Below are 115,343 nucleotides of genomic sequence, written 5' to 3'. Positions count from 1 at the left end.
TCCCCAGTTTTGGGATCGTATAAGTGCATTCCTGCAATATGAACTTCACCTTTGCACAGACTATGCAATGCAGCCTTGCTGTGGGCGAAACGATAATGAATTCGCAGTTGCGGATGCCAACGTTCAGTTGCTCTTGCCAAGAGGGAAAGCACAGGTGTACAACCAGCAATCACAACTGTATTGTGTAGTTTGTCTATATCATCCAGAATCCGAACCAGGACTTTATTTGTAACGTTTTGGTTTTGTGCTTCACCCTCCGATTGACGCTCATTACTAGCTACTTCTGACGCTAAGGGCAATTTGCTGATGCTGGGTAACTCTTCCACCCTTGGGGATTCCTTAGCATCAGGGTAGATCGCTGCAAGCGTCTCACCATCAGCTGGAATCATTTCGATCCGAAAAGCATCATTCCCAACGAGGGGATAAGCTATCCATTGATCCCCAACCCGCGCTAGACTAACTCGCGATCGCTGTTGCTTAGGGACTGATCCCGCAAGAATTGCCTCAACTTCTGGTAAATCTTCCTCAAACCAGAATAAGTCCTCGACTTGGCAGCCAAGAGCTTTGGCTAAACGCAGTGACATAGCAACAGAAGGAGCATATTGCCCTAGTTCCACACCACCAATACTCTGACGAGTTACGCCAGCTATATTAGCTAATTCTTGCTGACTCATACCCAAGCGAGTTCTAATTGACTTCAGGTTATTGCAAAGATTCACATCCAGTTTCATGAGGCTGTATATCTCCGTTAGAAAAAGCCACAGCAGACAAACTTAAATCTGTTGGGTCAATCGCAAGGTTTTCTCGTATTTGCCGCTTTTGTTGTCAGACATATTGATGTTTTGACAATTTTGCTTATTTGCTGCAAGCATAGCATACATATCGCTAAAATACTTGCATTTTTGGATACTATTTTAGTGATTTAGCGTAGCTTGCTAACCTACTAGTCATCGCCAACGGTAGCAAGCTACGTCACCAAAAAAAACTTAGTCCGAGTGCGGTAAATCCTGATCTAGATGCCAATTGCCTTTTTTAGTTGGTACTGCCACCCACTGGAGTTCCAACCATAAGATCGGGTTCTTTTCCTTCAACCTTGAGGCGGGATCGCGAATAATGCGTGTGGCATTTATGCAAACAGCCTGACATATCCCCAAATCTTGAGCAACGCCTCTGAAAACATCTTTGTTGTCATTAATTGAGGCAAACAGCATATTAGGATAATAAACAACAAAATGTTGTATAAGTTTTGGAGGGCAGCCCCAGTAAGAGTTTACGAGTTCGACGTGGCAGTACTGGAGCAACTCACCTACTTTGGCACAGCGTTCCTTGACTACGGTGATAAATTTTTGGACTAAAACCTCTTCGGTCAACATAATGAGTTCTCCTCCTTCAATGAGGTAGACGAATTTTGGCGTGGTTCAGAACGCCGATTTCTCAAATGGTGGTAAGAAGTTTACGCAGTTTTTTATGCTTTTTCGAGTCAGAGATCGCCAATTGCTCCAGACACTCTGTATGAGGGATAACCCCTACTGCATCGTCCTATTCAAGAGGTATCTCCGAAAATGAATCTGCAACCTTTGTGGAGCTTGAGGTGATACCTAATGTTTGGAGGTGTCTAAACAACCCAAACTGTACCAGCAGTTCCTCTAGCTGATCGTTAGACATAGATTTCGGAGTGACAAAATCTGTATTCTGGTCAATTGCCATTGCTAGGTTGCGATAGTGCTGCGCCTGTTCAGACTCAGGAGCATACTCAATCACCGTCTTGCGGTGGAACTCTGCTTGCTGTACCATATTGTCTCTGGGTATGGAGTAGATCATTTGAGTCCCCAGTTTCTCTGCCAAAGCCTCGATCAAATCATCTTCCTCATCGACTTTGCGAGAGTTGCAAATCAATCCTCCCAGACGTATACCGCCTATGGGTGCATACTTTTGAATACTTCGGCAGATGTTGTTGACGGTATACATTGCCATAATTTCCCCAGAAGTGACAATGTAAACTTCTTGAGCTTTGCGTTCACGAATGGGCATGACAAATCCACCGCATACCACGTCACCTAGACCGTCATAAAATGTATAATCAAGTCTAACTGCATCATCATAAGCACCAAGTTGTTCCAGCAACCCAATTGATGTCAGAATGCCTCTACCTGCACATCCTACACCAGGTTCCGGCCCACCCGATTCCACACACAGCGTCTTCCCCCATCCCACCTGGCGGAAGTCTTCTAGATTCAAATCATCATCTTCTTCTTTACGCAACGTGTCGAGTACAATCTTCTGGTGGAATCCTCCCAAAAGGAGCCGGGTGGAGTCTGCTTTTGAGTCACACCCTACAACCATCACCTTACGATCCAGATCAGTGAGTCCAGCCACTACATTTTGAGTTGTTGTGGACTTGCCAACTCCCCCTCTTCCATAAATAGCGATTTTCCGCATAAAAACCTCAATAATGGCGCAGACTTATTAATTCGGCTCCCAGATTATGGTGTAATCAAGCAGAGTATTGAATCAAATTGGAGTTGTAATTCTTGAAAGTATTTACTACCCAGTTTGTGACTGAATTGATGCTGTTAGATAGTGGACATCAACCGTCTATCCAGCACTATAAATATTGCAGTTATTTGCTAGAAGTTAAACAGTTTCTTACAGATATGGCAGTAAATATTAGCGGGATGCGAGATACAACAAGGGTGCTAAAAATTAGTTCCAATTCTGTCACCAAAAATCCAAAAAATTTCCACAGATACGGCAGGTGAATGAGAAATTTCTGTTTACTCACAGCAAGACAAGTATTATTTTCGCTGCAAAGAAGATACATAAAAAAATCAGTCCAGCCTACGCTATGGCAACAGCTTCGCCAAACGAAAAACCGATTTTTAGGCGGTTTTGCTCCACTTCGATTAACGTTATGCCATCACCAATAACTGATGAGGCTGGTCTGATACTCACTTCAAAGGAATCTAAGGAGTTTTTATTCTGGTATTAGATTCCCTATAAATAAAGAATATCATACATCTGGCCAATTTACTTGCGCTGAGGAATTAATTTACAAAGAGTATTCGTGGTTACAATTAGTCATCATCTAGAGAGCCTCAAAGCCGATAATTGCGTTATTCTGTTGTTTAAAGTTGAGAAAATATCGTCGATTTTTACTTGGTGAGATATCTATATTGAGGACAGAAATTAAATCATTTATCTCTTCACTTCCAGTTAGAATAGTCTGTCTATTCTCTTAACTAAAAGTCTTCTATATAGAATGATTGGGATTACTTTAAATCTATACAGAACTGTCTATTATAAACTGGATTAATGACTTTTTTGCAATATTAATTCGCGTTATTGTTATCAGCTTTACTATTATTAATTAGAAAGGTTGATAGGATTTAGGAATCAAGGAACTCAAAGAAGTTTCTGACAAAATTAATAGCTAAGAAGAAGGATTCTTCTTCTCAATTGCAACTGGAGCAATCAGCCATGCCAATGAAGTTGTTTAAGTGCGACGAAACTATCCCCGAACGGGAGAAGCACATATATATTAAAGAGAAAGGAGAAGATACAACCCAGTTTCTCCCTAGCGCCCACGTCGAAACCATTCCCGGCTCATTATCTGAACGCGGATGCAGCTATTGTGGTGCAAAGCTGGTAATTGGTGGTGTCCTCAAGGATACTATCCAGTTGATACATGGGCCTGTGGGCTGTGCCTATGATACATGGCACACCAAACGCTATCCCAGCGACAATGGCAACTTCCAACTCAAATATGTCTGGTCATCGGACATGAAGGAACAGCACGTTGTCTTCGGTGGTGAAAAGCTGCTGAAAAAAGCGATGCTGGAAGCCTTTGCCGAATTTCCTGACATCAAGCGGATGATGGTCTACACCACCTGCTCTACTGCTTTGATTGGCGATGATATTAAGCCTGTAGTCAAAGAAGTAGAAAAAGAACTTGGTGATGTCGATATCTTCACTGTGGAGTGTCCCGGTTTTGCTGGGGTGAGTCAATCCAAAGGACACCACGTGTTTAACATGGGGTGGATGACGGACAAGGTAGGAACCTATGAGCCGGAAATTACCAGCCCATACACGATTAATGTGATTGGTGACTACAACATCCAAGGCGATACCTTTGTGATGGAAAAGTACATGGAAAAAATGGGCATCCAAATCATCGCCCATTTTACCGGGAATGGTACTTATGACTCCTTACGCGGGATGCACAGAGCGCAGTTGAATGTAACTAACTGTGCCCGTTCTGCTGGCTATATTGCCAATGAGTTGAAGAAAAAATATGGCATTCCCCGGATCGATGTGGATACCTGGGGCTTTGACTATGCTAAGGAAGGGTTACGCAAAATCGGTGCTTTCTTTGGGATTGAAGATAGAGCCGAAGCTGTGATTGCTGAAGAAGTGGCTAAATATGAGTCGAAGTTAGCTTGGTATAAAGAGCGCTTGACTGACAAAAAAGTCTGTATTTGGACAGGCGGCCCTCGTTTGTGGCACTGGACGAAAGCTCTAGAAGATGATTTGGGGATGCACGTCGTGGCGATGTCGTCCAAGTTTGGACACCAAGAAGATTTTGAAAAGGTAATTGCCAGAGGTGAAGAAGGGACTATCTATATTGATGATGGCAATGAACTTGAGTTCTTCGAGGTGCTGGAGATGGTCAAGCCTGATTTGGTGTTGACTGGCCCGAGGGTGGGTGCATTGGTGAAGAAGTTGCATTTGCCTTATGTGAATGGTCACGGCTACCACAATGGCCCTTATATGGGTTTTGAAGGTGCGGTGAATATGGCACGAGATATGTACAATGCCATTTACTCCCCTTTGATGAAATTGGCTAAAGATGATATCCGTGGTGAGCAAAATAAAACTGTTATCCCTGAAGAAAATAGGAAACTTAAAGAGAGTAAAGTACAACAATCGAAATCTATTGATATTACATCTACCGAAGCGATGCCTACGGCGGTAAACTACGCAGCAGTTGAAAGTTCAGACCTTGATACTCAACCATTGCTAATACCTGATAATCAACCATTACCTCAACGGCAGCAAATTGGCGGAAAAATCTCTGCATTTTTGGAGCAATTGCCTAAATACTTAGGTAGCTTTTCCACTGAGTACCAAATGCCAATTATTTGTTTTGCTACAATTATTACAGCGACTATTGCAGTTAAGATAATTCTAGCCGTATTAGATGTAATCAATGAAATTCCCCAGTTAAATCTAGTTTTTGAGTTGACTGGAATTGGTTACTTAATCTGGTTTGTTTTCCGATATCTATTTAAAGCTTCTACTCGACAAGAATTAGCTGCACAAATTAGTTTTATCCAAAAAGAAATTGTCGAGGGACAAGATTCATAAGCTATTATGCCTCCACATTTGCTTTCTTTCACGATGAAAGAAAGCACAAAGCAAAGGAACACATTCCCCACGCCATGCAAGAAGTTGCTCGGATTTTGAGAGTAAATAGCTATGTTGCGTAGGCGTAGCCCGTCATAGACATTGCGATCGCTTCTCTACGAACGCGAATAGCGTGTCGGAGACAGAGGCTGCACCCTAAGCATAGCTATGCCACAAGGTTTACGGCTTCTGCATAGCTAGGTTTTTGAGCTCGCCGTGGGCATCGTAAAAGCACCACAGTCGTAGTTACTCATAAAGTCTTGTCATCCGTGTAAGCCGTGCGAAATAAAAAACTTTTTACTTAAAGTTTTGATAAAGTCAGCGTTTAATTACGTAGTTGAATTGATTTTTTCCAACCAAGTTGGTATGATAGCTTCAATCAAAAACACAAATTCGTGTAAAAAAATATGCCATAAATACTGTTGAATAATGCATAAAGTTTAAATGCTCATATCAAGGACTATTTAAGCATTATTAGTGAGGAAGTCGAGATATTTGCTAGCAATCCTATCTATGCGATCGCCATACATCGAGTGTCACTCACAATAGAGAATCTGCTTGATAAGTTTCTCGATCTCAACATTTCTGAAACAAGCTATTAGTAAATCCAAGGAGATAATTTATGTTAAAAACAAAGTTTTTTCAAAAACCATTAATGGTTATTCTGGGGCTAGCATTAGCTACTGTTTCTACCGCTCAACCCTCCAAAGCTGCTACCTTTAATTATCAGGGAAATACAACAAATGAACCAATTTGGCGGCGTGTAGCACCAGGGAATCCTCCCACTCTTATCAGTGGTGAAAAAGATGGGAATTTGGGAATGAGTGTACCTTACAGTGTATTTGATTTTACGGTCGATCAATCAGGTTTATATAATATAAGTGGTGAATCTGAACCTACGCCACCTGCAAATAGAAAATGGGATATTTTCTTAGCTTTATATCAGGACAGTTTCAATCCTACTGAACAATTAACCAATGTTCTTATAGCAAATACCACTACTAATGGTAGTACTGTTACTTTCAACCAAGAACTCCTTACAGGACAGAAATACTTTTTAGTTACGACCGGTCGTCGAGTGAATGATTTTGGCCAGTTTAGCAACACAATCAGTGGTTCGGGTCAAATTACACCAATTCCTGAATCAGATTCAATACCTGCCATGTTAGTCACGGGTGGTATAACTTTACTACTGTATAAGCGAAAAGTAGGTTTAAAAATATCGCATTTCTAAATCGTTTGTAAGCATATCTGCAACTTGTGAATAAGTCGGGGATGTGCTTACAAATTAGGTATGACTGCTATAGTTGCACTCATATAATCAGAATAATCTGTAAGAAAGCTAACTGCCTTTTATATTGTTAGTTAACTACTTGTTTCCAGAAAATAGAGGCGATCGCCTTTTGTGTAGAAATTGGATTTTTACTATCGACTAAGACTAAGCACCTGCATCGAGATTGTGAAAAAAAGCAATTCTGAGAGCCAATCGGCACTGTAGTGCAGTCGATGCTACTGGAGTTACCATGTGCCAAGAATTATCTGAGCGCACAATCACAGCCGAAAACTGGCTAAGTGGTGCAATATCTTGGAAGATAGATTCTGGTTTTTCGTCAAGGAGAATTCGCAAACAACCACCCCAGTCCATAGGCCATTGTTCATTGAAAAATAGCAAATGAGTCAAAGCTTTCGATGGTTCATCAGTATGAGGGCGATGACAGTGACCTAGATTATATCGACGAAACCCAATCACCATTGCACAGTCTTTCAATTCCACCCCAGACATCTGTGTTAAGGCTTGGCGGTAAGCAGGTGTCCACAGTTCTTCTATCACTTGTCGCCAAGGACTGCTGAGATTAACAAGATTAGAAGATAATCTACCTTGTGCAATGCGATCGCGCCAACGATCTGACAACTCAGGGCTGGCGCGTTCGCAAAACTTGTATATCAAAGCAATATCCTCATTACTAGCAAGCATATCACTCCAAAGATATCCATATCCTGACCCTATTGATAAGCGAAACTGTTCCTGGGGAAAGCTGGCAGCAAGTTCCAAGCTAGCTGCTTTGGGCAACAAATTCTCTATCACAGCATAACTGTATGGAACTGATTGCATTGTTGTACGATCAATGGCATCTAAATTTAGCATTCTCAATCTTCTTTGGATTATGTTTGTAATTTACACTATCTGTATGATTGCTAAATTCAAGCTTGATATTATAAATCAGTAATTGACAATTTCAGCATTTAACTAATTTTAGCGACTGAGGTAGATATTCTTTATTAATAAAGTTATTTTTTTACCAACTATTTGGGAGAATAGTAGTAATTATTACAATTCCTACAACTGAATGAGATTAGGTTTAGTGGGAATCTTGATTGAGCTATTTATTTGTCAGCCGATCATAAAACTAAAATGAGTGTTTTCTTCTCAGATGAGGCGATCGCTAGGTTAATTCAGGAAGATGTTCCCTACCTAGATTTGACAACCTACGGACTTGGCATTGGCAAGCAACCTGGTGAAATCGAGTTTTCTACCCGTCATCCGATGACCATTTGCGCTACTGAAGAAGCAGCCAGAGTATTAAAATATTGTGGTGCCGAAGTTCATTATCAAGTCGAAAGTGGTACAGTCTGCCAAGAAAAGCAATTAATTCTTCAAGCTAGTGGCACTGCTCAAGCTTTGCACAGTGGCTGGAGAGTTGCTTTAAATTTGATGGAATACGCCTCCGGTATTGCTTCGCGTACAAGAGTATTAGTAGATACTGCTAAAACAGTAAATCAGTCTGTTTCTATTGTGACTACTCGTAAATGTTTTCCAGGTACTAGAGCGCTTTCCATCAAAGCAGTTCTAGCTGGCGGAGGATTTTTTCATCGCTTAGGATTATCTGAAACAGTTCTGATCTTTAACCAACACCTGATATTCCTGGGAGGTATAGTTGGGCTAATTGAGCGCATGAATGAACTGCGACGACAGTTTCCAGAACAACATATTTGCGTTGAAGTAGATACACCAAAAGATGCTTGGATGGTTGCTCAAGCAGGTGTAGATTTAATTCAGTTTGATAAAATTCCCCTACCAGACCTTGAGCCTCTAGTTTTGAAGTTGAAGCAGCAGTATCCAAACTTAAAACTAGCAGCTGCTGGTGGTATTACCTCTGAAAATATAAAGGATTATGCTAGTACTGGTGTAAATATTTTAGTGACAAGTTCACCGTACTTTGGTAAACCATGCGATATTGCAGTCAAAATGACAATGGCACAGTAGGCATTTTTAACTTAGTTTGATACTTAAGATTGCAGTTGTTAAAACGCAGGAGTTGAGCCAGAAAGAACAGCGCTTAGGCAAGACTTAGAATGGAAGTAAATAGGCGTTTTGCGAAGCTCTTAAACAGTTGATGAAATAGAGCGATATAGCCATCTATCGCTCTATTCACTGCATCAGGAATTGTAGCATTTATTTGGTCTATTGGTTGTATACACGGAATAGTCTAGTCGCTGTATGGTTTTGCTTCAACTATAGTGTCGTGACAACTACAACCCTTCCCCATAACTCGGACAGTTTTCCAATTTACAGGTGAGTCTCACTTATAAAGAGTTTATTAGCTTGATAGTTACCTATTTATAAGGTAAATAACGACAGCTTAGTTTCTATACAATATTAAGCTGAACTATTTTGAAAAGAAATAAAAATTAATTTTGTTCGTGTTTGATTACTATATTAGTTGGTATTTTACTCAATAAGTTGGTATTATCTTCATTAGATTACACAGATACACTTATCCATTTGGAAAAACGCAAATCTAACAAGAGGTTTGCGACTAACTTTGGCATCAGGATTTATTAGTTTTTAATATAAGTTATTAAAAACTAGCTATTTAGTAGCGTTTGGTAAGGAGTTGAAAGTTTAACGATAGAACCGTTTTTATTTTTATCTAACAGAATCTATTGTCAAATTGCTCAATTTTGGCGATAACGATACTAATTTTTGGTAAGCAAACAGCTTTCAGCAAAACAATCTAGTTTTTTCAATATTCAATAGTAAACGGAGAAATGTTTTATGCGTTTTACCCGCACAATACCCATTGCGTCTTTAATGCTATCAATACTGGTTTTATGGCAGCCTACTTTAGCTGACTCAAGAAGTAGTCTTCCCTCAGAAAAAGAAGAAAAAACACCTTCTGTCTGGGATAAAAATAAGTGTCTTGGAGGTTATTCGCAAAGTTTTCGCTTGGGTGGAGAACTCAATAATCCAACCACTTATAACTTGCAAAACCTGAAGAATTTGCGAGATGCTTTAAAAAAACAAAATCCAGCATTAGTTACTGAAATCACTGTCAGCTTTCAAACCGGCTCAGGGCCACGAACAGAAACATACTATGGAGTCCCCCTATGGGAATTGATTAATAATCCGAAAGCCGGAGGTGGTCTAAAACCTGGGAATTCTGGGGTAAATAGTAAAAACTCTTTTCTGAGGCAATATGTTCTAGTTGATGCCACAGATTGCTATGGTGCAGTCGTAGCGATTGGTGAAATTCAACCTAACTTTGAAGGAAAAACAGTGCTAGTTGCATTTGAAAAAAAAGGTAGTGATGGTAATGTTGTGCCTTTAATAGATGAAGGATTTGCTCGTTTAGTAGTCCCAGGTGACAAAGCTGGAGGTCGTTACGTTAGTAATGTGAGAAATATTGTCATATTATCTGCTCCTCCTTCTCCTTTGAAACCAAAATATTTCTGATATAGAGACTAAGGTTGTCAGTCTCAATAATATCAGCAATAACTTCTGGAGACATTTGTAAATCTATTGAGTATGACTGGCGTCAAACTTGTTTTATGCCCACCATATCTTCAATAATTAACAAAGCCCAATACGGTTTGGATAAGCTATTGTGGCAGGGAAGGAAAAAGAGTTATTGAGCAATAATTCTTTCTCAAGAACTGCTCAATAACTGCTTGCCTCAACTGATAACTTTTTTAACCGAGGATTATAAGTAACAAAGTCAACATTTGTCTATATAAAGTAATTTACATTTATCCAACTAAGTTGGTAATATTAGCTTTGAGGATAAAATACCCAAAAACTTGAAGATTCTAGGAACAGATGAAAAAATATTTTTTGACAGGTTCTTTGGCAGCTTGTGCCTTTAGTGTTCTGATACCAAATCAAGCTTTTGCAGCTAATCTCAACTTATATGGAGCAGGTAGTTTAAGAAATGCACTAACGGAAGTAAGCCAAGACTTCACCGAAGAAACAGGAATAGGAACGAATACAGTATTTGGGCCATCAGGGATTAGAGAGCAAGCAATAGAAACAGAACTCCAACTGGGACAGCCTACTGCTGATGTCTTTGCTAGTGCAGATATTGGAAATCCCCAAAAACTCTACATTAAGGGGTTGAGCAGTCAGCCAGTGGAATTTACTCGAAACCAGGTTGTAGCGGTGTTTTCCTCAAAGTATTCCCAGGCAAAAATTACACCAAATCAGGTATTAGATTACTTACTAAATCCCAACATCAAGTTGGGAATTGCAACACCTATATTAGATCCTCTTGGAGACTACACTCAACAGATATTTACTCAAGCTAATTCAAAAAACCCTGGTAATTTTGATACCCTCAATAGTAAAGCCTTGCAATTAACAGGTGGAACGAATTCCCCAATAGTCCCATCAGGACAGGACAGCTTAGTATATTTTCTTAACAAAACTCAGCAAGCAGATGTTTTCTTAAGTTACTATACTGGCGCGATCGCATCGCAAAAAATTGATCCGAGCCTGCAAGTAGTTGGGCTACCAGATTATTTGTCTGTTGCAGCACCATTCGGTTTAACAGTTATCAAAAATGCTGACCCGAATGCACAGAAACTAGCAGATTATATTTTGTCAGAGAAAGGACAGCAAATTTTGCATAAGTATGGCTTTACCAGCCCCACCAAATCAGTACCCGAACCCAACTATGTTTGGGGACTATTACTAGCTGCGACTATGGGGTTAGCACTCAAGAAAAAATTGGCAGAGCCAAAGCAAAAGATACAAGTTTAAAATCTTGGATAAACTGAATCAAAATTGCAGCGATCGGAAAACTATTGTTGTCAGCGACAATTATTTGTAATCTCATCCTACTAGAATTTATTTTGGTGCTGACTTTTGCAGTTAAGTCATGAAACAACGAAATAGCAAGGGTTTAAGATTATAATTTATTCTTAATAACTTAATATTAATGACAAAAATCACGAGAGAATAGGTCTTTCGGCTAAGGGTATAATAAGTGATCGTTCAATGCTAAAAAAGTTTTGAATGAATATTTTACCAAGCTTTAACTGTCCATTTTACTATTCCACTATCGACTTTTTCAGCATCTTCTAATACCAGTCTGATATCCAAATTATTCTGTAAGGTAGAAGATAACATCTCACTAAATGAGGATAATCCAAGAATCTGATAATTGTTACTATTACTCAGTTCAGAATTATCTTATAACTAAGGAGTATTAAGTATGGAAGTTAGCGCTCGTAATTCCTTAAAAGGAACTATTAAAGAAATTCACCCAGGAGCAGTCAACTCTGAGGTCACATTAGAAATTGTGCCTGGGGTGGAAGTAACTGCAATTATTACCAAGGAGTCGGTAGAGCATCTCCAACTTCAAGAGGGAAAACAAGCGATCGCTGTGATTAAAGCGTCAGATGTCATAATTGCTACAGAATAGCTCGAAATGAGTAGATAAGTTGTGGCGATCCGCTTATGGAGCGATCGCTACGATTATCCAACTATTTACGAATTTTCCGAGCAAGAACTGCTACCACACACCAGACAAGAAGGATCGCGATAAGAATGTCGTTTGGCAAATTCCGTTCGCATCAAGTCAATTGTCAGCAGTTGTGATAACAGGGGTTCACTAAACTTAGTAATCAGCTTTATAACCTCCAATGCACTAAGACAAGCTAGTGTCCCAGAAACAGCACCGAGAACCGCGAACCCACGCTGATCCCAATCTGGCTTTTCTGGGAACAAGCATGATAGACAAGGAGTGACACCAGGAATAATGGTTGTTAGGTAAGCTTCCATTCCGTCCATTGCAGCTTCTACCATTGGTTTTTGCCAGCGCACGCAAGCCTCATTGAGCAAGTTTCGCTCTGTGAAATTGTGGGCGCAATCAACAGCTATATCAGCAGATTGCACTAAAGAGTCTACATTCTCTTTTGTAACGTAATCATGAACTGCTTCCACCCGAATATCAGGATTAATAGCTTGCAGAGTTTCTCTGGCTTTGAATACTCTTGGCTTACCTACCCAATCATTTGTCATCAGAACCTGACGATTCATATCATCCAGCCGTAAGTCACCACCCCGAACTAGGATTAGCCGCCCAACACCCGCTACTGCCAAATAAAGTGCTGATGTACCGCCTAATCCTCCTACACCTGTAACCAAAACCGTTGCAGACTTCAAGCGCTTTTGTCCTGCTTCTCCAAAATTGGGAAGCATCATTTGGCGGTGATAGCGTTCTAACTCACTGGGTGTTAAGTTCATCGCTTTTTAATTCTTTATCAGTCGTAAAATTTACCACCTAGTTGGTAGCAAGTATTGTAGTTGTCTATACACTTTTCTGATTTAGTACCTGTAAAGTTGGTATTTGTTCCAGGCACTATTAAAAGAGCTATGTGCAAATATAGCGATGTCTACGACGGGCTATGACGCTCTCTACGTTCGCGCAGCGTGTCGCAGACAGACACTAAAAGCGAACGCAAAGACGCTGCGCGTAGCTTGCTTCCACGGAGTGGTACGCTATTGGCGTTGCAAATGTGGTGCTGCTCCCTCTGCGGAGATGTTGTGATAGTCCTTTATTCGATCATCCCTGCTCTTTGACCAGCACCGATCTATTACTGCCAGTTTGCTCTTTGTCCTGGGTTGAATGCCCAATGAAATAAACCCCGCAGCAAAGCTGTGGGGTCTTTTAGGTATTATTGCTTTCTAGTGGGATATACAGGAATGACTGATACAAGAATCAGTACGGCATCTGTAACTGCTACCTTTGGGTTGAGATTTATCCCCCTTCATAGTGCGCGATATGACTTGATAATTCTCAAAGAATACTTGGAACAATTACTAGTACAGCAGTTTATTACTATCTTGGGACATCGGAAGCCTGCGATCGCAATCCTATGCAGATATTTGGTGATGTGGCTAATAGACTAAATAGCTTTGGTTTAGCTTATCTACATATTATTGATAGGAAAGTTGTAGTAACCAGTTACCTACGCGACGCCGAATAGTCCGTCATAGACATCGCTTTATAGGGGGCAATCAAACTGCCCCCTTAGAATCTCAACAATTACTTTAGCCTACAGCAATCATTACGTCTGATGATTTAATTATGGCGTGGACTTCTTTACCTTCAGTAAGTTTGAGATTTTCTGCTGATGATTTGGTAATAATTGCAGTCACCTCTACCCCTGGTGCTACTTCTAATGTTACTTCAGTATTTACAGAGCCAACGACGATGTTTTTTACAGTTCCTTTGAGAGCATTACGAGCGCTAACTTGCATTTGATGACCCCTACTGGTTTTTTCTTTACACGTAAATATTAACAAGTAATTAAATAAATCTGTATGACTACAAATAGAAAATATATGAATTTTTACTATTAATATAGAAAATATACGTGAATAATTTACTAAATAATTTGTTTGGTATTTGCATCTTTTTAAACCAACTTATTTGGTAATGAAAGGAATACAAAGTAGTTAGTTCAACTAACCACTTTTCAGACTGTTATTTGACAGATGCAAGATAAGTTTTCGGTGCAAGTTCATCTTTTTTGAGGTCTTCATACTTCAATTAGATCATTCCATCGGGTATCCTTCTCCTGTCGGAGACGCTACGCATAGCTTGCTTTCACGTTTGCGTAGCGTCCCGTAGGGAAGTGGTACAGGATCTTGCTACATTTCAGAACAATATTTGGGTAAAAATCCATATTTCCTTCTGCAACGGCAGTCTCCACAATTCGGGAAGGCGTTCTATTAACAAGCCGGTAAAGCCACCTAGCAGACTGTCTCCCTGTTGTAACGACTGCCGTCTTTTTAATGCAAAATTATCTAAAATCGGAATGTAGTACGAACAACTCCTGTATAGATAGTGTCATTATTGCTGTTCTGTTCTGGGTTAAATATCACAATCAAGCCTGGTGTAATTGAGATATTGTTATTCACTTGGTAGCGATATAATCCTTCTAAATGAAAAGATGTATCGCTATCTTCACGAAGATTACTAGTAGCAGTAAGAACAGCAGGGCCAAAGTCATTACTCGTCACCTTGGGTGGTTGACCAAAGATTAAACCTCCCAAGTTACCCTTTTTGCCTAAATCAGGGAGAGCTAAAGTGACCGCCCAGTTCCAGATGTCTGCCTTATCACCTCTATTAACATTTGCACCAGAAGTAACCTCTGCGATCGCTTGACTATACCCAACCCAACCAGAAAGTACTAATTGGGGGTTGAAACGATAGCTGGTTTCTATCCCATAATGATTGGCTGAAGTGGCAACACCAGCACCAAATGGGGTATTAGCGAAAGCGCTACCATAAGCCCCTGAAACGGAAACATCATTATTACTACCAGTAAAGTAAGAATGTGCATAGCTCAAAGCAAAAGTTAAGTTTTGGTTTGGCTGGAATGCTAATTGAGCTAAAGCACCATAACTACCGTCAAATAGCCCCGCACCAGCACTAGGATCGTTAGCTCTTCTAGCAAGATAACCCCCAGATAAAGTAATCGCGTCGCTCAATTTAAAGATGGCGCTGACCCCTGAACCTGTATTACTAGCAGAACCCGTATTACTGGCGCGGTAAATAGGGGAGAATCGACCAAACCGCGAAAGAGATCCAATCGGGGTTGAGGACAGCAAAGGGTTTACAGTATTGAAGTTGTCGTAGAATTCCCCACCAATAGCATCAACAATGACATTGATTTTGTCACCTACCGGGAAGCGATAATATAATTTGCCCAGTACAATGGTGTTGTCATTGTTCCCGTCCCACGATACACGGGTCATGTTTGTACCTGTGACTGCCCCACTAAAGGCTGTGGTGTTGTTCGCTTCTAAACGGGTAAACAACTGGTCTTTACCAGTGAAACTACTAATTAGATTCAAGCGGATGCGATCGCTAAAAATCGCGTTGTCCTGAAGCCTTCGTCCACCCGATGCTGTATACTCGTTAGCTCTTGCAGCCTCTCTAGCTGTACCCGCAGGGGCTGCTTCAATTCTTCTCCAGCGATCGGAATCTAGCGCTCTATCCCCACCAAACACACTCCCAACAGAGAAAATTATTTCTGCATTTAACTTGGTAGTAGTCGAAAATTGTTGATTTTCCAGGTTTGCATTGCGAGCTTCTAACCCATCTATCCGTCCGCGTATTTCAACTAGTCCATCAGCGAATTCTTCTTGCAATTTTCGCAAGGTTTCTAAGTCTTCTTTTGTGACTAAATCTGCTGTGCTAGTAGCAATCAATTCATTAACCCGATTCAGACAAGCGTTAAGACCTGCGGCAAACTCATAACGAGTCATTGCCCGATTTCCTTGGAAGCTGCCATTAGGATATCCAGCTATACAACCGTAGCGCTCAACTAAAGATTGTAAAGCCTGGAATGCCCAATCTGTAGGTTGCACATCAGATAGTTGAGAGACTGAAGTAACCTGACTCATGACTGAGTTAGGATTTTTGCTGCTGTCATCATTGAACTGCTGGCTCTGGTCAGATGAAGTAACGCCGATAGGTGCAGTCAAAACAGCTTGATTATCTGTTTGAGCAACCACTCCTCCTTTTGCCTGAAACTGAGTAGTCTGCATATCTGCTGGAATAGCTGATGCACCTTGAGCATTGATCAAACTAACTGCTAATAAGATTGGAGCAATCAACAATGAATTATGTAAAAAACCAGACATTAACCTCACACCTCAAATACTATTAGACCAACTTAATTACTAAATTTGTTGGTAATAAAAAACACCCGATGCACTATTATTACCAGATTTTCAGATTTTTACCATATAAGTTGGTAAAAATCTGACTAAATTTTGTCACTAACGGTGCAGTTGTTGGTAACAGTCAGTTATAAGTGGTAATCTGTAATTTTTTACCAATTTTTTTGGCTTCTAGCTTACTACGTTGGTAAATTATGAATTAATTAAGAAAAAACGCTTGAGAGACTGCAAATGATTAATAAACGCATCTTGACTTTTGTGAGTTGGGTATTTATCTCGTTTTTACTAATCGTCGGCTGTAGTCAAACGACTACACCTAACTCATCCTCAACTGCTAGTCCAGCAGCCCAAACAGCAAATTTGACGATATCAGCAGCTGCTAGCCTCAGAGATGCAATGGACGAAATCAAACCTCTCTACAGTAAGGAAAAACCAAATGTTACTCTGAGCTACAACTTTGGTTCATCGGGCGCTTTGCAACAACAGATTGAACAGGGTGCAGGAGTTGACGTTTTTATCTCAGCTGCAACTAAACAGATAGATGCTTTACAGAAAAAAGGTTTGTTAGTTGATGGGACTCGCAAAGACTTACTGAAAAATCAATTGGTGTTGATAGTACCGCAAAATTCCACAACTGTGGCTGATTTCAAAGACTTAACTTCACCACGCATTAAGAAAATTGCTCTAGGCGAACCTAAAAGTGTCCCCGCTGGACAATATTCTCAACAAGTTTTAACTTCATTAAAAATTCTTGACCAAATTAAAAGCAAAGCCGTCTATGCCAAAGACGTTCGTCAAGCTCTCAATTACGTAGAATCAGGCAATGCTGACGCTGGGATCGTCTACCTCTCAGATGCCAAAAGTACGCCAAAAGTCAAAATTGTAGCAACTGCATCTGAAAAAACCCATTCTCCCATCGTTTATCCCATCGCAGTTCTCAAAAGCAGTAAAAATGTCGATGCCGCTAAGGATTTTGTGCAATTTTTATCGGGCAATCAAGCCAAAGCTGTGTTTGAAAAACAGGGATTTACGGTAGCTGGTAGTTAACACCAGAGAAATTTTGACAAGGCTGGTTGAGGATTCAACGCACTACTCAAACCAGCCCTAATAAGCACCGTTCTTATCCACAAAACTATGCCACTGGATTTATCGCCCCTCTGGATATCACTTAAAACTTCATTACTTGCAACATTCATTACCTTCTTCCTTGGCATTTGGGCTGCCTACTGGATGTTGGGATATCGCGGCAAAGGTAAATCCTTGATTGAGGGTGTCTTTGTTGCTCCTCTGATTTTACCCCCCACAGTTGTCGGCTTTCTACTGCTGCTATTTTTTGGTAAAAATGGCCCCGTAGGTAAACTCATGGAGCCTTTAGACTTCAGTATCGTTTTTACCTGGTATGGTGCAGCGATCGCAGCTACAATTGTTTCCTTCCCATTAATGTATAAAACTGCATTGGGAGCGTTTGAACAGATTGACACTAATCTCTTGCGGGTAGCCAGAACTCTTGGTGCAACGGAAGTGGCAATCTTCTGGCGCATCAGTTTACCTTTAGCATTGCCCGGAATTGTAGCAGCTACAACTCTCGCCTTTGCCCGTGCTTTGGGTGAATTCGGTGCCACGTTGATGCTGGCGGGCAATATCCCAGGACAAACGCAAACGATTCCAATGGCAATATATTTTGCTGTGGAAGCAGGAGCAATGGACGAAGCCTGGTTTTGGGCGATCGCCATTATGGTAATTTCTCTATCTGGAATTATTGCAGTCAGCTATTGGCAGGAAGTTAGAGAAAAGAGGAGACAAGGGGGACAAGGCGGACAAGGCGGACGAGGGGGACAAAGCGGACACGGGAGAGAATCGTTTTCATTGTCTGTACCTGACTCCGCAGTAGGACTATTTGTGGATATTGAAAAACGACTGCCGAGTTTTCATCTCAAGGTTTCTTTTAATACCAATGAGCAACCCTTGGGATTGTTGGGGGGTTCTGGGGCAGGTAAGAGCATGATTTTGCGCTGCATTGCCGGCATAGAAACGCCGACAAGAGGGCGTATAGTCTTAAATGGCAGAGTCCTCTTTGACTCAGAACAACGAATAAATCTGCCAAGCCGCGATCGCCGCATCGGTTTTTTAGTGCAGAACTATGCTCTCTTCCCACACATGAGTGTGGCGCAAAATATTGCTTTCGGCTTACCCAAAGGATTATCTGCTCTTAATATCAGGGCGCTCTTAGAAGAACAGCTAATAGCCATGCAGTTAGAGGGATTAGGCTCACGCTATCCGCACCAATTATCTGGAGGTCAACAACAAAGGGTAGCTTTAGCCAGAGCATTGGCAAGTCAGCCAGAAGCATTGCTACTGGATGAGCCGTTTTCCGCACTCGATACCCACTTGCGTAGTCAACTAGAACAGCAAATGACAGAAACTCTAGCTGATTACCAAGGCGTAACTCTATTTGTTACCCATAATATGGAAGAAGCTTACCAGATTTGCCCTAGCTTATTGGCATTGGAACATGGTTTAGCAGTGCATTATGGCTCCAAATACGATATTTTTGAGCATCCCACCACTGTGGGTGTCGCCCAATTAACCGGGTGCAAGAACTTCTCTCGTGTTATTTTTGAATCATCAAATCAGGTGCAAGCACTTGATTGGGGTTGTAGCCTCCAAGTCATTGAACCCATCAACAGTGAATTATCCCACGTTGGCATTCGCGCTCATCAGCTCATCTTTACCAACGACTCATCACAGGTGAATACCTTTCCCTGTTGGCTAGCACAGACAGTTGAAACACCTCACCGGATGACGTTATTTTTAAAACTACATTCTGCTAGTAATAGTCATCAGGATTACCATCTGCAAGCAGAAGTCTTCAAGGAAAAATGGGCAACCATAAAAGACGAACCTTTTCCTTGGTATGTGCGTTTAGATCCTCTGCGCTTAATTTTGATGGAATAGTGAGCTAAACCATATCTAGGAGAGCATATCTAAAATTTTTATAATTTTTGTGGTCTGGGTCGAAAAGCACACCCTAATTATGCAATTTAAATGTGGAACAGCTGATAAGGGGTAAGCACTAAAAAAAGGGAAATACTACTACCTTCGTTAATACCAAATTTTCGCCTATTCACCTGCTTGACTAGACTTCATCATCTGATGTTTCTTCAATCTCGATTTCCCAAGGTTCTCCTTTATAATCTGGTGAAAAAAGGTGAATTTTGGCTTTATTGGAAAACTGCTTCAGCTTTTTGATGAACTGGGGAATAGCATCGACGATATGCAGATAACTTTCTATGTCATAACAGATAATGAGTAACATCAGAGGACTAGTATTTATCTTGAAATACCAGTGACAATTTGATAGTAAAACTCGCATAATTGGGCCGCAGGCTTGATAAAATCGCCTGCAAGTAGCTTCTTCTAATTGCCTGTAGAATAATTCGTTAAGTATGGGTGCTCCAGTTGGAGGCAAATCATCTGCGGGAAGGGGGGATTTATTCATAGTAAATAACTAGGGATTGGGAATTATTAGTCAAAAAAAAACAATGCTCATGCGTGTTTTAATCACGCCATCTATTCAAAGATGGCGCAACAGGAACTTTTGTAGTTGCACTCAAAGTCGGGAAATCATAGTAAATGTTCTTGTTTTTGTGTTGCAAGCCATTGCAGTTCTAACCACAAACGAGGATCTGTCTGCTTTACCTTCGACATCGGATCTCGTAGTAGATGTGTAGCATTTAGGCAGACAACTTCAACTAATCCTGCATATTCTGCTACTTCTCTGAGTATAGATATTTTGGCTTTGACATCAGCAATCAGATTGTCAGGGCAATAAATAGTGAAGTATGGCAGAAAGTGAACACGAGGTCTTCCCCAATAAGACTCGATGAGTTTAACATGACAGTGTTTTAGCAATTCCTCAACTTGTGGGAAAGAATGAGCAATAACCGTTTGGAATTCTTTGACTAGCTCTTGTTCATACCAACTTGTGTTCATAGTTATAACTTTCATGCTGAAAGTAACAATTGGGAATTTTGAATTGTGATTTAGCTTTTCTACTGATCACTGATAACTAAATATTTACTAGCCTTGGGGCAAAGATTTTTTGGGGTACTGTGTAGTACAAAAAGGTCGGCGAAGCAATTTTTTACTAATGCTGCTTCCGTTCTCCTCAAACACTATCAAGTGCAATACTTGCTCTAGAAAACGCCGTTTGTCAAAAATACCTTGAATCAGCACTTCTAGTTCAGTTGCGCCCTTGGCAGGAAAATCTTCTCCATCAATGGTGCGCCAGGGTAAAAACTCCTGCCAGTCTGAGGTTAATGTACCGATTCGTGCCCGATTTCCATAAGTAACAACTAGGAATGTATTGTAGTCAAACAGCTTTGGTATTTGTTGACAATAGGTCTGAATTCGCTGATAACCTTCTTTGAAAGTCGCCTGTTCATCACTTAGCTGAATCGAGGCAATAACTGCCAAGGGTAAACCGTTGATAAACACAACTACATCAGGACAGTGAGTATAACTCCCCTCAACTATAGTCAAGGGATGAATAGCTAGCCAATCATTGTTTTGTAGATTAGACGTATCAATGAGGCACACAAAGTCATGAACTATTTCTTCGTTATACAGGTATTCAACTTCCACACCATTGGTCAAGAATTTGTGAAAGCGACGATTATTTTCCAGCAAGTCGGAACTCTCTGTAGAAGTAACCTGATAGATAGCTGCGGCGATCACTTCATCAGGTTTTTTCGGGTTAATTTTCTGCAAAGCATTATGGAGGCGCTGATACAAAACCACCTCACTATAACTACTTCGCCCAATCTGATGCTTACCCAAAGCAATATCTGACTCTAATAAAACTGTGTAGCCTATAACCTCAAACCAAGTAAGCAAAGATGGTGCGATGGCTTTGCCCGCCGTAGGTATTGCTTCTCTACGTTTGTGTAGCTGGCTTTTGAGTAGGGATATCGCAGATTGTGTAAGGTCAAAACGGCGACGAATTTTGTTTCTAACACCACTCGCTTTGACAGTTGTTTTTTTTAGCTGTGCTGGATTCATGAAAAAGCTTGTGCCTAATTTATTGGCATTGGTTGGTATATTTTCGATGGAGTATAGGACTTGATACTAACTATCAAAGCTGAACTTGATCGGCAAGATTGTATCTTGTGCTACTAATTACCAATATTATTGGTAATATTGTAATGAACAGTTAGAGTTAGTTCTGTTTAATGCTTAACCTTTATTTCCTGCTCTAAAAACAGGTTGCCAATATCAAATAAAAGTTGCATAGTACCTCGGTAGCCAACTTTGGTAAACTGACCATGATCTAAGCGGTCAAAAATGGGAATCCCTTGACGGTAGAGAGGAATTTTTAAGCGTTGAGCGATCGCTACTCCATGAGAGTTGGTAATTAGCAAATCAGATCCAACCGCTAGTTGCTCAAAGTCTTCCAAATCGCCGATAGTGACGCTAGGAATGGGAAGTTTTTCTAGTAGAGGAAAGCGTGTCGTTGTCACTGCTGAGTGAATCTCAACTCCTAGCGATCGCAAAAAAGAAACTGTTGACCAAAGCAAATCTGGTTCCAGCGCCAAAGACACTCGCTTGCAACCAAAGTAAAAGTGATTTTCCAACATCACATATTGTAACTGACGGCGTTGACGGCGGTATTTCTCCGGTACGCTGACACCACTGATATCCGCCAAAGCTTGCAGGAATTTATCTACTGCTGCTAATCCGGTTAGTTCACCAAATACCTCGTAGGGTATATTGAATCTCTGCTCCAAAATTTGTGCTGCACCGCGCATACTATCACCTAGCGCCAAAGTGAATACAGAACTACCAATTGAGCGCAACTGTGCTGCATTTGTACCATTAGCTGTAATCGCACTAGAAGAATCTTCTATAGAGCCATCTAGTACGCCAGAAAGGTCTGGTACGACAATAGGTACAAGTCCAAAAGAGGTGACAATCTCTTTGATTTCCTGGACATCCCCTGGTGTGAAGGCAGAACTCGCCAAAATAGTGATTTGTGTGGGGTAAGCGTCTTGCTTGGAGCTTTTTTGAGGAATTTCCCTGACTATACTCTCAACTGCACCAGCAAAGCCATCCTGTAATGTACCTTTGAAATCTGGTGTAGAGACAAGCACAATTGGTAAATAATCTAGTTCTGGGTGACGGTGGCGAATCTCCTTAACAAAGCGCCCCATATCATCACCTCTGGTTTCCACCAGTCCAGTGCTACAAAGACCGATAATTTCTGGTTTGGATCTCTGCACCAAAGTCAAGATTGCTTGTTCAACTCTTTCCTCACCACCCAAAATGGTTGCAACTTCGGTCATCGCCGTACTGGAAAGGGGAATCGCCTGACGGAAATGTTGTACTAATACCGCCTTAGTCAAAGCAGTACAGCCTTGAGAACCGTGTAATAAAGGCATCATTCCCTTCAACCCCAAAAAGGCTAAAACTGCACCCACAGTTTGGCTTTGCTTCAGGGGATTAACTGCAACTGATGTACTCGTAACGCTAATAATCGCCATCAAATATCCTCCTCAGAAGAATTTCCTACTGACCACGGGGCTGGCTGGTATACTTGTTCCCACACAGGATTGTAAAAAGCAGCATACAATTCTCGTACAACCTCTAAAATTCCTACATACCCTGCATAGGGATGGTTGCGTTCTTGATTAATATCTAGGAATGGAATTCTAGCTGTAAGAGAAGTGTCTTGATAGCGTTTATCAGCAATTAACATATCAGCAAGATTAGAGTTAATTATCTGTAGGATTTCTTCAGGACTATTTTGCTCTAGAATTATGCCATCTTGACCTAGCAAAGTTTTGACTCTAATTTTATCCTCCTCAGTATTATTCTTAGTAAGAATAGCAATAACTTCCATGCCCAATTTTTTAGCAGCAAAGATAATCAACCAACTCTTGAAACTTCCAATAGAAAGGATAATACGCTTACCTTGCAATCGGGTAATATACAGAGCGAGTTTTTCATCTATTGCAGCAGTTTCTTCTACAATTAACTTTTCTGTCTGTTCCTGCAAATCAGAACCACCTAACTTTGCAGCAATATTCCTTAGACATTGATTGATTGACTCAATACCATAGATAGACTCTTCAATATAGGGAATGCCATATTTTTTCTCCATGCTTTTTGCCATGTTAATTAGTGCTTTAGAGGAGAGCAGCACGTTAAGTTTGGCACGATGGGCATAGCAAACTTCTTTGTAGACAGCATCGCCTGTAATTTTTGCCAAAACTCTGATACCTAATTTCTCCAATAACGGTAGAACATTCCATATTGCACCTGCGATATTATGTTCACCAATTAGGTTGATGTCATAAGGTGTACTAGTGTCTGGTTCAGATGTTCCAACAACGTGTTCTAGCAACGCTTCACCAGCAACACGGTTGCCCAAATTTTGGTTTCCAATAAAGCCAGGACAATGTACAGGGATAGTGGGTATTCCTGTTTTCTCCGTGGCATTTTTGCAAACTCCCTCGATGTCATCTCCAATCAGGGCGGTGATGCAAGTGGAGTAAACAAATACCGCCGTCGGTTTGTAGCGTCTTGCTAATTCTAAAATGCCTTTGTACAGCTTTTTGGCTCCACCGAAGATGATATCGTTCTCATCGATGTCGCTGGTAAAACGTATCTTGTACAGCATCGAACCAGAATAAAGACTGCTGTAACTTCCCCAAATACTGGCAGCACAGCCACTTGGCCCGTGAACTACATGAGCAGCATCAGTTATTGGTACTAGGGTAATCATTGCACTATCAAAAGCGCAACTCCCTTGAGTAGTTCCAGGTTGGGGTAATTGTGTAGAGGACTTTTTTTTATGCAGTTTCTGTTGCTGAGGAGCATCTTCGGAATTTGACTCACTGAATGAATCGTTGATTTTTCCTGGTGTGGGATTCATTTGTTTGGTGACAATAGGTAGAAGTTATTAGGTATTAACTGAATTACCAAAAGATAAAGATAATTTTCATTTATTAACTGTGTATCTAAAGTATGGAATAAAAGGGGATGGAAAAGATGGTTTCTCATCCCCTAAAACATAAACATCAACTAGGTTAGAGAAGGAGAAAACAAAAACACGAACTAGACTATTAAAGTATTAATTTTGCTGTGTACACCTTGGTAGATTGGTGTTAACACGGTGAAGATCAAACACACAGAGTTAAGATCAGCTATTCGATTACCTCCATTTTCAAGGATTGGTCAGAGGGTGGGCCAAAATAGCCCACCTGATATTTACTCTGTATTTAGCACCGGAGTCTGAACAAGAATCTTACTTCTTCTAGCTACCAGAAACTATTTCTACGTTTCCTTTTTTAACTGCTTCTAGCGCTTCGCCTTGAACGTCTTCTAGCTTCTTAGCAGCGTCTGCTTGGCTAATCATTTTTGCAGCATTTTCTTCACTTTCAAGGATACCGAACTCAATCAACAAATCTTCTAGCTCATCCATCTCGATGGGTGTAGGAACTGTAAGATTTGTATTGCCGATAATCTTGTCCGCTAATGTGCGGTATTCATTAGCTTGTTTACTGTCAGGCGCATACTCATTCACCGTCATCCGGCGCAATTCGGCGTGTTGCACAATATTGTCACGCGGGACGAAGTGAATCATGTGGGTATTCAATCTGGCAGCCAGGGTGCTAATCAGTTCGTCTTCCCGGTCAGTTTGACGGCTGTTACAAATCAGCCCACCCAAACGTACACCACCAGTATGAGCATATTTGAGAACGCCACGAGCAATGTTGTTGGCCGCAAACATCGCCATCATTTCACCGGAGGTAACAATGTAGATTTCTTGGGCTTTACCTTCACGAATTGGCATCGCAAAACCACCACACACAACGTCGCCCAATACGTCGTAGGATACGAAATCTACGTCTGAGTAAGCACCGTTTTCTTCAAGGAAGTTGATGGCGGTGATGATACCGCGACCGGCGCAACCTACACCAGGTTCTGGCCCACCAGATTCTACACATCTGATATCCCGGAAGCCAGTGATTACGACTTCTTCGAGTTCAATATCTTCCACAGCGCCCCGTTCAGCAGCTAAGTGCAATACGGTGGTTTGGGCTTTACAGTGCAGAATCAATCGGGTAGAGTCAGCTTTGGGGTCGCAACCCACAATCAAGATGCGTTGACCCTTTTCTGCCATAGAAGCAAGGGTATTTTGGGAGGTAGTAGATTTACCGATACCACCTTTACCGTAGAAAGCAATTTGTCTAATTTTTCCGTCGGACATGATAATTTATCCTGCAATTGTTTGTTTGGTGAGTCTGTCGGTTGATGAGGCGTTGGCATTTTGTGCCTACCGAAGGCGTTGGCACTTTGTGCCTACCGGAGGTACTCGCGCTGTAAAATTACAGCAGTGACCTTATGTAGAACGTCGTTGGAGGTGCTCGTTCTACAGCAAAAAGAGTCCGAAGAAAGAACATATTCAAGTTGTGGTCAGTTTTCGTTGGTCATTAGTCATTGTTTTTTCTGACTAATGGCTAGAGCAATAAGACATCACTCAAGGAATATTGCAAGTATTACCATCCGCTCACTCAAATGATTTCTCTAGCGGTAGTAATACCAATTGGAAAAAAGAAAGCTACAGATTCCAAGCCGGAAACTCAAATTGAAATCCGAATTACGAATTGAGCATTATCAGTTGTTGTAATCACAAAGAAGGTTGCTCATACCTCAAGAGTGGTTGCAGCAGGATTTAAATTTACGCCAAGTTTCCCTAAATCACACAACCAACCATTGCAATCCACTCTAAACAGTCGCTACAACTTCTCCGATTTTGCTGATATCATAACCGCCAAGAATTTCAAATTGGGAGTGAACCATCCGATGTCCCAAAGTACTGAGCAACTGCTGTACTGGTGCTTCTTCTAAATATTCCTTAAGAATCACCAAATCATATCGTGACCGATGTAAAGGGATAAATCCCAGCCCAAAGGCGGTAGCGACAGATGCCGTACTTATACCTGCATCGGCAACTCCTCTGACTACAGCTTGGGCAACATCTTGGTGAGTTTTGAGTATATTGTCAAAGCCCTGAACAGCATCGAACGGTATCTGCTCCTTTTGGAGTGTTTGTTCCAAAAGCATCCGACTACCAGAACCGATTTCGCGGTTAACAATAGTCGCTCCCCCAGCAACTAAGTCGCTAACTGTTCTAATTCCCATTGGGTTCCCTGACTTCNAACAAAAGTCCCTCCTCCCAGACACCAAGGGTAATCAGAACTGCTTCCCTTCCAGCCAGAACATCTCGAACAAAGGGAGTATTATACTCACCAGTCTCAGGATCGTACAGATGCATCCCAGCGATGTGCGCCTCACCTCGGCATAGACTGTGCAATGCAGCCATGCTATTGGCGAAGTTATATTGGACTCGCAGTTGCGGATGCCAGCGTTCGGTGGCTCTTGCCCATAGTGAAATCACAGGGGCACAACCAGCAATCACAACCGTGTTGTGAAGTGTGTCGAGATTATCGTCTAAAAGACGGACTCGAACTTTATTTGTACCTGTTTGACTAGTGCCTTCACCATCAGCCGGAATCATATCTTGGCGAAAAGCATCCTTACCAATCAAGGGATAAGCTATCCATTGTCCTCCCACACGAGCCACACTAACTCGTAGTTGCTGACCATTCGGAACAGGTTTGGCAAGAACGGCTTCAATTTCAGGTAAATCCCGCTCTAACCAGAATAGATCCTCAACTTGACAGCCAAGCGCTTTGGCCAAGCGAAGTGTTATGGCTACTGAGGGAGCATATAGTCCCGACTCTACACCACTAATAGTCTGACGAGTTACACTAGCGATGTTAGCCAAATCTTGTTGGCTCATGCCTAAGCGAGTTCTAATCGACTTCAAGTTATTACGGAGGTCACTATCCTGCTTCATTGGCTTTGTCTCTTGGTTTCAAAAAGCCGTAGCGGATTTAAATATTGCATCTGCCAAGGCGAAAGTCTGGTCTTTGAGTTTATATCATTTCTCTTTGACGAGTTTTTGTGCTTTCGCTGTCTTGATTCCCCATATAAAAAGACTATCACAGAAATTGCCAGTTTGCTTGCGAAGCGCAAATTATTTTTGCGGATGGTTACTTTTTACCTGCTCTTTTGGCTCAAAAGCCCCAAATTCCGATAAACAGAGACATTTATCTAGCAGCAGCTTTCTACCAACTAAATTGGTAGAAAGTAGTATTCAATACAGTTTTAGAGATTAGTTTCAGCTTTGATGCTTGATAGGCGAGTAATGCAAGCCGTAGAAAACATACTACTAACCAATGAGAGTTCTTTGGGGTAAATCTTACCCTGACAAATTAGTGCTGTAGTAGAACAAAAAAACCTACTCAAAGAAGTAGCAGAATACTTGGGGCTAGTCGAGGTTGTTTGGTTAAATGCCAATAATTTGATGCGTGTTCCACTCTCAAATCTCAAATCTCAAGAAAACTTATCCCAGTTGTGGTTAGACTTATTGTCGATTGTCACTCAAGAACAATAATCTAGTAAACCTGATTTTTCTGCAATATTCAATCTGCAAAAAATCAGAAGTACCAATCTTCATCGCAGCTTCGTTATTTTTGAAGCTTGCCAAAACCTTATGAATCAACCATACTTACATCCAGATGATTTGCCTTCACCCCAAACAATCAAGCTGAGTGAAATACTATTCAGACAGCTTGAAGAAGCAACTAAAAAAAGCTTTTTTCTAGCGTGCGATCGCATGACACGTATTTTGTTATCAAGTTGTCATTGGTATTTCCAAATCAATAGTGGCGTTTTGACATTGATCTTGATTTGTAATAATATGGAGAGCTATCGCAATATCATGAAAGCTGTTCCCCAATTTGCCGACCACTTAAAACAGTTTGCCAATAGAGCTAAAATTACTGTCAGTTCTCCAGTTGACAAAGGTATACCGTGGGTACTCAGCATAGATAATGTCTTACCTTAAGGAGACTTACCTAGTATCTGATAGATAAACCAGAATTTATTCTAGGAAAATCATCATTTCATTTGCATCAATCATCAAATAGACTGCTGGTGTGTTGCGTGACTCTACGCTCCAAATTAATAGCAGCCTCTGATGTCATTCACCAATACTATGAGCGCTCTTTTATGTCTCTGGTGAAAAAAAAATGCTCTTATTTCCTTAGATTCTTTAAATTCCTTAAAGGCTATCAACAATGCAGGCACTCTTGTGTCGAAAATATTGGGAAACAATAAAATAATTCACGGTGGCGAAATTTTTAAAGCCATCATGTTTCACCTTCTTGAAACGCTAACTCCAACGAAAATGGTAGGCATCCAGGATTGACAGCCGCCCACTCATTGGCTTCTGTAATTAGAGTTTTGTTACCTGAATCGAGATAAAATTGCATTTTGGCACTCTGCTCCAGTCTTTCCCGTTCCTTACCCCCAATTAAGCATCGTGCAATCAGGCAGTACTCTCTAGCTACACGTTTGGCGTAAGATGCTGCTTGGAGTCGCAACTTAGTCAGATTCTTCAGTTCTGACAAAGCGAGAGTTGTTGCTGAATCGCCTGAAGATGTACTTTGCTCGCTAACTTCGGCTTTTTGTAACGCTTCAGGCAGCACAATTGCAGGTGTAGATGCAGTAGGTGGAATACTGACAGAATTGATTAATAAGTTTTTATTATTGTAATTTTCAACCGTGCTGGGGTTAGAAAGGTATTTAAAATTCTTATCTGAAGTACTTTCATTAAGATTTTCAGCTAATTCTATAATATTTGAAGAAACTAATGAATTATCAGAATTATTGACACCTGAAGTTAAAGACAGATCCTCCGGTTGCAATAAATTCAATTCTTCGGAATTCTTAATTTCCTCAGATTCATCTTGTACCTGTAGTACAAATAATTCTCGTTCAGACTTAGCAACTTCTTCAAAACTTGCGACTGCCAACTGCCCTGTAGGGGCATCGGCAGCCGGAGGTAAACAGTTACAAAAAACCTTCATATAGTAAAAATGACCGTCACTTTGCTTTTGGTAAGGGTTTTCAACACTCTGTTTTGCAAATGAGTTTTCAAAACTATCAAATTGCCCGTCATTACTTGATTGATAAGGGTTTGAGCTATTTTCTGCCCACGGATCTAAGATGTAGCGCGTAGGATGCCACAAATGCAAGTGCTTTTGTAGTGTCTCTTGTGAGATAGTTTTGTGAAAGCGGCGCTTGTACTCAGCACGTATTGCTTTTCCTCGTTCAGTAGCCCCTGCTGGTAAGCCTCTATCCCACTCTATTGCCCTTACTACTATCTGGATGCGTTTTTGGGCTTGTTGGCTGCGTTCCCAGTTCTGTTGCTTACGACGGTCAAATGGGATTACATTGTCTTTGGGTTTATCAATGCTGCTAATGCCTGCTATGGCTTCTGCAAATGTGTTGGCGAATGTACCCAATAGCCGTTCGGGATAACTCTGGTAAGGGCTATACCATTTGTTACAACTTGTGGATTCTACCCAATGCCGCACTCTAGCTTCGATTTCGTGTTGGTGTCGGCAATATTGGCTGTAGCCAGGGGCGTTAATTGCGGTAGTAAGGCAAAATTCGACTAATTTATCACTCTCTAAATCTAAAAAGACGATTCCGTAGCCTACGAAGATTTGTAAGAGGGTGTTTGTTTGTCCTTTTCCTGTCCAGCCTGTGCTGATGATTTCTTCCCAGTTGGCACGCCACTGTACAACGTCAGCAGATTCTTGCTTGCGATATCTCTCCCGTGAAATTTGTTTTTTGGCTTTGTTTGCTACTCGTTTGAGTTTGGCTAAATCTTGCCGACTGGCCGCGCGATCGCAATAGTCGAGGAAGATAGAAACTGAGTCGCTAATTGGTTGTAGGTCATCATTAAGTAAAAATGACCCGCTACCCGGTTGCATGGGGCAACGGATGGCTTTGTAGTTAGTTATTTGTTTGGCACTATATGGTTTGGTGTTGGGGAAAATTTCTAGGTGTCCTTGGCGGAGGATAAAGCCTGCGTTTCTTAAGGTAATCTCTAGGGCGCAGGCTAGGGGAAAGGTGGGTAGGGGGGATGCGAAGCTTAAAATCAGGTGATAGCCGCCACTAAAGCTGGACTGGAGGATGATGATATCGACTATGCCGATGTCCTCTAGCGCTGCTTTGATGCGATTTATAGATTCAATGTTATGGTAGTCGCCTTCTAAGTCTAAATCGATTGTGGCGTAACGAGTTGTGTCGTTAAAGCGCAGACCTACTAGTTTCGACTTGTCCTGGTGCAGGTTCCACAGTTGGGAGGGTTGGAGGTAATAATCGATAGTGCGCCATGCTGGTTTTGTACCTTCTACTAAAGAAGGGGCAACTATCGCCCCAAATGGATGCCAAAAGCGCTCTACGTAGCGTTTACCCACGGATTCGGCGGGCAGGTGGGGTTTGATTTTCTTTTTTGAAGGCTGTGAAAGACTTAATTGGGGCTTGTTATCAAAATCTGCCCCAAAATCTTCTTGGTACATGAGTGACTGTCCTGATGATTTTTGTGCATCAGGTAGCCTCGCTGTTGGTCAAAATGTGTTAGCCTAAATTTGAAATTTTTATGTTTAAGCGGTTGGTTATCCGCTTGTTGGAGACGACTGGTAATCGTCTCATGGTTGAAAGCAAACAAAGGTTTATACTTGTTTAGGCTTAGATATACGTAGGCTTAGGCTAAGATTTAGTCCAACACGCTTCACCAACAACAATGCGACTACCCAACTTTTTTTTGGTTATTATTTAAATGAGGCAGTTCTAGCGAAGTTATCACTAAATCGACAAAAGAGTTTTGGGATAACAATGCAAAGCTAGCAACACCTAAAAGTGTCACCGTATATTGGCTTTTGCTAGTAGAAGTAGTGAAGATGAAATTACTCATACTCCACCACCGAGTTTAAAAACAAAAAACAGTCAAATATCTTGATACGAGTTCAGCACCAAAAAAAGTGAACTCGTACTGTAATCAGTATTGAGATGCTAATCTAGTAAGTAATGTTAAATTGTGGGATAAATTTTCTACTAAATTAGCAGCCCACAGCTACCTATGCAGCACAAATCTTATCCTTTTTTCTATTTGTAGAAACTTCCATTGCTTTCATTTGGGTCTTATAATCTTCCCAAGTTTTTTCAAATACGTCAGACTCATACATCCGCAATAAAACCTCCTCTTTATCAGTTAAATTTGGGAGTTTTAACAACTCCGCCAAAGACACCTGAACTGGGAAAACATCACTAAACTTTTGCATTAAGTGAAATATTCTCTTCCTCTGTGACGCAGATGGTTCATCTTGCAATTCTGCATCAATCTGTCGCGGACGTAGATTCACAATTTCTAGGCTCATATTCACTAAATTCCTCAATCCAAACACAACAAACTCATTAGTTATACCAATAACCCGTCCCACAATTTCCAACTCGGGCCGCAGTCTCTTTTTGAATTGATATACTTGGTCAAGCTGGAAACGCCGAAACGGATTGCGCTCGCCATTCAGCATCCAAGCAATACCATCGCCTATACTACCTATCTCATCTGCCTCCAGAAGGTCTATTACCTGGTAACAGATATCTTGATTGCAAACAAACTTGTATGCTGCATCAATACTCCGGTTAAATTCCATCTCCAGTGCAACAACTGCCTTAAATTTTTCCATTTCTCGTAATTGAGAAATTAATTCAAAAACTTTCTTACCCTTGTGATAACTACCAACACTTATATTTAGATTCTCCGAGACCTCCTGAATCACGGGTTTACCCTTCTTTAATTGAGACTTATTCTCATTTATCGAATGATTCAAATTTGAACACTTCGATTCATTCAAACGACGAGCGCTCTCCCTTTGTCTTTCTTTCGCTTGGGGACGAAGTACGCTCTCCCAGTACTGCCCCTCGTGAAATTTCTGGTAATGAGTCTTCCCGCCTTCGCGATGAAGATTAAAGTCAAGCACTAGTTTCAAATCTTCTTCAGGCGAATCAGACTCGACAAATTCCACTTTCACAGAGGAAATTAAGAGCTTGTGAGCTATCTGCAAGCGACACTTACCTGCCAAGACTACATTGACACCAGTACGTGCAGATACCTTTAAAGATTCAAGAATCCCTTTTTCCGAGATACTTTTTTTTAAAGCCGGACGTTCCTCATTCTCACCATATATTTCTATCAGCTTCGGATGAACAACCAACTCCGCAGGCGAAATATATACGATTGCCGGATTCTGCACCTCAAACATTATTGATACTCCGGATCACAAATTGTCATTCAAAAGATAAGTTCAATTTTGAAAAGTCTAAGTAGAAAGCAGACAAAGCTTAATCAGCACAACTTGTAGCACTTTCATCCGTTGGAAAAAGTGACAAGTTGAAAAAATAATTAATTCTTGTAAATACCAAAGATTAGCTACCAGAAAATCTCTCAAAGAGAATTTTCTCGCGCAGTAACTATTATTCTCAACCCATTGACAACTAATACAACTGAAGAGATATTTAAGGCTCTGATATTGGCACAAAAAGCATCTATCCGAAGAAAGATTTGTAAAACTGTGTAAACTCATGATATGATGGGTCTAGATAACTAAATTGACAAAACAAAATTCCGTCCTGTTCTAGTAACAGGTGGGCTTGTTTTTTTTCTCAAAGCCCTGGTGCAAACAGGGCTTTGAGTGAATCTTTAGGAAAAATGGACTCTACAAAAAAAGTATATCAGGCTTCATTCCATTTGGCAAAATTGTACCGTAAAGAGGGGTAAATTTTAGATGCCTCGTCTTCAGATACTAAATTCTATTGAAAAGCAAGCACTAGAGCACATAGCAGCGACCAGCAGCGATGAAGTTAGCAAAAGAGCGAAAATTCTGCTGGGACTAAACGAAGGCAAAAAATATGTAGCCTTAGCCCAAGAGATTAGCGTAACTGAAAAATCAATAGCAAAGTGGAAAAAAAGATGGACATCAAGTACCATCTTGTCAGAAACCCAGGAGTCGGCGATCGCAAAAGCTAACGAGGTATTAGGTGTCAACGTCGGTAGACCTAAGAAGTGCAAAAGTACAGAGGCGAGCAAAATCGTCGAAATCAGCGAATGGAGCAAGAACCGGAAACCCAGTCGTTCAAAGCACCATTACCATACGCAGGTAGCTGAGGAAGCTACTCGGAGGGGATTACCGACATTATCGCCAAGAAGTATAGGACGCATCTTGGAAGCCCTAACTTAATAGAAGGAATTATCAAGCAAGCACCATCCTATATCAAGGAAGTAGTTTTGAAATCCCAATTTTTACCGAAGCTTTTCATCAAACTCTAAGCAAGCATTTCCACAAACTCGACTACTTGAGCAGAAGTCACTTGTTGTGCGATCAGAAAGTCAACGAGTCCATCGAGTTTTTTACGGTTGTAGACGGTAGAATAGCCTTGAATCTGGCGTTCCTTACAGAACTGTCGCAGCTTCCGCGCGCCTAAACCCAAAAGCTTCTTCCTCTCTTCGGTAACGTCTACTAGCACAAGTTGTCTGGCTTCATCCGCAAACCTAGTTTCAACAAGTGGCGGCGCAGTTTCAATAATCGAAGATTCTGGTTCAGAAAATTCTTTTTCATTAGAAACAGCACCAATCACAGTCAAATCCCCCTGAGTTTCCAAAACTGGCGACTCTTCAGAAATCACCGCAGCGCTATTACTAACTTGAAGTGATACTGATTGAGCAGGGACAAAAATCACGTACAAGATTGGGAAGATAATCAAAAACAACTCGATTGGAAACAAAACATCGTTAACAGATTGCACAAAAGGTGATATTGCAAAAGCAGACATAATGTGATTCCTCCATGAATTACTGATGGGCGGCGTTATAGCGGCTTGCCACCCAGTAGCGGGGGGAAACCCCCGTACTGAGTGAAAGCTTTTATACGTATCCCATCCACCAGTAGGAGGAAGGAGGGTAAATTGCCTTTAAGCAATTAGACAAACCAAGTTTTCCAAAATTTGCAGTTGTTGAATTTTAGAAATTACCAATCCAAGATACAGAAATTGCAAAAATGCGATTTTTCCGACTTGCACCCGCAGCTTTTAGAAACTTCCTTATTCATCCCAGCACTCCAAATTTTTTACTCTTAAGGTAGTTGACGTAACTAACCAAGTTGTAGTTATAGTTGAGTTTTTGGGGAACAAAAGTTGAGTAAGGATGCAGCGCTACACCATCACGGCGAAAGCGGTGACAAGGCGCATATATATCAAAAAAGATAGATATCTCATCACCATCAACCTCGATTTTGGCTATGCCCTTAAGTTCCTTCGTAAACTCCGAAACTCGCCCTGATGCTACGTAGTCAAAGACCACTACATTTCGAGTGCGGAAATACTGAATGTAGGAAAGAAGTCTCGCTTCCGTACCAAGCTCAAGCAGTCTATCAGAATGTTTCAGTAAGATACCGGAATAAGAAAAAGAAAACCTACGATTAGCATATTCATCCCACAAAATAAGGTCGCCGTAAAACTTGCAAATATTCGCCTGATTGGACGATATTTCTCTATTTAAGCTTTCGACAACAGCATCATCCTCAAATGGAAACAACGCCTTACGTTCATCCCATTGCTTATCTGGACAGCAACCATCTTCAAACCATCCGTATGAATGAATGCCACAAACAATATTATTGGCACCATGCAGTAACTTACACCCAGCACACACTTGCAAATAGCAAGAAGTAAATTCTTCGCTATTAACTGCATTAACATAGCGTCGGTGTATATCTAAATGTTCCTCTAAAGCTTCACAAGGTAAAGGCTTATATGAGGAAAAGGTTTGTCCAATTAATCTGTCTGGATCAATTTCATCACAGATTACTGCCAAGTCGTCAATGTGGTGAGAACGTAATTCCTCGTAAAGTACAAATTTTCGATACGGTTCTTCCTCAAATCTGCAAACAACCAAGCCCTTAAAATCAGAATGTCCCTCAAAATTCATCACCGTATAAGTGTAAATAAAAGGCACATCATTAGATTTTTCAAAGCTCTCAGGTTTTGTAAATACAAGCGGTTTTATGTCAGCTATTTTTGCAGGTTCTATGCTATAATTAGTTTCCTCCGATTCTTCAACAATACTTAAGAAAGCACCGCCCAAGGAAGCAAAAATAATTCCGGTAAAGCCCAATACAATAGCACCAATGCCGGTAGAGGCAATTTGTTCGGAGCGTTCTTTCTCAACAATTGGGAATCCGCCCCTAGCTAAGTACAATAAACCCAAACCAGAAAAAGTTGCTATAGCGCCCAAACCAATAGCAGTCAAAGACACCATTCCAAAAGCAACATTAAAGTTCCTCAAGCAATTAAATGCAAACTTCTTCAACATAATTCATCCCTCCAAAATGCAGGTTACAAGGTTTTTAATTACTCTTGCCCCGGCACGAATTGGGATTTGCTGAGAACTACACCACTAACCTACTCCTTACTCTATTAACAATTCCAAAACTATTTAATAGATTTGTCCTGGTTAATTTTCAGTATCGGCAATAGTTTCATCCTCAATAGTGATAGCAAGAGTCGAACTTGCTTTATTGCTTAAACCAACATTCCACCCGGAGCGGATATCACCAAAAAACGATATCTAAAAGCCATATATCTACTGTCCAAAAGTCCAAGTATTAGTTTCGTTCAATTCCAATTTTTCAAAATAGTTAGCAAAACCTGGAAAGTGAAAATATTCTAAGGGCATCCGAGATATTAATAGTAAAGAAAAATTTTCTAGTTGAGCTAACTGTTGTAATCGAAATAAGTCGTTGCTAAAAGTATCGCTAACAAAGTGTAATCTATCAAAATTATCTATCACCAGCAGCCTATTATAACCATCAGATAATTTGCTTATGATATTTTGCCAATCTTGCTGGTAGTAAAAACTGAAGCTCATAGGAATAACGTTGAATAGATGATCCCCACTAAAAGGATATTCAAGATTGAGGTAAACAGACTCTAAGTTAATATCCTTGAGTAAACAGTTTTTAACAGTAAGAGTCTTACCAATATTTGGCTTGCCCCATAGGTTAATATTCTTGCCTGCATTTACCTGATCGATTAACTGACGGTAGTCTTTATAACGTAACATCACTATTATCCTTTAGATAAACTACAATTGCTTTGAAATTAAATGTGTGATTTTTTGATTGTATTTTTCTAAACTGTGTCTGGAGAATTGGTTAGATACAATAAAGTTCTCTAATAAAAAATCAGGTGATTGTGAAAGTCTTAACAGCACACCATCATCACCACTACTGCGATGATAGTAATGAACAACGGGTGATTGGATAACTGTCAGGTTATCGTTACGAATTGCTCGCCCTGTAACTAGCCCATCCATAATAAATTTAGCGGCAGCAGCTACATTATCACTATCTCGTGCAAAATTTTTGAGATACCAATGGAACTCAATCCACACTGTACTATCCAAACAAAATTCACATTCTCTAACAAATTCACCAATTAAGTTTGTCCAGTACTTCTTAAGTTCAGCACTAGCTTGCCAACTTGACCGTGCCTGGTTAATAATTTCGTTCATACAAGGAGGTAAAGGCATGGTTAGTTCAAATATCATCTTCACCGCCACCTTTAAAGTTATTTAAAAATTCTTCGACAACGTTTCTAAATTTCTTGTACGACCTACCATCTTGACGGGATAAATTGAATACTGCTTTGACAATTTCATCAAGTTGATAACCCTTTTGATACAAATTCATAATTGAGTTTCTTGCTTCTTCGTCAAGCTGCACCTTAAAACTAAAACTACCCTCAAAATCAGTCTTAGACTGCTTAGTTTTAGTAGCAGTAGTGGCTTTATATTTACCATTATTATTATTACTACTCTTGCCATACAGACTAGCGACAAATTCATCAAAATCTAACCCAGATTTCCATGCTGTATAAGGATCGTTCTGGTTTTTTGCTTCCAAGAGTAATTGCTGGAAGTATTCAGGGTCTTCATCGTCAGCAACATATAAAGCTTGGAGTCGTAAAACTTCAGTCGTCTTGTACAAAAAATCTCCGTATCCCAGTAAATAAACCGCACGCTTGTCTTTATCGTCCCCAAGGATAATACAACTGTCTTCAGGGCGAGTCGTAACAAAGGCTGTCTTTGCCGGAAAGTTTGACCGAATCAACGGATCAATCACGTTTTTATCAGGCCGTTGCGTGTACAGTAGTACGTGAATTCCTGCACCACCCGCTTTTGCAAGCAACTTCATCAACGCAGTCTCAATGCGATCGCAGTAATTATCATCGGAAAGTAGATCAAAACACTCGTCAATTAGACAAATCACTCGCGGCATGACAAAATTAGGTGCAAACCGCAAGTTGTACTGTGCGATCGTTTCAATACTGCTGTGGCGCTCAAATTCCTGGTAACGCAATTCCATTTCTTCTACCAAGTAATCAAGCAAGTTAGCGGTAGACTCTGCATTACGCGCAACTGGGGCAACAAGATGGGGTAGCCCATCAAATTTACCAAAGGTCACGCGCTTAACATCCGAAAGCGCTAATCGAACAACAGAAGGTGGATACTGCCGCACTAAATATAAGATTGCTGCTTTCTCAAATTGCGACTTCCCACCCCGCGTCCGCCCACCACCCAAGATATGGGTTACGTTGTCGCTATAAAGTGGAATTTCGACATAGGTGCCATCTACATCAACACCACCGGGAATAGATACAGAATGAATGTCAAGTTCACTGTCAAAAGTAAAATAATCGCGGAAATAAGCAAATTGTCTATCTAATCGGGGTATGTCAAATACAACTCCTCCAGGCACTACACTCACCATTGGTGCAAATTTCAAGCCTAACTCTTCACCAAGCTGCTGTACTAAGTCATTACCAATGTCTTCTACTTTCTTGTAACTAACACCCCGTCCCAGTTTTACCCTAATACGGTTAAAAGTAGGGCCATTTTTGGCATCAACATACTTAGCATTAATATTAAAATCCTCTAACGTATCAACTAATAACTTCCCTGCCTGTAACATAGTTAAATTTTGTGAAGTACCAATCTCATTTGCACCAGTATTTCTATCTAAATATTTAGGCTCTTTTAAAATAATTGAGCCATCACCTGTAAGTTTTAAATCTAATGGCTTACCTGTGGCACGCGCAACAAGCACTGCCGTTCGGTAACAATAGTTTTTAATGCATTTATCTCTAGATTTACTAGCTAAATCAGTAAAATAACTAGTTTCTTTATTGCTCAAAAATAAATTATAAAGATTTTCCTGAACTACTTCATATCCAATCTGCTTAAGATGAATATTTTTGATTGATTCAATGTATTCAAATAAAGATTCAATTAGTGATATGTTAACTATCTCAATCATCTTATGATCTACGTTATTTTGCTCCCACTGTGATGGCATCCGATTGAGATGAATATATTCAAGTGTATAACGTGCAAACTCGTACTGGTTTAAAGTACAGTGTTCTGCACATATTGATAATATTTCTTCATCATTTGTACCTGCAATTACTGATTCGTATATTAACTGAAATAAAAATTCTAAATTAAATTCTATAACAGGACGTGATAATTTTGCTCTAAAATCAATCTGTTGTAGAATAGTTTCAGCATAAGAGACCATTGGGGAAGGTAAAGTCTCCCGTACATTATCTATAATCTCTTCATTGCCCAAACCATCTTGTTTTGCCTGCACAATTGCAGTCAAAAGCTGTTGTTTTTGAAATTCAGTATTGTTGTTATCAGTATACAGTTCTAACATTGTTTTTTTCAATTATTAGAATGATAAAATTGAGTTAATGACTAAAAAAATTGACTATGAAAAATTGGAATATATGGAATGCAGAAGAAGAACAACTTCTTGCCAAATTAGTTACAAAATGCTCAAATATTGATAAAATACATCAGGAATATTTCCCATATAGAAGTAGACAATCAGTAAAAGGAAAACTGAGGTTACTAGGATTAACACTTGAACCACAATGGACTGTCGAGGAAGAAGAAATATTACACCAACTTTACTCTGAGCTATCACCAAAGTTGATACAATCTCAGTTCATGCCTCATAGAACTCTTCCCGCAATTCACGCTAAAGCACAAAGACTTAACCTAAAACAACGCCATAGATGGACAAAAGATGAAATACAATACCTCAAAGATAACTATTTAACTGAAACTTATGAGGTCATAGGAAAAAAATTAGGTAGAGACGAAGCAGGGGTAAGAGCCAAAGCTCAAGCAATGAAATTAAGAAAACTTGAGTCATATACAGTTAATCATAATTATTTTAGCACTCCAAGTTTAGAAAATTGCTATTGGGCAGGATTTTTAGCAGCTGATGGATGCATAAATTATTCAAGTCATGGTTATATTTTAGAGGTAGGACTACACGAACAAGATTTAGAGCATTTAAAAACATTAAAGGATTTACTTGAATGTAATCGTCAAATAGCCGAAATGCATAACTCTAATCAAAAACATCAATATCCATTTGGAAAAACCTACACTAATGGTAAAGCCTTTAGATTGAGAATAAATAGTAAACAAATATGTGATGATTTAATTGGCAGATTTAATATTACACCAAATAAATCTTTGACTCTTAAACCTCCTGATTTAGATAATGAGCAATTGATAAAAGCATTCATTATCGGATTAATAGATGGGGATGGGGGAGTAAATTTATTCAAAGTCAAAGGAAAAGTTAATAGCATAGAAATAGACCTCACAGGAACAATAGAAGTACTGAATTGGGTAAAATACTGGTTTGATATTTGGGTTCCTAATAATCACTACAAATGTGCTAAACCCAAACAAAGCATGAATTCAAAAGCTTATCGATATCATGTAGCAGGGAAACGAGGAATAGAATTATGGAAAATACTATCCCAAGTTAATGTACCTAAGTTAAAACGTAAATGGCACAAACCTTTACCCTATTTTTGACCTCCATAAACTACCAACATTTTTTGATAATAATTACGTAACTCTTTTAAAGTTCGTGGGTTTTGATTGTACGAGTTGCAAATAAGACTGGCCCATACCCTACCTACTTTACATACAGCAGTATCAAACCTTCCTGCTTCAATGTCGCTTAAAGCATTATTACGACGAATATATTCAATTGCCATCTTGTCCTGAGAAGCTGGGCTAAAATTCTTTAAGTTTAACTTTGGCTGAAGGTCATACCAACTTTTATCCAACATTTGATAAGCACCAGCCGCAGTTGAACAAACATTTTTGCCATTAATAGGAGCGCACTGTTTCTTTAACGGGTGTGTAGAAAAATTATTAAAAGTTCCGTTAAATACTAACTTGCGATAACTTTCTGGCTCACTGGTTCCTGTTTCTGCCCAACGAATTGTTGCTAAAAAAGCACTCAACCGTGGTGAATAAGGATGTGGTGAGTAAAAACCTGTACTAACTCTTCCTCTTAAAGTATTTAATGATGCTGAAGAAACACCAGTACTTTGAGAAATTGAAAAATAAATGCCCAAAGTAATTAAGGAAGCAGTTGACAGATGAATGGGTTGAAAACGTAATATAAATTGACGGCGAGTATTCTGCATTAACTCAACTAAACTACCAACAATAAACCCAAATTGCCAACTATCAATTGCCTTACCAGAACTATGCATATAACATGATGGCAACTGACATGGCAGTGAAGCTACTCCTTGACACTCCCTGCTCTAAAGAGAAAGGGATTCTTGGTTCAGTGACTCGCCGTTAGACAATTGGTTTACACCAATTCCCCAAGAGGGCAAATCTCCCCAAGCGTAATTTCCCGTGTGCCCCACGGTACTTAATCCTAGGTTCAGGATATTTATACTGGCATTGACATCTCTGTCTTCTACATATCCGCAATGTGTGCAAATATGGGTTCTAGTAGATAGAGATTTATTCACTTTCTTGCCGCAGTTAGAGCAATTTTGGCTTGTGTTGTGAGGAGAGACAGCAACCGTTACCTTCCCATATTTATGACCAAAATACTCTACCCAACTGCGGAAAGTTGACCAACCAGCATCACTGATTGATTTAGCTAGATGTTGGTTCTTGACCATGCCTTTCACATTTAAATCTTCATAGGCTACCAAATCATTAGATTGGATGACGGAGTACGCCAATCTCTTGCAATACTCTTTTCGCTGCCTACTTACTCTTAAATGCTTACGCGCATACCTATTTCTAGCTTTGTAGTAATTATTAGACTGACGAAGCTTGGCTTTATTTTTAGCTTGATTGAATTTCTTAGATTTTTTGCGATTAGCTCGATTCAACTGCTTTTCCGACTTGCGGTAAAACTGGGGCGAGGGTTCTACATTACCTCTACTATCAGCAATGAAATACTTTAATCCTAAGTCGATACCAACTACTTGATTTGTTGGCTGCGTTTTAACCTTAACATCAACATCAAGTACGAACTGAGCGTAGTAACCGTCAGCGCGACGTACTAAACGGACACGCTTAATTTGTTTAATGTCGTAGTAATTAAGATCATAAGTTCCCTTCAAATTGAGTGTTCCTATGCCTTTCTTATCTGAAAAACTAATGGCTTTACGAGTTTTAGAAAGCTTCCACCCAGAGGTTTTGTACTCCACTGATCGGCAATTTTTCTTAAACTTTGGGAAACCCTTTTTACCATTAATCTTTTTCTTGCAGTTATCGTAAAATCGGCTAATTGCGCTCCAAGAACGTTCTGCCGCCGACTGCCGAGCCATTGAATTTAGTTGAGCAGCAAAGGGAAATTCAGCAGCTAGTATCGCACAGTATTTGCTGAGGTCATACTTGCCTACATTTTTATTATCCATCCAGTAACGTAAACATTTGTTTTGGATGAATTGACTGGTGCGAATGGCTTCGTCAATAGCACGATACTGCTTTTCTTTTCCTTTGACTTTAAACTCATAGATTATCATGGCTCAACCTGATTTATCTCGACTGATTTAAGAAAGCCAAATTTATTTTGCTATACGCTTATATGCACCGGATTTATTTGGGGTTTTAGGTATCACGACTCATAACTTCAACGATTAGCTAAATATTCGTGTAAATAAGGACGGGGGTTCTGTGTTACACCATTAACGTGAACTTCAAAATGCAAATGCGGCCCCGTGGAAAAGCCCGTACTACCTACTGCTGCAATCATCTGCCCACGCACAACTTGTTGTCCTTGCTGTACATACAGCTGACTGGCATGACCGTACAGAGTAGATAAACTTCCCTGATGCTGAATAATAACTGCTTTGCCATAACCACCCTTGTCGCCTGCAAAAACTACTCGACCAGCATCAATCGCATAAATTGGCGTACCCTTCGCTGCACCAAAATCAATCCCCGCGTGAAACTTGCGATCGCCTGTAATGGGGTGTGTCCGCCAACCAAACTCACTAGTTACAGGAGTACCAGCCGCAGTAGGAAAGGCAATTTGACCGTTATTTAAAACCTTATTGCTAACAACAGTTCTAGGTAATATTAGACCTTGGAGAGATTTAACTAACAGTTGAGATTCAATCCAGCCAGAAACCTGGGGGATGACCATAGCTGCAATTACAATTGAGGTTGCGATCGCATATCTCCAATTTGCACTCGAACTAGTATCGACTGTCTTATCCAAACAAGTTACAGCCGAATTACTAACCTCTTTGCCACCATCAGTTTCAAAGATTATTCGCATTGCCTCAACGCCTTCTCTCATTAGCAGGAGAAACCTGCCAACAACCAATCTTTGCAGTACTCAATACTTCCTCAAAGTCATTCCTAGCTACACGGCAATCAGGAGAATTTAGCCCATCCCCAGATGTTGCAGGTTCCCTTACTTGCGGGGAGTAACGTGTAGGAACAGGAGTAGAAGATATATTCACGCCAGGTGCAGCAGTGGGTACAACAGGCGACGATGAAAACTGAAGCTTTTGTACCAATGCCACAGCATTACGCCAGTTATAAAACTGCAAATATCCCGGTTGTAAAATATCTGCAATCCATACCAGCAGTACGAACCAAAAAATTGCCTTTACCGTCATTATTCCAATTGCTTAACCACAGGCAGGGCAAAAGAGGGAACTTCCTTGGGTACAACTTCAATCTTCTTCCCAGACGCATACCCCGGCCCGGTATAACTGCCATTTAGGAAAAAATTCAACAGCATTATTAACAACCAGACTCCCACACCAGCTACACCCACAGGAGATTTAATTACATCAGATAAAAAATATACTGGATACCAGCCAAATCTCCAGGGGTTTTGCGGATGCAGGCGGTGTGCTTTCCAAGTCTCAATGTAGGGAATTTCTATCTGAGGAACCCTCGGCTTATAGGAAGTAGGTGCATTGATATACCTAACTTCTACTGGCTGAGTCTCATAAGTAGTCATGGGAGAAACGTTAGGTTGCTGATTTACTATTCCTCCCTGCTGTACCTGCTGCAACATATTTTGCAAGCGGTTTGCAGGCACAATTGATCCACCTTCAGAATAATCAACATCAAAGTTGCGGCGCTGATTTCTACTCATAATATGACCTCAAATTAAGTAACTAGCTGGCAGGTTTATCATTTACCTGGGAGTTAGTATCTTCCCAGAAATCTTCATCCTGAAGTTGGGTGTAAAACTCTTCTGGAGATAACATTCCAAGTTGGTTTTGCACTCCATCTTCAACAAATTGGCTACTATGTACTCGCCCTAAGCCAGAAACACTAGAACGAGGAGAAAATTGAACTACATTCTTGGCAGAGAATTCGCTATTTAACCTCATCCCAGGAGTAGGTGATACTGGGGGCATTAAAGAAGGCTGAATATCAGTATCAGAAACACCAACATGAAGTTGTCGATTGCCAGGATTAGCCAAGTTATCAGACACTTCATCTCTTTCTTCAATTGCATTGTTATAGTCAGAAATTCCCCAGCCCAAAAAACAAGTAAACCCAGCCAGAAATATAACTGCACTCATCCAATGCACTCCTGAATTGGGAGATGGCATCATCTCAACTGTTGTGCGAGTTGAACCTTCAAGGGTAGTACGAATAGGGGTACGTTTGACTGCCGCTACAACATTGAGCGAACACAAAGCTATGCAAATTATCGCGGCAGCAAACTTGACATACATGACATCATCCCCTCGATTTATTAACAGGCTGTTTATTAGGAACTGGCTGAGGTAATTGCTTCTTCATTTGTTGGATATACATCCGCCTTTGCTCCTCCCGTTGGTGTATTCTCTCGCGGATGTCTGCCACCTGTGCCATCTGCTCTACTGGATCTAAATACCCCCGCGCTCGTAACAGCTGCGCCTGTGCAAGAGAATATGGTTCTTGAGCATTCTTAATCTGAATTAGCATTTGATTCAGATCAACTGATGGTTGAGATTCCAAGTTTTGAGCGTAATCAATCGCCTCTAATTTACCCAAAATTAAAACAGCAGCCGCACCAGTTGGTATCTTCTCCTCAACTTTCGTACCATCGGTTTTGCGGTACCCCCAGTAAAAAGTATTATTACCAGAAGCCGCTTCTAGTAAAACATCCAGCGAGTTGAATTTAACTATCTCCAGTGCCGGCATATAGTGAAGGCGGTAAAACCCAGATTTATCATTAGCCTGCATTCTGGATATTTCACCCCGCAATTGCTGTCCCCACAATGCCGCCGCCAACTGTCGCCAGCCTGTAAGAGTAGGCGCACCCTCGACTGAGGAGTAACTGGAAAGATGGTCTATATTGTAGTCAGTACGGGAAAGCTTTTCTAAGTACACTTCCCGAATTTGGGAAACTTGCGCCTTTACCTGTTGTACCTCCGATATTTGATTACCTGGAACCTGTTGCTTCCATCCAACCATCAATGCAACCGCCCCTATAACAGACAGCGCACTAACAGTTGAACAAACCGTCCACAGGGTAACATTTACCTTTTTCTTTCTGCGACTTGGCTGTTTATTTCGCACAGGTGTAGGAGTAAACATAATTTACCCCTCATGTATTATCAACAACCAACTGCAACTGAGGGCGCTTATTTAACTCGCGCGCGATCGCAATTCCCGCACCACCTACAACTATCCCGGTTAGTAGCAACAGAGGATGCAAGGCAAGGGTTGCCCCCACTCCCAATAATTGTCCTACCATCCCGGAAACACCCAGGTTCATCAACAAACCGCCTGCTGTGTTAACCAAAAAGTCAAATGCTGCACTCATACCTGCTCCCTGGCAATAATGCGACTAAATTGAGTAATGTCCTTAATTTTGAAAAGTTGATTAGGTTTTTTGTTCGTCCCTGGTAAACCAAATTATTACTAGTGCCAGAATCAAACCAACTAATTCACCTATACCCACACCAATCAAAATTGGCTGAATACTCGGAATTTCTTGTCTCTCTTGAGTTGGGGGGACTGCTACCCACGTCCCAATCACAGTCCCAGCTACTACCGAAAGTAAATTTATACCAACTGCCTGAGTAGATGTCTTTCTCAAGTTGAGTAAACTCTCATCCCGTATTTGATAGCAGATGGGTAGCATTTGAGCTACTATTTCTTCGGAGATTGCCCGGTTTTCGGCTGCGAGGACTTCAACTGTCTCGGCTGCGGTGTCGATGTACCGACTAACAGTGGATGAGTCTGTTCCCCCCAGTTCACTTTGCCGAAAAAATCGTTATCGATGCGCGAGTTAATTCGCTCTTGCGCTTCATCGTAACCAGGTGGAACGGAAGTATTACCTTCACCAAGTAAACTGCTGCCATGAAAAACAAATTCTTCTAGAGCAAGTGTCGAAGATTCAAGCACCACTTTATGGCGTAATTCCCCTAACTGAATACCCCTATCTGCATCTCGGTAAAGTATTCCTACAAAGCTGTCGGGTGAAGCTTGTTCTGGGTCTACGCCAAATCGCTGTTTGATGTACTCGCGCTTGTCGAACTTATGTTCGCCTACTTCTGATTTGCGATCGCGCATTGCAATCAAATGCTGGGCTGCTTCTTCAAGGGACATACCTTCACGGGAGGCTGTCTCTTTAAGTTGAACTAGCTGCTGCTCAACAGTTTCATCAAGTGTATCATTTGACTGCAAAGCTAAATCCAACAACCGACAGCAGGTACGTACTACATCAGGCGACACCTGCAAAGTCTCTGCCACTTTGTTGATATGCTTCATTTCGCTCAATTCTCCTAATTACTGCTTGCACAATTGGGTTATTTTTTTCTTCATCAGATATATGCTTAGTCAAAAAGTCATAAAGGCTTACGTCATTAACTTTTTGCAAATAAGCATCTAAGCCACCAGCAGGAATTACCTGCTGTAAATATTCTTCACAAGTCAGCCGCCGAATCTTGATAGCAACGTAAAAAACATCCGCAATCTCGACTGTTGTTGCATCAAAATATCCTCCCCGCTTTCGGGGTTTGACTATACCAGCATAGGGATACCACCGCTGTAAAGCGGCAATGGAAATCCCGTATCTTTCGGCAAGTGTTTTCTGGGTGTAAATAACGTTCTCACATATCATCAAACTCAATTCCAACTGAAAGACTTCATCAATTGAAAGCAAATTAAACTAGCACCTTACCAAACTGCTTGTAAATTAAAAAGTAATTTACAATTGATGTCACTTTAGTACAGGTATAGCTCAACTCAAATACAACTAAATTTCAGTTCATCTCCTACTAAACTGCACACTTGCCAAGTTACATACTGCCTGTTGAGAATGCAAGCACGTTTGTATATATGAGTTAAAAAAATAGAACAATACCTCTTTTGGTAAGAAACTGCTCTAACAGAAATATATAACGCGATGTGCTACTTAATAGTCTGTGACAAGTTTATTGAACTTTTACCCATTTATCTTGCCGTATCGTGTTATGAAAATACTTGCCTTCACAATCTGATAACTACAAAGCTTATTCTTCTTGAGAAATAGCCTGCTGCTGTTTCTTTATCGCACGCGCTATCAAAGGAGCTTTTTTTTCTAATCCTTGTAGAGTCAAATCCCCATCCAAATAAAGTTGATACCATTGTTGACGCTGGCGCAAGACTCTTTCATCATCCCTTAACCGCAACCGTTCCAAAGTAAATTCTGCCTTTTGACGTTGTTGCGGAGGAACTTTATCTGTTAGTACTAATTGTAGAGAAGGAAGCAAAATTTCAAACCAATCTTCTCCCAAATCAAAAGGGTCAAGTACCTGGTCATCAAGTGTACCTTTACTACTATTAATCCAAGCAGAAGCAAAGCGTAAATTGCTCCATTCATAAGCTAAATTGCGATAATTTTCACGGCTGCGATAATGATCTACTGTACCAACGGGTTCATACATAACGCTATAGCCACACAGATTATTAAATCCATCAGCTAAATCACTTTTGAAAGGCGACCAATAATCTCTGGTTCCTTTTTTGGGATCTGAGTTTTTTGCCAACCAAGCATTTCCTGGTTGTCGCACTTTTTTATCAAAATCAGGCGGTTCTGGAGGAGGGTTAAATGGCATCATCTGTGTTATACCTCTGATAACCCAAAATTTCTTTTCTCCGTTGTAACTATCCAACGGGGCCAAAATGGGTCATGTCCTGGTAAAACTCTTTGAAGTTCCTGATGAATTTGTATTGGTATTCTCAGATTTTCTGGAAACGCATTCATATCATCATCACGCATCCAAGCCTCTGCTGCTTCAATTGCGATTTCTGCTTCTTTGGAACGGGCTTGTTTGAGTCCAAAAATGTCTGAGGTTAACCATCCAACTATGTCCCCTTGTTTTGACCAAGGTACTTCGTCAAGGCTAACCTCTCTATCTTGTAATTTAAATAAAAATAGTTGATCTTTTTGCTCATTAAAATTTGGCTCTAAGGAAGCAAGAACAAGTGGAGAATGAGTAGTTACTAAAGCCTGTATCTTCATCCTGGGTTGTAATTCTGTCACCACAGATAAAATAGCTGGTAAAATCACCCTCTGCCAACGAGGATGTAAATGAGATTCAATTTCATCAACTAGTAAAACTATCTGATTTACTGGCTTTTGTTGTCGCAGTTCGGAAGCTTTTTTATGTTCGTACCAAGTCCACACTAGTAAATAAGCTAGTCCCAGAATACGCTTCATTCCGGCTGATGTTTGAGTAACAGGAACATTCCCGTAAGGTAGGTTAACTGTAGGAATATCGCGCACGTCTTCAATAGAAACTCGCGTTGTTTCTCCCACTTCTATCCATTCGGAAGGGTGAGGTGCAAGTTTTTTAATAACATTAGAAAAGAGTTCAAATGGATATTTATTGGGTTGATTCTGCCATGTAACCCAATCTTGAATTAGACCATTACAAATAACTTTATCTTTTGACTTTAATCCATTCCAAAGTGTATTTGGATTAAAGTCAAAAGGAATATCACGTTGGCGAGCTGGGTCAAAAATCGAAAAACTACCATCAACCCGTACATAAATAACTACCTCTTTTAATAAAGGAGGCATTTGTAAATTACGCCATTGCTGTTCAGAAAAATCAAACTGGCTCTGATATTCTCTTATATTTTTTTTATTGCTAACTACGGCTGTAATTTGCGGATTTTCACCTCTGACTCGCTGTGGGTACGCTGGTTGCTCCGCCCAATTTGTAGTCATCACCCACCAGGCAATATCAAGTAAAAAACTTTTACCTAAACCATTATCACCTGTAAATATATTGAGCCTATCGGCAAATGCGACATCAAAATGGGCAGCAGGACCAACTTGTTGGAGGTGAAGTTCTTTTAACATTTGGCTCTCATACACAAATTTATATTGATCAACTTACTTCTTGTAAATTAAAATTGGATAGCTCAATAGCAGTTAATCATTTTTAATGAATCCCTACAATATCCTTAATCAGACTGAACTTCAGTGTGTTAGTGATGGCATGACCCGACCCCTACTAGAAAATTGCGAGACTGCCTCACATATCCTGATTTTAGTCTGGCCACAACTTGGGGATTTTGATAGCCTTGAATATGCATGGTGGTTACAGCGCAAAGCTAAAAAATTGCCTCCTGAAAAACTCGCTATTCGTGCAGTGGGAATTGGCTCACGCACCTCTGGAACAAGATTCTGTCAATATACAGGATTTCCACCCGAAAATTTATTTGTTGAACCCAATGCAGAACTACATCACCAACTTAAACTTTATTCAGGTCTGAATCTGACTCTACCTGGACTTTCTGTGTCTCATCAAGCTTGGCTAAATCTAATGTTAATGTGTGCAGGGTTTGGAAGTCCGGGAACGCTAAGAGAAGTTTTTCGGGGATACAGGGGAGATCGTCAAGCCCCTCAACTCATTGAAGATGATGAAATTATTCAAGGTACTCCTCTACCTGCTTTTAAAGGCTCGTTTTTCCGATTAGCTGGCCCAAATGGTTTTCAACGTCCTTTTGAATTAGCAACTCTCCGGCTACGTAACATGGTGGAAGTTCTAAGCAATTGGCACACTTATGTACCAAATTCTGCCTACTTAACTCAGCGTGGTGGAACTTTTTTGTTTGATAGTAAAGGCCAGTTACTTTACTCTCATCAAGATCCAGGAATTCTGGGCTTTGCTGCTAATATGAGTCAGCCTTTATCATTTTTATCCTTTATCGAAGCAAATAGCTTTACGATGGGTGATGCGTAAAGGCCCCGAATGCGCTTTGCTAAATTCGGGGGATATAAGCGAACTTTCCTGAATTTATTCATCAGTGTTCAATTGTTTGGCGTGATTAACTAATCTATGGAATGATCTTGTTGATTGCTACTTGGGACTAAATTCAATTGATTTTAATAATCCGTGAGCCTGCTAGTCGTGAAGAAATAGACGAAATGGTGAAAACTTGGGATGTATTCATTAAAATAGCAGTAGACATCGAACGCAAAATTCTTGCAGGTGGTGGCGTTCGCCATTACGAATGTGAACAAGAGTTACTCAAAGACGGTAGCAGACAACGAGATATTTGGGGTGTGGATTGGTCTGTTTTCACTCAAGAAATCGTGTTTGAGTCAATCATCAACATTCGCCCAAGCCAGAATAACCGTAGCATGATAATACAGTCTAACCAAATTCGAGAACAAGTTAGCCAAATTACCAAGCAATTGCTAGGAGGATTGTAATGCCTAACTGGAGTGCAATTGAAGCGAGTTTTTTACGTCAACCCCACGCGCAACAATTAGGAGAATTGGCAGCTAGTTTGGCACGCCTTAACTCTTGGTCACAAAAGAGTGCAATTCGTGAATTAGTTCCAATATTGTTGTCAGAAAGTTTGTTGTACGTGTCTTTAATACAACAAAAAAATGAAATTAATAATGTTGAATTAAATCAACTCCAAGACTTATTACAAAACTGGATTAATGTTTGGGACAAATCAATGGAAATTACAGATATTGCATCTGTTGCGTCTACTTGGTCACAGCGAGTATTGGAGATGTCGGGTTTGCTAGCTTCTTAAATCGTTGAGTCCATAGTCTTAAGTAATGCACTTGACCACTGCGATCAGCTACGCTGGGCGGTTACGCCATCGCTCCTCGGTAAATACTGCTGTATCAAGAGTCGGCAGTCGCCTTATCATCAGTGGTAGAGTATTTAGAGATATAGCAATAAAATAATTATTTTTATTTGGTAATTAATTAGATTTTGCTACGGGATTATGAGAATACTACACAGCAATTTGCTCCCACCTAGAATTCTCCTCAAGAATATCTATTTCATCAAGAGATAGTATTTTAGGTTGCATTTGTTGCAGGTCACACAGTACCATTTCGGTATCCTCAGCATTAAACTTATAATACTCAGTTAAACTTCCGATGGGATAATTTAAGCCCTGATAGCGGTGTTTGAAATATAATTCAATATTCCCCCGATGCTCCCAACTTCCTAATACTCTAATAGCAACACTGGAATAATGAGCAAGTAAATCAATTTTTACTTCTGCTACTCGCTTGAGAACGGATCTAGTGGTTACTCCTATTTTGTAGATAATTCCAATATTAGTTTCAATCTCTAAAAAATATAGGCTAGAGGATAGAATACGTTGAAGTTGAGCGCGATACAGCTTCAAATCAGTAAATCGATATGCTAAATCTGGAGCATTTTTGTACTCAGCGTGTTTAAAAGCTAGCTCAAGTTTCAGCAGTTTTTTAAGTAATAGTGGCTCCTGTACATCATTGAACCGCGCAAACTCTAGCGCTCCAACGGGAATTTTACCCAAATCACTAAATTCATACTCAGGTGGGGTGAAGTATAGGTTTTTTCTTAACACTGCTGCTTTGAGTAAACCAGAAGTAATTAAGTAGGAACTAATAGGGTAATTTTTGGCTCCGTACTCCTGCCAAAGCAGCTTTAACTGTGCCAAATCCTTGCCAGATAATTGAACATTAAAATTGTCATAGAGTGGCAGAGTAGGGAATTCTCGGTTAGCTATGGGGCGGCAGGTTTCTTCATTATGAGCAAAATGATGCTCTTTCACCTTGCCTTTTTTAGCAGTTAGACTGCTATTACAGTAAGGACACTTAAGTGAAGTCTTGCCCCTGTTGATATCTTCAATACATATCAAGATCTGACTTTTCCCGTTAAGTCTCTTTTGCAAGCAGCCAACCTTCACAAAGGTCATGCAATTTTAACCAACCTCGCCACAGTACCTGGATACCAATTGGTGTTTTGCTTCGATGTTCTAGGTAGCCGCCAAGACGAGCGATCGCTTCGACAGCCCAATTAACTGTGAGGAGTTTGGGTGGTTTGGGAGACTTAGCTTTTAAAATCTTGAGTTCAAGGGGATTGAGAATTTCAATTGCGGGAGCTAAAGGCTGAGTACGGTGGAGATAAGTCAACTGTAAAAGCTCAACAGCAATCACACTCAAGAATCCAATGAGAGTTTTCATCCCCTCAGCAGCAAGCCGATATTTTTCTACCTGACATCCCGACTTGAAAATTTTATGATACTCTTCAACTCGCCAACGGTAAGAATACCAGCGTAAAATCATAGAAGCTGTCTGGATATCTGCAACAACTTCTGTGGTTAGCAACATCCATTCTACAGAGGTTTCACCCTCTGGGCAATCAACTTCCGTAGCATAAACAGCATATACCAGTAGAGGGTCACGGTTGTCAAAACGATAGGGAGTACGGAGGTTTACAGGACAAAATCGTACAGCCAGCTTGGTTTTGCGGGCAGAACGTTTACTAGTCTGGGGTAATTCGATTTCCTGTTCCAGACTGATAGGCTGCCCTTCCAGTTTTGACCAAAGACGCTCACTGTTCAGTTTCTAAGCTACGGTTATGAGCTGCACGAACGATAACTCCTATGTGCTGAAGTTGACGAACTTTATCAAAAACTTCTGTGATATCACCTTCTCGGTCGAAAACATGAATCACTTGGGTGTGCTTACTCACAAGGTTTTCTACAGTGGTGAGCGCTTCTACCCACCTGTAAGATTCTTTTTGCTCAAAAGGGCGGTTTCGGGCTTCTTTGCGTGCTGCTGCAAGTCGTTTTTTCTTTTGTGTCGGAGTTTCCTCTTTTGGTGGCTTTTGTTTTGGATCTCGATTCCAAAGTTTTTGCCACAACAGACCTATCGATTGACCTTTCTGGGGTTCTATGGCTAAAGCGCTGTGTAATATTAAACCGTTACCTCCCTTACCAATTGGGCCGTAACCTTCCTTTTTAGCCTCAATACTGCCATAATCAAGAAAAGTCGTGTCTCCAACGCACAGCACTACATCATATTCTGCAACAGTTTCCGCCGTCATTTGACAGTGCGGCTCAATCAATCTTGAAAATTCCACTTTGGGGTTGGCAAAAACTCATAAGCTCTCTTGAGTACTTTTCCACTACTGAAGATTTCTGACAGTGCTTTGCCAAATCCAAGACTTAGAGCATAGCCTATCGACATTGCACGCTCATTTAATCTGCGATCGCCTAGCTCACAAGTCGCAAAATTTTTCTCCCACCAGTCCAGCATCGCTTGTTACCTTTAGCACTCGATTTCAATTACTGTACCGTATATGCTGTGCTGTTTCCTAAATCCTTTGTGAGCAAGCTTTTCAAGACTTAACGGGAAAAGTCAGATATCAAGATCCCTTCTTCATTTACACCATATTTCAGCCACATTGCCCCACCATTACTGAATAGTTAAAGTTGCTCTTACTAGTGTGCTTTAACTTTTCTAATATGTCTCTATCTTCTGGAGTAATATAATGTTGATTTTAAGAATTAATGCACCAATTAAAAACCCCTCCAAGATTGGAGAGGTAAAGTAGCTTTTCAAAGGCTGTACTGAAACTATGCTTTATTCAAAGTTGCCAATACCCATCATGTGATAAGCAATAACAGCAGTATCAAAGGGTTGCAGGTAATTGATATTTATGGGATTACTGGGTAAAGTAATTAATGTTTCACTCTTGTTAGAAGTAGCTGTTTGATTGTTAGCGATTCTAGGTAGTAAAATAGAACCAACAAGATTTGCCAAATTGAGTGGGTTAGCGAGTTTCATAGATGATTCTATGTTGGTTATTGAATATATATATTTAACTGAAATAATTTAACAACTTATGCATCACACTTAATCATTTGTAGGTGCGATGGCGTACCCGCCCGCCGGAGGCATCGCTCTTTTTTCGTCTCTACGAGACGCTACTCGCGTTCGCTTCAATGAAGAGCGATATGGCTGGCGCTCTTACCACAATTCCTGTTATTCAATTTTTTATTCCTGAACCACCAACTCTTGCAGTAAGCCTTTCTCTTACAAGCCCTGTCTCTTAAGAGCAGGGTTTGTGACTCTCTGGTCAACCATTGTTCTGGTTGAGTTGCTGCTCAAGCTGCTCATCCCAGAAGGCGGCTTCTATTTTGTGTCCATCTGGATCGCGCACAAAGCAGCCGTAATACGGCTCACTATAGTCGGGTCTGCCACCGGGGGCACCATCGTCTTTACCTCCTGCCGCTAATGCTGCCTCATAGAAGGCGTGGACTGCTTCTTTTGTAGGAGCAATAAAACCAATGTGAGTTCCATTGCCAACCGTTGCAGGTTGCCCGTTGAAGGGAGTTCCCACCCAAAATTCGGGATACTGTTTACCATAGGCGATCGCCCCCGGATGCTCCATAAATCGCTTACAGCCCAATGTTGGCAACACAGCATCATAGAAGGCGATCGCTCGTTCAAAATCATTAGTACCAATCGAAATATGCGAGAGAATGCTGGGATTGTTATCCATGTCGGAATCCTCTATCAGTTGAGGTGGATGTGGATGTGCCAGAGAGCCGATCGGTGATTTGCTGCACCCGAACACAACTTGATCAAACGATTGGATTATAACAGTACTTTAGTACTAAGCCGACTTGTCTTCTTTTGCCTTTTGTTAAGTTACAAGTTCACCCTGTTAGAAGATTTTTCATTTCTTTTTCAACAGCATCATGGATGCCTGGCGCTTTAAACTGTTGTAAACCCTTAGCCGGACTGAATGTTAGGTTGAACTTCGCGCAACCGACGTTCCAGAAAACGGCGCTCACTGTCATTTGTCACTAATTCTAGTGCCCGTGTATAGCTCTGAGTCGCTTCCTCTAATGCTCCAACACGCCGGAATAAATCTGCACGGGTGGCATGAAAGAGATGATAGCTGTCCAGTTCTGAAGCAAGCCTATCAATCAGTCCAAATGCGGCTTGAGGACTGTCTGCCATTGCGATCGCCACTGCTCGGTTCAAGGTAACAATGGGTGAGGGCTGCAAGCGTTCCAACACCTCATAGAGCCGCACGATCTGCGCCCAGTCTGTTTCTTCGGCGCGGGTTGCCTGACAATGGAGGGCGGCGATCGCCGCTTGCAGGGCATACACTCCGGTTCCAAAGAGCAACGCTTCCTCTACCAGAGGTAACGCCTCAGCAATCTGTAGATGATTCCAACGACTGCGATCCTGATCTTCTAGCAAAATCAAATCGCCTGCCTCATCTAGACGCGCATTGCGCCGCGAATCGTGCAATAACATCAGCGCCACCAGTGCTGTGACTTCAGATGGGGGTTGGGGTGCCAGCAATTGCCGCACCAGTTGCCCCAAGCGAATCGCTTTGATGCAGAGGTCAGCCCGCACGATCGCATCTCCTTTGGTTGCGGCATAGCCTTCGTTGAAGATGAGATAGATGACTGTCAGGACTGCCTCTATCCGGGGAGCGAGATCAGTCGTCTCAGGTACTTTGTAAGGAATGCCTGCGTCTCGAATTTTGCGTTTAGCACGAACTAACCGCTGTGCCATTGTTGCAGTCGGTATAAGAAAGGCGCGGGCAATTTCGTCGGTTTCCAGTCCACCCAACATTCGGAGGGTCAACGCTACTTGAGTTTCCGTTGCCAGTGCCGGGTGACAGCAGGTAAAGATTAATCGCAGGCGATCGTCTCCAATTTCATCACTGTCATAGGTTGGTTCTTCAGTGGATGGAATTAAGCCAGATGCCGCATACCACTCCAGTTTTTCGGTCAGTTTCGTGCGTCGTCGGAGGCGATCGATCGCCTTGTACCGGGCAGTTCGGATAATCCAGGCACGGGGACGATCAGGAATACCGTCGCTTTCCCACTGATTCACTGCCGCTGTAAATGCTGCCTGTGCAGCTTCTTCAGCTACATCAAAATCTCCGACCAGCCGAATCAGAATAGCGACAATGCGCCCCCATTCAGTTCGATAAAGGGCAGCAATTGCTTGAGCCACATCTGTTTTTGGGATTGAAGCCATACCTTTGACAAAAAGACTTGAAGAAGAATTCAGAAGTCAGAATTCAGGAGTCAGAATCAATTGGATGGGAATTCAGACCCCAACCAATTGTAGACACCGTGCAGACGATAGCGCAGCGTTAGCGACGCAGGAGCGTCTGGGGTTTTAAACCCGTTTATTCATCCACCAGTCGCACAGAATTCAATTCTGAATTCTGGCTCCTGACTCCTGAATTCTGTTTGATAAAGAATTTTGGGCAAGGTGTCGATTTGAGCAATTGCCGTTCGACTAACTGATAAAGGGAGATAAGTTCAATTGTACTAAACAAAATTTTTGCACTCAGGTGTCGATTTGGACAATTCCCATTCGACTTAATCACAAAGGAGGCAACCCAATGAAATATTTGCTGCTGATTTATATGGACGAAAACGCCATGAGCGACACCGAGCGGGAGCATTGCTATGGGGAATCTGCCCAACTCGCCCAGGACTTGCATACTCAAGGAAAATTTCTGGCGACGGCTCCACTCCATCCTGTTGCAACCGCAACCAGTGTCCAAGTCCGTGATGGCAAATCACTCGTGACCGATGGACCATTTGCCGAAACCCGCGAACAATTGGGTGGATTCTTCCTCGTTAATGCTCAGGATTTGGATGAAGCCATTGCGATCGCCACCCGCATCCCAGGTGCAAAAGTCGGCACCGTCGAAATCCGTCCTGTCATCGAAGTTGCGGGACTACCAGGACAGCCCTGACCGTCTTAACCGCTTGAATTCAAGGAGAACCCTCATGCAAAACAATTCCAAAATCACTCCCTGTTTATGGTTTGACGATCAAGCCGAAGCCGCCGCTCAGTTTTATACGTCGATTTTTCGCAATTCCAAAATTGTCCACGTCAGTCGATATGGAGACGCTGGACAGGAAATTCACGGAAAACCAGCCGGAGCCGTCATGACTGTCAGCTTTGAACTTGATGGTCAGCCGTTCACAGCACTCAACGGTGGTCCGACCTTCAAATTTAACGAGGCGATTTCCTTCCAAATCTTTTGCGATACCCAGGCGGACGTGGACGATTACTGGCAAAAATTGTCTGCCGGTGGGGATGAAACCGCACAGCAATGCGGTTGGCTCAAAGACAAATACGGCGTCTCCTGGCAAATTATTCCTCGCATTCTGATTGAGTTACTCAACCACCCCGACGCGGCAACCTCTCAAAAAGTGACCACTACCATGCTGCAAATGAAGAAGATCGAGATTGATGAACTCAAGCGTGTCGCTGCTGATTAGCGGTTCCTTCAGAGTTGCGCTTTGCGCTAATCAGCACACCCAACCCCTCGCAATCTAACTCAAAACCATTCAACAGGAGATTTCACAATGAAAGTCATGGTCTTTGTCAAAGCAACTCAATACTCCGAAACTGGGGTCATGCCGAGCGAACAGCTTTTAACTGAAATGGGGCAGTACAACGAAGAATTAGCCAGGGCAGGTATCTTGCTCGCCGCTGAGGGGTTTCATCCTAGCTCAAAAGGGGTGCGAGTTCACTTTTCAGGAACCGATCGCACCGTCACCCAAGGACCTTTCACTCCAGCGCCGGAGCTAGTGGCAGGGTACTGGCTGTGGCAGGTGAACTCAATGGAAGAGGCAGTTGCTTGGGTAAAGCGCTGCCCTAACCCTATGCCAGGAGACTCCGAGATTGAGATTCGTCCCGTATTCGAGGCAGAGGATTTTGGTGAAGTCCTGACACCCGCCTTAAGGGAGCAGGAAGACCGCATTCGCGCTCAACTTGAAACTCAGCAGCAAGAGTAACGTCATCAGCAACCGCGCAAATGATGTTCATTTGCGAACGGCACTAAGTTAATCGCAAAGCCCTGATATAACTTGCTTTTTGAGTGTGGGGAGTGTGGGGGGTAAGACTTCTTCCCCGTCCTCCCACACCCTGCCCTGACGAGGTTTCAGCTTTTCTTAGTGCCATTCGTTCATGTACAAACGATCCGCTCATCAAAACGCAGAATCGATTACAAAAGGAGAAATCAATGAAACTCAATTCTTACCTGATGTTCAACGGCAACTGTGAGGCAGCGTTCAAGTTCTATGAACAATGTCTGGGTGGCAAGATGACTATGATGATGACACACAAAGAAGCACCTTCCGCCGAAAATGTCTCACCGGAATGGCAAGACAAAATCATGCACGCTTGCCTTGAACTAGATGATCGCCTCCTGATGGGATCTGACTGCCCACCAGGATACTTTGAAACCCCGCAAGGTTTCTACGTACAAATTAGCGTTCCTGAAATCGCTGAGGCAGAACGGCTTTTTCACGCTCTAGCAGAAAACGGCAAGGTGAAGATGGCGATCGCGCAAACGTTCTGGTCATCGCGCTTTGGCATGTTGACCGATCAGTTTGGGACACCGTGGATGATCAACTGCGAACAAACCATCTGAGCCTATACCAACATCTGTCATTCGTCCTTTGTCCTTTGTCCTTTGTAAATAACCTGAGTTCGGGATAAGAAATCCTCATAAGCCTTGAATTATCGTTGTTCGGTCTAAAGCTCTGTTTTCATCTATTGTCAATAAGACATATTGCTGAGATTAGTTTCATTTGTGAACCTTATTGACAAAATAATTCCATCCACTTTTATCCCTGCTTTGATCAATTCCAGTTTTATTCAATCCTGACAGAATAAGCTTTTTAGCTTCTGGCTTAACCCGAACTCAGGTTAAATAGCCACTGACCACTGACCAACAACAAGATGAAAGATATTTGCACATCACTGAGGTTGATTCATGAAACTCTATGAATTTGCTCCCACGCGATCAATTCGAGTTCGCTGGGTTCTCCAGGAACTTGGGGTGGAATTTGAAGCAATCTCCATCAACATGCGGGCAGGTGAACACCGTACACCCGATTTTCTCAGCATTAATCCCACTGGCAAGCTCCCTGTGCTCATCGATGGCGAACATATCATCACTGAATCCGTAGCCATTGCTTTGTACCTCGGTGAGAAGTACCCAGAATCTAACCTGGTACCTACAGACTTGCTTCTGCGAGCACAGCTTTATCGTTGGCTCCTCTTTACTGCCACCGAATTAGAACAGCCGCTATGGCGTATCGCTCGCCACACGTTTATATACCCAGAAGAGTTGAGATTGTCTGCTGAAATACCTCTCGCTCGGCAAGACTTCACCAGTATGGCTGTCGTTTTAGAGAACCATCTGTTGGATCGGCAGTTTGTAGTGGGTGAACACGTCACAGTGGCTGATTTTGTGCTTGCTTACACACTGGATTGGGCGAACGAAGTTCAGCTACTCGCCACTTTCCCCACGCTGGTAAACTACATGGAACGAATGTACAAACGACCAAAGGCATCTGGACGAATCGCAGCTGCACTTGCAAGTCTCAATCAGACCTCACAATGATTCGTGATCTGATCAGCCGTTTGGGTATCAGCCAGAGTGAAGTCTGGTAGATATTGTTTTACAGAGACATCCAGGACATCCAGGTTAATTTTTCCAGCTTCTACCAATTGCAGCGCTGCGATCGCTTCTAGACGCAATCATTGTCTAGCAAAAGCCAAGTCACTTCAACGATATCATCAAAGCTGTCAATCTCCTGAACAGTCTTCTGTTTGAGTCGATGGGGGATATTATTCCCCGCACCTCTCAGTTAAATCTGGGCGTGCGACTTTCACCGCACCCAGCTCCCGATGTTCTTAGCTTGCGCTTTTGCTCATGTGCTTGTAATCGTGGCAACTCTCATGGATTGCTTCCAGATTATTTTTCTTCCAGTTGGCGTGATTTCCATCGATGTGGTGCAGGTGAATCTGTTCCTCGTCGGTGAATTTTAAGCCGCAGGATGCACATTTATGGTTTTGCTTCTTAAGAGCTTTAGAGGTTTCGCCGTCGTAGAGGTTACTGTTACGTTCGCTCCAATAGGCTATATTTCCGTCATAGGGGGATTGTGTTCCTTTAACCATGACGTGATTATTTTCGGAGTGAGGAACTGCTGGGAATGCCTTGTCTAGTAATTTCTTGCTAGAATGGCGGTTTTGCTTGACTTCCTTGTTGAATACCCTATAAGCTCTTGTTTCGATGTGGTATAACGAGTTTCTAGACCCGTCCATCTTGCAGAACTTATGGAAATTTCTCCAACCTCTAACTACCGGGGCTAATTTCTCAGCCTTTGTGGTAGCACCATAATTCGAGTTGTTGACGATGTGTTTTACTTTCTTACGGAATGCTTTGAAGTTGTCTACTGAGGGAGTGCTTCTAAACTTTCCGTTTTTCTGGACTTTAAAGTGCCATCCGAGGAAATCAAACCCATCTGTCGTGGCGGTAACTTTGGTTTTCTTTTGGCTTACATTCATTCCGCGTTTGCGGAGGAACTCGCTGATTCTTTCAAGTATCTCTGTTGCGTCATCTTCGGGTCGGAGTATAATAACCATGTCGTCCGCGTATCGGATTGATGGTTTGGCAATGTATTTTTCTAGAGTATTGCCTGTTATTCTAGTTCCCCGTTTGTAGTTTCGATGATATTTGTGGATATCTTCGATTCCGTTGAGCGCGATGTTTGCTAATAGTGGGCTAACTACTCCCCCTTGAGGTGTACCCTGTTCGGGGAATTCTGGATTAACCCCCGCCTTGAGGCATCGGAAAATTCCGAGTTTCAAGCCTTTAGGGGCGATGAGTTCGTCCATTATTGCTGAGTGGTTAATCCTGTCGAAGCACTTGTCGGGTAGGAAGGAGGTGTCACCACCTCCGAAACCCCCCTAAGAACGTAGCGTGACAGTTTCCCATCACTACGCTCAAGCCTTATTTCTAGCCCGATTTCTTGGATTTTGAATGTTCCAGTTTGTGGCATGGCTTGTGCAAGTGGATAAGGTTCCAGGTGTCATCTGTTCCCTCATCCTCCACCGGAACTATGTGATGGACTTCCAGTTCCTCGCCGTTGAGTAAAGTTTCACCGCAGCTTGGGCATTTCCATTCCTGGTTTTCGGCAACTATGAAATATTTACTTCCTTTTGCCCATTTGTTTTTGCCCATCTTCTTGTTACGGTTTTCCCAGTATTCTCGGAGTTCAGGATTATCTGGAGAGGCGCTTCCTTTCACCTTGATGTGACGTACAATCTTGGTTGAAGCAACGTTAAATAGTTGCATGAGTTTAGAATTGTTTCGACGGTCTTTGCTGTTAACAGCAAAGACCCAACTTCGTGTCCCGACTTGGTGAAAGTACTTAGCTTTAATCCAGTTTTTTGATTTGTATGGGTGTCGTCGTTTAGCCCAACGCCAGAGATATTGCCACACACGATAATCGATGTAGCTAAAGGTTTCTTTACTGACTCCACCTCTGTAGTAGTTAGCAAAGCCTCGGAGAATAGGATTGAGTGTGGATATGACTGCTTCCTGTTTTGCACCGTTTAGGGATTTGACTATTTCGCCGATCTTCTGGCAGAAGTTAAGAACTTTTGATTTAGAAGGCATGAATAGTGCCTTCCCCTTGAATGTGCGTAGTTTGAAGCTGAGGAAGTCAAATCCATCCTCTGTGTGAACTATACGTGTCTTCTCCTCGCTTAATTCCAGGTTGCGGTCTAATAACCATTTCTCAATTACCTTTTTCGCTTCTAAGATGTATTCCTTAGAGTTTGCCGTAATGATAAAGTCATCAGCATAGCGAATTATCCCCATTCCACTTCGGGATTTTTCTCCTAATGGATGATTCTTGGTAGGCGGGTGCCGATATGGTATTGCCTTAACTACTGTTTCCAAACCGTGAAGTCCGATATTGGCAAGTAGGGGGCTAATTGCACCACCTTGGGGAGTTCCTTGGATTGTTTCGTTAAACGTTCCTTTATCCATGAAACCGCATTTTAGCCACATTTTAATGAGTTCTCGTCCTGGTACTTTACCTATAGAGTTCTCAATGTTGCTGTGAGAAATGTTGTCAAAAAATCCTGAAATGTCTGCGTCTAGAACCCATGAGTCTCCCTTTTCGCTTTTGCCTGTTGGTGCAATTCTCGTGAATGCTTGTTCGATAGCATCGGCGCAACTCCTTCCAGGTCGGAAGCCGTAGGAATTTTCTTCAAAGACTGCCTCCCATTCTGGTTCTAGTAAGTTTTTGACTACTGTTTGCATGACTCTATCTCTCACGGTGGGAACAGTACAGTAAGACTGCACATAACTTCAAGTCACTTTTGGGAAGTTGTGTCACCATCACCAATCCCATCCACCCGTTATGTGGTCAGTCAGTTGTAATACAGCAAATTCGTAAAGTAGGGATTGAGACTAAAGTAACTGTAGAAAGTCCTTTAGGAGGATTTTTGTCTCTACCAGCAACGGAAACCGACCTATGGACACAGCAAGCTTTCACAGCCCAAACAGTCGGGAAGTTTTTACCTGAGAAATTACTGCGATTAAGCGAATGGGTAGCTCGGCGATCGCAAATTATAACGTCCGAATCTTCTTGTGTTCTTGATGATATTGAAGTCGAACACAAGAAAAAAAATGAGGAAAAAGCATCTACTAGCAACCGCTCAACCCAAAAACGAAGAAAGGCTAAGTCGCCTCATAAAGCTAACAGCACGGTTAGTGGACAAAATACTCTCCACTCAACAGACAGAGAAAGCGATAACTAGGAGTAAACCAGATGAATAATAAAATTAGTTCAACCCATCTGGAACGCCGTGCTGTTGTGTACTTAAGACAGTCAACACCCAATCAGGTAGAATTTAACCGTGAAAGTACGGAAAGACAATATGCCCTAGCTGACCGTGCATTAACCTTGGGTTGGGACAAGAGTCAAATATCCGTATTGGATAGTGACCTTGGTAAAAGTGGTCAAACGACAACAGGACGCGAAGATTTTCATCGACTAATGGCTGCTGTTGGTTTAGGGGAGGTGGGGGCTGTTTTGGCTCTGGAAGCTTCAAGATTTTCTCGTTCCCAAGCAGATTGGCATAAACTTTTAGATATCTGTGCCCTAACTGATACCTTGGTAATTGACCACGATGGGATTTACGACCCAAATGATTTTAATGACCGAGTGATACTGGGGTTTAAGGGAACTTGGAGCCACACGGAACTACATGGTATGCGCTTACGGTTACAAGGAGCCAAACTCAATAAAGCTAAAAAAGGAGAACTGCGCTGTTCTCCACCTACTGGCTATGTCTACGACCCAGAAGGAAAATTGGTGCTAGATCCAGATGAAAGTGTTGTTGGTGCAATACAGTTAGCCTTTCAACAGTTCCGCGAACTTAGAACGGCGTTTAAGGTGATGCGCTACTTTTGTGTGAACCAAATTCCTTTCCCAAGAAGACGTTGGCGACCTGGGGATATTGGTACACTTCATTGGGGAAAAGCCAACCTTAGTCGTATAACTGCCCTACTGCACAATCCAACTTACACAGGAACATACGTATATGGTAGACGACGCAGTTTTAATGTAATTGAGGCTGGGCAAATAAAGAAGGTTAAAATCCAGCAACTACCCCAAGAAGAATGGAAAGTGATAATCCACAACGCTCACGAGGCTTATATTAGTTGGTCTGAATATTTGTCTAATTGTGAGCGACTCAGACGCAATTGCCCAATTTCTTTATCAGATGGATGTCCAGGTACACCTAGAGAGGGCTTTGCTCTCCTCCAAGGTTTAGTAATTTGTGGTAAATGCGGTCGTCGTATGAGTCCTCGCTACCACGGTACTGGTGGTTGTAGAGCAGCTTACGAATGTACCCAAGCTCGTAAACAAGATGGTAGCGTTGGTGCTTGCTGGAGCGTTGCAGGAGCAGCAATTGATACAGCCGTTTCCGCTCATGTGCTGTCAGCTTTTACGGACGAGCAACTAGATATTTCCCTTGCTGTCCTATCTGAACTTGAAAATATTGCAGATGAGGCAGATAAAACATGGCAACTGCGACTGGAAAGGGCACGTTACGAAGCTGACAGAGCTTTTCGACAATATGATGCAACCGAGCCAGAAAATCGTTTAGTAGTCCGTACACTAGAAAGGCGATGGAATGAAAAATTACAACAGTTAGCAGAGTTAGAAGAGGCATACCAAAAAGCACGTCTTGTACAACGGCTGGAATTAACAGCAGTGCAACGGCAACAAATTTTACAGTTAGCCAACGATATTCCCACACTTTGGCACGCCAGTACTACTACGAATCTTGAGCGTAAAGAAATACTAGGGTTGTTAGTAAAACAAGTTGCTATCACCCCAATTGATGCTCCAGAACGCTCTACTCGTATCCAAATACTCTGGCATACAGGAGCTACAAGTGAGTTGATTGCAACACGCCCAACAAATGCAGACAAATACCGAACACCCAACGAAGTCATTCAACTTATTGAAGAATTAGCCCCGGGTCGAACTGATACGAAAATTGCTGATGAACTGAATCGCCGAGGTTTGGTGGGTGGTACTGGGCGTGCTTTTACGAAAAAAGGTGTCGCCTGGATTCGTTGGAAGTTTGGTATTGATAAGCCTTTAAGTGACCCAAGTGTTGCGAAATCTGGGGTCAGCCCGGAAGGTTACTATTCCACCAGTGCCCTTGCTAAAAAACTGGGTGTTGGAATTCATACTGTCTATTACTGGCGAGACAAAGGAATTATTCAGGCATTCCAAGAAACTCCTAGAAGTCCTTGGTGGTATATAGTCACACCCGAAGTTTTAGAGACTTTACGTGAAAAAATCCGCCGCGTACCAGTTAAATCTGAATAATACCAGTTTGATAGTGAGCCGAAAACAATAGTTTGAATATCGTTAACCCCTTTGAGTAATTTTGTACTCAAGGGGTTTTACTGTCTTCGGGTGAGGGTTTTTCAATAAATTTTTCACCATTAAAATGCCAAGCAATTCCATCTGGATCATGAAGAGAAGTCCATTGCCCAAAATTGGGAGCATTTTTCTTATGACGAAGGGTGCTAGGAGAAACATTTAGTCTTCTTGCTAAAGCTGCACCAGTCAGGTGAGATGGGACTTCCAGAGAATTTTTACTTTCGGATTTCTCTAGTGAGCTATCAGGTAAGTCAGCAAGTGGCTCACTATTATCAGATGATACTTTGGGATGATTATTTTCTTTGAGTAGTGGTAGACCATCAAGTGAGTCATGAAATGGCTCACCCATGACGGTCTCTAGTAAGTCATTTGATGCTGGCTCATTTAGTAGCTCATTATAGGGAGGCGTGTTCTCCTCAATTAGTATGGAATTTAAGATAAATTCGGCAGTTGGTGTTACCAATAGTGACTCATTTGATAGCTCACTGTTGGCGGATACGGTTTCAATAATAGATGACTTCGATAATTCAGTGTCAACATCTGCCCCAGTTATTGGTAGCTCACTTCTAGATGTACTCCCGGACGTAACTACAGATTCGTTTGTCAAGTCAAGGATTCTGTTAGGTGATTCATTTGGTGGCTCACTTAATCCCTCGTAGTTATCAGGTTGATGCAGATATCCGTTGGATAGGTCTTCACCAGATGCTTGACAAGTATACTGACTCATTGCCTGCTTGAGTACTGCTACATCAGAAAGCAGACTACTCACCTTCACCTCTAAATCCTCAATTCGCTTTGGCGTACTTGATAGCTCACTTGGTAGCACATTGGGTAGGCTACCGCATAGGTAAGTCTCCAGAATTGCCACAATAGCGGCAGAATCTGACTTTAATCCTTGAGAGCGCTTAAATTCAACCAACAGTTCATAGACTTTGGGTGGTGGGTAGGCTGCTATACGGGGATTTTTTGTTGCCATAGTTGGTAGACTTTAACACTTGATACAACTCTAGCCTACCTTATTAGTAGCTCACTCATAGCTCACTAACCACTACTTTTTTCACCTTAGCAAAGCTCTTCCCTTGGCGAGGCTCACTCACTTGTGAGAAAATCTGTACCCAATTGCAGCGCATTGAGTGGAGAATAATTATAGAAAGGAAAATATCCCTAAACTTCATTGAATCAAGGTGCAATATGAATACACCGTCGGTATCTTGAGCATTCTGGTAGTCCCGTCCTTTTTAGGGATGGGGATTTCCCGTAGTCCTTGATGCTTCCAATTTCCACTGTTCGTTTTCAGTAGTTCTTCAAGGTTGAAGCGTTCTTCAAATGACAGGGATTTCTTACCATCAATACCCGCCGTTTTTTTACCAGCATTTAGCTGAGATACCTGTCTTATTGCAAGAAATCGAGCCGAGGTTGATTTAAGAATAAGCTTTTGGAGTGACCTAGCTTTCCGCTTGTCTCCAACAAGAACCGCTTTATACACGCGCTTTTGAAGGCGGAAAAGGTTACGGCGGAATTTCTTCCACGGTAGAGCTTTCCAAGATTCACTAGTTTTGTAACTGTGTCTAATCATTTTCTCTTCTCTGGTTTGTGTATTCTGAACACCTCGCAACAATTACGTTGCGTCCTACCCGAATCAAAGGAATTCCGTATCCCGTCTTACCTACCTGGGGTTCGACTTCCCCAAGACCTTTGACTCGTTTTTATTCGTTCCCTCGGAGAGATTGATTGTTCCGTTAGGTGTGGTCAATTCAACCACTGGATTCCCAAGACTCTTGCCGCTATAAAACCGATATGCGGCGGGAATTAATTCTCCAGTGGAGTCAGGGTTTTCTGTTACGCCCTGCTCTTGGATAGGTTGCTTTTCTAGACCCGGTTTCGCCGTAGGAACTCCCTGTTAGTGCCAGTGTCAACCCGTAACGGCTGTCTGATTACACCCTGTTCCCAGCTTCACTCTACAAGAACCGAGCTTGTTCGGTGTGGGCAGGTAAGGAGTCAATTCTGAGTTTGAATGGTAGGGCTTTCACCTACATCTGACCGAGAGTTCAGCCCTTTAGTGACAGTAATCTGCTGTCGGGCTGGATTAGTTATTTACGGGCTGATTGCCGTGATTCACTGATCAACGAATCGCACTCATCTACCCAATCTTCATCCCAGAGAAGTTCATTGTAAACCTTAGTTGCTTGAGATATTTTTAGGTTGTGAGCTGCTGTCACACAATTTCTTGGTTGCCAGCCAATGAGGGCATATCTTCCATGTAAATGTCTGACAGCATTCTTGCAGTCATTAATTACTGGAATATCTTCTTTGATGTATTTCCGCAATTGGACTCCTAAACGAATTGCCTCCATTTCATAATTTTGAAAGTAGGGTTCTTCAACATCAGGTGTAGAAATCAGCAATGCTCTCACCCAGGCATGATTTTTATAGATAGCCTTCGCTACAACTAAATTGACTTGTTTTGGTGTCCAGTTGCTCCTTTGTAAAAAGTTATCTATTGCTGATTCATCATCTAAATCTATATCTACGTTAGATTCTGAAAGTATTTCCGAGATATCTGTATTTTCTAGGAACAGTTCGTACCATTCTTGAAATGTTTCGGGACTAAATAGTTTTCGCGCTTCTTCAAATGAAATTTTCTCCCATCCAGCATCTGTAACTATTTCGTTACCAGTCTTTGCAATGAACAGATTTTCTTCTTCTACCATCCAAGGGAAGGATGTCTTCTGATGTTTTCTCTTTCGTTTACCCATTGAGCCATTGCAATGTCTATCGCCTTGCCGCCTAAACGTCTACGCACTCAACTTTAATGCTACCGTTGATTATTTGGTAGGCTTCTTTACCAAAGAGCAACTCCTGTTTGTGACACTACGTACCCCATAAGAGAAATGTATTTTTTTTTACCTATATTTATCAGGAGTATCACCCACAAAAATCATCCACCCGGATATCCCGCCAAATGTCAGAAATCTGCCAGCCAGAGTTGCCAACAGACTGTACTGGAGGATTGTCAAGGAATGGAATATAGTCAGGTTCTCTTGGAAGAAGAATTGCTGCTGGTTGCTCATCAACTACAGGGGCTGAAGAATTGACGGTACAGAAGAGAAGATTTTGGTCTTCAGCGTGTTGGATTTCCATCATTTTCTTCAGAGTCAGCTTGTCGGATTTTTTGATGATCTTCATATCTATCTATTAAAAGTTTTCATTCACTGCTCCCCAAAGGCATCGGCTGAAAATCTGGATGACAGCAAAGTTGTGAGAAATTGGGTGTTAATAATTGCACGGAATAAACAAGATACAGCAAATCTATAGAAAATACGAGTCCCTTGCTGAGGAATTTATCAATTGGATACAAATTTCTTTTTCGCGCAGATGCCACAATATTTTACACAGATGTTTTGGGCACTCTTTAGCCTCATAGGAACCATTGATTCCCAAAATCAAACTGGAAAGGATTTTTTGCAGACAGGGAATTTTGATAACAAGCGTAGGTGATGATGATCGCAACCCAGGCATCACCGTGCCAAAAAAGGTTTTTTGTACGCTAAGGAAAATTCTGAGCCAATGCCACGCAGAGTTGTTGCGCGGTACTGGCTCTGCAAATGCGCTCTAAAACTGGCTTTGAGATGCAAAGTAAGAAACGTAATTATCAACGTTTCTTAAACCAAACTTCTAGTTGCTTCTCTATCTAATGAAATATTACCTCAGAAAGGTAGGGCGGAAACTATTGCTGTACAAGGATTACAGCAATAGCATACAATTTTACCCTTTTGGCGCGGTGATGCCAGAATCTTCAGGACAGGAATAGCCATAGCTATGCTTAACGAGATAGCTGCTTCTCTACGCCCGTTATACGTATTCGATACTTGTACAACTCCTTACTAACACCAAAATAATCGGCCGCAGCTTCAATATCCATCTTCTGACGATGACTGGCAGCGATAGCAGGTCTAGGGAGTAAGAGACAAGCACCCAACCAATCGGCTTCGGCCTCCTGGCGCTTATCAAATGTACGAAAGCCTATGCCAGTGCTATCAGATACGATGATCTGGGATGATTCATGGTTAAGAATGATGTGAGCCTGCTCGTGCATCAGATCATTGGATTGGCGGGCAACTGAATGGGACGGATTGAGTACGATAATATCTTTTGTTCCTGAGCGGACGGTAACAGCAGACCATTCATCGCCCTCCGTTGATTGAAGGTAACGAAGCGTTTCACGGGGTAAGCCTGGCACATTGGGGAGTTCCCAGATAAATACATTTAAATACTTTGCAAGTTCGCGTGCAGGCAACGGGTCTGTATCTTTCAGACCTAAATGTGACCTGACCTGAATCGCAGTGTTCTCGCATCGTGATTTGAAACCCCGGACGAACAGTGCTTCATCATTTTTTGATATTGGGCCGATCATTCGTCATCCTCTGCCACGGCAGCTTGATGAATAGCAAGAATTAATGCACCCAAATGTTGCGCGGTCTTTGGACTCATTGTCTTGCCTGCCTTAAAGTGAGCAAGCATGACCGTTTGGTTGGGCTTGGATGCAGTTTCTGTTTCTCCCTGCTCCTTGTAACCCAGAACCTCGCCAGGATCGACTCCAAGCCAGGCACAAATTTTTGTAAAGGAGTCTAGATCAGGCTGTTTTCCTGCCTCTACTCGTGATAGGGTTGCCGCACTGATATTCATTTCTGCCGCAACTTGTCTCAGTCCTCTGCTACCCCTTCGTTTCTTGATGAGGGGGCCAAGTTGCTCAAGTGTAAGCCTAGCCATAAAAAATCCTTTCGTTTTTGTTTCACTATTGCAACACTGTTGCAGAGGTGATATAACAGATTTGAATCACTGAAGCAACGTTGTTGCAGAGATGGAATAGTTTCACTCTATCACGATTAGCATCAGGGGTTTGTATTGTATTAGCTATTTTGGTGTGAGGATTTAATGATGAACGAAAAAGAACACAAGCATGATGTAGGGCATAGTAAAGTCCGTGTCCATATAGATCGTAAGCAGTACGAGTCGCCGAATCCAACAACAGGTTCAGCGCTTTATGTACTTGGGCACGTTCCTCATGGATTCGAGCTGTTTCAGGAGGTAGAGGGAAAGCAGGAAGATAAAGTCATCCCGAATGATGGAAATGAGATTCATCTCAAAGAAGACGAGCATTTTTATAGCACTAAAGAATTCAAGATCATCGTGAACGGTCGTCCCAAAGAGGTTACTTCAAAGGAATTATCGTTTACCGAGATTGTCTCTTTGGCATTTAGTAATCCTCCGACAGGCGAAAACATCCTTTTTACAGTTACATACGAGAAGGGCAAAGGCAGCAGGCCTGAAGGAACTCTAGTCGAAGGACAATCGGTACATATTAAAAATGGGATGATCTTCAATGTCACAGCAACTGATAAGTCGTAGCATTGACTTAAAGCGTCTACAAGATGAAGGCTTTGATCTGGAGATCAACTCAGGCTATCTACTGGTCAAAAATATTCCGTATTTAAACTCCAACCGAGAAATCAAATACGGGATGCTTGTTTCAGAATTGACTCTTGCTGGCGATGTAACCACTAAACCTAGTACACACGTTATTGAGTTTGGCGGTGATCATCCTTGCCATAAAGACGGGACAGAAATAACTCAGATCAAACATGCGAGTACAAGAAAGCAACTCACTCAGGGAGTTGAAGTTCAACATACGTTTTCAAGCAAACCTCCTCAAGGCTATTCAAACTATTATGAAAAGCTGACTACGTATATCGCTATTATTTCTAGTCCTGCACAAGCAATTGATCCGGCTGTCACAGCAAAGAATTTCTCAGTTATCCAATCGGAGGAAGGAGAATCGCCATTCTGTTATCGTGATACCGCATCAAGTAGGGCGGGTATCAATCTAATTTCTCAGAAATTAGCACTGGAAGATGTTGCTATTATTGGCTTAGGTGGAACGGGAACATACGTGTTGGATCTAGTAGCCAAAACTCCTGTCAAAAGAGTTCATCTATTTGATGGAGATAAATTATTTCAACATAACGCATTTAGGTCTCCAGGTGCGCCATCAATTGATGAACTGAGGGAAATTCCTTATAAGGTAATTTACTTCAAGGAACTGTACTCCAAAATGCATCAAGGTATTGTTCCTCATGCTTTCTATATTGAGGATGAAACAAGCGTTAATTATTTAAAGAAGATGAAGTTTGTATTTCTTTGCCTTGATAGAGGTACAGCAAAAAAACTAATTATTGGAAAATTAGAAGAATTTGGCATTCCTTTCATTGATGTCGGAATTGGTGTGAATTTAGTTGATGAATCGTTAGGGGGGATACTAAGAGTCACGACTAGCACTATAGAACAGCGTGAGCATATAAATAAAAGAGTTTCTTTTTCAGACAATAACGGTAACAACGACTATGCTCAAAATATTCAGATTGCTGATCTGAATGCTCTTAATGCAGCCTTAGCTGTAATAAAGTGGAAAAAAATATTTGGATTCTATCGAGACTTCAACGGGGAACATAATACTACATATACCATAGATGGCAATACACTAATTAACGAAGACCAGTTAGAAGGCTGAAACAGTGCTTAGACACGAATTTGTTGAATATATTCCTGATAACCTCAATGACAACACTATCTATGTGTCTATAAAGTTTGGAACCGTAGCTCATAAATGTTGCTGCGGATGTGGAAATGAGGTTTTTACTCCACTAAGCCCAACCGATTGGAAGTTAATCTTTAACGGTAAATCAATTTCGCTTGAGCCTTCAATTGGTAACTGGAGTTTTGAGTGTAAGTCTCATTATTGGATCAGACATAATGATGTTATATGGGCTGTCCAATGGTCACAAGAAGAGATTGACGCTGCCAGAATATATGATCGTTCTGCAAAAGAGAAATACTTTGAAGATGCTTCTAGTAACGTGATGACAGAGAAACCAAAGAGCGATAAACAAAAGCAAAGTTCTTGGATGAAATTGAAACAGTGGTGGTTGCAGTATTGGAAGTGACTGTAATAATATACCGCCCAAGAATGAGGTAGGGAGACTTTTAGTACATGAATATATCCGAAGATACCTTTGTTTCTTGGTCGAGGGGGCCTAGCCAAACAGAGTCTGATAAATGTGAGAACGCAGAGAGAATTGTTCGCAAAGCGATCAAAGCTGATGTTAAACTATCAAGCCTAGACATTTCCGTTTTTGCTCAAGGCTCTTACCGTGCCCGCACAAATGTTAGACAGAACAGTGATGTAGATATATGTGTCCGCTATAACTCAGCATTCTTTCCAGACTATCCCAGTGGTACTACACGAAACACGTTTGGTAATGTGGGTAGTGCTATATCCTTTGCTGAATTCAAGAATATGGTTGAGCAGGCGTTAGTCAATTACTTTGGTAGAAATGGAGTTACACGAGGTAATAAAGCTTTTGATGTTCATGCAAACACTTACAGAATTGATGCAGATGTAGTGCCTTCTTTCGAGCATCGACACTACACAGGAAGATGGAACACAGATGGCACTCCTCACTACATTTCAGGTGTTGCCTTCAAGCCGGATAACGGTAGTTTGATACAGAATTGGCCTCAGCAGACTTACGATAATGGGGTAAATAGAAATAATAGTACAGGCCGGAAATATAAACGGGTTATTCGCATTTTGAAACGTCTCCGAGACAAAATGCAGAGCGAGAACGTATCAGGAGCCAAAAACATTTCGTCGTTTCTTATCGAATGCCTGGTTTGGAATGCTGCATTGGAAGCATTCTCAAAAGAGTCATACACAGAAATTCTTCGATATATCATTGTAGACATCTGGAGTCGCACACGTAAAGATGAAGATTGTTCTGAATGGGGTGAAGTAAATGAATTGAAGTATCTCTTCCGCAATTCTCAACCGTGGACTCGCCAGGAGGCGAATAATTTTCTCCAAGCAGTCTGGAATTATATTGGATATACATGAAGAATCTGAAAGCCAAATCATTTGCATATTTTCTTTTTGCACTGTTTGCGATTTGTTTTATCGGTGTCGCACTTGTCACAGGTGCAGAGATTACAGACATCTGGAGTGCATTGAAGATTGCCTATAAAACAATTCCAATTCTGGTGATTTTATGGGTAGGGTTTGTCACCTATGCTTGGAAATGGCGAATTTTTCAGAAGTGGCTTGTTCCCTTCCCTTATATTGAAGGGACTTGGCAAGGAAGCATACAAACGACCTGGAAGAATCCGCAGACTGGGGAGACTCCCGGCCCCATACCCACAATTCTCACTATTAAACAGTCCTTCACTCATATTAGTTGTGTTATGCGTACAGCAGAGATGACAAGTCGAAGTTACTTCGCCGACTTCTGGCTGGATAGTGATGAGCAATTACGAAAGCTTGGATATTGCTACACGAGTTCTCCCTCTATATCAGTTGCAGAACGTAGCCAGCCCCACGATGGCACAATTGCTTTAGAGATAATCGGTAATCCTGTAGAAAAACTTCATGGTATTTACTGGACTACGAGAAAAACAACAGGTGAAGTTACCTTAAGATTTCGTTGCCGTGAAAAACTTGACGAATATCCATCTGATCTAGGCGATCATCCGATGAAAGGTAGGGCGGAAACTATTGCTGTACAAGGATTACAGCCTTAGCGTACAATTTTACCCTTTTGGCGCGGTGATGCCACCCACAGCCTTTTAAACTTTGACTTGATTTTAGTTCCATCTAAGGTATCTGGCTCAAAGTGGCTTTGTTACTGAGATAAAATTATTCAAGTTTATTTAAATTCAAAATTTTAATTACTCCTGGCATATCTAGCAAATAATTGCTAACCATCTCTAGAGAATACACTTCTGGCAACGCCCTCTGAAACTTACTTAGACGATATTCTGGTAATTGCGAAAGGATGAAGCGCTGGGTAGCTGGAGTTTTCCAAAAGGCAGAAGTACTCATCTGAGCGATCGCTAAACTTAAAGTTGCATAACCAACACTATCGCCTTCAATTTTTAACTTGAAGTTGTCAGAGGTAATCTTCCAATCATGGTGAAATTGCAGACCGTATTTGAGGGTGTGATTAATTTGTCCACCTGCAAAAGTCCACCACAGCGCCCGATCTGTTTCTAATTGGATGCTTGATTGAACTTCTGTGATTAATGGCCTGAGATCAGAACGGTACTCATCTAACACAACTTGCGTTTTGGCATCGATGTAAGGAATAGTACTTTTTGATTGCAATATTTCCGCAATTTGCTGACAAAGTTCAAAGCCTAGTAGCTGTGGGGCAAAGCCACCCCAGCTTGGTTTTTTACCACGGGGGGCTGGAACAACTCCAACTGTGCGTTCCTCATGGCTAACGTGCATAACTGTCCAAGCCCGACCGCCGAGAAGAAATGAACTCATCTGTGCAACTAATTTATCGACAAAAGCTTGCTCTAGAGAGCCTACAGTGTAACCTGCTGGTGTTTGAACTTTATAGAGAACTGGGCTACTAAAAACAGCGTAGAGTTCCATGAAGTTTTTACGCCCAAACACTCGTTCTGCTTTTTCTCCCATTGACAGTAGCCCACCAGCTAGAAACAGGAAATCCTCCTGAATCATGTGTTTGATCAGTATTTCAAATTCTGAGTGGGTTATGCCTGAAAAGTCAGGAACTACTGAAAGTTGCCCCCAGCAGAGTTCTGGGCTAATGCCACCAAATTGGAGAGTAAGTGCTAATAGCTGATGTACAAGTACGGCCCATGCGCGTGTCTGAGTAGGTATAGATTCGACCCAGCCTTTCCTAGCTAGTTCAATGATGGCGATCGCTTGCAATACTGTCTCTATATTTTCACAGAAAAATGTAGTATTAGCTTGTTGCCCTGTTCTCCTTCCAGTGCGGCCCAAGCGCTGGAGGAAGGATGAGACTGTAGAAGGGGCATTAGCTTGCAATACTAAATCAAGATCGCCAACATCGATGCCCAACTCTAGAGTGGAGGTGCAAATAATGCTGGCATTTGTCCCTCTATGAAAACGTTCTTCTGCGGCTGTTCGTTCTTCTAGGGAGACAGAACTATGGTGGACAAAGACATCTGTACCTCGGTTACGCATCCGTTCGGCAATTTCTTCAGCCAAAGACCGACTTTGGCAAAAAAACAGACTTTTCTTGCTCTGCGTTATCTGGCTGGCATCTTGAGCGATCGCGCCTAGTGTATCACGCAGGTAAACGCGCAAATCCTTTTTTGAGGGAACTTTGGGCGGATCGACAACGCAACCTGGACGTTTTGATGTACCTTGGAGCCAATGCAAAATATCTACCGGATTACCAACGGTGGCACTAAGTCCAACGCGCTGCACATCATTACTGGTGTAACGAACTAGCCGTTCCACAACGGACATGAGATGGGCACCTCGGTCTGTACCTGCTAGGGCATGAACTTCATCAATTACTAAAGCACGCATATCGCCAAAGATTTTTGTGTGGGGGACTTTGGCGGATAGCAGCATCACCTCTAATGACTCAGGAGTGGTCATCAATAGTGCTGTCGGCTCTTCAATAAAGGCACGCTTTTCCTGATCTTTAATATCCCCATGCCAAAGAAAGCGCCTTAGACCTACCATTTCGGTGTAATGCCCCAAACGGTCAGCTTGATTATTCAATAAAGCTTTAATCGGTGCAATGTATATTAGTCCGACTCCTTCAGGCTCGCGTTCCATTAGCGTTGCTAGTAATGGAAATATAGAAGCTTCCGTTTTGCCACCAGCTGTAGGGGCTAGAACAATTGCATTATTACCGTCGAGCAGTGTATGTCCTGCCAGTTCTTGGACAGGACGCAGAGAAGACCACCCTAAATTGGAGACAATAGCGGCTTGCAAACGGGGAGGAAAGCGAGCAAAGGCTGAAGTCATGGTTAGAACTCCACAGCTGCGTAACCTTGAATATCCGCAGGTTCTTCGTCAAAATAAGTACGACCTTCACGGATGAGCAATTCTACTTCGTTTAAATCTGTGGGTTCAAAACCTTCTGCGCTCATCGGGTCAAATTCATCGTTTTCTGCTGCTAAATCAAGGATGTTGACAAACTGGCGCAGAAATTGTCGAGGAACCACTCCCACGTCTCCCTTAAAGCCAGCAGTAACTTTGGTAACTAGCCGTTCAATAAATTCTGAAGTGACTTTATTGACGATTCCAGTCCGATTGGGTGTGGGGTAAATTTCTCGCAATTTGAGTGCCACCTCTTTTAGACGGCGTGCATCAAAGGGTTTGAGTTCTAATTGGGGTTGGCGGGGGTTAGCAAAGCCACCAAGAGTCAGAAATTGGATACGGTCATGCAGAGGTTCTAGTCCAGCAACTCCGCGTTTAGTATCAAAAAATTCAGGTGTCCCTGTATAAATCCATAACAATCCTCTGTAACGGTCGGCGGCATCACAGATTTGGCGAATTCCATTTAAAGATTTACCTCGACTATCATGCCGCATTCGCAGTACTGTTTCTACTTCATCAATGACAATAACCAGTCCCTTGTAGCCTGCGGCTTTGACAATTTCGAGAATACCGTGTAGATAGTCTAGGGCATCTCGGCTAGCAATATCTCCCTTAATACCTGCGGCTTTTTTAGCGGTAGCAGCCACATTTTCACTACCAGAAAGCCAAGAAAGCAAGGCGCTGGCTTCAGCGATTTCACCTTTCTGCTTAAAAGTAAAAATAGCACGCAGAACTCGTGCCATATCTTCTGGAGCTTTACCGCCTGTAAGAGAAGCAAGTTCTTCTTCTATGCGTTGCTGTACTAAAGTATCGAACTCGTCGCTGTTTTCATCTGCCCCACCAGCAATCAGTGCATCTTCCACACGCGCAATCCAGCGATCGATAATATCGCTTAAAGCACCTCTAGGACAAGAACTAGTTCCTAATTCCTGAACGACTTTGCGATAAACATCATCGAATTTATAAAAGTGCAAATCGTTATCAGAGACGACAACAAAACTAGTGGCAAAGCCTTGAGCTTGGGCATCAAGGATGGCTAGACGGGACATAAAAGTTTTACCACAACCGTAGCCACCACGTAAGAACTTGAAGACACCTTCGCTATTAGCTGCTAGTTGGAATTGGCGATGAATTTCTGTTCGCTGTTTGTCAATACCGACAGCAAAGGCTTCTAACCCTCGTTCTGGTACAACGCCGGAGCGAAGACGCTCAAAAATATGCTCAATATCTCGTTCGCTGATTGCCATAGTTGATTTTAATTAATACGTTTACTTTTATACATTAATCTGTTAATTTTGCTTGACATAGCGTTTACCGTTACTGGTTGTTTCAATCCTGACTGAGAAAGGAACCTTTTTCAGGTGTTCCTCAAAATCTAAGGAGAAACGCCGCACCAGTCTGGCTGAACCAAGGATTTGGTTTAGTTCCGATTCTGTGATTGAGCCGTGTTGCTGGAGGTGGAAGAACACACGCCGAACGGTTTCATCCTCGAAACTATCTTGCCAGTCAGTATTTTTGGGTAATTCGGTAGCCGTAGAAACCTCACCCTGGATCAATGAGCCAGAGACATTAAAATAAGTTTGAGGAACTATTGACTCTACATCTTCAACATTATCTGGGTGATAAATTTCCAGACGGACACGCTCATCTCGCTGTCCCTTGAGGTCAAAAAGCACCTCAATCCAATCTCCTTCGACGGCAATTTGGAGTTGCTGATTTTTGACTTCTGCACCAGGAGCATCCTTAATCGTAACTTGGATATCAGGTCGTTCTGGTACGCGCAAAGCGACATTAATTTCCCTGGCTCCCACAAAACTGAGAACGCCTTGGGCAACAGGCGCGGGCTTAACCCTCACCCGAATCCGGCTACAGTCTAAAATGCTTGGCTCTGGTTTGGCTTCGATGAGATATTTCACCATTGCCAAATGTGACTGATGACGATGGGATACTGTTAGTACAGGAATAACTCGCTCTTGAAGACTATTCCCACCATGTACAAAGGTAGCACCAGGATTGCCAGTGGCAAAAACAGCAGTATCTTTACGGAATAGTAAGTAACCTTCTTGTCCTTCGTATTTGAGAGCATTTAAAGAAACTGTTACCATTCCTTCTTCAGAGCGAGGTTCTTTGGCAAGAATATAACGGCGATTGGAGTCACGATAGGGTTTTTCTTGGGTAGTTTGGTCTTGGAGGAGAAATCCGTGGTCAGCAGTGAATACAAACTCATTTATACCAATACTTTTGAGGTGGTTCCAGGCTGACTTGATTTGTTGAAGCCAAGTTTCAAAGGTTGCTAAACCTACATTAGCTTCGCCTGCATCGTCAATTTCTCTACTGTGAACAACAACAAGATTGGTATTAGCGCAGCTTTGTTTGAGGCTGGTGGTTGACCAATTGCAGACTTCTGCCAGAGTCAGACCCCGAACTTTTCTACGGCCTGCACTGATATTATCAACACTCTTCTCACTCATTGCCCGGACTCGTTCATCAGGCTTTCGCACAGTATACTCACCTGTTTTAAAACCTTTGAAACCATCACTACCCGCTAATACTACCCGACCATTTTGGTTAACGGGGGCTAGGATGTTCATCCCGATAGCAGTGATGCTGGGTAATTCGGCATATCTCCCTTTCAACGTTACGGTAGTACCAGCCCCTTCAAATTCTTGGATAAGTTCTGTTGCCATTTCGTAGCGGAAGGCATCAATCAGAAAGTAAGCAACTTTTTTATTACCTTGGGTGAGGGGGTGTACTACTTGCTCGTAGAGAGTGCGTTGCTGAAGTCCATCATCGGGTAAAAAGCTTTCTGTAGTGCAGATGACGGCAAAATCTTGTGCCAGCGTATCAGCCCAACTGCGGTACTGAAAACGAAGTTTATCGGCAGCTTCTAGGAGTTGAGCGAAGTGGGGTAAGGTGGGTTCTAGGAGTTTTAACCTCTGTTGCTCAAAGCGGCGATGTGCTTTGTCTACTTCAGAGCCAGTTTGTGTATAGTATTCTAAAGCTTCTCTGAGGGTTTGTTTGCCCTTAAGCTGCCCTGAACCTTGAATCATGTAACCCAAAGTGGCTGCATCTTTGATTAATGACCATTCTAATCTGCGAGTGCGATCGCGTTCTAGCCAAAATGAAGCAGACTCGGTGTGAGATTGTGACCATTGTAAGGCTTTCTGAAATTCCCCAGTCAGCAGTGCTTGTACAGCACCCTGTAAAATGGCGGTTTCTTCCCACTGGAAGGTTTCAAATTGTCCCAGGTCTTCGGGGCTAATTTGATTAAGTTCTTGTTCTAGATGGGATTCTACAATTGCTGCTTTGGCTGCATAAATATCTGGATGGCGTTTTCGCAGATATTCGACGAGTTGCTTGCAGGTCTTTCGCAAGGGTAGAGAAAGTTGGGTCAGGGGTTGCAGTGCTTCAAGATGAGGAGGGCGAGTGAGGTCATGGACATACTCAACGCACATCAGCCAAGCAGCAAATGTTTCGCCCAGACCGAGGAAAGATAGGGGTGTGTCGCCGTGAAAGAAGCACACAAAAGCTGTGTTCATCCCTGTGTGACGGTAGAGATGTTCTGTTAAGGTGTTGAGAGCAGTTTGGTCGCTGATTCTCGATTGCAGTACTTTGTCTTCGCCCAGGATACCGTCTACAATCCACTCCAAACTGAGACTTGTTAAATAAGCTGCTAGTCCGTCCTGGGGTTGGGAAAGGTTATTTTGCAGCCACATCTCGGCAGATGGTAAGTCTGTGATGCCGTTGTTAAGGTAGTTTTCGATACTAGCAGGGTTAATGCGCCCTGTGACTGCTTCCCGAATTAATGTGTCAAAGGCTTTGCGGAAACGGTAGCCGGCGCGGTAAAGTTCCAGAATAGGAGTTTTGCGGATAGTTTCTTCCGTATGACCGGGCATGTGAATTAACAACGGTTCGGGGTCAAGTCCATTGCCATAAGTTTCCAGGGCAAGTACCATCTCTAAGTAACTGCCGCGAAAGCCAACGACTGGGGCAAAAAAGTCACCACGGTTATAGCGGGCGATTAACTCATCAACATAACTGTTGTAGTACCCGTCTTTATCTAGCCAAATAACGATACCGCGTTGACGCAGTTCTCGCTTCAGTTCTGCTTCTAAAACTGCGGTAATGGGATTTAAGTGACTCATGCGGCCTCCTCTTCTTGCTCAAACAGAGGGCCGTAATCTTCCTCTTGGGTTTCTTCTTTTTTGCGTTTGCGTTCCCGTCGCTTCTCTTCTTTCTCGATAATTTCCCGCACTAGCTGGGGATTTTCTCTAGCAAAGGCTAGGCGCAAAGTATTAGAGTCTGTTTCCTCAATAGTAAAATCTTCAGAAATTTCATCTTGCAACCGCAGTTCCCACTCGTAAGCTTTAGCTGGGTGATATTTCCAAAAGCAGCTGTGGGCTACGGCGAGGGAAGGATCTTGTTTGCATTTACCATCAACTCGTTTGGGAAAATAACGGGCGGCTAAATGTGACCAGTCATAATCTTTTTTACCTTCGGCGTTGCAGAGTTCTGACCACCATTTCTTGGGTTGGTTCCACTGGGGTTCGAGTAAGGGCCAGAGGGCTGCACTATTCACCATCACACCGTCGTCCAAATCCATTTTGAAACGGGCATCGACTTCGCGGGGGATATCTCTGGCGTTGGCTGGGATTGGCCCTTGTTCCGCGCACTGTCTCACGAGGTCGATAAATGCTTTGAATTCTTCGTGGAGTTTTTGGACTTCGCTGTAGCGTTCTTCGGCTTTTGTTTGTGTTTTTTTATCGCCTTGATGTCTGGCTGTGGTTAGGTCGTTGAGTTCGCCTTCTAGTTGACTGAGTTCGGGGATGAGGTAATCTGCTAATAAAGTTTGCAAAGTGTTGTCAGCCCAGCGATGAATGCTGACAAAGGCAACGAAGTTTTTACGTTGGGATGAAAGAGGAAAGTAAATTGGGCGACTTTCATACATCCCCAAGTGAACTTCTTTAAAGAAGGATAACCGCAACCATTTGCGAAGTTGGGTTCCTTTGGCAATAATTGAGCCGTACTCGTGCCAAGTTTCTTGGATGGGTTTACAGGCTGGGTGTTCTAAGCTGTCTTTTTCAGAGTAGGCGGAGAGATAAAGGATACTGTGGGGGAGTGCAGTTGCGGGCGCTTGATTAAGGATACCTTCGCCATCTGCGCCAAATCGCCCTAATGCTACGCCGATAGTATAGGATGCAAAATTGGTTGCAGGTGGATCTTCGTAGACTGGTTCGTAGTTTGGTAGCGGTATACCAGGTTCACGGTCTACTGCTGTTTGCGCCCATTCTTGAGCATAGTTCCAGACGGATGCACCTGGTTTTTTGAATTCTACAGATGTTTCGCGGGCAGCTTCATGTTCGCTGAAGGCTGCGTCGAGTTGGGTGAATATTTCGTCAGCAGATTCAATGGGGAAAAGAGGAAGGCGGTTAACATCGCCGACTTGAAAGCTAATTGAAGGGTTAAGAGAAGCCATAACATTACGGCCGATTTTGCTATTTAATAAGCAAGTTACATTAGCCAAATCTTGGGTAAAAACAGAAGAACCTTTATCACCTATAACACTCCGGTAGCGGTGAATTCGAGCAGAAAATTCTGCCCCAATGCAAGAAAAAGCAACAGCAGGGTTGAAATATTTTGTATTATCTTTTAGATGTAATGCTGGGTGTTTCTCTCTGTAAAATTCTAGATGAGCATTAAGCGTCCATCCTTTCATTTGCCATTCAACAAGATTTGAGAGAGACTCTATCCAAATTTGTCCAGATGCTCCTTTAATATATGGAGACCATGTTTCATTTTGCTGCTCCTTCATCAAATCAGTTGTTTTAGCAATTAATATTTTATTAATATTTACTTCCCAAACTTTTCGCAAAAATCGAGTGTTATTTGTTGTTGCGACTCCTTGCCATGAGGGACTTATATCCCCTAATTTCGGTGTCTCGGCATAGCGTTTGAGAAAAGCTTTATTCCACCAATAAACGAGAGGCTTTTCTTTGATAACATCAAAGCGATGGCTCCAAAATTCAAACCGCCCTATTTGCAATAAAATTGCTGCCCGTTTCCGCTTTGTTCGTCCGCTATCTCGTGAATTATCATCTAATGGAGTTGGCTGGATTGCTATACTAAATGCTTTATTTGATGTTGCTTTTTGAAACACACTCATAACTGTTGCAACTACTTCATCAACCACTTCTTCAAATGCACCCCGATCTACATCTCCTAGTAATCTCAAATCAAAATTGCTGAGTAAATATTCCCGAATCTGCGTAAACTGCTGAATAAACATCCAATTCCGCATCGTTAACAATGCAGACAAACCCCCAACTTTTGCCAATTGCAAACCCCGTTCCAGAAATGCTGTATATAAATCTGCCTTTCCTTTTGAGTAATTCTTCGTAATATACCCAGCATCCGCCATCTTACTCGTCCCCTGATACGGCGGATTACCAATCACCAAATCATAACTATTCTCACGGGCTATGCGGATAAATCTGATACCTGCTGCTAACTGCTCACCCCGCAACCGCAAACCTAAATCATCGCCACTAGTACACCGAGAGAGAAATTGCTCAAGTTTATCGAGTAAAGAAGCTTTTGTCTGCTGAAAGTTGAAATCTGGTTTTTGCTCACCAAAGCCTGCAAAAATATTCCCTTGAACTGCCTGCTGAAACTGACTTTCATACTCACTAATTGCTGCATCCACTGCTGTATCTACCTTCAACAGCGTTCCTAAATAATCTGCTCCTTGTAGAGCATATACAATCTGATTTGTCAACTTTTCAGGAATCCCCGTGGCTTCCGTCACCTCTCGCCGCAACTCCACCAACGCCGGATCATCTGCTGGTAAAGAAGCCAACTGGAGATTAGATGCAACCAAATTCAGATGTTTAGGACTTGCTTGGGGAGAAAGCAGCCGCGCCTTCAGTATCAACGCCGCCGCCCCAATTTGTATTGCTCTGGGGTCAATATCAACACCATATAAATTGTTCTCTAAAATCGACTCAACAATTTGGCGATCGCTCCAATTTTCCCCCCGATGCCTGGCCTCTTCCTGGTAAAGTGTAAATAACAACCCAAAGGCAATTACCAGGAAATGAGCCGAGCCGGTGGCAGGATCAAGAATTTTTAGCGATCGCACACTCTCTGGTGCATGAGTGACTGCATCTGCGGTTAATGGTTGGGGAACCCAATATTTCCAATTTTCTTCAATTCCCGGTTCAATTGGCATTAATGCGTCTAAAGCCACCTCGCCTTGTTCGCGCTTTTCTCGCCACTCTTTACGCCTTGCTTCCAAACGAGCTAAAGTTCCATCAGCCTCAACCTCAGCCGTCCAACCGTGCTTTTTGCACATAGCCAGCCACATCTGCCCCAAACTGTTATGGAGTAACCACTCCACCATGTAACGTTCTGTAAACATTTGGGTTTTACTGGCAATTTCATGGGGTTCTACCTTCCCGCCCCCATTTAATTTGGCATCTAGGGCTTCTCGTTCTGGGTCGTTCCAGTATTGATAAACCCACCCCAAAGTTGTATCGTCCAGCCAAACATCCTTTAATTCAGCTGCATCCAAAGCCTCAATTGCTGCTCTCAAGGTACTGGCTGGAATTGGGAACAGTGCTGTCACTCCGACATTGCCAAACAAACCAGGCAATTCCTGAGCCAGTTCATCGTAGAGTAATTGCAGTAGTGTTCCGTATCCCTCAGTTTCATCTTTGCACAAGTCCGGTGCAAAATCTCGAAACTCCCGATAACCCCGACTCTGCCAACCTCCGGTTAATACAGCAGGTTTACTTAATCCGTGTGCTTCCATCTGCTTAATTACTATCAGCCGATTGAGCAACGTTGCAGCCGCGAGTTTGACAGCCGTTTTCAAATAGCGATCGCCGATCTCATTTTCTTGTTTCTTACTTTTACCCTGACTACGGGATTGCTCATCTAGCCATTGTTCTAAACGTTGCCGCTTTACCCGTTGTTCTTCTGCTAATCCGGCTTTACTTACAGCAGTAATCGACAATCGATAGGTGCTTTCTACGGCGTTTTGCAAATCAGTAAGCAAACGTTCTCTTAAAGCACGAATTGTACTGGATAATTTGGATTTAGCTTCAGGGGTGAGATAGGACATTGGGAATGGGGAATGGGGAATAGGGAATTGGGGATTGGGAGTTGGGAGTTGGGAGTTGGGAGTTGGGAGTTGGGAGTTGAGTATTTATGCTTCTTATTCCCCATGCCCCATTTAAGATAAGCGAATGCGAGTATTGGGTTTGAGTTGAGCTAATAGCCGCTCTTTTAACTGGTTAACTAGTGCATCAATTTCTGCTTCTGTGCTGACTTCACGACCACTAAGATTTAGCGGTAGCTGCACCACTTGATCTTCAGTGACTTCGGACAACACATCATCAAGCCTGTTATTAGCAGTAGTCTCAGCCTTCTGGAGCTTAATTAGTGCTGAATCTTTGAGTTCTAACAAACTGGGATAGAGTGCATCCTGAGTTGTGTCATAGGTCGCTTCTTGAACGGAACGGAACACATATTCTCCTTGCTTTTCGTTTAATTTGATAAAGTTTTGGCGCTGTTTGAGTCGTCCTTGAATTGCTTTGGCTTGCTTTTCTTGACTCTCAATCAAGTTCAACCGCACGGCTTTGTAGTGCTGTTCAATTGTTTGTAGGTGAGGTTCCAAGCTGCTAATGTCCCGCCAAGAGCGATCGCTATTTAGCTGTTCTTCTAAAGCTGCGATCGCTTCAGTAATTTCTGTCCAACGCTCAATCTGCTTGAGTTGAACTACTTGGTTATCCCGAATATTAATTGCCTTAGTTACGGCATCCACAGCACTATCAGTCAAATCTGTCAAGGAAATACCAAGTTCTTGAATCCCATCTCGCAGTGCATCGAGATTTTTCTTAACTGCAATCACAGTGTCTTCAACTTGGCGAGAACGGGTACACTTTTCCAGGGACTCGCGCAACTTGACTAAAGCTGAGGGTAAATTTGGTCGGTTTGGTAGTCGATTGTACCGCCGTTCTAATTCTTGTAATCGTTTGACCTGACCGGGGAACTGTTGGAAAACCGCATCGGCGATCGCATCATTTTCCCGATCCAGTTCAACATCTAATGAGTCTTTGAAGAACTTACAAATGGCAATTTTGTCACGAGGGCTAATACTGGTTTCATTGGGAGGTAGCAAATCGGCACGTTTGATGTCCCGGTCTTTAGTGAACATATCCTTAGCGCCAGGGTCACGCACCGAGGTAATTTCTGGGCCAGTTTCGGGTCGAATTCGCACCTTAGTAGCTCGAAGTAAACCCACCAAGCAAGCCTTAACCACATCTGCGGGATAGCCGTAGGGCGGCCCACCAAAGTGAGTTAGCAACACATTGCCAGAAACTCCGTTTTGGTCTTGAATGTACTGACCAATTCGGGAAGGAACTTCACCGCTACAGGTTGGCATATATTTACCTGCATCTAGTTCGAGTATGCCCAGCCCATCTTTCATAAATTTGTGGGATGGGCCGGATAAGTTCGGCTCTAAAAGTTGCGCTAATTCACCCGGAGTAACTGCCACATCTACATAATGGCTGTAAAGATCCGGCAAAATGTTTTCCCCTATGCGTCCAAGCACAGTAGTAAAAGTTGTCCCGTGTTGCTGCTTGTCGATTTGTCGTCCCCGGAAGAAGATTTCACCATCCATAAAGGATTGAGCGATCGCTTTTTGCACTTCTCTCTCTAACACGTCACGGCGACTTTCTTCTTCTCCAAGTAAGTTTCTCTTATCTTTGGTAAGAGATTGCTTGCGACTTTCATACTTACTGATGATGTGCTGGGATTTGGCAAGTTCTCGTACTTGGGCTGCAACATTATCGCAAGTACCTACTACCCAAATTAGGCGATCGCGGAAATTTGAGCGATCGCTAGTTTGTATCCAAGTTGTAGGGTTTCGCTCTTCTTTATTAGTGAGATAGCGAAAATCAATAGTCAGCACAGCTGGGTCGTTTGAACCTTGAATACGCTCATCCTGTCGTTGACGACCATCACTATAAATAGCTAACCAAGGAAACGACTTATTTTTGTAGCGGGGGCGTTCTACAGTGCCTAACAGTGACTTCAACTTGTCTGCCACAATCAAACTAATAGCATCAGTAATCACGCTGTGATTATCTCGCTCTCGCTGCCATTCTTGCCCAGCAGAACTTTGAATTTTATAGCCAAGTTTGTCAGAATAAGAAAGTAGCCCTAATCCCCGCAACTTCTCTAAGGCTGCTGTACTTGATGGCTCATTGTTACCCATTCCCAACTGAGAATAAAGACATTGGCTAACCAAAGTAACAGTTGTCGGTTCTTGTTCTTGAATCAACTCCAAAAGTGCCACTGCTTTTGCCACTTTTATCGCCATCTCGTCTTTAATAACTTCTTCATGGCTGAACAAACGTGCTAGCGTAGTTTGCACATCAGCGTCTAAAGCCGACTGTTGCACTTCATAAATGCTATCGATAGTAACTAACGCGCCTAGTTCCTGTTCTCCTAGTTTCTGTTCACGGAACAATTCCCCCAACAGTTGCAGTAGCCCTCGAATGGCATGGTCATCTCCCTTCGCACGGCTGGAACGGGTACGCAGGTTTGATGTGATTTGCATCAGTAAATCTACGTAACCAGGCAGCATGGGATAAACTTCAATAAAATCCTCTTCAGTGATGGAATCGCACTTGTAGCCGTAGAGTTTGAGGTCGCTACGGTGCTGGGCAAAAAGCGATCGCAATTGGGCTTCTTTCGAGGAAGCTTTTTTCAAAAGCCGCTTATGCACAACATCTCGAATGTTGGTAGGTGCAAGGTGAACCCTCAGCTTGGGTGGAAAACGATCCTTGAGCTTACCAATGTTGCTTTCATCCTCACTGTCTTCCAGCTTTTGCTGCCCTGTTGCCAATAACCATACTTGTCCTTTCAGTTTTTGCCCCAAATCAGAAACAAACGACTGAAGTTTGAGCATCCGCTCCGTATTCTGGTGTATATACTGGCTCACCTCATCTACTACAACGAATAAGGTTTTACCAGAGGCGCGGTGATTGAGCATATTAATGATGGCTTTAGTCGTTTCCGAGGGCGAGGTTCCCATTCCCGTTTGGGCACCAGCACGACTATCAAACCAACTCATTGGGTCAGTATAACGGCTAGGATACATAGCGTGCATAACTTCAGAGAAAGCTTCCTCAGCCAACTGATCGCTCTTCGCTTTTGACCAAGGTTGTCCTAAAGTCTGCTCTACACAGATTAAAAACTCCTGCCATTTCCCATCCAGTTCTAGCTTCAGTTCTAGCTCGGCAACATAATTACTAATAGTGCAGTAGCCCAGATGTGCTTGTACTTCCCGCTTGACTGCTGAATGGATATGCTCGTCATCCCGTGCTACTGCACCAATATCAAAGACCACGGCTAGGGGATCAATCTGACTACGAACTCGATTCCAGGCATCTTGAAACTCTTGGGTTTTGGGAGAATCATCCCGCGCTAGCAAGGCACTTGCCACCGTCCGATTATCGGGTAAAACCATGTCATTGAGAGCCAACCCTAAAAGCTTGGCAAAACTCGATTTCCCAGATCCATAAAAACCTGAGATCCAGGATGCTGGAAGTTCAGCCCCACCCGGTTTTTGTAATTCTTCTGCCATAGAATTGAGCAGCTTCACAAACTGCTCGTGAATTCCCGACTGCACACGCTTGTGGCGGGGGTCAGTTTCCGGATAACCGCCTGTGATAATGTATTCAGAGACTTCTTCTAAGACCTTGGCAGGCTTTTGCTCATGGAAATAAATGACTGGGGCAATATTACGGGTGACATCAGCAGCAAAAATTTCCTTAATTAGCATGGCATCACCTCTCTAAGAGTTGCAGTAATAAAGTCAGTCATGAGTAAATTCGAGGTCGATAGTCCCGGTCAGAGGGCAGTTCGTCCATAAAAGACAGAGCGTTCAAATCCCTTCGCTCCCCTGGATAAAGGAGAACAACAGGCAAGTTGCTTGTCTTACCATCGATATGCTTAAGAAGTGCTGATGAGCGAAAAAATGGATACAGCCCTCCAGCACGTCCCAAAAAAATTAAGGTGCGGTTGATTTCACCTGGGTGTTTATCTGAAAAATCATCGATTAAGGCAATAACATCTTTGGCAATCCCCTCAGCCCCTTCAATGTAAAGTGCAATTTTGTCTTTTAAATGATTCAGCGCCCGGTTTGGGTCTTTGGCATAGAGACGATGCTCTGTGCGAATAATACTTTCTAAAACCCTTGGTTCTTCTCGCTTGAGTCTGTCTAAAAACAAGCGCTGAAGAGAGATTGCTAGGACATTCCAACCTTGTCCCTTCAGGTCATCTGTTAGTACCCGGATTTGAGCGCGAAGTTTAAATTCTTCACGGGGATCGTAAAGTAGAATGGCAAATCGGTAGTTCCGCATTGTGCTAATTTTGGGGCCACCTTCATCGAGCAAGTCGCTGCGTAGTGCCTGCACCGCAGACATTTGAAGGTCAAGCAAAGATCCAATCATGCTTGTTCCTCCCACTTCGCTTCATTGGCGTAGTCTCTCGCAGAGAGGATTTGCATCGCCCAAGATTTCAGGTCAACATAATGCCAGCCAAAATCATAAAGATCACCCATGCGGGTAAATGATAACCCTGGTAGACGGCTCAACCTCTGTTCTAAAAAGCTGTCAAATAGGCCAACAGAGTTGAAATAAGGATTACTGAGAAGTGAACCTTCAAAGTATAAATCACGTAAAAAATACAACCAGTAGGCTAGAGCTTCATCAGTCACCTTGGGATATTTGAGGCTACGCATCCCTGAGTTTTCCGAGCAAAGTCCCGCAGCAGCAGAGGCGGCTATCAAGCCAGTCGCCATGCGAAAGGTTGTTGCAGCAGACCACTCACTTTCCAGCTGCTGAGTTACCCAACGTGCCACTATGTCTCGATCAATGCCAGAATTGGGTTGTAGACGGCGCTGTTCTAAAAAAACACCAGTAAAATTGCGATAAATGGGATCGCTCAATTGCATATGCCAGTGGCAGATATTTTGGCGAGTTGTGGGATCGTTAGGTCGCCAATGTTTAAGAACTTCTAACGACATTGGATAGGCTTCAAAGCGATGGCTGAATTCTAATAGCAGGCTGCGAACACGCGCCATGCTTTTACTACCAAACCAACGTTCTTCAAAAGCAACAACTGCCCGTTGTTCTCTAGGTATATCTATCCTGAAGTGTTCCCAGTAGGCGCGGCTTTCTTCTAGCCCTAAAGATGTACGTAGCAATCTGGTATGGAATTGACTGACTTCTTTGCCATGAGACAACATAGATTGGGCTGCTACTGGATGGGGGAGTTGCCGCTGAATTACTTTAGTAGCCATCGAATTTAGCGCTCCTCCAAACGGTAAAACGGCATGGGGTAGCTCTCTACAATTGGCAAAAGTGCAAACGCTAGCTTCCTAGCACATTCGTCTAATGCCTTGAGCATTTCACCAAAAATTTCCCGTCCACTAGGAACCACTTTAAAATCCACCTTTTGCTGCGGAATACTGATGGCTTCCTCGAAGTCAGCCGCAGAAAAAGGCTGATAGATATCCAGAGATAAAGGTAAAACATCTACCGGTTTGACCCCGCTCTGCTTGTGGAAAGCCAGTCGTTCTGTCAACTGCTCATCAACGGTAAACCCCCAAAAAAACAGCGTTCTTACAGCGTCAGGCTTCGCCATATCTAAACGCTTACGCCGATCTTGCTGGATTGCTGCCTGTCGTACCGCTTGTAAGGATGCCCACTGATGCGTCTTGGGAAAGAGCCGCCCAAATAAGTCACCACCACCATTTTCATCAATTAAGTCTGTACGCCACCAGTCGAGACGCTTAGGGTCACAAACTCCTTCTCCAGCCCAAGCGACTATTATTTGAAGTGCCAAAATATTGTCTAATGTATCTTTAGTAACCTTATTAGCTAGCATTAGAATTATAAAAGTTTAAATTTTTACTGTTTTACTTGAAACTATTTAGACATAAGCTTCTTCACCAACTTTGACAACATTACTTGTTGCAAGTGTTGATATTAAAGTCAAAATAGTGTGAAATTTCTGAAAATTTTTAATTTATTAATAAGTAATATCCACTAAAATATTCAATACACATTAACTTGAAGCGTCTAGAATGCCCTGCGTATTAATGCGGAATAAAATTAATGTGAATTATTGTTATTTTTAGGACTTACGCATCGTACATAAGTACTACACGCAATTTGGCTATTTCAGCCGTGTTTAGCACTCAGCGATGTCTACGATGGGCTACTGTGGTTTTACCCAAAACTTGAAAAAAAAGGACAGGATATAGTTCACAACGTAGGTGGTCAAGATATAAATTGGGGTTATGCAAAGCGCCTGAAACAACCAAAAACCGTAACCCATACTATGGTCAATTTGTATAGCGTGTAAGTCCTAATTTTGTTAACTGCAAGTTGAATTATTTACAAAAATTTTGCAGATATATTTAAATCCTCTGCTATGTAAAGGATATAGCTTCTGGTGATGGAGTGCTGATTTGAAAATCTGAATCGTAAGGCGGGAATTTATGCGAGCCTCTCAAAGGGAGGAGCTTCGCTAACACAGATTCGTTGATTAGCTCGATTCAAATGATTATTCTATCGTTTAAAAAATAACAACATTCCATGTGGATTATCTAAAAATACATCTTTATTACTATTGTGATTTTGCGATTCATCCCCTTGCAAATCTTGACTTGAAAGTGAGTACACATCAGTTGCAACAAGCTGATATCCTTGACTATTTAAATAACCAACTAATTTATCAGGCATTACATGAGATGCACCGTAACTTGGTAACAAATTATGTTCAATTTTATCTTGATCTAAAATATTTAATTGCACAACACCTGTACGACAAAATATATCAAAATCAATCGACTCGACTAAGCCACTTGTAGTAATTTCTATTGAATCTAATTCCATCGCCAGTTGCTCTATACTCGCAAAATTCCGCGACCACGGGTTGCCCATTAAAAATAACCGTATCGATATTACCTCTGGTTGCACCTTCACGATATCAAGTAATGTTTTTGTAACCGTATGTGGTTGTAAGTAATCTAATACTCCATGAACTGAAACTAGCCGCAGGCTATTAGGAGCGTAAAGTTTTGTCAGTTCTAGTTCTGCTAGATTGCGATCGCAAAAATAATTTAACTGTAGGTTTGGGTATTGGCTGCGTAAAGCTAAAAACTTTTCTGGCGGCTCAGTAGCAATGTCGTAACAGTCGATTGTCGGAAGTTGGTAGCGCGTCAAGTCAACTCCCTCAAAACCAAAAAAAACTTCACGTTCGGCAAAACCTGCACCCAAGATAGCTGCACTATCACCATTACCTGAAAGAATCGCTTCCCAGGTGAGGGGATAAACATTGGGGGTAAGTTCTAAAAGCCTAGCTCGACTAATTTCTAAGATATTGCCACTGCCCTTGTTTTCTAGGAATCTTACTGCCATAAAACCTCGCTATATTATGAAACAACCTTGGGACGACTGATTAGGGTGATATCTTTACCTTCGCCCAAACGGTACACTTCTGTGCGATCGCCAACATCAATTTCAAAAAACCGATAGCTTGTAGTAAACCGCGCCCACGGTGCCAAAGGATTAATTTTTGGGAGATTGGTTGTTGCTTGGTAGGTAATTTCAAACCCCGCTCCCCCATCTTGCTTGAACATCCGCAAAAAACATTCGTAGTCTCTAGCGTGCCAAAAATCAGTCGTTCGACGACGCACCACATCTTGTGAGTCAGAACTCATCGCCCGTGCTGCTGATGCGGACACGATCAATTGCAAATTGTCAGACATTCGCGTTAAGGCAAGTTTCTTGTCTGGGTTTGAGAATATTTCATCAACAATTGGTCTAAGCTCAGGATGCAAACAAGTTTCAGCAATGTAAAACCCTGAATACTTGCTGATATCATTCTCAAATTCCCGATCAACTAGTCTTTCTGAATCACAACTAACCGACTTTCGTAAGCTCGCAAAAATCAAGTCTTCGTATAACTTCTGCTGCGATGCTGGCGTTGCTGCAAGAATTTTAAATGCAGACCCACGCATCCCCTGAATTCCAATCAAAGCACAGGTACAATCGAGGGATGCCGCCCACATTGCTAGAAATTTCCGATAGTTGGTATAAAGCATTAATGCTTCCTGGTAGTCAGGAGCTTTAATTTTGAGTAGATGCTTTACTGGATTGGGTTTAATTTCCCATCCAGGCTTGCATAGTAAAGTCCACAACGTTGAGGAATCTTCAATGGCATCCATGCATTTATCCCTCAGCAAATTAATGACAATTATTTGTCTGTCCGTTCTTGTTAAACCTCATGCGGGATATCAAATCCTTAAGATGGGCTGGGTCTACACCAAACCTATGAGCAATGTCATACTCCTCATCTTCAGTTGGCGGTGCATTTAGTGTAAGTAAATGCTCCAAAAAAGGTTGCGACCCCCCTAAAGGCAAACCATCATCCGTAAAAGGTAACCTATGTTCGTGCATTGACTGCTCAAATACCGCAGGGCGGGTATTTTGTAGCCACGCTACAACCTCACCAGGTTTTGGCGGCTCTATCCCCAGTCGATCGCATTCTTCTAATAACTCGTTTGATAATTGTGATTCTACTGCGGAGACGCTGTGCGATGCTCCTTGAGGAGCCGCCAAGGGCGAACGCACCACCAAATCCTGCAACCACTCCTGTAGTTTTCCTGTCTCTGGTAACTGCAAATCCAGCGTCTGACAAGCAGCTGAAAGTTCTTGTCCAATAGCAGCATTAACATATAACTGCCCCAACCAAGTAGCAAATTCCTCATTTTGAGGTAATTCTATCCCTTGTTCAAAGCTAAAAGTTTGCAGTTTCTTTCCTAAACGAATTCTTTCTAAAAGCTTTGTACCAGTATCTTCTTCATCATTAATAATTTGAGGGTCATTTGACCCAAAAGCCATTTTGTCTAAAAGCCAAATAGCTATTTGTCCTGATTTTGGAGCTGACAAATTTAGAGTTTCACAAGCAATAAGCAGCTCAGTTCCCAAAGACGTATAACTTGCAAGCCACTCCTCTAAATTACCTGACCGAGGAGCAGTAAGTCCCTTTTGAGATAAACCAACAAGCTCTAAACCTAAATTCACCAAGTTCCTAACTACCATTGACAAGCTTTTACCCATATCAGGTATTAGCTTCTCAATTTGACCTCGCATATCAACACTAATATGGACTGTCACGCGGTCTTTCTCTGCATCTACAGGACGACCACGCTTCGGAGGTAGCTTCGGGTTTTGTTCGGGCTGTTGTTTACTCATGTTACTTCAGTCTATCGGAACCACAAAGCATATTTGAAGCCTTTGTATGCTAAATCGTTAATAAACGTAACTATTTAGCAGTGTAAAAATATTTTTACACTGCTAAATAGTTACAAAATGTAAATAAAACACATACACAATTAGTTGATTTGGTATTCTTCAATCAAAAGCACAAAAAAGTTGAGATGGCAGAAAAACACCTGTTTCAATCAAAATTTCTGCACGAGTCCAATATGAAATACTGCGAAATCTTCAAAAACTTACCCAAAGAAGGCTTAGAACCCAGACAATTTCTACGCCACTGTTTTGATATCGCCGAACTTAGTCCCAGAGAACTGCTCGAAGAAGAAACCGACTCACAATACCGCAAAAAATGTATCACTATACTATGTGCAGTCTTAGGTGTACAAAGACCAACAGTTCGCAAGTGGGGAAGTGATCTCAATTTTGATGGGATACCCAACTACTCCAAAGTTTCACTTGCTTACATTCATACCGCCGAAATCGTGCCAAAGCAGCTAAAGAGCATCTTAAGAGGAGAATACAACGCACCGGAAGTAAATGCTCAAACGTTTCTAGAAAAAATACTCCTTCATGAGTTAACTGAACAACAAGTACTACAAACTGTCTCTCACGCCAATTTTCGCGCAACTTGTGTCAAAACTCTCACGCAAGTATTACATATTGGCACCAAGTCAGTCCAAGATTGGGGTCAGGATATGTCGTTTCACAAAATGCCCAAAATTCACAAGCACACCTTGGGCTATGCGTTGGCTGCTATCTCCAAATCATCATCAAAAAACTTGCAGAAAGCAGCGTGACTTATTCAACTAGTCGAATTAGCAAACTTGGTCTTAAAGATAAGACCGCGCATATTAGCGCGTATACAACATCATGACTACAACAACTTTTGCAAATAATTTATACATCGAGCAGCATCAGGTAGACTCCAATCCTACCACCCACATAGAGCAAAGTACCCTAGAGTACCTCCATACGGCTTTCCTACTCTACGAGTACAAGCAGACTTACACCAAAAAAGAGTATCGCGCACTGTTAGAAGAGTACGGCTGGGATAAGGGCAGTGCTGAGGAAAGGCGATCGCTCCGAATTGCCGAGAATTTTCAAGCATTTATCAGTTGCCCGGAACACTTAGCAGTTTTACCAATATCGCTACTACTTCGGTTATGTTCTGTGAACTACAAAATCTTAATTGATGAATTGAAAGATATTCCTATTGGTGGATTGACTTGTGGATTAGTGTTAGAACTGATTGAGAAAAGAAGATTGTTTCTCAAAGCCATGAATCAAGAAAAAAAAGATGGCAACTGGCGAGCAACACCAGATGGAAATAGATATTACACCTTCGGCAAAATTATGGAGGATGACCACCAAACAGGGGTGTTTACCGAGAAGTTAATAGAGGAATTGGGATTGTCACCGCAGCGAATTGTCAGAAAGGCGATCGCTGATTTATATGAAAAGCATCAAGCTGAGATAGCCAAGAATGAAATCGGCTCTTTTGGAGAACTAATCTTTTGTGAACAACTCACTGACACCATAGAAGAATTGATTCCTGTCAACGATGAAAGTGTCGTCAACCCAACAAACCTTGAGGTGATGCAGCGAGAACTTGAAACCTTGTGGCAAAGGGATACAGAAGAATATGATTGCGAAGAATACCTGGAAGAACCTGAAGAGTCAAACATTGACTTTGAAGAAGATGAGATTGAGGCAGTAGAAAGTACATTGGCTGGAATGTTCGGTACAAATGAAGTCCCAGCAACTGATGCAGAAGTCCTCGCAGACATATTGCGGAAAGCTTCAGATTATTCCTCAGTGCGCCGGGGACTATGGCAATATCAACAAGCTAAAGAAGAAGCTTGGAACCTCCTCTCGGATTCGGAAAGGAAATCTGTATGGCAGATGCTTCCAGAGGCAATCAAAAAGCTTAGTAATGCCAAACGTGAAGGGTTGATTGTCAATTTTTATGAGATGGAGTCAGGAGGAGTATATAAAGTCTTCACTACAGATTACCCACTAATAGAAGAAACAGTTAGTAATAGTCGGTTAGACAGATGGTTGGCAGATTTGAAAGTCAGGCATAACTCCGATTGTAATTGATATGTGTTAAAAGCCAAGTGCAAGAAATAAACATTAATTAGAATCTCAATGAACTCAACAGCAGCAAACAAAAAAATAGCTGTTAGCCTATTCTCCGGGGTGGGTGGATTTGATTTGGGATTTAAAGCAGCAGGATTTGAAATTGCGATCGCCATTGATAACAATCCCATCGCCCTAGCAACATACCAACATAATTTCCCGCACGCCACAGTTTTGTGCAAAGACATTCGGGAGGTGACAGGGGAAGAAATACGCGCCTGTATTCAGGCGAAGTATGTAGATTGGGACGGGGAGATTCATGCCGTTTTTGGTGGGCCACCATGCCAAGGATTTAGTGTTGCCGGACTGCAAAATGTTGAAGATGAGAGAAACTCGTTACTAGGGGAGTTTGTTCGGCTGGTGTTGGAACTCAATCCTCTTGCGGCAATCATGGAGAATGTGCCAGGGATTGAAAATCAAAAGTTTGGCTGCATTACTGCGAACCTCCAAGCAGTGCTAGAAGAACATTATTTTCTCTCAAAGTGGAACCTGAACGCTTCAGATTACGGAGTTCCGCAAGCTAGAAAAAGGGTGTTTTTTGTTGCATCTAAGTTTGGAGAAATTATACCGCCAAAGCATCAACCTCAACATACAGTTAGAGATGCGATCGCAGACTTGTTGCCAGTCCCCCTACTCCCCAAGCAAAACACTCAAGAATGGCATCCAGATTGGGTGAAGGGAGAATATACCAAGTATCTTGAGAAAATATTCCCAAATCTTGGTATAGTAACTAACATTGAGACGGGATTCGCAGCGACAACACATACACCAGAAGTAATTCAGCAATTCATCAACACTCCTCCAGGCGCGAGGGAAGCTAAATCCAAATCAAAAAAGCTGCAATGGGATGGATTCTGTGTGACGTTAAGAGCGGGGAGTGGCAACCGCACCGCATTACGTCCCCTTCATCCAGAACAGCCACGAGTTATCTCAGTTAGAGAAGCTGCTCGCTTACACAGTTATCCTGATTGGTTTAATTTTAGTGAGGCAATACTCCACGCCCAAAGAGAAATCGGAAATTCGGTGCCCCCATTGCTTGCATATGCTGTGGGAATGCAGGTTAGAGAACATCTAGAATGCAATACCACTTATCAAATTAAGTGCCCAAATTGGCAAAACTGCCTATTTTTACCAATTTGTTGCAATTTTAAGAATATATTCGTTTTTGTCAATGAAATGCTGTCTTTAAGCGGGTTAAGCAAAATCAGCAAAGAGCGATCGCCTCCACATCTGGAAGTAGAAGTGTAACAGTATCTACAGACATACAGCGCTTCCGGCTATTATGCAATACAGTTTTTCTCCTTGCCCTCTCCTATCAAAGCTTTCAGATTTGGGGATGTACCTCATAGCTGCCGTAAGTGCTGTATAATCTCGCAACTACTCAAGTAGCCTATGAAATGTTGCAGTCAGCCTAGTTTCTGTACCATTTTGTTCGCTAGCTACAACCGCATTCCAACCCCTGTAAGGCATTGGTTGTCCAGTGTCATCTCCCCAAAACACCATTGCTCAACTTCATTAACTATAAATACTGCTATTGTTGTGATTTTGAGTACTCAGCTTTGCACTTTAGAGATGGCAGTCAAATTTTTTAAGAAATTAATAGCTTCTTTATCAAATTCAGATTATGACGTTTTAGCTGAAAAATTGTGAGGCGCAAGGAAAAAGTAAATTATTCTTTAATCAGGTCAGAGTAGTGAATTTTTCTTAGGCTACAGTGGCTCACGGTTCAAAGATAAAAAGTTGTTGCAAGGTCTTTTTGTAATTATATAACTGAAGTTACTTTTTACAAAAAATTCCGCTACTATGCGACTTATTGTTGCAGATGAGCCAGATTTAGGCACAGTAGTTAAAAGCGATGGTGCGGAGCGCCCACGTAGGCGATCACAAAAATTTTCAGTCTACTGAAGTTGCGTTTTTAACAATCAACAGCTTTTGGCAAACTATGGTATCTGGATCGCATGGTTTGGCTTTATGAAGATATGAAAGAGACAAATACAGATTATCAGAGTTGGCTGTATTAAAGCAGGAGTTTTAAGTATAAAACACTACAGTCACGTATTGCTACTGTACATACCTATCTTTAGGCATAGAAAAATTTCATTCTAATTTCATTTTCTTATGAAACTCTATGAATAGGGTGAACGGTAAGACATTTCAGACATTTATATACCTTCATTGATGACAAGTGATTGCTAAAAATATGTTAGCCAGGGGTAAAATTCTCTGGTTGAGGCTCTCCCGTCAGTTGGTTCAACCCAGGCGCTTGGCTTTCGTGGAAGCTTGCCTAATTGGTCTAGTTTCTGGGTTAGCGGCAGTTCTGCTAGGACAGGCAGTGGATTGGGCAGGCGCATTGCGAGTGCGTATTTCTTACCATTGGCCTGCCTACTTGGTGCTACCAGGCATTGGACTGATAGGAGGAATCTTAGCTGGTTGGCTAGTAGAGCGCTTTGCACCGGAAGCATCAGGTAGTGGGATGTCGGAAGTCAAAGCGGTATTGGCTCGCGTACCAATGCCGTTAAATCTGCGAATTGCTTTGGTGAAGTTGATCAGCGCTACATTAGTGTTGGGTTCGGGAATGCCTTTGGGACGGGAAGGGCCAACTGTCCAAATTGGGGCAGCTTTGGCAAATCAACTGAGTAATTGGGCACCGACTTCACCAGAGCATCGTCGCCAACTGATCGCCGCCGGAGCCGGGGCTGGTTTAGCTGCGGCTTTTAATGCACCGATCGCAGGTGTGCTTTTTGTAGTGGAAGAATTACTCCAAGATGTGTCAGGTATCACTCTTGGTACTGCGATTTTGGCTTCTTTCATTGCTTCAGTCATCTCTCGACTCTATGGTAGTCACAACCTGGATCTGAATCATCTAAATTTAGGTCTTCCCGATACAACTTTCTTCGCTCAGGAAATCCCTTTCTACTTGATTTTAGGAGTGTTGGCGGGACTTCTAGGCATTCTATTTAATAAAGGTATTCTTGAGAGTCTAGCAATTAACCGCCGCCTGGTAAGGTTGAGTTTACCCTGGCGAATTGGAATTGCTGGGTTAGTGAGTGGTTTGGCGATCGCTTTATTACCTGCTGCCTTTCGGGATCATGCTGGGTTAAGAGAAATTTTGCTTGCGGGTAGTGCTAATTGGTCATTTGCAGCGATCGCTCTTTTAGTTCAGTTTATCCTAATTATTTTTACTTACGGCTCTGGAGCACCAGGGGGTTTACTAGTTCCCACTTTGGCTTTGGGAGCTGCCCTTGGTTACTTAGTGGGTGCTGTCGAACACAGTTTACTGGGAATGAGTGCTGCAACAGTCTATGCTCATGTCGGCATGGCTGCCTTTTTTAGTGCCGTCTCCAAAGTACCAATTACAGCGGTCGTCATTGTATTTGAGATGACAACAGATTTCAATCTGGTGCTACCGCTAATGATTGCGTCTGTGGTTGCCTATTTAGTGGCAGAAAAAATTGACCATCGATCGCTCTACGACCTTCTACTAGAGTGGAAAGGGATTCACATCACCAAGGAGCCTAGCACAGAAGGACTTCTAGCACAACTGAGTGCCGTAGATGTGATGCAACGGCGTGTGGAAACTCTCTCTAGCCAAATGAGTACTGATGAAGCAGTACAGGCATTTTCCAACTCTCACCATCGCAACTTCCCGGTTTTAGAGAATGGTAAAGTTGTTGGTATTGTGACTCAGAAAGATTTAGTTAATATTGCTTCAGAACAATTAGGCAAAGATACCACTATTAGCGAGATTATGACACCAGAGCCGGTGACAGTAACTCCCACAGCTACGCTGGCTCATGTACTGCATATACTCAATCGTTATCATCTCAGCTGCTTACCTGTTACAGAAAATCGCAAGCTCATAGGAATTATTACTCGTAGTGATATTATCCGTGTAGAAGCAGAGCAACTCAGTGGTAATAGCGAACAAATAGAACGTAAATCAGCACCTTCTTATGTGGTTTACCAAACTCGCGCTCCGGCTACAGGCAAAGGACGGTTACTAGTACCACTTTCACATCCACAGACAGCCGAGACTTTATTGGAAATGGCAGTTGCGATCGCTAAAGATCGCAATTACGAAATAGAATGCCTACAAGTGATTATCGTTCCGTCTAGCCGCATCCCATCGGAAACACCAGTACAAATCAGCAAAAGCCTTCAACTTTTGCAACGGGCAATACTTTTAGGAGAGAATTCGCGGATTCCCGTTCACACCCAGATCAGAGTTGCCCATAATGTTGCTGGGGCAATTTTGGAGACTGTCAAAGAACGACACATTGACTTGGTGCTGATGGGATGGAAAGGCACTACATCAACTCCTGGTAGAGTTTTTAGCCGAGTAGTGGATACCATAATTCGACAGGCAGGTTGTGATGTTATCTTGGCTAAATTAGATGATAAAAGATCCTTTGACCGTTGGTTGTTGCCAATGGCAGGCGGCCCTAACTCCAGCCAAGCAATTAAGTTATTACCAGCTCTTGCTTCTTTAAGTACATCACCACAAATCAAGCTATGTCAGGTTTTCCAGCCGACTAACTCCATTCCTGACACAACATTATTAGATAAATCTGTTCGCTTTCTGCAACGCCGAGTTAGCGGTAAAGTGATGGCTACTCCAGTTCGTGCCAGTTCTGTTTCTGATGCTGTCCTTAATTGTGCAAAACTTGACAATAGTGATGTGATTGTCCTGGGAGCTAGCCGTGAAAGTCTACTACAACAAGCGATTCAAGGAAATATTGCCGAGAATATTTCTCGCAAGAGTAATTGTACGGTTATCATGGTCAAAACTTAATTAACGCGATGTGCGACTTATTCTTGAAACCCCACTTCCATTCCTCTCCCCGAAAGGTCGAGAGGCTTTGATTCTTGCTCGCCAACGCTAGTAGGGAAGGGGTTGGGGGTTAGGTCTGAGATAAAGTCCCACACGGCGTTAATTATATAGGCGCAACCCTACCCGTAGAGTATTACAAATGACGAATTACGAATTACGTTAGCACAGCGTTAGCGACGCAGGAGCGTCATTACGAATTACGAATTATCGGCAAGTATATAATAAAAGTTGCCCCTTGATTTGGTGTGCTGCTGGCGATAATACTGCCTTGATGAGCTTCAATAATCCGCTTAGAAATTGCTAACCCCAGACCATTGCCACTACCTTTGCGTGCGGGGTCTGTTGTATAAAATTGCTCAAATATTCTGGGTAAATCACCGTCTTTTATGCCTTTTCCCTGGTCTTGAATTTGAATAATAGCTTGTTTGCCTTGGCTGTATCCAGAAATAGATACTTGAGAATTGGCTGGTGAGTGCTTAATCGCATTATCCAACAAATTAAGGATCGCTTGTAATAGTCGCTCTGGATCGCCCTGAATTATTAGATTTCCCACGTTCACCTGTGTAGAAATTCTCAGAGTTCGCATTCGCGGTTCTAATGCATTAACAGCACGGTTAATCAATCCATCCAGCGAAATAGCTTGCTTTTCTAGTTCAGTAACTCCTGCTTCCAAACGTCCTAAATCCAGCAAGTCATGAATCAATCGTGATAAACGCTTGATTTCGCTTTCGATAGTTTGAAAAAAGCGATCGCGTAATTCTGGTTCTTCAGATGCTCCAGCTTTGAGTGCGTCTACTGTCACCTGAATGTTACTTATAGGGGTACGCAGTTCATGGGAGACATTGGCTAAAAACACCCGTCGCTCTTTGTCTAAGGAAGCTAACCGCTCACTCATCCGGTTGAGTTCTGCTGCCAATTGATCTAACTCATTGTTCTCATGGATCGTCAGCTTATCACCAAAATGACCGCCACCCAAGCGAATAGCAAAGTTCTGCATAATCTCAATTGGCTTTGAGAGACTACGAGCAAACCGACTGCTAATTAATGCACATAGTAGAATTGTTATTGCTAGCGTTCCCAAAATACTCCAAATTACCCTAGCAAACTGTCGCTGAAGCTGCTCCAAAGTCATAGACATTCGGATTACGCCCAACAATTGACCTTTACGCTCAATAGGTCTGGTAATGTAGAGGCGATCGTCGTTTGATAAAACGCCTTTGGCGATTCCTTGTTTTACATGATTTTGTAGAGCTTCCCGTATTCCCGGAACCTGAAACCAATCCTTAACTTGGCTGTCTAACTTTGGGTCAGAAGTGGCTAATAAACTGCCTTGTTGACTAAAAACACGTAGTGTTACAGTTTGTGGTGCGCCATACCGTTGCACCAGTAAATTTACCTGTTTAATATCTTTTTCTTCTAGTGCATCTGCAACACTTTCGCTTAATGCACTCGTCCAGTTATCCAAATCTACTTGCCGCGATCGCATGAAGTAATCATGGAACGACCACAGGATATAACCTGCCATCAACGACGTTCCAAAAGCTGTTAGCATCAGGTATGTGCCTAACAACTTAGCATAAATTGTATTTAATTTAATCCCAGGTATCCAGCCTCTCATGAAGGCTGCTCCCCAGAACGACGACGCAATACTGCTTTGATACGTGCTAGTAGTTCGCGGGTGTTAAACGGCTTAGTAATATAATCATCTGCACCTGCTTCTAACCCCCAAATTTTATCAATATCCTCATCTTTAGCTGTGAGCATCACAATAGGTACATTGGAAAATGCCCGAATCCGCCAGCAAACTTCCATACCGTCAACTACTGGTAACATCAAATCAAGCAAAATTATATCTGGTACTTGCTTGTGAAACTGTTTGATTGCACTATGTCCATCGGCGGCTGTAGTCACCGTGTAACCTTCTTTTTGTAGTGTATAGGTGAGACTGTCGCAAAGAGCCGCTTCATCATCTACAAGTAATACATGTGGCATTGTTTATTCTCAATTATCGGGAGTTATTTATAATAATATTTTGTATTAACAGATATATTTGTAACATCTTCCTCTCGAAATTAATTTGTTAAATAGTAAGGATGAAAACCTTATCACCAAGAAGGTTTAAGTTTAATCATGACTGCTTAATTTACTCTTGATTATTACTGTTCCTTGTTGGGAAAATTTTATCGTAAAACTTGTTCCACCTCCTACTTCGCTATCTACATAAATTTCTCCATGATGTATTTCTAAACACTTTTTCACCACAGCAAGTCCTAGTCCACTGCCAACAATCTTGCCTACATTATTAGCACAATGAAAAGGCTCAAATAAATGCTCTTTAAATTCGCCAGGAATTCCTATCCCATTATCTTTAACTTGGAAAAATATTGCGGATGATTCACAACTAAGAATTAAGAAAATACTTCCCTCTGGAGGTGAATATTTAATTGCATTTGAGAGTAAGTTACTCAGAACAGAATAAAGTATATTTTCGTCTAATTTGGCATGAGTACAGTTACCTTGACTAATAAATTTAATAGTATGATGTTGTTGATTAGAAAATTGGAGGTCTTCGATCAAATTAATGCAAAATGCTTCCAAATCTATCAGTTCTGGATGAAATTCTAATTTCCCAGCTTCTGCCCTAGTCAAAGTTAAAATATCGGTTAGTAACTGGTTCATTGACCTAGCTGAAGATTGAATGCGATACAGATTTTTAAGTTTCTTCTCTTCCGTCCACTGCTGATTACTTTGAGCCAATAGTTGAGCCGATCCCAATATAATACTCAATGGTGTACGAAATTCATGGGATACCATTGAAAAAAAGCGTAACTTTAATTCACTAAGTTCTTTTTCTTGAGCTAAAGTTTGTTGAATAGCTTCTGCTTCTTGGCGCTTCACTAATTGTTGATAAAGTAAGGCATAAACTCCTAATAAAATGGCAAAACTCAAGAAAGTACCGAGGAATTCAATCAACATCCGGTTACGGATATTCTCTTGGGAATGTCTGACTGAGATTTGCAGTAACTGTTCCTCCCTAGCTTGCATTTGGGTAAGCGTTTCGCGGATTTGATTACGGTTTTGGTTACTTTGAGTAAGTAGAGGTGCTTGAATAGCAAAGCTTGATTTACCTACTTCTTTGAGGTTAATCGACTGTTTAGATAATTGAACTCTTTGAGCAATTAGGAATTTCAGCTTCGTTATTTGCTGCTGTTGATAAGAGTCATCAGCAAGTTGTTGCTGCAACTTTTTGACTTTGGCATCCAGGCTTTGCATTGCCTGATAGTAACGTTTGAGTTCTGATTGCTCTCTATAAAGAATATAACCCCTGCGTCCGGCTTCTGCATCGGTTAGTGTAGCGAAGATGTCAATAACATTTTTCATTACCTCATGTGTGTCCTTCACTTGATTGCTACTTGTAATTAACTGAGTAGCGTTCTGGTAAGAAATCATACTAGCTGCACCCATTAATAATAAGCTCAAGCCAAAGCCAGAGGTTATCCATTTCCTTTCGAGCGACCATTTCATAGAAAAAATCAATTAATGGTTCAGAGTCCATATCTTATCCAAGACCTTACATCAAAGTAAAGATTTTTCCAATAAAAGCTTAGTTCAAAATTATTTTTCCTACTAACCGATTTTTACCCGATTTTTGCCCTTTATCTCCACAGCTATTTGTTAAAATGCTATTTAAAATAACTCCTTATGCAATTATGCATCACACTAACTTTTCTTCAAATAAATTTAAATGTTTATTTGGAGAAATTTTATTTTCTTTATATTTATATAGGTAAAACCAAAATTTAATAATTGAGGAAATCAAATTGCCGTGTCATCCTTTAAAACTTTTGCAGAGAAACAATCACAAGTTCAAACTTTACCTAATTCTGAGTTTTTGAAAAAGGTCGGTCAAGTAACTGGTGGTACCCTCCTATCAATTACGATGCTATCAAGTTCTATATTAGCTGGAGGGTTAGTTGGTTTAGCCATTAGTTTCCGCGATCTGCCAGATGTTAGGCAACTACGAAGCTTTGTACCCTCAGAAACAACTTATATATATGATATTAAAGGTAAGCTTTTAACACGTATACATGGGGAAGCTAACCGCCAAGTAGTGCCTTTAAATCAAATTTCCCCCAATTTGAAACGAGCGGTATTAGCTAGCGAAGATAGCCGTTTCTACGAGCATCATGGTATTAATCCCGGTGGTATTGGACGTGCTGCATTAGTCAATTTTGCATCTGGGGAAGTCCGAGAGGGTGGTTCTACAATCACCATGCAGTTGGTAAAAAATATTTTCTTATCTCAAAAACGTGCTTTTACCCGAAAAATAGCAGAAGCAGTATTAGCAATTCGCTTAGAGCAAGTTCTTAGTAAAGATGAAATATTAGAAATGTACCTCAATCAAGTTTACTGGGGTCATAATAACTATGGTGTTCAGACAGCAGCACGCACTTACTTTAAAAAATCAGCGCAAAATTTGACTTTGGGCGAATCAGCAATGATGGCCGGTTTGATTCAAGCTCCAGAAGAATTTAGCCCGTTTGTCAGCATGAAGTTGGCAAAACAAAAACAAAAAGAAGTATTGGGGCGAATGTTAGAACTGAATTGGATTAGCCAGCAAGAGTATAATGATGCCCTCAAACAAAACATTAAACTTGGTGAAATCAAGTCATTTCAAGGTAGCGCTTTGCCTTACGTTACCAATACTGTAGCGCAGGAATTAATTAAGAAGTTTGGGCGTGAAACATTGCTTAAAGGTGGAATGCATGTACAAACCACAGTTGATACTAGCTTCCAAATGATGGCAGAAAAAACTATCAAGAAGTGGCATAAAATCCTTGAAGGTCAAGGATTGAATAATAATCAAATGGCTTTGGTGGCAATTGATCCGCGCACACATTTTGTTAAAGCACTAGTAGGTGGTATAGATGCAAAAACTAGCGAATTTAATCGAGCAACTCAAGCCCACCGTCAGCCAGGATCTTCTTTTAAGCCGTTTGTTTACTATACTGCTTTTGCTAGTGGTAAATTTACACCCAATACAACAATTCTAGATACTCCGGTTAGTTACCGTGATGGTAACGGTTGGTATTATCCCCGAAACTACGATAATAGTTTTATGGGAGCAATACCAGTTCGCACTGCTCTGGCTCTGTCTCGTAATATTCCTGCAATTAAGATTGGCAAAGCTGTGGGTATGAATAAAGTTATTGAAACTTGCCGTACTTTGGGAATTATGAGTCCAATGTTACCTGTGAGTTCTTTGCCACTAGGTGCGATCGGTGTGACACCGTTAGAAATGGCTAGTGCTTATGCAACTATTGCTAATTACGGCTGGCGCTCGCCTGCAACGATTATTGCCCGTGTTACTGACGGTAGTGGTAATGTGTTAATAGATAATACTCCTAAACCTCAGTTAGTGCTTAACCCTTGGGCATCAGCAGCAACTTTAGACGTGATGCAAACGGTAGTTAAAGAAGGAACTGGTAGAGGTGCAGATATAGGTCGTCCAGTTGCGGGAAAGACGGGTACAACCTCCTCAGAGAAGGACATTTGGTTTATTGGTACTGTACCGCAGTTAACGACTGCCATCTGGGTAGGAAGGGACAACAACCGACAATTATCTAACCACGCGACAGGCGGAGGTATGGTTGCTCCTATTTGGCGTGATTTTATGCAGAAGGCACTTAAGGATGTACCAGTAGAAAAGTTTCAGCCACCTTCTAATTTTCCTCGTCCGAAATCAAATTGAAAATGTTCTAAGCTGAGACGGATTTAATTTTTCCAGATGAAAACCTCACGCAAGTCTTTCAGGCTCCAAAAAGTATAATTTAGAGCGCCACATATTATATCTAGGGCGTGTCATCAATTAGATAAACTGGAATCAGGGATTCTTAGGATAAGCCAAATGGTGCAATTTATTTAGCTGCTTCTGTTATCTGCTTAAATTGATGACACGCTCTAGTCCATCAGAAGCGGCAGTTGATAGTCAACCAGTGGAAGCAGCAACGATGATTTCCATCGATGTAGGTTATAATAGCATCAAAAAAATACATGGACGCAAACAACATCTGAGTGTAAGCAAGGAAGTTACCCTCCTCACCCAGAAGCTACTACTGTCTTGCTGCTTAAGTGCCGCATCGCTAGATCACCAATTAATTAAGAACTTTATACCTCATTGCTTCACTACTAGGTATTCTCAACTTTTGATAAATGCCACTCAGTTGAACACGTTCTGGTGGTTGATGGAAGGTTGCACAGCATCTTTGCACTGCCGCTTGATATTCCCGCCATTGCTTACGAATGGCTATACTAGTGACATCATTACCTAAGTCTTCAAATTTTAGCCCAGCCCGACTAAGCCAAATTTCCACGTCAGTTGTTTCACCAAAAGGTTCGGAAAAAAGATTATTGTTAAACATTGTTACAATATTTACCTTTTTATATATAGTACATAAGTTCCCTTTGTTGACGTTTAGACCGTCTTTCCCAAAGGTCTTGGAGTGAATGCTTTTGGAAAACGAAGTTAGCTGCTTGACAGGCTTCTTGCCAAACCTCCTCCACTATGCCCGATTCCATAGTTTCAATAGTTGTATTGTTGGCAGGTGCATCAATCTCTACTCCCTCTATGGCAGTCAAAACATCTAAAACTGTGATTTTTCGGGGGTCACGTGCTAAGATGTAGCCGCCCTTAGCGCCACGTATGCTATTAATTAAACCTTGACATCTTAATGTTGCCAGTAGTTGTTCTAAGTAGCGATTTTGTATACCTTTTAGCTCTGCTATTTGTTTAATTTGCATTGGATCGCCATTCTGGTAGGAATCTACCAATGCCAACATCGCTAGAAGTGAGTATTCAAATTTATTTGGTAGTCTCATCAGGCTAGATACTATACAAGCTTTTAAACTTGTAATTCTATCTAAACTCTAAAGTAATAAAGTAATACGAGCTATTTTGATTTTTTTTCAAAAAGATAAACAAGAATGATTGACAAAATAGTAATTTCAAGGTATATATGAGAGTTTTCAACTTCTAACACTGTTCTAATAAACTCTTGAGGCTATTAAAGAAAGTATTGTACTAACTATTATTTTTTCCTTGTACCCTTCGCCTTCTGCTCCCTTGGCTCCAACAGCTTGTCATAAGAGAGACAGGAGTATGTATTCTTTGTACAAGAGTAACATAAGTAATACTAAGCCAACTTAGACCTATCTAAGAATTTTATCCAATGAGACTGTAAATCAGCCCAGCCAGTACAATTAGAGTCACAATTACATAGGTATAATCTTTGAGTCGAACAAAGGCTAACAGAGAAAAAACCACTCTCATAACTGGAGTAGCAATCAGTAGCAGTAATCCTAGTTGAATAATGCCTCGGTTACGACCTGATAATATTGATGTTTTTACCCCAGCTGGAGTGCGAAACTCTGCTGGTTCTCCCCGAAAAAACTGGTAATTAGGAACCTCAGTCCCGTGGCGAATTAAGTACAAAATTCCACCCGTTAGAACCAGAACGCTAGCAAGGATGACCCCGACTCTTAACAGATTGCCAATAAATTGCTCAAAACGCTGCTCAAACTTAGTACGTCTGTTTAGAACCATTTTAAAGCCTCCCAGTTAGACCTTTGTAGATCATTTCCAGCGCCAGTACCAAAATCACACCACTGAAAATATTTCGCAAAAGTTGTACCCTGGCTCTGACAAGTACTCGCGCCCCCAATACAGCACCACACAGTACTCCCAACATCACTGGCATTGCTAATCCGGGGTCGATATAACCTCGGTTTAGATATATTCCTGCACTAGCTGCTGCTGTTACTCCAATCATGAAATTGCTGGTAGTTGTGGAAACTTTGAATGGAATATGCATTATTTGATCCATTGCCAGCACTTTGAGCGCTCCCGAACCAATACCTAGCAAGCCGGAAAGTACACCAGCTATAAACATTAGCCCAAATCCAAAGGGAACACCGCGCACGTTGTAAGATTGTTCTCCCGTAGAAGTTGGATAAGTACTATTTAGCTTCAAGCGTGTTGCCAGGGGATCTGGCGGTAAATTATCGATGTTTTCGGAGTAGGGTTTACGAGATAGGTACGCACTATAAAGTAAAACAATCCCAAACACAATAGCGATCGCTCCAGTAGAAATCTTCGCTGCCACAACCGCTCCAGCTACAGCGCCAAAGGTTGTTGCTATTTCTAGGAACATGCCTAGCCGCATATTAGTGTAACCTTCCTTTACATAAGCAGAAGCTGCTCCACTAGATGTAGCAATTACAGATACTAAGGAAGCACCAATAGCATAGTGGAGATCCACTCTACAAACTACAGATAGGAAAGGAACAATTACTACGCCACCACCCAAGCCTGTCAAGGCTCCTAAAAATCCAGCGCTCAAGGAGCCAAACCATACTAATAGCGAAAAATCCAGAGTATTCAAGGTTTATTCTCCACTATTTGGTTTTATGGGTTAATACACCAATTAGTTTCACACTGGTTAGTTGGTTTTACTTTATATTTTTTCATTTATAAAAACAAATATTTTTTCTTATTAATTCAATAAAACTTTTTAATTATATTGTATATATAAGCATTGAAAAACTGTCAAAATTACAAATTGTCTATAGTCTATTCCGCTAAATTTTGATCAAATTGATTAAACAGATATTTAACCAGCTAAACTACTGTAAAGCCAGCCAAATATAGTAGTTTTGTGAACGTCACATTTATGCCATAACTTGGTCATAACTTGGTCATAACTATGTCACAGATGACTGTTATCTTGTGGATGTTTTCTTAACAGATATTCTCTACATTCGATCAAATATGCTCTTTTTTATAGTCTTAAGTACAGTTTGCAGTAAAGCTGGTGAAGTAAATCTAAGTAAAAGTTTCTGACTGTTGGCATCTTATTGAATTGATGAGGCTGATTCATAAGAATTGACTAGTCGAATTATAAGACGGAAGAATTTAGCATAGCAAATCACGTAATCCCATATTAGAGAGGAATAAATTATGCTTGAGTTATTAGGTTCAGGCTTAGTAACGCTGTGGCTACAAAAAGCTGGAATCCAAATCAATTATTTAGATGCTTTAGATGCACTAGCTTGGCAAATTAGTCCTAGCTTGGTTCTTGCCTCAGATCCGAATCCATCTGGAAACACTACAGTGCAAGAATATCTTCAGAAGTTAATAACATCAAAACTGATAGCACAGAATTTGAAAGAAAACCAAGGGATTTGGATACAGTCGGGGCCAATGCTTATGGCTAATCACCAAGGTACAACACCTCTGCCAGCTGCCTCTTTAACCAAAATTGCTACCTCATTAGTTGCTTTCAAAACCTGGGGGCCAGACCACCAATTTGAGACTTTGGTAAGCGCTACTGGCCCGGTAGTAAATGGGGTTTTGCAGGGCGATTTAATAATTACTGGCGGTGGCGATCCGATGTTTGTGTGGGAAGAAGCGATCGCTCTTGGTAATACTCTCAACCAAATGGGCATTAAACAGGTGAAGGGTAATTTAGTAATTAGTGGTAACTTCGCCATGAATTTCCAGCGTTATCCATTCTTGGCAGGTCAAATGCTTAAACAAGCACTAAATTATGCTAAATGGAATCGCTCTGTTATTTTCCACTACTCAACTATGCCCAAGGGAACACCAAAACCACAAGTCATAATTGCGGGTACTGTTAAAGTAGATTTACAATCGACTCCCCAACAAAATTTGTTAGTGCGTCACCGGTCTTTGCCTTTACAACAACTTATCAAGGAGATGAACGTTTTCAGTAACAATGATATGGCAGAGATGCTAGCAGAGTCAGTGGGAGGGTTTAGTGTAGTCCAATCAACAGCCGCTAATATTGCTGGAGTACCACAGTCAGAAATTCAATTAATCAATGGTTCTGGACTAGGCCCAGAAAATCGCATTTCCCCTAGAGCAATTTGTGCAATGTTCATGGCGCTAGAGCGGGAAGCAGTCGCTCATCAGATGAATTTGGCTGACTTATTTCTCACTTCCGGGTTGGATCATCGGGGGACAATTCACCGCAGACATATTCCTGTTGCGACTGTAATTAAAACTGGGACATTGCATGATGTCAGTAGTTTAGCTGGTGTGATGCCTACACGCGATCGCGGTTTGGTCTGGTTTGCAATTCTGAACCGTGGCACAAACCCAGCAGGTTTCCGTTCTGAGCAAGATAAACTGTTGCAAAATTTGATCAAACAGTTGCAACTACCTCAAGTAGTTCCTAGTATCCTAACTCCCCACTTAGCGATGAACTCTTTACCTCAAATCGGTGTAGACAGTCGGAATGAAATTTTATTTAGAAACTAGCCTTTTCAAAAACTAAAGCTGGAGTATGAGTCTGAACTAAGCTTTCAAGGTATAATCTAACAATAAATAATCAAGAATGTAAACGCTTTTAGTACTAAGTACAGGGTAAAAATAATTGATTATTAATTTTTAATATGGTAGATGCATTTATATCGAATTCTTATAAAAATGTCATAGCTTATTCATAACAATGACAAATTTTTATCAAATATTTTTTCTAGCCTAGAGAAAGTAAATATTTTAATCTTTTGTAGCAAATCAAGGATTTTCAAAGCTATGGATAACATTTTACTTTGTCTAATTTTGGGACTAATTGCAGGAATAGTAAGCGGAATAACTGGAATTGGCGGCGGCATAATTATTCTGCCTGCCTTAATTTTTCTGTTTGGCTTATCTCAACACCAAGCTCAGGGTACAACATTAGCTTTGCTTGTTCCTCCGATTGATATTTTGGCTGCTTGGACTTACTACAAGCAAGGATATGTAGACTTTAAAATAGCAGGATTGCTCTGCTTGGGTTTTGTATTAGGTGGATGGCTGGGTGCTAAAATAGGAACAGGATTATCTAATGTGATATTGGCGAGAATATTTGGAGTTTTACTGCTTGTTAGTGCTATCAGAGTACTGTTTACAAATGTAGGCGATTCCACTTTATAACTCAGTAATTTTGTTCAAGAACATCACAAAATACATCTTATTTACTCCTTGTCATCGTCAGATTTAGGGATTCTTACTTATAAAAGTTGTTCCCCTGTCTAACTCACTTTATTATAAGAAACCTGATTGGAAAGTTATTTTTCTAAAAAAATATAGTATTATCTATTTTTTAATATAGAAATATTATCACAATGCGTATTTTGGTAGTCGAAGATGATGTTCAGCTAGCAGAGATGCTGATGGAAGCCCTAACTGACCGTCAATATGTGGTAGATATAGCCCAAGATGGAGAGGAAGCATGGGATTGCATCAAAGTGTTGGAATATGATTTGGTGGTACTAGATATTACTTTGCCCAAGTTAGATGGTGTAAGTTTTTGTCAACGGTTGCGATCGCCTATGGTGGGGCATAGCCCATCGCCTACATCAGGGCGCAGCTCATCGCGCAATAACACAATACCTGTACTCATGTTAACAGCACGCGATACCCTTGGTGACAAAATTACTGGTTTGGATGCTGGGGCAGATGATTATATGGTCAAACCTTTTGAAATGCCAGAGTTAATGGCTCGTGTTCGCGCCCTATTGCGCCGCAATAGTGCCGCAACATCTTCTTCAGATTTTGGTTGGGGTAGTTTGCGTTTAAATTCCAGCACTTATGAAGTCACTTATGCTGACCAGCCTTTACATCTAACACCTAAAGAATTTGCTCTTTTAGAACTAATGGTTTCTAGCGGTCGGCGGGTGCTAAGTCGAGCCGGAATTATTGAGCGCATTTGGTCACTTGATGACCCTCCGAGCGAAGAAACTGTTAAGTCTCACATTAAAAGTTTACGGTATAAACTTAAAGACGTAGGTGCTGCCGATGATTTTATTGAGACAGTTCATGGACTAGGCTATCGCTTAAAGCAGCTTTAGAAAACTAACCGATTTCTACCTTATATTTGCCCCTTATCTCCACAACTGATTGTTATACTTCAATTACATTACTGAAATTAACCTCTTCTTTTACACTAGAACACTATTATTCTCCAAATCTCTTTAATTATTGATTTGGAGAATTTTAATTTTTATTTAACTAAACTAAAAAATACATAATTACCCTATTTTTAGATATTTCTATTTTGAAATATTTGGATGGCTGAGAATAAGTTTCACCACAATACTTCTCGATGAAGTATTTTTAACTAGAAATTGGGTTTGGGGTAAAGGGTTAAAGGTTTTTTCTTTCTCTTTCCCCCTTAACCGAGAAGTATTGAGTGCCACCATAGTGTCAAACTTATATTGAATTTTCAGTTTTATGAAGTTCTATTTGCTATAGGTAACGCGACGTAATCGCCGCGTTTAGTTAAAATTTAACTATTAGATATTTGATATTTTCAAATGAGATAGAAATTAATTTAAATAACATTTTTTTATTAATAACCGATTTCTCACCGATTTCTCACCGATATTTCAACTTCTAAAATGTAACATCTTGGAACGAAAGCATTTTGGTAAGTTTATTTCAGTTTTAAGGAAATTTTTATGCCCCGTTTTTCAATAAATATTTCCAATATTGTTATTACTAATGAAGAGTATCGCAAGCTTAGAGCTTATGCAGGATATCATCAAATATCAATTCATAAAGCAATACGATTATTAATTGATTCTCTTCCAGAATGCTCTTCAAATAATAACAAATTAAGTAGAAGCCATTCGTTTATGTTTCCTAGAAGGTTTTTACACGTTTCTTTCGATGATAGGTAACTTAATAAATAATTTTTTCTCCAAGTTACCTAGCTGTGAATTTTTGTACCACATACAACAGTGAATTTTGATTATGAATACTCTTGCTTCTTTAAATTTAGTTAAATCTCTAGAAAATTCTGCTTCAGAAAGGCCAAATTCTCAACCCATTTATGCCCTAATTTCAGTTCATGGCGACCCAACAGATGAAATTGGTAAAGAAGGGGCAGATGGTCAAAATGTCTACGTGCGAGAATTGGGATTAGCATTAGCAAAACGCGGCTGTCAGGTTGATATGTTTACCCGACGCGAGTATCCCAATCAAGAAGAAATTGTGGAATTAGCACCAGGATGTCGCACTATTCGTTTAAATGCTGGTCCAGCAAAATTCATTACTAGAAACGATTTATTTGAATATTTACCAGAATTTGTAGAAGCTTGGCTGAATTTTCAACAACGAACAGGACGCAGCTATGCCTTGATTCACACTAACTATTGGCTTTCTGCTTGGGTAGGATTAGAACTTAAATCTCGATTGGGACTACCCCAAGTTCATACCTATCACTCTATAGGGGCAGTTAAATACCGTAATGTGGAGAATCCGCCGCAGATTGCTGCAATTCGTCATTGTGTGGAGAACGCTATTTTAGAACAAGCAGATTATGTAATATCTACTAGCCCTCAAGAAGCGGAAGATTTACGTCAGTTAATTTCGCAGTATGGACGTATTAAAGTTATCCCCTGCGGGATTAATACTGAACACTTTGGTTCTGTGAATAAAGAAGTTGCTCGCCAACAGTTGGGAATTGATGCAGATTCTCAGATAATCTTGTATGTAGGACGTTTTGACCCCCGCAAGGGAGTTGAAACCCTAGTAAGAGCTTGCGCCAACTTGCCTTCAGGATTTCAACTCTATTTAGTTGGTGGTAGCCGTGAAGATGGAGCAGACTTCAAAGAACAACAACGCATTGAAACTTTGGTGAATGACCTGGGATTGGAAGCCGTTACAGTTTTCACTGGACGAATTTCTCAAGCGCTGTTACCTGCTTACTATGCCGCAGGGGATATCTGCGTTGTACCGAGTTACTATGAACCTTTTGGTTTAGTGGCGATTGAAGCTATGGCAGCCGGAACACCCGTAATTGCGAGTAATGTAGGAGGATTGCAGCATACGGTGGTGCATGGTGAAACCGGATTTTTAGTTCCTCCTCGTGATTCTAAAGCATTGGCGATCGCCATTCACAGTTTATTACAAAACCCGACTCTCAAAGAAAGCTATGGCAATGCTGCACAAAATTGGGTTCAGTCTCGTTTTAGCACTCAGGGAGTTGCTACCCAAGTCCAAGAACTCTATCAATCTTTAACACTTGATACATTTGTTCAAGAAATTATTCAAACTAAAAAGTTAACTCCAGATTTAGAAAGACAAATCCAAAATTTATTGAAGTCAAAAGTTTTGAAATCCAACGAAATTAAAGCTCTAGAAAAATTAATTGACTCTTTTTCTAATGACATTGTGCAGTGGGCAACCAGTTAAATGATATCGTGTCCGGTTAAAGAGCGATCCTTAAGAGCGTAGTTGTTCCTGGGAGCAGGCTTACCGTAACTTGTGCCGAGCAGAATCGAAAGGAGCCGAACAAGAGCAAAGGGAAAGAGGTTTATCAATACTGTACTATTTTAGTGAAAGCAAACAAATATGAAACTGCTTTTGGTGATTGAATTAGATAATACCTTGGTTGGTAACAATCGAGCTATTGCCGCTTTAAACCAAAGGCTAGAAGCTATACGCAATCAGATTTACTTAGTCTATGTTACTGGTCGCTCTTATGCTTCTAGTCGTCGAGTGATAACAAAAGCACAGCTTTTGAAACCCGATTATTTAATCACCAGTTTAGGTACTGAAATTTATCAACAGGGTGTGCTTTTAGAAAAAGATTGGGCAAATCAAATTTCAAGAGATTGGGATTGGGATGCAGTTTGGACAATTGCTAGTTACTTTCCGGCACTGATACCTCAACCCGACAGCGAACAAACCCCCTATAAATTAAGCTTTTGCCTAGATATGGATGCGCCGCTTGAGGTTATCCATGATTTGCAGGATTTGTTAACTTTTACTGGATTGCAGGCTGAGGTGATTTTCAGCAATGGGCGGGACGTTGATATCATACCCAAGAACAGTAACAAAGGTGAAGCAACTGCATATCTGCAAGAATTGCTGCAAGCGCAATTAGATGCAACCGTTATCTGTGGAGGTTCTGGAAATGACATCAGTTTATTTCAACAGCCATCAGCTGGGATTATCGTTGGTAATGCCCAAACAGAACTTCTATGGTGGTATTACAAGACGCATTACCCTTGGCACTTTTTAGCTCACTACCCTGGTGCTGCGGGTATTCTTGAAGGATTGATTTATTTTAATATTTTGCCATTTCCTAATAGTTGGAAGGCGATGGGCTACGCCCCACCATAGATGATATCGCAACCCATTTCTAATGAACTCTATCCCCGAATTTCTCACTCATAGGGTGGGGAGTGTGGGAGGTGTGGGAGGTGTGGGA

Annotated in this window: 103 protein-coding genes and 5 pseudogenes (1 of these 108 running past the window's edge); 40 read left to right on the top strand and 68 right to left on the bottom strand. The window is 41.8% G+C overall.

All coding sequences use genetic code 11. From position 1 onward, the window contains the following. The 3 genes from CDG76_RS27600 to nifH (CDG76_RS27590) all read right to left on the bottom strand — a co-directional run. On the bottom strand, window positions 1-731 hold the 5' portion of the coding sequence (locus tag CDG76_RS27600) for a substrate-binding domain-containing protein (protein WP_094352055.1). Its footprint begins 520 nt before the window's first position; only the first 731 of its 1,251 coding nucleotides appear in the window; its start codon is at window positions 729-731; the stop codon falls past the left edge of the window. A gap of 255 nt (window positions 732-986) precedes the next feature. Then, window positions 987-1,373 carry a hypothetical protein gene (locus CDG76_RS27595; protein WP_094344901.1) on the bottom strand — a complete coding sequence of 129 codons (387 nt, stop codon included), beginning with the start codon at window positions 1,371-1,373 and terminating at the stop codon, window positions 987-989. A gap of 166 nt (window positions 1,374-1,539) precedes the next feature. After that, window positions 1,540-2,454, bottom strand: coding sequence for a nitrogenase iron protein (nifH, locus tag CDG76_RS27590; protein WP_223265424.1), 915 nt, complete (start codon window positions 2,452-2,454; stop codon window positions 1,540-1,542). Between the two features lie 77 nt (window positions 2,455-2,531). Here nifH (CDG76_RS27590) and CDG76_RS36560 point away from each other — a divergent pair, with 77 nt between their 5' ends. From CDG76_RS36560 to CDG76_RS27575, 3 genes are all read left to right on the top strand, one after another. Then, window positions 2,532-2,759: an IS1-like element transposase gene (locus tag CDG76_RS36560; protein WP_143854183.1), complete on the top strand. Its 228-nt coding sequence runs from the start codon at window positions 2,532-2,534 to the stop codon at window positions 2,757-2,759. 718 nt (window positions 2,760-3,477) lie between these two features. After that, entirely contained in the window at window positions 3,478-5,364 is a 1,887-nt protein-coding gene (gene vnfD / locus CDG76_RS27580) for a nitrogenase vanadium-iron protein, alpha chain (protein ID WP_094352052.1), read from the top strand. Between the two features lie 661 nt (window positions 5,365-6,025). Next, window positions 6,026-6,637 (top strand): PEP-CTERM sorting domain-containing protein, encoded by a 612-nt coding sequence (locus CDG76_RS27575; protein ID WP_094352051.1) that lies wholly within the window; start codon window positions 6,026-6,028, stop codon window positions 6,635-6,637. A gap of 204 nt (window positions 6,638-6,841) precedes the next feature. Here CDG76_RS27575 and CDG76_RS27570 read toward each other — a convergent pair whose 3' ends face one another. Continuing rightward, window positions 6,842-7,516: a 2OG-Fe(II) oxygenase family protein gene (locus CDG76_RS27570; protein ID WP_223265416.1), complete on the bottom strand. Its 675-nt coding sequence runs from the start codon at window positions 7,514-7,516 to the stop codon at window positions 6,842-6,844. Window positions 7,517-7,816: 300 nt separating this feature from the next. On the opposite strand from CDG76_RS27570, the gene modD reads away from it, so the two are divergent. The 4 genes from modD (at window position 7,817) to CDG76_RS27550 (ending at window position 12,104) form a co-directional block, all read left to right on the top strand. After that, the gene (gene modD / locus CDG76_RS27565) at window positions 7,817-8,668 is read left to right on the top strand and encodes a ModD protein (RefSeq protein WP_094352049.1); all 852 of its coding nucleotides are present in this window, start codon (window positions 7,817-7,819) and stop codon (window positions 8,666-8,668) included. Between the two features lie 792 nt (window positions 8,669-9,460). Beyond that, the gene (locus tag CDG76_RS27560) at window positions 9,461-10,138 is read left to right on the top strand and encodes a hypothetical protein (RefSeq protein ID WP_094352048.1); all 678 of its coding nucleotides are present in this window, start codon (window positions 9,461-9,463) and stop codon (window positions 10,136-10,138) included. A gap of 363 nt (window positions 10,139-10,501) precedes the next feature. Next, window positions 10,502-11,440, top strand: coding sequence for a molybdate ABC transporter substrate-binding protein (modA, locus tag CDG76_RS27555; protein WP_094352047.1), 939 nt, complete (start codon window positions 10,502-10,504; stop codon window positions 11,438-11,440). 454 nt (window positions 11,441-11,894) lie between these two features. Continuing rightward, a complete protein-coding gene (locus tag CDG76_RS27550) occupies window positions 11,895-12,104 on the top strand; it encodes a TOBE domain-containing protein (protein ID WP_094352046.1) in 210 nt (69 codons plus the stop codon). Between the two features lie 65 nt (window positions 12,105-12,169). On the opposite strand, the gene CDG76_RS27545 is transcribed toward CDG76_RS27550, so the two are convergent. Beyond that, window positions 12,170-12,928, bottom strand: a complete 759-nt coding sequence (locus tag CDG76_RS27545) for a HesA/MoeB/ThiF family protein (protein ID WP_094352045.1) — start codon at window positions 12,926-12,928, stop codon at window positions 12,170-12,172. Window positions 12,929-13,387: 459 nt separating this feature from the next. On the opposite strand from CDG76_RS27545, the gene CDG76_RS27540 reads away from it, so the two are divergent. Then, window positions 13,388-13,594 carry a substrate-binding domain-containing protein gene (locus tag CDG76_RS27540; RefSeq protein WP_094352106.1) on the top strand — a complete coding sequence of 69 codons (207 nt, stop codon included), beginning with the start codon at window positions 13,388-13,390 and terminating at the stop codon, window positions 13,592-13,594. 141 nt (window positions 13,595-13,735) lie between these two features. On the opposite strand, the gene CDG76_RS27535 is transcribed toward CDG76_RS27540, so the two are convergent. Beyond that, window positions 13,736-13,945, bottom strand: coding sequence for a TOBE domain-containing protein (locus CDG76_RS27535; RefSeq protein WP_094352044.1), 210 nt, complete (start codon window positions 13,943-13,945; stop codon window positions 13,736-13,738). 549 nt (window positions 13,946-14,494) lie between these two features. Next, window positions 14,495-16,339 (bottom strand): iron uptake porin, encoded by a 1,845-nt coding sequence (locus CDG76_RS27530; RefSeq protein ID WP_094352043.1) that lies wholly within the window; start codon window positions 16,337-16,339, stop codon window positions 14,495-14,497. A 270-nt stretch (window positions 16,340-16,609) separates the two neighbouring features. Here CDG76_RS27530 and modA (CDG76_RS27525) point away from each other — a divergent pair, with 270 nt between their 5' ends. Together modA (CDG76_RS27525) and modB are read left to right on the top strand one after the other, a co-directional pair. Then, window positions 16,610-17,425: a molybdate ABC transporter substrate-binding protein gene (modA, locus tag CDG76_RS27525; RefSeq protein WP_094352042.1), complete on the top strand. Its 816-nt coding sequence runs from the start codon at window positions 16,610-16,612 to the stop codon at window positions 17,423-17,425. Between the two features lie 87 nt (window positions 17,426-17,512). Next, a complete protein-coding gene (modB, locus tag CDG76_RS27520) occupies window positions 17,513-19,333 on the top strand; it encodes a molybdate ABC transporter permease subunit (RefSeq protein WP_094352041.1) in 1,821 nt (606 codons plus the stop codon). 181 nt (window positions 19,334-19,514) lie between these two features. Here the strand turns inward: modB and CDG76_RS27515 are convergent, their stop codons facing one another. The 6 genes from CDG76_RS27515 to nifH (CDG76_RS27490) form a co-directional block, all read right to left on the bottom strand. Beyond that, window positions 19,515-19,877, bottom strand: a complete 363-nt coding sequence (locus CDG76_RS27515) for a hypothetical protein (RefSeq protein WP_094352040.1) — start codon at window positions 19,875-19,877, stop codon at window positions 19,515-19,517. Between the two features lie 125 nt (window positions 19,878-20,002). Then, window positions 20,003-20,371, bottom strand: a complete 369-nt coding sequence (locus CDG76_RS27510) for a hypothetical protein (protein WP_094352039.1) — start codon at window positions 20,369-20,371, stop codon at window positions 20,003-20,005. 87 nt (window positions 20,372-20,458) lie between these two features. After that, the gene (locus CDG76_RS27505; protein ID WP_094352038.1) at window positions 20,459-21,439 is read right to left on the bottom strand and encodes a type I restriction endonuclease; all 981 of its coding nucleotides are present in this window, start codon (window positions 21,437-21,439) and stop codon (window positions 20,459-20,461) included. Window positions 21,440-21,606: 167 nt separating this feature from the next. Continuing rightward, entirely contained in the window at window positions 21,607-22,917 is a 1,311-nt protein-coding gene (gene nifN, locus CDG76_RS27500; protein WP_094352037.1) for a nitrogenase iron-molybdenum cofactor biosynthesis protein NifN, read from the bottom strand. Continuing rightward, window positions 22,917-24,311: a nitrogenase iron-molybdenum cofactor biosynthesis protein NifE gene (gene nifE, locus CDG76_RS27495; RefSeq protein WP_094352036.1), complete on the bottom strand. Its 1,395-nt coding sequence runs from the start codon at window positions 24,309-24,311 to the stop codon at window positions 22,917-22,919. The genes nifN and nifE overlap by 1 nt, the downstream gene beginning before the upstream one ends. A gap of 381 nt (window positions 24,312-24,692) precedes the next feature. Then, window positions 24,693-25,649: a nitrogenase iron protein gene (gene nifH, locus CDG76_RS27490; protein WP_094352035.1), complete on the bottom strand. Its 957-nt coding sequence runs from the start codon at window positions 25,647-25,649 to the stop codon at window positions 24,693-24,695. Between nifH (CDG76_RS27490) and CDG76_RS39220 the strand changes: the two genes are divergently transcribed. After that, complete coding sequence (locus tag CDG76_RS39220; RefSeq protein WP_262984368.1) at window positions 25,648-25,779, top strand: hypothetical protein; 132 nt, start codon at window positions 25,648-25,650, stop codon at window positions 25,777-25,779. The two genes, nifH (CDG76_RS27490) and CDG76_RS39220, sit on opposite strands and share 2 nt — an antisense overlap. A gap of 388 nt (window positions 25,780-26,167) precedes the next feature. Here CDG76_RS39220 and CDG76_RS27485 read toward each other — a convergent pair. After that, a pseudogene (locus tag CDG76_RS27485) lies at window positions 26,168-27,302 on the bottom strand (substrate-binding domain-containing protein). 699 nt (window positions 27,303-28,001) lie between these two features. On the opposite strand from CDG76_RS27485, the gene CDG76_RS27480 reads away from it, so the two are divergent. Beyond that, on the top strand, window positions 28,002-28,355 hold the full coding sequence (locus CDG76_RS27480; RefSeq protein ID WP_094352034.1) for a hypothetical protein: 354 nt from the start codon (window positions 28,002-28,004) through the stop codon (window positions 28,353-28,355). 304 nt (window positions 28,356-28,659) lie between these two features. Here CDG76_RS27480 and CDG76_RS27475 read toward each other — a convergent pair whose 3' ends face one another. From CDG76_RS27475 to CDG76_RS27470, 3 genes are all read right to left on the bottom strand, one after another. Beyond that, on the bottom strand, window positions 28,660-30,882 hold the full coding sequence (locus CDG76_RS27475) for a hypothetical protein (protein WP_094352033.1): 2,223 nt from the start codon (window positions 30,880-30,882) through the stop codon (window positions 28,660-28,662). Window positions 30,883-31,112: 230 nt separating this feature from the next. Beyond that, window positions 31,113-31,277, bottom strand: coding sequence for a hypothetical protein (locus tag CDG76_RS37735; protein ID WP_190240997.1), 165 nt, complete (start codon window positions 31,275-31,277; stop codon window positions 31,113-31,115). Window positions 31,278-31,440: 163 nt separating this feature from the next. Then, complete coding sequence (locus CDG76_RS27470) at window positions 31,441-32,625, bottom strand: hypothetical protein (RefSeq protein WP_094352032.1); 1,185 nt, start codon at window positions 32,623-32,625, stop codon at window positions 31,441-31,443. Between the two features lie 522 nt (window positions 32,626-33,147). Here CDG76_RS27470 and CDG76_RS27465 point away from each other — a divergent pair. Next, window positions 33,148-33,600: a helix-turn-helix domain-containing protein gene (locus tag CDG76_RS27465; RefSeq protein WP_094352031.1), complete on the top strand. Its 453-nt coding sequence runs from the start codon at window positions 33,148-33,150 to the stop codon at window positions 33,598-33,600. Window positions 33,601-33,685: 85 nt separating this feature from the next. Here the strand turns inward: CDG76_RS27465 and CDG76_RS27460 are convergent, their stop codons facing one another. The 5 genes from CDG76_RS27460 to CDG76_RS27440 all read right to left on the bottom strand — a co-directional run bounded on the left by CDG76_RS27460 (window position 33,686) and on the right by CDG76_RS27440 (window position 39,132). Continuing rightward, window positions 33,686-34,192, bottom strand: a complete 507-nt coding sequence (locus tag CDG76_RS27460; RefSeq protein ID WP_094352030.1) for a hypothetical protein — start codon at window positions 34,190-34,192, stop codon at window positions 33,686-33,688. 271 nt (window positions 34,193-34,463) lie between these two features. After that, window positions 34,464-35,729: a hypothetical protein gene (locus CDG76_RS27455; RefSeq protein WP_094352029.1), complete on the bottom strand. Its 1,266-nt coding sequence runs from the start codon at window positions 35,727-35,729 to the stop codon at window positions 34,464-34,466. Between the two features lie 270 nt (window positions 35,730-35,999). Beyond that, window positions 36,000-36,479 (bottom strand): hypothetical protein, encoded by a 480-nt coding sequence (locus tag CDG76_RS27450; RefSeq protein WP_094352028.1) that lies wholly within the window; start codon window positions 36,477-36,479, stop codon window positions 36,000-36,002. A gap of 21 nt (window positions 36,480-36,500) precedes the next feature. Further along, a complete protein-coding gene (locus tag CDG76_RS27445; RefSeq protein ID WP_094352027.1) occupies window positions 36,501-36,965 on the bottom strand; it encodes a hypothetical protein in 465 nt (154 codons plus the stop codon). Next, the gene (locus CDG76_RS27440; RefSeq protein ID WP_094352026.1) at window positions 36,955-39,132 is read right to left on the bottom strand and encodes a DNA translocase FtsK; all 2,178 of its coding nucleotides are present in this window, start codon (window positions 39,130-39,132) and stop codon (window positions 36,955-36,957) included. Before CDG76_RS27440 ends, CDG76_RS27445 begins: the two co-directional genes overlap by 11 nt. Before the next feature lie 56 nt (window positions 39,133-39,188). Between CDG76_RS27440 and CDG76_RS27435 the strand changes: the two genes are divergently transcribed. Then, window positions 39,189-40,316 (top strand): hypothetical protein, encoded by a 1,128-nt coding sequence (locus CDG76_RS27435; RefSeq protein WP_094352025.1) that lies wholly within the window; start codon window positions 39,189-39,191, stop codon window positions 40,314-40,316. Here CDG76_RS27435 and CDG76_RS27430 read toward each other — a convergent pair. The 13 genes from CDG76_RS27430 to CDG76_RS27370 form a co-directional block, all read right to left on the bottom strand. After that, complete coding sequence (locus tag CDG76_RS27430; protein ID WP_223265415.1) at window positions 40,307-41,008, bottom strand: glycoside hydrolase family 24 protein; 702 nt, start codon at window positions 41,006-41,008, stop codon at window positions 40,307-40,309. The two genes, CDG76_RS27435 and CDG76_RS27430, sit on opposite strands and share 10 nt — an antisense overlap. A gap of 54 nt (window positions 41,009-41,062) precedes the next feature. After that, window positions 41,063-42,289, bottom strand: coding sequence for an RNA-guided endonuclease InsQ/TnpB family protein (locus CDG76_RS27425; RefSeq protein WP_094352024.1), 1,227 nt, complete (start codon window positions 42,287-42,289; stop codon window positions 41,063-41,065). Window positions 42,290-42,396: 107 nt separating this feature from the next. After that, on the bottom strand, window positions 42,397-43,047 hold the full coding sequence (locus CDG76_RS27420; RefSeq protein ID WP_094352104.1) for a M23 family metallopeptidase: 651 nt from the start codon (window positions 43,045-43,047) through the stop codon (window positions 42,397-42,399). 4 nt (window positions 43,048-43,051) lie between these two features. Beyond that, on the bottom strand, window positions 43,052-43,393 hold the full coding sequence (locus tag CDG76_RS27415) for a hypothetical protein (protein ID WP_094352023.1): 342 nt from the start codon (window positions 43,391-43,393) through the stop codon (window positions 43,052-43,054). Then, window positions 43,393-43,881, bottom strand: a complete 489-nt coding sequence (locus CDG76_RS27410) for a hypothetical protein (RefSeq protein ID WP_094352022.1) — start codon at window positions 43,879-43,881, stop codon at window positions 43,393-43,395. The genes CDG76_RS27415 and CDG76_RS27410 overlap by 1 nt, the downstream gene beginning before the upstream one ends. Window positions 43,882-43,903: 22 nt before the next feature. After that, window positions 43,904-44,473 (bottom strand): hypothetical protein, encoded by a 570-nt coding sequence (locus tag CDG76_RS27405; protein WP_094352021.1) that lies wholly within the window; start codon window positions 44,471-44,473, stop codon window positions 43,904-43,906. Window positions 44,474-44,477: 4 nt separating this feature from the next. Beyond that, window positions 44,478-45,320 carry a phage terminase large subunit family protein gene (locus CDG76_RS27400; RefSeq protein WP_094352020.1) on the bottom strand — a complete coding sequence of 281 codons (843 nt, stop codon included), beginning with the start codon at window positions 45,318-45,320 and terminating at the stop codon, window positions 44,478-44,480. A 10-nt stretch (window positions 45,321-45,330) separates the two neighbouring features. Continuing rightward, window positions 45,331-45,549 carry a hypothetical protein gene (locus CDG76_RS27395; RefSeq protein ID WP_011316696.1) on the bottom strand — a complete coding sequence of 73 codons (219 nt, stop codon included), beginning with the start codon at window positions 45,547-45,549 and terminating at the stop codon, window positions 45,331-45,333. 60 nt (window positions 45,550-45,609) lie between these two features. Then, window positions 45,610-45,870 (bottom strand): hypothetical protein, encoded by a 261-nt coding sequence (locus CDG76_RS27390; RefSeq protein ID WP_039744742.1) that lies wholly within the window; start codon window positions 45,868-45,870, stop codon window positions 45,610-45,612. Between the two features lie 8 nt (window positions 45,871-45,878). Next, on the bottom strand, window positions 45,879-46,430 hold the full coding sequence (locus CDG76_RS27385) for a hypothetical protein (protein ID WP_094352019.1): 552 nt from the start codon (window positions 46,428-46,430) through the stop codon (window positions 45,879-45,881). A 22-nt stretch (window positions 46,431-46,452) separates the two neighbouring features. Next, window positions 46,453-46,851 (bottom strand): hypothetical protein, encoded by a 399-nt coding sequence (locus CDG76_RS27380; RefSeq protein ID WP_029631351.1) that lies wholly within the window; start codon window positions 46,849-46,851, stop codon window positions 46,453-46,455. A gap of 391 nt (window positions 46,852-47,242) precedes the next feature. Further along, window positions 47,243-47,830, bottom strand: a complete 588-nt coding sequence (locus tag CDG76_RS27375; protein WP_094352018.1) for a hypothetical protein — start codon at window positions 47,828-47,830, stop codon at window positions 47,243-47,245. Between the two features lie 5 nt (window positions 47,831-47,835). After that, window positions 47,836-49,080 carry an AAA family ATPase gene (locus CDG76_RS27370; RefSeq protein ID WP_094352017.1) on the bottom strand — a complete coding sequence of 415 codons (1,245 nt, stop codon included), beginning with the start codon at window positions 49,078-49,080 and terminating at the stop codon, window positions 47,836-47,838. A gap of 85 nt (window positions 49,081-49,165) precedes the next feature. On the opposite strand from CDG76_RS27370, the gene CDG76_RS27365 reads away from it, so the two are divergent. The 3 genes from CDG76_RS27365 to CDG76_RS27355 all read left to right on the top strand — a co-directional run bounded on the left by CDG76_RS27365 (window position 49,166) and on the right by CDG76_RS27355 (window position 50,774). Next, window positions 49,166-49,966, top strand: coding sequence for a peroxiredoxin-like family protein (locus tag CDG76_RS27365; RefSeq protein ID WP_094352016.1), 801 nt, complete (start codon window positions 49,166-49,168; stop codon window positions 49,964-49,966). 137 nt (window positions 49,967-50,103) lie between these two features. Further along, the gene (locus tag CDG76_RS27360) at window positions 50,104-50,439 is read left to right on the top strand and encodes a DUF5674 family protein (RefSeq protein WP_015328451.1); all 336 of its coding nucleotides are present in this window, start codon (window positions 50,104-50,106) and stop codon (window positions 50,437-50,439) included. Next, window positions 50,439-50,774 (top strand): hypothetical protein, encoded by a 336-nt coding sequence (locus tag CDG76_RS27355; protein ID WP_094352015.1) that lies wholly within the window; start codon window positions 50,439-50,441, stop codon window positions 50,772-50,774. The genes CDG76_RS27360 and CDG76_RS27355 overlap by 1 nt, the downstream gene beginning before the upstream one ends. 207 nt (window positions 50,775-50,981) lie before the next feature. Here the strand turns inward: CDG76_RS27355 and CDG76_RS27350 are convergent, their stop codons facing one another. From CDG76_RS27350 to CDG76_RS27325, 5 genes and pseudogenes are all read right to left on the bottom strand, one after another. Then, window positions 50,982-51,935, bottom strand: a complete 954-nt coding sequence (locus CDG76_RS27350; protein WP_094352014.1) for a GIY-YIG nuclease family protein — start codon at window positions 51,933-51,935, stop codon at window positions 50,982-50,984. Then, window positions 51,895-53,280, bottom strand: a pseudogene (locus CDG76_RS27345) (IS4 family transposase). The gene CDG76_RS27350 and the pseudogene CDG76_RS27345 overlap by 41 nt, the downstream one beginning before the upstream one ends. A gap of 327 nt (window positions 53,281-53,607) precedes the next feature. Continuing rightward, entirely contained in the window at window positions 53,608-53,811 is a 204-nt protein-coding gene (locus CDG76_RS27335) for a hypothetical protein (RefSeq protein ID WP_094352012.1), read from the bottom strand. Window positions 53,812-54,103: 292 nt separating this feature from the next. Next, window positions 54,104-54,604, bottom strand: a complete 501-nt coding sequence (locus CDG76_RS27330; protein WP_223265414.1) for a VOC family protein — start codon at window positions 54,602-54,604, stop codon at window positions 54,104-54,106. Window positions 54,605-54,762: 158 nt separating this feature from the next. Beyond that, a complete protein-coding gene (locus tag CDG76_RS27325; RefSeq protein WP_094352010.1) occupies window positions 54,763-56,031 on the bottom strand; it encodes an RNA polymerase sigma factor in 1,269 nt (422 codons plus the stop codon). A gap of 322 nt (window positions 56,032-56,353) precedes the next feature. On the opposite strand from CDG76_RS27325, the gene CDG76_RS27320 reads away from it, so the two are divergent. From CDG76_RS27320 to CDG76_RS27310, 3 genes are all read left to right on the top strand, one after another. Continuing rightward, on the top strand, window positions 56,354-56,764 hold the full coding sequence (locus CDG76_RS27320; protein ID WP_223265413.1) for a YciI family protein: 411 nt from the start codon (window positions 56,354-56,356) through the stop codon (window positions 56,762-56,764). 34 nt (window positions 56,765-56,798) lie between these two features. After that, the gene (locus tag CDG76_RS27315) at window positions 56,799-57,296 is read left to right on the top strand and encodes a VOC family protein (protein ID WP_086762236.1); all 498 of its coding nucleotides are present in this window, start codon (window positions 56,799-56,801) and stop codon (window positions 57,294-57,296) included. Window positions 57,297-57,383: 87 nt separating this feature from the next. Further along, window positions 57,384-57,815, top strand: a complete 432-nt coding sequence (locus CDG76_RS27310) for a YciI family protein (RefSeq protein WP_094352009.1) — start codon at window positions 57,384-57,386, stop codon at window positions 57,813-57,815. A gap of 43 nt (window positions 57,816-57,858) precedes the next feature. Here CDG76_RS27310 and CDG76_RS38655 read toward each other — a convergent pair whose 3' ends face one another. Then, entirely contained in the window at window positions 57,859-58,008 is a 150-nt protein-coding gene (locus CDG76_RS38655; protein WP_223265412.1) for a hypothetical protein, read from the bottom strand. Window positions 58,009-58,042: 34 nt separating this feature from the next. Between CDG76_RS38655 and CDG76_RS27305 the strand changes: the two genes are divergently transcribed. Together CDG76_RS27305 and CDG76_RS27300 are read left to right on the top strand one after the other, a co-directional pair. Next, window positions 58,043-58,453, top strand: coding sequence for a VOC family protein (locus CDG76_RS27305; RefSeq protein WP_094352008.1), 411 nt, complete (start codon window positions 58,043-58,045; stop codon window positions 58,451-58,453). 345 nt (window positions 58,454-58,798) lie between these two features. Next, complete coding sequence (locus CDG76_RS27300) at window positions 58,799-59,431, top strand: glutathione S-transferase family protein (RefSeq protein ID WP_094352007.1); 633 nt, start codon at window positions 58,799-58,801, stop codon at window positions 59,429-59,431. Between the two features lie 293 nt (window positions 59,432-59,724). Here CDG76_RS27300 and CDG76_RS27295 read toward each other — a convergent pair. Together CDG76_RS27295 and CDG76_RS27290 are read right to left on the bottom strand one after the other, a co-directional pair. After that, window positions 59,725-60,744 (bottom strand): annotated as a pseudogene (locus CDG76_RS27295) (group II intron reverse transcriptase); the annotation flags it as partial. An 85-nt stretch (window positions 60,745-60,829) separates the two neighbouring features. After that, window positions 60,830-62,143 (bottom strand): group II intron reverse transcriptase, encoded by a 1,314-nt coding sequence (locus CDG76_RS27290; RefSeq protein ID WP_094352006.1) that lies wholly within the window; start codon window positions 62,141-62,143, stop codon window positions 60,830-60,832. Between the two features lie 59 nt (window positions 62,144-62,202). Between CDG76_RS27290 and CDG76_RS27285 the strand changes: the two genes are divergently transcribed. After that, window positions 62,203-62,643, top strand: coding sequence for a DUF5372 family protein (locus CDG76_RS27285; protein WP_094352005.1), 441 nt, complete (start codon window positions 62,203-62,205; stop codon window positions 62,641-62,643). 11 nt (window positions 62,644-62,654) lie between these two features. Then, complete coding sequence (locus CDG76_RS27280) at window positions 62,655-64,733, top strand: recombinase family protein (RefSeq protein ID WP_094352004.1); 2,079 nt, start codon at window positions 62,655-62,657, stop codon at window positions 64,731-64,733. Window positions 64,734-64,800: 67 nt separating this feature from the next. Here the strand turns inward: CDG76_RS27280 and CDG76_RS27275 are convergent, their stop codons facing one another. From CDG76_RS27275 to CDG76_RS27250, 6 genes and pseudogenes are all read right to left on the bottom strand, one after another. Beyond that, complete coding sequence (locus CDG76_RS27275) at window positions 64,801-65,766, bottom strand: hypothetical protein (RefSeq protein ID WP_094352003.1); 966 nt, start codon at window positions 65,764-65,766, stop codon at window positions 64,801-64,803. A 222-nt stretch (window positions 65,767-65,988) separates the two neighbouring features. After that, window positions 65,989-66,366, bottom strand: a pseudogene (locus CDG76_RS27270) (reverse transcriptase N-terminal domain-containing protein); the annotation flags it as partial. A gap of 514 nt (window positions 66,367-66,880) precedes the next feature. Beyond that, window positions 66,881-67,546, bottom strand: coding sequence for a hypothetical protein (locus tag CDG76_RS27265; protein ID WP_094352001.1), 666 nt, complete (start codon window positions 67,544-67,546; stop codon window positions 66,881-66,883). Window positions 67,547-67,715: 169 nt separating this feature from the next. Continuing rightward, window positions 67,716-67,976: a hypothetical protein gene (locus tag CDG76_RS27260; protein WP_094352000.1), complete on the bottom strand. Its 261-nt coding sequence runs from the start codon at window positions 67,974-67,976 to the stop codon at window positions 67,716-67,718. A gap of 637 nt (window positions 67,977-68,613) precedes the next feature. Further along, the gene (locus CDG76_RS27255) at window positions 68,614-69,204 is read right to left on the bottom strand and encodes an ImmA/IrrE family metallo-endopeptidase (protein ID WP_094351999.1); all 591 of its coding nucleotides are present in this window, start codon (window positions 69,202-69,204) and stop codon (window positions 68,614-68,616) included. After that, window positions 69,201-69,560 (bottom strand): helix-turn-helix domain-containing protein, encoded by a 360-nt coding sequence (locus tag CDG76_RS27250; RefSeq protein WP_094351998.1) that lies wholly within the window; start codon window positions 69,558-69,560, stop codon window positions 69,201-69,203. The genes CDG76_RS27255 and CDG76_RS27250 overlap by 4 nt, the downstream gene beginning before the upstream one ends. Window positions 69,561-69,728: 168 nt before the next feature. Here CDG76_RS27250 and CDG76_RS27245 point away from each other — a divergent pair, with 168 nt between their 5' ends. The 5 genes from CDG76_RS27245 to CDG76_RS27225 are packed head-to-tail and all read left to right on the top strand — an operon-like array spanning window position 69,729 to window position 73,421. Then, a complete protein-coding gene (locus tag CDG76_RS27245) occupies window positions 69,729-70,199 on the top strand; it encodes a multiubiquitin domain-containing protein (RefSeq protein WP_094352102.1) in 471 nt (156 codons plus the stop codon). After that, a complete protein-coding gene (locus CDG76_RS27240) occupies window positions 70,174-71,358 on the top strand; it encodes a ThiF family adenylyltransferase (RefSeq protein ID WP_094351997.1) in 1,185 nt (394 codons plus the stop codon). The genes CDG76_RS27245 and CDG76_RS27240 overlap by 26 nt, the downstream gene beginning before the upstream one ends. Before the next feature lie 4 nt (window positions 71,359-71,362). After that, window positions 71,363-71,791 (top strand): DUF6527 family protein, encoded by a 429-nt coding sequence (locus tag CDG76_RS27235; RefSeq protein WP_094351996.1) that lies wholly within the window; start codon window positions 71,363-71,365, stop codon window positions 71,789-71,791. A 47-nt stretch (window positions 71,792-71,838) separates the two neighbouring features. Continuing rightward, complete coding sequence (locus CDG76_RS27230; RefSeq protein ID WP_094351995.1) at window positions 71,839-72,741, top strand: nucleotidyltransferase domain-containing protein; 903 nt, start codon at window positions 71,839-71,841, stop codon at window positions 72,739-72,741. Beyond that, entirely contained in the window at window positions 72,738-73,421 is a 684-nt protein-coding gene (locus CDG76_RS27225; protein ID WP_094343811.1) for a hypothetical protein, read from the top strand. Before CDG76_RS27230 ends, CDG76_RS27225 begins: the two co-directional genes overlap by 4 nt. A gap of 115 nt (window positions 73,422-73,536) precedes the next feature. Here the strand turns inward: CDG76_RS27225 and CDG76_RS27220 are convergent, their stop codons facing one another. The 11 genes from CDG76_RS27220 to CDG76_RS27170 form a co-directional block, all read right to left on the bottom strand. Next, window positions 73,537-75,654: a DEAD/DEAH box helicase gene (locus CDG76_RS27220; protein ID WP_094351994.1), complete on the bottom strand. Its 2,118-nt coding sequence runs from the start codon at window positions 75,652-75,654 to the stop codon at window positions 73,537-73,539. A gap of 2 nt (window positions 75,655-75,656) precedes the next feature. Continuing rightward, window positions 75,657-76,976, bottom strand: coding sequence for a BREX system ATP-binding protein BrxD (gene brxD / locus CDG76_RS27215; RefSeq protein ID WP_094351993.1), 1,320 nt, complete (start codon window positions 76,974-76,976; stop codon window positions 75,657-75,659). Window positions 76,977-77,018: 42 nt separating this feature from the next. After that, a complete protein-coding gene (gene pglZ / locus CDG76_RS27210; RefSeq protein ID WP_094351992.1) occupies window positions 77,019-79,874 on the bottom strand; it encodes a BREX-6 system phosphatase PglZ in 2,856 nt (951 codons plus the stop codon). Then, complete coding sequence (gene pglX, locus CDG76_RS27205) at window positions 79,871-83,851, bottom strand: BREX-6 system adenine-specific DNA-methyltransferase PglX (protein WP_094351991.1); 3,981 nt, start codon at window positions 83,849-83,851, stop codon at window positions 79,871-79,873. Before pglX ends, pglZ begins: the two co-directional genes overlap by 4 nt. Window positions 83,852-83,962: 111 nt before the next feature. After that, window positions 83,963-87,583 (bottom strand): BREX system P-loop protein BrxC, encoded by a 3,621-nt coding sequence (gene brxC / locus CDG76_RS27200; RefSeq protein ID WP_094351990.1) that lies wholly within the window; start codon window positions 87,581-87,583, stop codon window positions 83,963-83,965. 37 nt (window positions 87,584-87,620) lie between these two features. After that, window positions 87,621-88,253: a BREX protein BrxB domain-containing protein gene (locus tag CDG76_RS27195; protein WP_094351989.1), complete on the bottom strand. Its 633-nt coding sequence runs from the start codon at window positions 88,251-88,253 to the stop codon at window positions 87,621-87,623. Next, window positions 88,250-89,104 carry a hypothetical protein gene (locus CDG76_RS27190; RefSeq protein ID WP_223265411.1) on the bottom strand — a complete coding sequence of 285 codons (855 nt, stop codon included), beginning with the start codon at window positions 89,102-89,104 and terminating at the stop codon, window positions 88,250-88,252. The genes CDG76_RS27195 and CDG76_RS27190 overlap by 4 nt, the downstream gene beginning before the upstream one ends. Before the next feature lie 5 nt (window positions 89,105-89,109). Further along, window positions 89,110-89,691: a BREX-6 system BrxE protein gene (gene brxE / locus CDG76_RS27185; RefSeq protein WP_094344588.1), complete on the bottom strand. Its 582-nt coding sequence runs from the start codon at window positions 89,689-89,691 to the stop codon at window positions 89,110-89,112. Between the two features lie 686 nt (window positions 89,692-90,377). Beyond that, window positions 90,378-91,229 (bottom strand): hypothetical protein, encoded by an 852-nt coding sequence (locus CDG76_RS27180; RefSeq protein WP_094351988.1) that lies wholly within the window; start codon window positions 91,227-91,229, stop codon window positions 90,378-90,380. Window positions 91,230-91,243: 14 nt separating this feature from the next. Further along, a complete protein-coding gene (locus CDG76_RS27175) occupies window positions 91,244-92,038 on the bottom strand; it encodes a hypothetical protein (RefSeq protein WP_094351987.1) in 795 nt (264 codons plus the stop codon). Window positions 92,039-92,057: 19 nt separating this feature from the next. Further along, complete coding sequence (locus CDG76_RS27170) at window positions 92,058-93,068, bottom strand: hypothetical protein (protein WP_223265410.1); 1,011 nt, start codon at window positions 93,066-93,068, stop codon at window positions 92,058-92,060. A gap of 233 nt (window positions 93,069-93,301) precedes the next feature. On the opposite strand from CDG76_RS27170, the gene CDG76_RS27165 reads away from it, so the two are divergent. From CDG76_RS27165 to CDG76_RS27155, 3 genes are all read left to right on the top strand, one after another. Then, on the top strand, window positions 93,302-93,889 hold the full coding sequence (locus CDG76_RS27165; protein WP_094352099.1) for a hypothetical protein: 588 nt from the start codon (window positions 93,302-93,304) through the stop codon (window positions 93,887-93,889). A gap of 73 nt (window positions 93,890-93,962) precedes the next feature. Then, the gene (locus tag CDG76_RS27160; protein ID WP_094351986.1) at window positions 93,963-95,192 is read left to right on the top strand and encodes a hypothetical protein; all 1,230 of its coding nucleotides are present in this window, start codon (window positions 93,963-93,965) and stop codon (window positions 95,190-95,192) included. Window positions 95,193-95,240: 48 nt separating this feature from the next. Further along, a complete protein-coding gene (locus tag CDG76_RS27155; RefSeq protein ID WP_094351985.1) occupies window positions 95,241-96,479 on the top strand; it encodes a DNA cytosine methyltransferase in 1,239 nt (412 codons plus the stop codon). 129 nt (window positions 96,480-96,608) lie between these two features. Here the strand turns inward: CDG76_RS27155 and CDG76_RS39215 are convergent, their stop codons facing one another. Further along, entirely contained in the window at window positions 96,609-96,734 is a 126-nt protein-coding gene (locus CDG76_RS39215; protein ID WP_262984367.1) for a hypothetical protein, read from the bottom strand. Between the two features lie 440 nt (window positions 96,735-97,174). Here CDG76_RS39215 and CDG76_RS39450 point away from each other — a divergent pair. Then, window positions 97,175-97,252: pseudogene (locus tag CDG76_RS39450) on the top strand (DUF6653 family protein); the annotation flags it as partial. A 179-nt stretch (window positions 97,253-97,431) separates the two neighbouring features. Beyond that, window positions 97,432-100,023 (top strand): chloride channel protein, encoded by a 2,592-nt coding sequence (locus CDG76_RS27145; RefSeq protein WP_094351984.1) that lies wholly within the window; start codon window positions 97,432-97,434, stop codon window positions 100,021-100,023. A 229-nt stretch (window positions 100,024-100,252) separates the two neighbouring features. On the opposite strand, the gene CDG76_RS27140 is transcribed toward CDG76_RS27145, so the two are convergent. The 3 genes from CDG76_RS27140 to CDG76_RS27130 form a co-directional block, all read right to left on the bottom strand. Continuing rightward, window positions 100,253-101,680 carry a sensor histidine kinase gene (locus CDG76_RS27140; protein ID WP_094351983.1) on the bottom strand — a complete coding sequence of 476 codons (1,428 nt, stop codon included), beginning with the start codon at window positions 101,678-101,680 and terminating at the stop codon, window positions 100,253-100,255. Then, window positions 101,677-102,054 carry a response regulator transcription factor gene (locus CDG76_RS27135; protein ID WP_094351982.1) on the bottom strand — a complete coding sequence of 126 codons (378 nt, stop codon included), beginning with the start codon at window positions 102,052-102,054 and terminating at the stop codon, window positions 101,677-101,679. The genes CDG76_RS27140 and CDG76_RS27135 overlap by 4 nt, the downstream gene beginning before the upstream one ends. Window positions 102,055-102,186: 132 nt before the next feature. Further along, the gene (locus CDG76_RS27130) at window positions 102,187-103,587 is read right to left on the bottom strand and encodes a sensor histidine kinase (RefSeq protein ID WP_094351981.1); all 1,401 of its coding nucleotides are present in this window, start codon (window positions 103,585-103,587) and stop codon (window positions 102,187-102,189) included. 301 nt (window positions 103,588-103,888) lie between these two features. On the opposite strand from CDG76_RS27130, the gene CDG76_RS27125 reads away from it, so the two are divergent. Beyond that, complete coding sequence (locus CDG76_RS27125) at window positions 103,889-105,814, top strand: transglycosylase domain-containing protein (protein ID WP_094351980.1); 1,926 nt, start codon at window positions 103,889-103,891, stop codon at window positions 105,812-105,814. Window positions 105,815-106,217: 403 nt separating this feature from the next. Here CDG76_RS27125 and CDG76_RS27115 read toward each other — a convergent pair whose 3' ends face one another. The 4 genes from CDG76_RS27115 to CDG76_RS27100 form a co-directional block, all read right to left on the bottom strand. Next, window positions 106,218-106,484 carry a hypothetical protein gene (locus CDG76_RS27115; protein ID WP_094351979.1) on the bottom strand — a complete coding sequence of 89 codons (267 nt, stop codon included), beginning with the start codon at window positions 106,482-106,484 and terminating at the stop codon, window positions 106,218-106,220. Window positions 106,485-106,503: 19 nt separating this feature from the next. Next, complete coding sequence (locus tag CDG76_RS27110; RefSeq protein WP_094351978.1) at window positions 106,504-106,941, bottom strand: RrF2 family transcriptional regulator; 438 nt, start codon at window positions 106,939-106,941, stop codon at window positions 106,504-106,506. 343 nt (window positions 106,942-107,284) lie between these two features. Further along, on the bottom strand, window positions 107,285-107,665 hold the full coding sequence (locus CDG76_RS27105) for a DUF1634 domain-containing protein (protein WP_094351977.1): 381 nt from the start codon (window positions 107,663-107,665) through the stop codon (window positions 107,285-107,287). 1 nt (window position 107,666) lies between these two features. Next, window positions 107,667-108,503, bottom strand: a complete 837-nt coding sequence (locus CDG76_RS27100) for a sulfite exporter TauE/SafE family protein (protein ID WP_094351976.1) — start codon at window positions 108,501-108,503, stop codon at window positions 107,667-107,669. 575 nt (window positions 108,504-109,078) lie between these two features. Here CDG76_RS27100 and CDG76_RS27095 point away from each other — a divergent pair. The 5 genes from CDG76_RS27095 (at window position 109,079) to CDG76_RS27075 (ending at window position 115,255) form a co-directional block, all read left to right on the top strand. Then, on the top strand, window positions 109,079-110,401 hold the full coding sequence (locus CDG76_RS27095) for a D-alanyl-D-alanine carboxypeptidase (RefSeq protein WP_094351975.1): 1,323 nt from the start codon (window positions 109,079-109,081) through the stop codon (window positions 110,399-110,401). 276 nt (window positions 110,402-110,677) lie between these two features. Continuing rightward, window positions 110,678-111,058 carry a sulfite exporter TauE/SafE family protein gene (locus tag CDG76_RS27090; RefSeq protein WP_094351974.1) on the top strand — a complete coding sequence of 127 codons (381 nt, stop codon included), beginning with the start codon at window positions 110,678-110,680 and terminating at the stop codon, window positions 111,056-111,058. 191 nt (window positions 111,059-111,249) lie between these two features. After that, window positions 111,250-111,975, top strand: a complete 726-nt coding sequence (locus CDG76_RS27085; protein WP_094351973.1) for a response regulator transcription factor — start codon at window positions 111,250-111,252, stop codon at window positions 111,973-111,975. A 904-nt stretch (window positions 111,976-112,879) separates the two neighbouring features. Then, window positions 112,880-114,322: a glycosyltransferase gene (locus CDG76_RS27080; RefSeq protein ID WP_094351972.1), complete on the top strand. Its 1,443-nt coding sequence runs from the start codon at window positions 112,880-112,882 to the stop codon at window positions 114,320-114,322. A gap of 159 nt (window positions 114,323-114,481) precedes the next feature. Next, on the top strand, window positions 114,482-115,255 hold the full coding sequence (locus CDG76_RS27075; RefSeq protein ID WP_094351971.1) for a sucrose-phosphate phosphatase: 774 nt from the start codon (window positions 114,482-114,484) through the stop codon (window positions 115,253-115,255). Window positions 115,256-115,343 lie beyond the last annotated feature (88 nt).

The organism is Nostoc sp. 'Peltigera membranacea cyanobiont' 210A, from assembly GCF_002246015.1.
In the GTDB taxonomy this organism is placed as follows: domain Bacteria; phylum Cyanobacteriota; class Cyanobacteriia; order Cyanobacteriales; family Nostocaceae; genus Nostoc.
This window is presented reverse-complemented; position numbering and strand designations above follow the sequence as displayed.

Coding starts and splice junctions, on each gene's coding strand:
- CDG76_RS27280 (WP_094352004.1), top strand. CDS start 62,655: ATGAATAATAAAATTAGTTCAACCCATCTGGAACGCCGTGCTGTTGTG.
- CDG76_RS27170 (WP_223265410.1), bottom strand. CDS start 93,068: ATGAGTAAACAACAGCCCGAACAAAACCCGAAGCTACCTCCGAAGCGT.
- CDG76_RS27230 (WP_094351995.1), top strand. CDS start 71,839: ATGAATATATCCGAAGATACCTTTGTTTCTTGGTCGAGGGGGCCTAGC.
- CDG76_RS27160 (WP_094351986.1), top strand. CDS start 93,963: ATGACTACAACAACTTTTGCAAATAATTTATACATCGAGCAGCATCAG.
- CDG76_RS27220 (WP_094351994.1), bottom strand. CDS start 75,654: ATGACTTCAGCCTTTGCTCGCTTTCCTCCCCGTTTGCAAGCCGCTATT.
- CDG76_RS27465 (WP_094352031.1), top strand. CDS start 33,148: ATGCCTCGTCTTCAGATACTAAATTCTATTGAAAAGCAAGCACTAGAG.
- CDG76_RS27560 (WP_094352048.1), top strand. CDS start 9,461: ATGCGTTTTACCCGCACAATACCCATTGCGTCTTTAATGCTATCAATA.
- CDG76_RS27460 (WP_094352030.1), bottom strand. CDS start 34,192: ATGTCTGCTTTTGCAATATCACCTTTTGTGCAATCTGTTAACGATGTT.
- CDG76_RS39220 (WP_262984368.1), top strand. CDS start 25,648: ATGATAATTTATCCTGCAATTGTTTGTTTGGTGAGTCTGTCGGTTGAT.
- CDG76_RS27090 (WP_094351974.1), top strand. CDS start 110,678: ATGGATAACATTTTACTTTGTCTAATTTTGGGACTAATTGCAGGAATA.
- CDG76_RS27300 (WP_094352007.1), top strand. CDS start 58,799: ATGAAACTCTATGAATTTGCTCCCACGCGATCAATTCGAGTTCGCTGG.
- nifE (WP_094352036.1), bottom strand. CDS start 24,311: ATGAATCCCACACCAGGAAAAATCAACGATTCATTCAGTGAGTCAAAT.
- CDG76_RS27435 (WP_094352025.1), top strand. CDS start 39,189: ATGAAAAATTGGAATATATGGAATGCAGAAGAAGAACAACTTCTTGCC.
- CDG76_RS27290 (WP_094352006.1), bottom strand. CDS start 62,143: ATGCAAACAGTAGTCAAAAACTTACTAGAACCAGAATGGGAGGCAGTC.
- CDG76_RS27395 (WP_011316696.1), bottom strand. CDS start 45,549: ATGAGTGCAGCATTTGACTTTTTGGTTAACACAGCAGGCGGTTTGTTG.
- CDG76_RS27310 (WP_094352009.1), top strand. CDS start 57,384: ATGAAAGTCATGGTCTTTGTCAAAGCAACTCAATACTCCGAAACTGGG.
- CDG76_RS27335 (WP_094352012.1), bottom strand. CDS start 53,811: ATGAAACTCGCTAACCCACTCAATTTGGCAAATCTTGTTGGTTCTATT.
- CDG76_RS27305 (WP_094352008.1), top strand. CDS start 58,043: ATGAAACTCAATTCTTACCTGATGTTCAACGGCAACTGTGAGGCAGCG.
- CDG76_RS27375 (WP_094352018.1), bottom strand. CDS start 47,830: ATGATGCCATTTAACCCTCCTCCAGAACCGCCTGATTTTGATAAAAAA.
- CDG76_RS27450 (WP_094352028.1), bottom strand. CDS start 36,479: ATGTTACGTTATAAAGACTACCGTCAGTTAATCGATCAGGTAAATGCA.
- CDG76_RS27135 (WP_094351982.1), bottom strand. CDS start 102,054: ATGCCACATGTATTACTTGTAGATGATGAAGCGGCTCTTTGCGACAGT.
- CDG76_RS27365 (WP_094352016.1), top strand. CDS start 49,166: ATGAATCCCTACAATATCCTTAATCAGACTGAACTTCAGTGTGTTAGT.
- CDG76_RS27315 (WP_086762236.1), top strand. CDS start 56,799: ATGCAAAACAATTCCAAAATCACTCCCTGTTTATGGTTTGACGATCAA.
- CDG76_RS27370 (WP_094352017.1), bottom strand. CDS start 49,080: ATGTTAAAAGAACTTCACCTCCAACAAGTTGGTCCTGCTGCCCATTTT.
- CDG76_RS27085 (WP_094351973.1), top strand. CDS start 111,250: ATGCGTATTTTGGTAGTCGAAGATGATGTTCAGCTAGCAGAGATGCTG.
- CDG76_RS27095 (WP_094351975.1), top strand. CDS start 109,079: ATGCTTGAGTTATTAGGTTCAGGCTTAGTAACGCTGTGGCTACAAAAA.
- brxC (WP_094351990.1), bottom strand. CDS start 87,583: ATGCTAATTAAGGAAATTTTTGCTGCTGATGTCACCCGTAATATTGCC.
- CDG76_RS27180 (WP_094351988.1), bottom strand. CDS start 91,229: ATGGCAGTAAGATTCCTAGAAAACAAGGGCAGTGGCAATATCTTAGAA.
- modA (WP_094352042.1), top strand. CDS start 16,610: ATGATTAATAAACGCATCTTGACTTTTGTGAGTTGGGTATTTATCTCG.
- CDG76_RS27415 (WP_094352023.1), bottom strand. CDS start 43,393: ATGACGGTAAAGGCAATTTTTTGGTTCGTACTGCTGGTATGGATTGCA.
- CDG76_RS27165 (WP_094352099.1), top strand. CDS start 93,302: ATGAAATACTGCGAAATCTTCAAAAACTTACCCAAAGAAGGCTTAGAA.
- CDG76_RS27175 (WP_094351987.1), bottom strand. CDS start 92,038: ATGGATGCCATTGAAGATTCCTCAACGTTGTGGACTTTACTATGCAAG.
- CDG76_RS27380 (WP_029631351.1), bottom strand. CDS start 46,851: ATGATATGTGAGAACGTTATTTACACCCAGAAAACACTTGCCGAAAGA.
- CDG76_RS27440 (WP_094352026.1), bottom strand. CDS start 39,132: ATGTTAGAACTGTATACTGATAACAACAATACTGAATTTCAAAAACAA.
- CDG76_RS27570 (WP_223265416.1), bottom strand. CDS start 7,516: ATGCAATCAGTTCCATACAGTTATGCTGTGATAGAGAATTTGTTGCCC.
- CDG76_RS27410 (WP_094352022.1), bottom strand. CDS start 43,881: ATGAGTAGAAATCAGCGCCGCAACTTTGATGTTGATTATTCTGAAGGT.
- CDG76_RS27470 (WP_094352032.1), bottom strand. CDS start 32,625: ATGTTTGAGGTGCAGAATCCGGCAATCGTATATATTTCGCCTGCGGAG.
- pglZ (WP_094351992.1), bottom strand. CDS start 79,874: ATGAGTCACTTAAATCCCATTACCGCAGTTTTAGAAGCAGAACTGAAG.
- CDG76_RS27425 (WP_094352024.1), bottom strand. CDS start 42,289: ATGATAATCTATGAGTTTAAAGTCAAAGGAAAAGAAAAGCAGTATCGT.
- CDG76_RS27530 (WP_094352043.1), bottom strand. CDS start 16,339: ATGTCTGGTTTTTTACATAATTCATTGTTGATTGCTCCAATCTTATTA.
- CDG76_RS27190 (WP_223265411.1), bottom strand. CDS start 89,104: ATGGCTACTAAAGTAATTCAGCGGCAACTCCCCCATCCAGTAGCAGCC.
- brxD (WP_094351993.1), bottom strand. CDS start 76,976: ATGGCAATCAGCGAACGAGATATTGAGCATATTTTTGAGCGTCTTCGC.
- CDG76_RS27550 (WP_094352046.1), top strand. CDS start 11,895: ATGGAAGTTAGCGCTCGTAATTCCTTAAAAGGAACTATTAAAGAAATT.
- CDG76_RS27355 (WP_094352015.1), top strand. CDS start 50,439: ATGCCTAACTGGAGTGCAATTGAAGCGAGTTTTTTACGTCAACCCCAC.
- CDG76_RS38655 (WP_223265412.1), bottom strand. CDS start 58,008: ATGAGCGGATCGTTTGTACATGAACGAATGGCACTAAGAAAAGCTGAA.
- pglX (WP_094351991.1), bottom strand. CDS start 83,851: ATGTCCTATCTCACCCCTGAAGCTAAATCCAAATTATCCAGTACAATT.
- vnfD (WP_094352052.1), top strand. CDS start 3,478: ATGCCAATGAAGTTGTTTAAGTGCGACGAAACTATCCCCGAACGGGAG.
- CDG76_RS27130 (WP_094351981.1), bottom strand. CDS start 103,587: ATGAAATGGTCGCTCGAAAGGAAATGGATAACCTCTGGCTTTGGCTTG.
- CDG76_RS27575 (WP_094352051.1), top strand. CDS start 6,026: ATGTTAAAAACAAAGTTTTTTCAAAAACCATTAATGGTTATTCTGGGG.
- CDG76_RS27145 (WP_094351984.1), top strand. CDS start 97,432: ATGTTAGCCAGGGGTAAAATTCTCTGGTTGAGGCTCTCCCGTCAGTTG.
- nifN (WP_094352037.1), bottom strand. CDS start 22,917: ATGGCGATTATTAGCGTTACGAGTACATCAGTTGCAGTTAATCCCCTG.
- CDG76_RS27260 (WP_094352000.1), bottom strand. CDS start 67,976: ATGAAGATCATCAAAAAATCCGACAAGCTGACTCTGAAGAAAATGATG.
- CDG76_RS27535 (WP_094352044.1), bottom strand. CDS start 13,945: ATGCAAGTTAGCGCTCGTAATGCTCTCAAAGGAACTGTAAAAAACATC.
- CDG76_RS27480 (WP_094352034.1), top strand. CDS start 28,002: ATGAATCAACCATACTTACATCCAGATGATTTGCCTTCACCCCAAACA.
- CDG76_RS27265 (WP_094352001.1), bottom strand. CDS start 67,546: ATGGGTAAACGAAAGAGAAAACATCAGAAGACATCCTTCCCTTGGATG.
- CDG76_RS27515 (WP_094352040.1), bottom strand. CDS start 19,877: ATGAATAAATCCCCCCTTCCCGCAGATGATTTGCCTCCAACTGGAGCA.
- CDG76_RS27390 (WP_039744742.1), bottom strand. CDS start 45,870: ATGCTACCCATCTGCTATCAAATACGGGATGAGAGTTTACTCAACTTG.
- modA (WP_094352047.1), top strand. CDS start 10,502: ATGAAAAAATATTTTTTGACAGGTTCTTTGGCAGCTTGTGCCTTTAGT.
- CDG76_RS27275 (WP_094352003.1), bottom strand. CDS start 65,766: ATGGCAACAAAAAATCCCCGTATAGCAGCCTACCCACCACCCAAAGTC.
- CDG76_RS27080 (WP_094351972.1), top strand. CDS start 112,880: ATGAATACTCTTGCTTCTTTAAATTTAGTTAAATCTCTAGAAAATTCT.
- CDG76_RS37735 (WP_190240997.1), bottom strand. CDS start 31,277: ATGAGTAATTTCATCTTCACTACTTCTACTAGCAAAAGCCAATATACG.
- CDG76_RS27445 (WP_094352027.1), bottom strand. CDS start 36,965: ATGATATTTGAACTAACCATGCCTTTACCTCCTTGTATGAACGAAATT.
- CDG76_RS27430 (WP_223265415.1), bottom strand. CDS start 41,008: ATGCATAGTTCTGGTAAGGCAATTGATAGTTGGCAATTTGGGTTTATT.
- nifH (WP_094352035.1), bottom strand. CDS start 25,649: ATGTCCGACGGAAAAATTAGACAAATTGCTTTCTACGGTAAAGGTGGT.
- modD (WP_094352049.1), top strand. CDS start 7,817: ATGAGTGTTTTCTTCTCAGATGAGGCGATCGCTAGGTTAATTCAGGAA.
- CDG76_RS27400 (WP_094352020.1), bottom strand. CDS start 45,320: ATGTTTACTCCTACACCTGTGCGAAATAAACAGCCAAGTCGCAGAAAG.
- CDG76_RS27595 (WP_094344901.1), bottom strand. CDS start 1,373: ATGTTGACCGAAGAGGTTTTAGTCCAAAAATTTATCACCGTAGTCAAG.
- CDG76_RS27110 (WP_094351978.1), bottom strand. CDS start 106,941: ATGAGACTACCAAATAAATTTGAATACTCACTTCTAGCGATGTTGGCA.
- CDG76_RS27325 (WP_094352010.1), bottom strand. CDS start 56,031: ATGGCTTCAATCCCAAAAACAGATGTGGCTCAAGCAATTGCTGCCCTT.
- CDG76_RS27405 (WP_094352021.1), bottom strand. CDS start 44,473: ATGTATGTCAAGTTTGCTGCCGCGATAATTTGCATAGCTTTGTGTTCG.
- CDG76_RS27255 (WP_094351999.1), bottom strand. CDS start 69,204: ATGATCGGCCCAATATCAAAAAATGATGAAGCACTGTTCGTCCGGGGT.
- CDG76_RS27250 (WP_094351998.1), bottom strand. CDS start 69,560: ATGGCTAGGCTTACACTTGAGCAACTTGGCCCCCTCATCAAGAAACGA.
- modB (WP_094352041.1), top strand. CDS start 17,513: ATGCCACTGGATTTATCGCCCCTCTGGATATCACTTAAAACTTCATTA.
- CDG76_RS27505 (WP_094352038.1), bottom strand. CDS start 21,439: ATGAATCCAGCACAGCTAAAAAAAACAACTGTCAAAGCGAGTGGTGTT.
- CDG76_RS27115 (WP_094351979.1), bottom strand. CDS start 106,484: ATGTTTAACAATAATCTTTTTTCCGAACCTTTTGGTGAAACAACTGAC.
- CDG76_RS27350 (WP_094352014.1), bottom strand. CDS start 51,935: ATGACCTTTGTGAAGGTTGGCTGCTTGCAAAAGAGACTTAACGGGAAA.
- CDG76_RS27420 (WP_094352104.1), bottom strand. CDS start 43,047: ATGCGAATAATCTTTGAAACTGATGGTGGCAAAGAGGTTAGTAATTCG.
- CDG76_RS27140 (WP_094351983.1), bottom strand. CDS start 101,680: ATGAGAGGCTGGATACCTGGGATTAAATTAAATACAATTTATGCTAAG.
- CDG76_RS27540 (WP_094352106.1), top strand. CDS start 13,388: ATGACTGATACAAGAATCAGTACGGCATCTGTAACTGCTACCTTTGGG.
- CDG76_RS27075 (WP_094351971.1), top strand. CDS start 114,482: ATGAAACTGCTTTTGGTGATTGAATTAGATAATACCTTGGTTGGTAAC.
- CDG76_RS27195 (WP_094351989.1), bottom strand. CDS start 88,253: ATGATTGGATCTTTGCTTGACCTTCAAATGTCTGCGGTGCAGGCACTA.
- CDG76_RS27510 (WP_094352039.1), bottom strand. CDS start 20,371: ATGAACACAAGTTGGTATGAACAAGAGCTAGTCAAAGAATTCCAAACG.
- CDG76_RS27240 (WP_094351997.1), top strand. CDS start 70,174: ATGTCACAGCAACTGATAAGTCGTAGCATTGACTTAAAGCGTCTACAA.
- brxE (WP_094344588.1), bottom strand. CDS start 89,691: ATGCTAGCTAATAAGGTTACTAAAGATACATTAGACAATATTTTGGCA.
- CDG76_RS27245 (WP_094352102.1), top strand. CDS start 69,729: ATGAACGAAAAAGAACACAAGCATGATGTAGGGCATAGTAAAGTCCGT.
- CDG76_RS27475 (WP_094352033.1), bottom strand. CDS start 30,882: ATGTACCAAGAAGATTTTGGGGCAGATTTTGATAACAAGCCCCAATTA.
- CDG76_RS39215 (WP_262984367.1), bottom strand. CDS start 96,734: ATGGTGTTTTGGGGAGATGACACTGGACAACCAATGCCTTACAGGGGT.
- CDG76_RS27155 (WP_094351985.1), top strand. CDS start 95,241: ATGAACTCAACAGCAGCAAACAAAAAAATAGCTGTTAGCCTATTCTCC.
- CDG76_RS27545 (WP_094352045.1), bottom strand. CDS start 12,928: ATGAACTTAACACCCAGTGAGTTAGAACGCTATCACCGCCAAATGATG.
- CDG76_RS27225 (WP_094343811.1), top strand. CDS start 72,738: ATGAAGAATCTGAAAGCCAAATCATTTGCATATTTTCTTTTTGCACTG.
- CDG76_RS27455 (WP_094352029.1), bottom strand. CDS start 35,729: ATGTTGAAGAAGTTTGCATTTAATTGCTTGAGGAACTTTAATGTTGCT.
- CDG76_RS27105 (WP_094351977.1), bottom strand. CDS start 107,665: ATGGTTCTAAACAGACGTACTAAGTTTGAGCAGCGTTTTGAGCAATTT.